The sequence below is a fragment of the Streptomyces sp. JJ66 genome (genome assembly GCF_019303495.1).
Taxonomy (GTDB): Bacteria; Actinomycetota; Actinomycetes; order Streptomycetales; family Streptomycetaceae; genus Streptomyces.
Genome location: NZ_JAEVFI010000002.1, coordinates 89,649 through 204,991, shown reverse-complemented (window position 1 = coordinate 204,991; position 115,343 = coordinate 89,649). Strand labels below are relative to the sequence as shown.

102 protein-coding genes, 4 tRNA genes and 1 riboswitch (2 of these 107 cut by a window edge) are annotated in these 115,343 nt (G+C 72.8%); of the genes, 67 read left to right on the top strand and 39 right to left on the bottom strand.

Annotation, left to right across the window (positions count from 1 at the left end):
* On the top strand, positions 1–53 hold the final stretch of the coding sequence (gene obgE, locus JJV70_RS02935) for a GTPase ObgE (RefSeq protein ID WP_219046017.1). 1,390 nt of this gene lie to the left of the window's left edge; the window shows 53 of its 1,443 coding nt (coding positions 1,391–1,443); its start codon lies off the left edge, out of view; its stop codon occupies positions 51–53.
* 129 nt (positions 54–182) lie between these two features.
* On the opposite strand, the gene JJV70_RS02930 is transcribed toward obgE, so the two are convergent.
* On the bottom strand, positions 183–2,306 hold the full coding sequence (locus JJV70_RS02930; protein ID WP_374227236.1) for a hypothetical protein: 2,124 nt from the start codon (positions 2,304–2,306) through the stop codon (positions 183–185).
* 427 nt (positions 2,307–2,733) lie between these two features.
* Here JJV70_RS02930 and proB point away from each other — a divergent pair, with 427 nt between their 5' ends.
* From proB to JJV70_RS02905, 5 genes are all read left to right on the top strand, one after another.
* Positions 2,734–3,861: a glutamate 5-kinase gene (gene proB / locus JJV70_RS02925; protein ID WP_219046013.1), complete on the top strand. Its 1,128-nt coding sequence runs from the start codon at positions 2,734–2,736 to the stop codon at positions 3,859–3,861.
* Positions 3,862–4,133: 272 nt separating this feature from the next.
* Positions 4,134–4,529, top strand: coding sequence for a hypothetical protein (locus tag JJV70_RS02920; RefSeq protein ID WP_308294664.1), 396 nt, complete (start codon positions 4,134–4,136; stop codon positions 4,527–4,529).
* A 180-nt stretch (positions 4,530–4,709) separates the two neighbouring features.
* Positions 4,710–6,023, top strand: coding sequence for a glutamate-5-semialdehyde dehydrogenase (locus JJV70_RS02915; RefSeq protein ID WP_219046009.1), 1,314 nt, complete (start codon positions 4,710–4,712; stop codon positions 6,021–6,023).
* A gap of 109 nt (positions 6,024–6,132) precedes the next feature.
* On the top strand, positions 6,133–6,831 hold the full coding sequence (locus JJV70_RS02910) for a hypothetical protein (protein WP_219046007.1): 699 nt from the start codon (positions 6,133–6,135) through the stop codon (positions 6,829–6,831).
* A 74-nt stretch (positions 6,832–6,905) separates the two neighbouring features.
* Complete coding sequence (locus JJV70_RS02905; RefSeq protein WP_219046005.1) at positions 6,906–8,042, top strand: hypothetical protein; 1,137 nt, start codon at positions 6,906–6,908, stop codon at positions 8,040–8,042.
* Positions 8,043–8,126: 84 nt separating this feature from the next.
* On the opposite strand, the gene JJV70_RS02900 is transcribed toward JJV70_RS02905, so the two are convergent.
* Positions 8,127–9,200: a M48 family metallopeptidase gene (locus tag JJV70_RS02900; RefSeq protein ID WP_219046003.1), complete on the bottom strand. Its 1,074-nt coding sequence runs from the start codon at positions 9,198–9,200 to the stop codon at positions 8,127–8,129.
* A gap of 166 nt (positions 9,201–9,366) precedes the next feature.
* Here JJV70_RS02900 and JJV70_RS02895 point away from each other — a divergent pair, with 166 nt between their 5' ends.
* From JJV70_RS02895 to JJV70_RS02820, 16 genes are all read left to right on the top strand, one after another.
* Positions 9,367–9,534, top strand: coding sequence for a hypothetical protein (locus JJV70_RS02895; protein ID WP_219046196.1), 168 nt, complete (start codon positions 9,367–9,369; stop codon positions 9,532–9,534).
* A gap of 38 nt (positions 9,535–9,572) precedes the next feature.
* A complete protein-coding gene (nadD, locus tag JJV70_RS02890; RefSeq protein WP_219046001.1) occupies positions 9,573–10,202 on the top strand; it encodes a nicotinate-nucleotide adenylyltransferase in 630 nt (209 codons plus the stop codon).
* A 13-nt stretch (positions 10,203–10,215) separates the two neighbouring features.
* On the top strand, positions 10,216–12,084 hold the full coding sequence (locus tag JJV70_RS02885) for a LytR C-terminal domain-containing protein (RefSeq protein WP_219045999.1): 1,869 nt from the start codon (positions 10,216–10,218) through the stop codon (positions 12,082–12,084).
* A 90-nt stretch (positions 12,085–12,174) separates the two neighbouring features.
* A complete protein-coding gene (rsfS, locus tag JJV70_RS02880; RefSeq protein WP_219045997.1) occupies positions 12,175–12,621 on the top strand; it encodes a ribosome silencing factor in 447 nt (148 codons plus the stop codon).
* Positions 12,621–13,256, top strand: coding sequence for a histidine phosphatase family protein (locus JJV70_RS02875; protein ID WP_219045995.1), 636 nt, complete (start codon positions 12,621–12,623; stop codon positions 13,254–13,256). Before rsfS ends, JJV70_RS02875 begins: the two co-directional genes overlap by 1 nt.
* A 133-nt stretch (positions 13,257–13,389) precedes the next feature.
* Positions 13,390–13,462, top strand: a tRNA-Ala gene (locus JJV70_RS02870).
* Between the two features lie 267 nt (positions 13,463–13,729).
* A complete protein-coding gene (locus JJV70_RS02865; RefSeq protein ID WP_219045994.1) occupies positions 13,730–13,963 on the top strand; it encodes a hypothetical protein in 234 nt (77 codons plus the stop codon).
* Positions 13,964–14,151: 188 nt separating this feature from the next.
* Positions 14,152–14,224 (top strand) — tRNA-Ala (locus JJV70_RS02860).
* Positions 14,225–14,477: 253 nt separating this feature from the next.
* Positions 14,478–17,351 (top strand): leucine--tRNA ligase, encoded by a 2,874-nt coding sequence (gene leuS / locus JJV70_RS02855; protein WP_219045992.1) that lies wholly within the window; start codon positions 14,478–14,480, stop codon positions 17,349–17,351.
* A 147-nt stretch (positions 17,352–17,498) separates the two neighbouring features.
* The gene (locus tag JJV70_RS02850; protein ID WP_219045990.1) at positions 17,499–18,167 is read left to right on the top strand and encodes a hypothetical protein; all 669 of its coding nucleotides are present in this window, start codon (positions 17,499–17,501) and stop codon (positions 18,165–18,167) included.
* A 204-nt stretch (positions 18,168–18,371) separates the two neighbouring features.
* Positions 18,372–19,217 (top strand): DegV family protein, encoded by an 846-nt coding sequence (locus JJV70_RS02845; RefSeq protein WP_219045987.1) that lies wholly within the window; start codon positions 18,372–18,374, stop codon positions 19,215–19,217.
* Between the two features lie 183 nt (positions 19,218–19,400).
* Complete coding sequence (locus JJV70_RS22415) at positions 19,401–20,792, top strand: ComEA family DNA-binding protein (RefSeq protein WP_306823389.1); 1,392 nt, start codon at positions 19,401–19,403, stop codon at positions 20,790–20,792.
* On the top strand, positions 20,789–23,326 hold the full coding sequence (locus tag JJV70_RS02835; protein ID WP_219045985.1) for a ComEC/Rec2 family competence protein: 2,538 nt from the start codon (positions 20,789–20,791) through the stop codon (positions 23,324–23,326). Before JJV70_RS22415 ends, JJV70_RS02835 begins: the two co-directional genes overlap by 4 nt.
* Before the next feature lie 55 nt (positions 23,327–23,381).
* Complete coding sequence (gene holA, locus JJV70_RS02830) at positions 23,382–24,374, top strand: DNA polymerase III subunit delta (RefSeq protein ID WP_308294650.1); 993 nt, start codon at positions 23,382–23,384, stop codon at positions 24,372–24,374.
* A 60-nt stretch (positions 24,375–24,434) separates the two neighbouring features.
* Entirely contained in the window at positions 24,435–24,680 is a 246-nt protein-coding gene (locus JJV70_RS02825) for a hypothetical protein (protein ID WP_219045983.1), read from the top strand.
* Positions 24,681–24,763: 83 nt separating this feature from the next.
* Positions 24,764–25,228, top strand: a complete 465-nt coding sequence (locus JJV70_RS02820; protein WP_219045981.1) for a pyridoxamine 5'-phosphate oxidase — start codon at positions 24,764–24,766, stop codon at positions 25,226–25,228.
* A gap of 119 nt (positions 25,229–25,347) precedes the next feature.
* On the opposite strand, the gene JJV70_RS02815 is transcribed toward JJV70_RS02820, so the two are convergent.
* Positions 25,348–27,240: a long-chain fatty acid--CoA ligase gene (locus JJV70_RS02815; protein WP_219045980.1), complete on the bottom strand. Its 1,893-nt coding sequence runs from the start codon at positions 27,238–27,240 to the stop codon at positions 25,348–25,350.
* Between the two features lie 170 nt (positions 27,241–27,410).
* On the bottom strand, positions 27,411–29,273 hold the full coding sequence (lepA, locus tag JJV70_RS02810; RefSeq protein WP_219045978.1) for a translation elongation factor 4: 1,863 nt from the start codon (positions 29,271–29,273) through the stop codon (positions 27,411–27,413).
* Positions 29,274–29,501: 228 nt separating this feature from the next.
* Here lepA and rpsT point away from each other — a divergent pair, with 228 nt between their 5' ends.
* Positions 29,502–29,768 carry a 30S ribosomal protein S20 gene (gene rpsT / locus JJV70_RS02805; RefSeq protein ID WP_219045977.1) on the top strand — a complete coding sequence of 89 codons (267 nt, stop codon included), beginning with the start codon at positions 29,502–29,504 and terminating at the stop codon, positions 29,766–29,768.
* A gap of 242 nt (positions 29,769–30,010) precedes the next feature.
* On the opposite strand, the gene hemW is transcribed toward rpsT, so the two are convergent.
* The 3 genes from hemW to JJV70_RS02790 all read right to left on the bottom strand — a co-directional run bounded on the left by hemW (position 30,011) and on the right by JJV70_RS02790 (position 33,130).
* Complete coding sequence (gene hemW, locus JJV70_RS02800) at positions 30,011–31,243, bottom strand: radical SAM family heme chaperone HemW (RefSeq protein ID WP_219045976.1); 1,233 nt, start codon at positions 31,241–31,243, stop codon at positions 30,011–30,013.
* A 115-nt stretch (positions 31,244–31,358) separates the two neighbouring features.
* Entirely contained in the window at positions 31,359–32,198 is an 840-nt protein-coding gene (locus tag JJV70_RS02795; RefSeq protein ID WP_219045974.1) for a DUF3097 domain-containing protein, read from the bottom strand.
* A 221-nt stretch (positions 32,199–32,419) separates the two neighbouring features.
* Entirely contained in the window at positions 32,420–33,130 is a 711-nt protein-coding gene (locus JJV70_RS02790; RefSeq protein ID WP_219045972.1) for an MBL fold metallo-hydrolase, read from the bottom strand.
* 178 nt (positions 33,131–33,308) lie between these two features.
* Here JJV70_RS02790 and hrcA point away from each other — a divergent pair, with 178 nt between their 5' ends.
* The 8 genes from hrcA to JJV70_RS02750 all read left to right on the top strand — a co-directional run bounded on the left by hrcA (position 33,309) and on the right by JJV70_RS02750 (position 39,198).
* On the top strand, positions 33,309–34,328 hold the full coding sequence (gene hrcA, locus JJV70_RS02785) for a heat-inducible transcriptional repressor HrcA (RefSeq protein ID WP_219045970.1): 1,020 nt from the start codon (positions 33,309–33,311) through the stop codon (positions 34,326–34,328).
* Positions 34,329–35,453 (top strand): molecular chaperone DnaJ, encoded by a 1,125-nt coding sequence (gene dnaJ / locus JJV70_RS02780; RefSeq protein WP_219045968.1) that lies wholly within the window; start codon positions 34,329–34,331, stop codon positions 35,451–35,453. It begins immediately after the preceding gene.
* Between the two features lie 16 nt (positions 35,454–35,469).
* Positions 35,470–36,582, top strand: coding sequence for a nitronate monooxygenase (locus tag JJV70_RS02775; RefSeq protein ID WP_308294649.1), 1,113 nt, complete (start codon positions 35,470–35,472; stop codon positions 36,580–36,582).
* Entirely contained in the window at positions 36,579–37,316 is a 738-nt protein-coding gene (locus JJV70_RS02770) for a 16S rRNA (uracil(1498)-N(3))-methyltransferase (RefSeq protein ID WP_219045966.1), read from the top strand. The genes JJV70_RS02775 and JJV70_RS02770 overlap by 4 nt, the downstream gene beginning before the upstream one ends.
* A gap of 30 nt (positions 37,317–37,346) precedes the next feature.
* Entirely contained in the window at positions 37,347–37,700 is a 354-nt protein-coding gene (locus JJV70_RS02765) for an HIT domain-containing protein (RefSeq protein WP_219045964.1), read from the top strand.
* A 10-nt stretch (positions 37,701–37,710) separates the two neighbouring features.
* Positions 37,711–38,616 (top strand): ribonuclease Z, encoded by a 906-nt coding sequence (locus JJV70_RS02760; protein ID WP_219045962.1) that lies wholly within the window; start codon positions 37,711–37,713, stop codon positions 38,614–38,616.
* A gap of 79 nt (positions 38,617–38,695) precedes the next feature.
* Positions 38,696–38,956: a type II toxin-antitoxin system Phd/YefM family antitoxin gene (locus JJV70_RS02755; protein WP_219045960.1), complete on the top strand. Its 261-nt coding sequence runs from the start codon at positions 38,696–38,698 to the stop codon at positions 38,954–38,956.
* Positions 38,953–39,198 carry a type II toxin-antitoxin system RelE/ParE family toxin gene (locus JJV70_RS02750; protein WP_219045958.1) on the top strand — a complete coding sequence of 82 codons (246 nt, stop codon included), beginning with the start codon at positions 38,953–38,955 and terminating at the stop codon, positions 39,196–39,198. The genes JJV70_RS02755 and JJV70_RS02750 overlap by 4 nt, the downstream gene beginning before the upstream one ends.
* 159 nt (positions 39,199–39,357) lie before the next feature.
* Here JJV70_RS02750 and JJV70_RS02745 read toward each other — a convergent pair whose 3' ends face one another.
* Entirely contained in the window at positions 39,358–40,656 is a 1,299-nt protein-coding gene (locus tag JJV70_RS02745) for a 6-phospho-beta-glucosidase (RefSeq protein WP_219045956.1), read from the bottom strand.
* Between the two features lie 47 nt (positions 40,657–40,703).
* Here JJV70_RS02745 and JJV70_RS02740 point away from each other — a divergent pair, with 47 nt between their 5' ends.
* Positions 40,704–41,774 (top strand): carbohydrate kinase family protein, encoded by a 1,071-nt coding sequence (locus JJV70_RS02740; protein WP_219045954.1) that lies wholly within the window; start codon positions 40,704–40,706, stop codon positions 41,772–41,774.
* A gap of 68 nt (positions 41,775–41,842) precedes the next feature.
* Here JJV70_RS02740 and JJV70_RS22405 read toward each other — a convergent pair whose 3' ends face one another.
* Positions 41,843–41,968: a hypothetical protein gene (locus JJV70_RS22405; protein ID WP_257573223.1), complete on the bottom strand. Its 126-nt coding sequence runs from the start codon at positions 41,966–41,968 to the stop codon at positions 41,843–41,845.
* A 153-nt stretch (positions 41,969–42,121) separates the two neighbouring features.
* On the opposite strand from JJV70_RS22405, the gene JJV70_RS02735 reads away from it, so the two are divergent.
* The 6 genes from JJV70_RS02735 to era all read left to right on the top strand — a co-directional run bounded on the left by JJV70_RS02735 (position 42,122) and on the right by era (position 48,089).
* Positions 42,122–43,285: a methyltransferase domain-containing protein gene (locus JJV70_RS02735; protein WP_219045953.1), complete on the top strand. Its 1,164-nt coding sequence runs from the start codon at positions 42,122–42,124 to the stop codon at positions 43,283–43,285.
* 152 nt (positions 43,286–43,437) lie between these two features.
* Entirely contained in the window at positions 43,438–44,559 is a 1,122-nt protein-coding gene (locus JJV70_RS02730; RefSeq protein ID WP_219045951.1) for a PhoH family protein, read from the top strand.
* 86 nt (positions 44,560–44,645) lie between these two features.
* On the top strand, positions 44,646–45,143 hold the full coding sequence (gene ybeY, locus JJV70_RS02725) for an rRNA maturation RNase YbeY (RefSeq protein WP_219045949.1): 498 nt from the start codon (positions 44,646–44,648) through the stop codon (positions 45,141–45,143).
* 20 nt (positions 45,144–45,163) lie between these two features.
* Positions 45,164–46,483 (top strand): hemolysin family protein, encoded by a 1,320-nt coding sequence (locus JJV70_RS02720; RefSeq protein ID WP_219045947.1) that lies wholly within the window; start codon positions 45,164–45,166, stop codon positions 46,481–46,483.
* An 89-nt stretch (positions 46,484–46,572) separates the two neighbouring features.
* Complete coding sequence (locus JJV70_RS02715; RefSeq protein WP_219045945.1) at positions 46,573–46,923, top strand: cytidine deaminase; 351 nt, start codon at positions 46,573–46,575, stop codon at positions 46,921–46,923.
* A gap of 224 nt (positions 46,924–47,147) precedes the next feature.
* Positions 47,148–48,089, top strand: a complete 942-nt coding sequence (gene era, locus JJV70_RS02710; protein WP_219045943.1) for a GTPase Era — start codon at positions 47,148–47,150, stop codon at positions 48,087–48,089.
* Between the two features lie 52 nt (positions 48,090–48,141).
* On the opposite strand, the gene JJV70_RS02705 is transcribed toward era, so the two are convergent.
* Positions 48,142–48,798 carry a TerB family tellurite resistance protein gene (locus JJV70_RS02705; RefSeq protein ID WP_219045941.1) on the bottom strand — a complete coding sequence of 219 codons (657 nt, stop codon included), beginning with the start codon at positions 48,796–48,798 and terminating at the stop codon, positions 48,142–48,144.
* 206 nt (positions 48,799–49,004) lie between these two features.
* On the bottom strand, positions 49,005–50,774 hold the full coding sequence (gene leuA / locus JJV70_RS02700; protein ID WP_219045939.1) for a 2-isopropylmalate synthase: 1,770 nt from the start codon (positions 50,772–50,774) through the stop codon (positions 49,005–49,007).
* Between the two features lie 236 nt (positions 50,775–51,010).
* Between leuA and JJV70_RS02695 the strand changes: the two genes are divergently transcribed.
* From JJV70_RS02695 to JJV70_RS02650, 10 genes are all read left to right on the top strand, one after another.
* A complete protein-coding gene (locus JJV70_RS02695; protein WP_219045937.1) occupies positions 51,011–51,265 on the top strand; it encodes a protealysin inhibitor emfourin in 255 nt (84 codons plus the stop codon).
* A gap of 233 nt (positions 51,266–51,498) precedes the next feature.
* Entirely contained in the window at positions 51,499–52,143 is a 645-nt protein-coding gene (locus JJV70_RS02690; RefSeq protein WP_219045936.1) for an HAD family hydrolase, read from the top strand.
* A 589-nt stretch (positions 52,144–52,732) separates the two neighbouring features.
* Positions 52,733–53,701: a helix-turn-helix domain-containing protein gene (locus JJV70_RS02685; protein WP_219045934.1), complete on the top strand. Its 969-nt coding sequence runs from the start codon at positions 52,733–52,735 to the stop codon at positions 53,699–53,701.
* A gap of 209 nt (positions 53,702–53,910) precedes the next feature.
* Positions 53,911–54,093 (top strand): FxLD family lanthipeptide, encoded by a 183-nt coding sequence (locus JJV70_RS02680; protein WP_219045933.1) that lies wholly within the window; start codon positions 53,911–53,913, stop codon positions 54,091–54,093.
* 78 nt (positions 54,094–54,171) lie between these two features.
* Entirely contained in the window at positions 54,172–56,211 is a 2,040-nt protein-coding gene (locus tag JJV70_RS02675; protein WP_257573222.1) for a lantibiotic dehydratase family protein, read from the top strand.
* A gap of 504 nt (positions 56,212–56,715) precedes the next feature.
* Positions 56,716–57,279, top strand: a complete 564-nt coding sequence (locus tag JJV70_RS22400) for a lanthionine synthetase LanC family protein (protein ID WP_308294648.1) — start codon at positions 56,716–56,718, stop codon at positions 57,277–57,279.
* Positions 57,280–57,311: 32 nt separating this feature from the next.
* Complete coding sequence (gene fxlM / locus JJV70_RS02665) at positions 57,312–59,366, top strand: methyltransferase, FxLD system (protein WP_219045931.1); 2,055 nt, start codon at positions 57,312–57,314, stop codon at positions 59,364–59,366.
* A 4-nt stretch (positions 59,367–59,370) separates the two neighbouring features.
* Complete coding sequence (locus tag JJV70_RS02660) at positions 59,371–60,489, top strand: hypothetical protein (protein WP_219045929.1); 1,119 nt, start codon at positions 59,371–59,373, stop codon at positions 60,487–60,489.
* Positions 60,490–60,657: 168 nt separating this feature from the next.
* On the top strand, positions 60,658–61,407 hold the full coding sequence (gene recO / locus JJV70_RS02655; protein WP_219045927.1) for a DNA repair protein RecO: 750 nt from the start codon (positions 60,658–60,660) through the stop codon (positions 61,405–61,407).
* A 47-nt stretch (positions 61,408–61,454) separates the two neighbouring features.
* Positions 61,455–62,279 carry an isoprenyl transferase gene (locus JJV70_RS02650; RefSeq protein ID WP_219045925.1) on the top strand — a complete coding sequence of 275 codons (825 nt, stop codon included), beginning with the start codon at positions 61,455–61,457 and terminating at the stop codon, positions 62,277–62,279.
* Positions 62,280–62,358: 79 nt separating this feature from the next.
* On the opposite strand, the gene JJV70_RS02645 is transcribed toward JJV70_RS02650, so the two are convergent.
* The gene (locus JJV70_RS02645; protein WP_219045923.1) at positions 62,359–63,741 is read right to left on the bottom strand and encodes a glycine--tRNA ligase; all 1,383 of its coding nucleotides are present in this window, start codon (positions 63,739–63,741) and stop codon (positions 62,359–62,361) included.
* 166 nt (positions 63,742–63,907) lie between these two features.
* On the opposite strand from JJV70_RS02645, the gene JJV70_RS02640 reads away from it, so the two are divergent.
* The 5 genes from JJV70_RS02640 to dusB all read left to right on the top strand — a co-directional run bounded on the left by JJV70_RS02640 (position 63,908) and on the right by dusB (position 68,605).
* Positions 63,908–65,110, top strand: coding sequence for a metal ABC transporter substrate-binding protein (locus JJV70_RS02640; protein WP_219045921.1), 1,203 nt, complete (start codon positions 63,908–63,910; stop codon positions 65,108–65,110).
* A gap of 35 nt (positions 65,111–65,145) precedes the next feature.
* Entirely contained in the window at positions 65,146–65,934 is a 789-nt protein-coding gene (locus tag JJV70_RS02635; protein ID WP_308294647.1) for a metal ABC transporter ATP-binding protein, read from the top strand.
* The gene (locus JJV70_RS02630; protein WP_219045918.1) at positions 65,931–66,809 is read left to right on the top strand and encodes a metal ABC transporter permease; all 879 of its coding nucleotides are present in this window, start codon (positions 65,931–65,933) and stop codon (positions 66,807–66,809) included. Before JJV70_RS02635 ends, JJV70_RS02630 begins: the two co-directional genes overlap by 4 nt.
* Positions 66,810–66,913: 104 nt before the next feature.
* The gene (locus JJV70_RS02625; RefSeq protein WP_219045917.1) at positions 66,914–67,387 is read left to right on the top strand and encodes a Fur family transcriptional regulator; all 474 of its coding nucleotides are present in this window, start codon (positions 66,914–66,916) and stop codon (positions 67,385–67,387) included.
* 81 nt (positions 67,388–67,468) lie between these two features.
* Entirely contained in the window at positions 67,469–68,605 is a 1,137-nt protein-coding gene (gene dusB, locus JJV70_RS02620) for a tRNA dihydrouridine synthase DusB (RefSeq protein ID WP_219045916.1), read from the top strand.
* On the opposite strand, the gene JJV70_RS02615 is transcribed toward dusB, so the two are convergent.
* A complete protein-coding gene (locus tag JJV70_RS02615; RefSeq protein ID WP_374227232.1) occupies positions 68,551–70,131 on the bottom strand; it encodes a hypothetical protein in 1,581 nt (526 codons plus the stop codon). The two genes, dusB and JJV70_RS02615, sit on opposite strands and share 55 nt — an antisense overlap.
* 653 nt (positions 70,132–70,784) lie before the next feature.
* On the opposite strand from JJV70_RS02615, the gene ppdK reads away from it, so the two are divergent.
* Positions 70,785–73,532, top strand: coding sequence for a pyruvate, phosphate dikinase (gene ppdK, locus JJV70_RS02610; protein WP_219045915.1), 2,748 nt, complete (start codon positions 70,785–70,787; stop codon positions 73,530–73,532).
* 139 nt (positions 73,533–73,671) lie between these two features.
* Here the strand turns inward: ppdK and JJV70_RS02605 are convergent, their stop codons facing one another.
* The 5 genes from JJV70_RS02605 to JJV70_RS02585 all read right to left on the bottom strand — a co-directional run bounded on the left by JJV70_RS02605 (position 73,672) and on the right by JJV70_RS02585 (position 81,366).
* Positions 73,672–74,829: an alkaline phosphatase PhoX gene (locus JJV70_RS02605; RefSeq protein ID WP_219045914.1), complete on the bottom strand. Its 1,158-nt coding sequence runs from the start codon at positions 74,827–74,829 to the stop codon at positions 73,672–73,674.
* A gap of 176 nt (positions 74,830–75,005) precedes the next feature.
* Complete coding sequence (locus JJV70_RS02600) at positions 75,006–76,367, bottom strand: transglycosylase family protein (protein WP_219045913.1); 1,362 nt, start codon at positions 76,365–76,367, stop codon at positions 75,006–75,008.
* A 2-nt stretch (positions 76,368–76,369) separates the two neighbouring features.
* A riboswitch (cyclic di-AMP (ydaO/yuaA leader) is annotated at positions 76,370–76,548 on the bottom strand.
* A 491-nt stretch (positions 76,549–77,039) separates the two neighbouring features.
* Positions 77,040–77,465 (bottom strand): nitrite reductase small subunit NirD, encoded by a 426-nt coding sequence (nirD, locus tag JJV70_RS02595; protein WP_219045911.1) that lies wholly within the window; start codon positions 77,463–77,465, stop codon positions 77,040–77,042.
* Complete coding sequence (gene nirB / locus JJV70_RS02590; protein ID WP_219046170.1) at positions 77,462–80,026, bottom strand: nitrite reductase large subunit NirB; 2,565 nt, start codon at positions 80,024–80,026, stop codon at positions 77,462–77,464. Before nirB ends, nirD begins: the two co-directional genes overlap by 4 nt.
* 59 nt (positions 80,027–80,085) lie before the next feature.
* On the bottom strand, positions 80,086–81,366 hold the full coding sequence (locus tag JJV70_RS02585) for an NAD(P)/FAD-dependent oxidoreductase (RefSeq protein ID WP_219045909.1): 1,281 nt from the start codon (positions 81,364–81,366) through the stop codon (positions 80,086–80,088).
* A 207-nt stretch (positions 81,367–81,573) separates the two neighbouring features.
* Between JJV70_RS02585 and JJV70_RS02580 the strand changes: the two genes are divergently transcribed.
* Positions 81,574–82,275, top strand: a complete 702-nt coding sequence (locus JJV70_RS02580) for a helix-turn-helix transcriptional regulator (protein ID WP_219045907.1) — start codon at positions 81,574–81,576, stop codon at positions 82,273–82,275.
* On the opposite strand, the gene JJV70_RS02575 is transcribed toward JJV70_RS02580, so the two are convergent.
* Entirely contained in the window at positions 82,247–82,660 is a 414-nt protein-coding gene (locus JJV70_RS02575; RefSeq protein ID WP_219045905.1) for a VOC family protein, read from the bottom strand. The two genes, JJV70_RS02580 and JJV70_RS02575, sit on opposite strands and share 29 nt — an antisense overlap.
* Before the next feature lie 339 nt (positions 82,661–82,999).
* Here JJV70_RS02575 and JJV70_RS02570 point away from each other — a divergent pair, with 339 nt between their 5' ends.
* From JJV70_RS02570 to JJV70_RS02550, 5 genes are all read left to right on the top strand, one after another.
* Positions 83,000–85,306, top strand: a complete 2,307-nt coding sequence (locus tag JJV70_RS02570; RefSeq protein WP_219045903.1) for a SpoIIE family protein phosphatase — start codon at positions 83,000–83,002, stop codon at positions 85,304–85,306.
* 41 nt (positions 85,307–85,347) lie between these two features.
* Entirely contained in the window at positions 85,348–85,671 is a 324-nt protein-coding gene (gene cutA / locus JJV70_RS02565) for a divalent-cation tolerance protein CutA (RefSeq protein ID WP_219045901.1), read from the top strand.
* The gene (locus tag JJV70_RS02560) at positions 85,668–86,102 is read left to right on the top strand and encodes a gamma-glutamylcyclotransferase family protein (RefSeq protein WP_219045899.1); all 435 of its coding nucleotides are present in this window, start codon (positions 85,668–85,670) and stop codon (positions 86,100–86,102) included. The genes cutA and JJV70_RS02560 overlap by 4 nt, the downstream gene beginning before the upstream one ends.
* A gap of 248 nt (positions 86,103–86,350) precedes the next feature.
* Entirely contained in the window at positions 86,351–86,794 is a 444-nt protein-coding gene (locus JJV70_RS02555; protein ID WP_219045897.1) for a VOC family protein, read from the top strand.
* Entirely contained in the window at positions 86,791–87,012 is a 222-nt protein-coding gene (locus tag JJV70_RS02550; RefSeq protein ID WP_257573220.1) for a hypothetical protein, read from the top strand. Before JJV70_RS02555 ends, JJV70_RS02550 begins: the two co-directional genes overlap by 4 nt.
* A 236-nt stretch (positions 87,013–87,248) precedes the next feature.
* On the opposite strand, the gene JJV70_RS02545 is transcribed toward JJV70_RS02550, so the two are convergent.
* Complete coding sequence (locus tag JJV70_RS02545) at positions 87,249–89,405, bottom strand: molybdopterin oxidoreductase family protein (protein ID WP_257573263.1); 2,157 nt, start codon at positions 89,403–89,405, stop codon at positions 87,249–87,251.
* A gap of 304 nt (positions 89,406–89,709) precedes the next feature.
* Here JJV70_RS02545 and JJV70_RS02540 point away from each other — a divergent pair, with 304 nt between their 5' ends.
* From JJV70_RS02540 to JJV70_RS02530, 3 genes are all read left to right on the top strand, one after another.
* Positions 89,710–90,660, top strand: coding sequence for a sirohydrochlorin chelatase (locus tag JJV70_RS02540; protein ID WP_219045893.1), 951 nt, complete (start codon positions 89,710–89,712; stop codon positions 90,658–90,660).
* 319 nt (positions 90,661–90,979) lie between these two features.
* Positions 90,980–92,272 (top strand): deoxyguanosinetriphosphate triphosphohydrolase, encoded by a 1,293-nt coding sequence (locus JJV70_RS02535; protein ID WP_219045891.1) that lies wholly within the window; start codon positions 90,980–90,982, stop codon positions 92,270–92,272.
* 209 nt (positions 92,273–92,481) lie between these two features.
* On the top strand, positions 92,482–93,741 hold the full coding sequence (locus tag JJV70_RS02530) for an FAD-dependent oxidoreductase (protein ID WP_219045889.1): 1,260 nt from the start codon (positions 92,482–92,484) through the stop codon (positions 93,739–93,741).
* Positions 93,742–93,824: 83 nt separating this feature from the next.
* Here JJV70_RS02530 and JJV70_RS02525 read toward each other — a convergent pair whose 3' ends face one another.
* Positions 93,825–94,124, bottom strand: coding sequence for a YtxH domain-containing protein (locus JJV70_RS02525; protein ID WP_219045887.1), 300 nt, complete (start codon positions 94,122–94,124; stop codon positions 93,825–93,827).
* Positions 94,125–94,280: 156 nt separating this feature from the next.
* On the opposite strand from JJV70_RS02525, the gene JJV70_RS02520 reads away from it, so the two are divergent.
* Both JJV70_RS02520 and JJV70_RS02515 read left to right on the top strand, forming a co-directional pair.
* Positions 94,281–94,353: transfer RNA gene (locus tag JJV70_RS02520), tRNA-Asn, on the top strand.
* Between the two features lie 178 nt (positions 94,354–94,531).
* Positions 94,532–94,605 (top strand) — tRNA-Ile (locus JJV70_RS02515).
* A 516-nt stretch (positions 94,606–95,121) separates the two neighbouring features.
* Here JJV70_RS02515 and JJV70_RS02510 read toward each other — a convergent pair.
* From JJV70_RS02510 to JJV70_RS02430, 17 genes are all read right to left on the bottom strand, one after another.
* Positions 95,122–95,364, bottom strand: coding sequence for a hypothetical protein (locus tag JJV70_RS02510; protein ID WP_219045885.1), 243 nt, complete (start codon positions 95,362–95,364; stop codon positions 95,122–95,124).
* A 27-nt stretch (positions 95,365–95,391) separates the two neighbouring features.
* Positions 95,392–95,886, bottom strand: a complete 495-nt coding sequence (locus JJV70_RS02505; protein ID WP_219045882.1) for a hypothetical protein — start codon at positions 95,884–95,886, stop codon at positions 95,392–95,394.
* Positions 95,887–96,476: 590 nt separating this feature from the next.
* Positions 96,477–97,307, bottom strand: coding sequence for a helix-turn-helix transcriptional regulator (locus tag JJV70_RS02500; protein ID WP_219045881.1), 831 nt, complete (start codon positions 97,305–97,307; stop codon positions 96,477–96,479).
* 10 nt (positions 97,308–97,317) lie between these two features.
* A complete protein-coding gene (locus JJV70_RS02495) occupies positions 97,318–98,052 on the bottom strand; it encodes a DUF6879 family protein (RefSeq protein ID WP_219045879.1) in 735 nt (244 codons plus the stop codon).
* 513 nt (positions 98,053–98,565) lie between these two features.
* Positions 98,566–99,750: a protein-L-isoaspartate O-methyltransferase gene (locus tag JJV70_RS02490; protein ID WP_219045877.1), complete on the bottom strand. Its 1,185-nt coding sequence runs from the start codon at positions 99,748–99,750 to the stop codon at positions 98,566–98,568.
* Between the two features lie 93 nt (positions 99,751–99,843).
* On the bottom strand, positions 99,844–100,200 hold the full coding sequence (locus JJV70_RS02485) for a hypothetical protein (RefSeq protein ID WP_219045875.1): 357 nt from the start codon (positions 100,198–100,200) through the stop codon (positions 99,844–99,846).
* Positions 100,201–100,985: 785 nt separating this feature from the next.
* Positions 100,986–101,177 carry a hypothetical protein gene (locus tag JJV70_RS02480; RefSeq protein ID WP_219045873.1) on the bottom strand — a complete coding sequence of 64 codons (192 nt, stop codon included), beginning with the start codon at positions 101,175–101,177 and terminating at the stop codon, positions 100,986–100,988.
* The gene (locus JJV70_RS02475) at positions 101,174–101,584 is read right to left on the bottom strand and encodes a hypothetical protein (protein WP_219045871.1); all 411 of its coding nucleotides are present in this window, start codon (positions 101,582–101,584) and stop codon (positions 101,174–101,176) included. The genes JJV70_RS02480 and JJV70_RS02475 overlap by 4 nt, the downstream gene beginning before the upstream one ends.
* 7 nt (positions 101,585–101,591) lie before the next feature.
* A complete protein-coding gene (locus JJV70_RS02470) occupies positions 101,592–102,008 on the bottom strand; it encodes a hypothetical protein (RefSeq protein ID WP_219045869.1) in 417 nt (138 codons plus the stop codon).
* Between the two features lie 202 nt (positions 102,009–102,210).
* Complete coding sequence (locus JJV70_RS02465) at positions 102,211–103,458, bottom strand: helix-turn-helix domain-containing protein (protein ID WP_219045867.1); 1,248 nt, start codon at positions 103,456–103,458, stop codon at positions 102,211–102,213.
* A gap of 359 nt (positions 103,459–103,817) precedes the next feature.
* Positions 103,818–104,264, bottom strand: coding sequence for a PIN domain-containing protein (locus tag JJV70_RS02460; RefSeq protein WP_219045866.1), 447 nt, complete (start codon positions 104,262–104,264; stop codon positions 103,818–103,820).
* A complete protein-coding gene (locus tag JJV70_RS02455) occupies positions 104,261–104,503 on the bottom strand; it encodes a type II toxin-antitoxin system Phd/YefM family antitoxin (protein WP_219045865.1) in 243 nt (80 codons plus the stop codon). The genes JJV70_RS02460 and JJV70_RS02455 overlap by 4 nt, the downstream gene beginning before the upstream one ends.
* A 201-nt stretch (positions 104,504–104,704) precedes the next feature.
* Positions 104,705–105,289, bottom strand: coding sequence for a TerD family protein (locus JJV70_RS02450; RefSeq protein ID WP_219045864.1), 585 nt, complete (start codon positions 105,287–105,289; stop codon positions 104,705–104,707).
* Positions 105,290–105,385: 96 nt separating this feature from the next.
* Positions 105,386–106,012: a class F sortase gene (locus JJV70_RS02445; protein ID WP_219045863.1), complete on the bottom strand. Its 627-nt coding sequence runs from the start codon at positions 106,010–106,012 to the stop codon at positions 105,386–105,388.
* Between the two features lie 14 nt (positions 106,013–106,026).
* Positions 106,027–106,797 carry a hypothetical protein gene (locus JJV70_RS02440; protein WP_219045862.1) on the bottom strand — a complete coding sequence of 257 codons (771 nt, stop codon included), beginning with the start codon at positions 106,795–106,797 and terminating at the stop codon, positions 106,027–106,029.
* Between the two features lie 632 nt (positions 106,798–107,429).
* Complete coding sequence (locus tag JJV70_RS02435) at positions 107,430–109,304, bottom strand: SpoIIE family protein phosphatase (protein ID WP_219045861.1); 1,875 nt, start codon at positions 109,302–109,304, stop codon at positions 107,430–107,432.
* Positions 109,305–109,401: 97 nt separating this feature from the next.
* A complete protein-coding gene (locus JJV70_RS02430) occupies positions 109,402–111,825 on the bottom strand; it encodes a SpoIIE family protein phosphatase (RefSeq protein ID WP_219045859.1) in 2,424 nt (807 codons plus the stop codon).
* A gap of 143 nt (positions 111,826–111,968) precedes the next feature.
* Here JJV70_RS02430 and JJV70_RS02425 point away from each other — a divergent pair, with 143 nt between their 5' ends.
* Positions 111,969–112,778 carry an SAM-dependent methyltransferase gene (locus JJV70_RS02425; protein WP_219045858.1) on the top strand — a complete coding sequence of 270 codons (810 nt, stop codon included), beginning with the start codon at positions 111,969–111,971 and terminating at the stop codon, positions 112,776–112,778.
* A 77-nt stretch (positions 112,779–112,855) separates the two neighbouring features.
* On the top strand, positions 112,856–114,310 hold the full coding sequence (locus tag JJV70_RS02420) for an FGGY family carbohydrate kinase (RefSeq protein ID WP_219045856.1): 1,455 nt from the start codon (positions 112,856–112,858) through the stop codon (positions 114,308–114,310).
* Positions 114,311–114,418: 108 nt separating this feature from the next.
* Here the strand turns inward: JJV70_RS02420 and JJV70_RS02415 are convergent, their stop codons facing one another.
* Positions 114,419–115,343: the 3' portion of an RNA polymerase sigma factor gene (locus tag JJV70_RS02415; protein WP_219046169.1), read on the bottom strand. The gene runs 212 nt beyond the window's last position; 925 of the gene's 1,137 nt are visible here — the last part of the coding sequence; its start codon lies beyond the right edge, outside the window; the stop codon is at positions 114,419–114,421.

The following is a 115,343-nucleotide window of genomic DNA, read 5'->3' as shown; positions in this document are numbered from 1 at the left end:
CCGAGCGCGACGAGGCCCACCAGGAGTACGAGGACTTCGACCCGTTCAGCTGACGGGCCGGGTTGACGTAACGGGACAGTGGCCGCCCCCCAGCGGGGAGCGGCCGCTGTCCTTATGCGCCGCAGCCAGCGGACGGAGCGCACGACCGGCGCGGAGCACGTGGACCCTAGGTCGTCAGCGGCCTAGGCCGTCAGCGAGTCCTCGGGCTCTTCCGCGTCACCCGGGGCGGCGTCACCCAGCCGTGCGCGCGTCGTCTCTTTCAGCTCCTCCTCCTGTTCCGCGCGGCCCGGCTGCCCGGCGGCCGAACGGGCCATCCGGGCGCGACGGGCGTCCGCGCGGGCGCACAGGGCCTGCACGGCGGAGTTGAAGCGGACCAGTGAGGGCGGTTCCGCCGGGCCCAGCAGTTGCGTCTTCAGCGCGGCCCGGGCCCCGGCCAGCGGGTCGAGCTCCGGGTCGCGGACGGCGGCCAGCGGCTCCGGAAGCCCGGCCGCGTCGGGCGTCAGCACGGTGGCCGCGCGCACCGTCGGGAACGCGGCCCGGTAGTGCGCCTCGTCCAGCCCGCTGGTGTTGACCACCGCGTAGGGCTTCTCGCTGCTGAGGTAGTCCGAGACGACGCTGGAGACGTCGCTGATCAGCAGGTCCGCCTGGTTGAAGCAGGAGAAGATGCCCGGCCGTGGCCCGACCACGACCTGGTGCTCCCACGGGGGCAGCGACGCCCAGAAGGCCGCCTCCCACGCCTCCTGCGCGGCCGCCACGGCCTCGGCCCGCCCCGCCTGGGGCCGGGACTGCACCAGCATGCGCTCGGTGTCGTCCGCACTGGCGCGGAACGCGACGGCGGCCAGCCGGTCCAGCTCCGTGGTGCGCCGCGCCAGCTCGGCGCAGGCCCTTGCCCCGGGATCGGCGCGGCCTGGCTCGGCGGCCCGGGCGGCGTTGGCCTCGGCGATCAGCGCGCGGATGCGCTGGTCGGCCTGTCCGGCCCGCGGGTCCACGGAGCCGGTCATCGGGTGCGGCTTGTACAGCAGCCGCACGCCCGGGTCGGCGAGCAGAGCGCGGACCAGGTTCTCCCCGGCCAGCATGATCGAGGTGTTGCCCGGGTCGTCCGTCCAGCCTTCCCAGGTGGGGGCGTACAGCACGGTCGTCCACGGGCCGGTGGGCGGACCCGAGGCGGGCTGCACCGGGGCGAGCTGTGGCCGTCCGACCTCCACCACGTCGCGGTCGTCCACACCGATGTCCGCCAGCTGGTAGCGCTCGCGGGCGGCCGGACCGGCCACCCACACCTCGTCGTACGCCTTGGCGTAGGGGTTGCAGCTGGAGAGCTTGTCGCTCTCGCCGTGGTTGACGAACGTGTGCTTGATCGTCGGGATGCGCAGCACTTGCGAGGTCTTACCCGAGTTCGCCGGGTGGATCATCACCTTCAGCGACGAGTGCTCCAGCGTCATCAGGTGCGCGACCTTCGGGATGCACACAATCGGCACGTCGGTGGCCTCGATCTTCTGCACCATGAACCGCTCGCGCAGCACGATCAGCGGCCTGCCGTCCAGCGCGGCCAGCGTCGACAGCCACATGTTGGCCTGGTAGGCGGAGCTGGCGCCGCCGGAGAAGTACAGGGCGTGCGTGGGCTGGTACTGCTTCAGCCACTGCTCCAGCCACTCCAGCACGGCCTCCTCGCCCGGCGCCCGCCTGCCGCGCAGCAGCCAGGTGGCGGCCCACACGGTACCGCCGAGGAACAGCGCCAGCGAGGTGCCGACGCCCACCAGCCCCCACACCGCCTGCTCCGTGTTCGCGGACAGCAGCAGACCGGTCGTGGCCGGGACCATGAACACCAGCAGCCGGCGGCCCGGCTGGCGGGCCAGAATGCGCGGCGGAGCGGGACTGAGGTGCAGCGCGGACACGTCCACGTTGCGGGTGAGCACGGGCAGCGCCCGGTTGCGGCGGATCAGCAGGGCCACGGCCTGGCAGGCGAAGTGCGCCCCGTACGCGCACACCAGCCCCGTCACCAGCGGCCACTCACCTGTCGGGTTGAACCCGGGCAGGCGCACCAGGCCGAGCAGCAGGATCATGTCGCGCATGAGCTGCCGCGTCGAGGCGTCAAAGCGCACCCGGACCAGCAGCGCCAGCAGGTGTGGGTAGCGGTGGTGCAGGAGCAGGTCGAGAGCGAGCCCGGCGGCCGAGGCGGCGATGAACAGCGGCACGTTGGGCAACAGCGCCCCGGTGAGCTGGGCGGCCAGCAGCGCCAGCAGGCCGAGCAGCGCGGCGAGCTGTCCCTTGCGTTGAATGAGAAGTCCGGCGAACGACACGGGTGGCATTCTCTCGTGGAGTGGGAGCGGGGGCGGACGCGGCAGCGCCGTCGAGGAACGGTGGCGTGTGCCTGACCGTATGTCGGTCGAACACGCCCCGACCATTCCGCTCCCAAACCCTACGTGCCCCTCACTCCTGGGCGTCACCCACCCGCCCCGGCCGTCGTGACGGGGACCGGCACGCGGTGGCGGCAGTGCCGCTCGCCCGTGCCCGCGCGCCCCAGGGGGAAGATCCGAGACTGGGGCGGGAGGCGCGGGGGCGTGCCACCCCATGCGGGACAGGGCCGGCCCCGCCTAACCGTGGCCCGGTGCGGCGGCGGGGCGGAGGCCCTGGTGTGTGTCCGGGGCATGGACCGGCGCGCGGAGGGTGCGGCGGCTGGCGTAGATTGCGGGCGTAGGCGCACGAACGCACGATGACACCGCAAGGGGGGCACAGGTGGCAGGCGCAGGCGAGGGCATCCGCCGCGATGTCGAGCACGCACGGCGCATCGTGGTCAAGGTCGGCTCGTCCTCCCTCACCACCGCCGTCGGCGGCCTGGACGCCGACCGCGTGGACGCCCTGGTGGACGTGCTCGCCAAGCACGGCGACAAGGAGATCGTGCTCGTCTCCTCCGGTGCGATCGCGGCGGGCCTGGCCCCGCTGGGCCTGCCCACCCGTCCGCGCGACCTCGCGCGCCAGCAGGCCGCCGCCAGTGTCGGTCAGGGCCTGCTCGTGGCGCGCTACACCGCCTCCTTCGCCCGCTACGGCCGCCGCGTCGGCCAGGTGCTGCTGACCTCCGACGACACCAGCAGGCGCGGCCACTACCGCAACGCCTACCGGACGCTGGAACAGCTGCTGGCCATGGGCGCGGTGCCGGTCGTCAACGAGAACGACACCATCGCCACCGACGAGATCCGCTTCGGCGACAACGACCGGCTCGCCGCTCTCGTCGCCCACCTGGTCCGCGCCGACCTGCTGGTTCTGCTCTCCGACGTCGATGGCCTCTACGACGGCGACCCGAGCCTGCCCGGCAGCACCCGCCTCGACGAAGTGCACGGCCCCGCTGACCTGGCCGAGGTGTCGCTGGGCAGCGTGGGCTCGTCTGGCGTCGGCACCGGCGGCATGGTGACGAAGGTTGACGCGGCCCGGATCGCCGCGGGCGCGGGCATCCCGGTGGTGCTGACCTCGGCCAGCCGGGCCGCCGACGCGCTGGCCGGACGCGTCACCGGCACCTTCTTCCACCGCACCGGCCGCCGCTCGGCCGACCGCCTGCTGTGGCTGGCGCACGCTTCCAGTCCGCAGGGCGCCCTCGTGCTGGACGCGGGTGCGGTCGAGGCCGTCGTGGAGCGCCGCACCTCGCTGCTGCCGGCGGGCGTGCAGCGCGTGGAGGGCGACTTCTCCGCAGGCGACCCCGTGGAGCTGCGGGACGCGCACGGCAACGCCGTGGCGCGCGGCCTCGTCAACTTCGACGCCAAGGAGATCCCGCAGCTGCTGGGCCGTTCGACGCGGGAGCTGGCCCGCGCGCTCGGCCCGGCGTACGAGCGCGAGATCATCCACCGCGACGACCTGGTACTGCTGCGCTGAGCCGCCGTGTGCGACCGGAGCGTGCGCATCGCTCGCACACGGCGTAAGCATGAGACCGCAGGCGTCAGCCTTTCCCGGGACAGGTTCGCCAAAACCCCCACGCGGGTGGCGCCGGACTGGTCAACTGTGGTGCGGCGGAACGCATCGCCGGGCGTCCGCCGCGTCCGTGACGCTGGCAGCGCAGAACACCAGGAGCGCAGAAGGAGGCCGCCGTGAGACGACTGGTGAGCGTCGGCGAGGGCACTTCCGAGCGGGGCTCCGGGCAGCACGTGGTGCCGCCGACGGTCCCGCAGCAGGGGACGGACGCCCGCACCGCGCGCGGCGAGGCGAACCGCCTGTGGCACGTGACCCTCAGCGTCTCCGGGGCCCAGGCGCCGCTGGGTGAGGTACGGCGCGCTCTGGAGCAGCTCGCGCACGACCACCCCTTCCTGCTGACCAGCCGCTACGCCAACGACCACGCCGAGATCCGGTACTGGGAGGAGGCGCGTGACCTGCGTGACGCGGCCGCCCTGGCGCTGCGGCTGTGGGGCGAGCACCGGGCCAGCGCGCAGCTGCCGCCGTGGGAGATCGTCGGGCTTGAGGTGATCGACCGGGTCACGTACCAGCAGCGCGTGGCCGAGGGGTTCGGCCCGCCCCCGGCCGCGCCGGTCGGCGTGCACCCGTTCTGACCCGCCGCCCGTCCGAACCCGCCGCCCGCACCCCGCTCCGTCCCGAACCCGCCGCCCGTGCGCCCCGCTCCGCCGCCCGCTCCGAGCCGCCACACCTCCCGCCGGCCCCGGCCGTGACCGGCGTCTCGCTGCGTGGACGAGGCCGTGGGACCGGCCCGTCGCCTGGCTTACGCTGGCCGCATGAGCAGCGCTGTCACGCCTTCCCCGACGCCCGCCGACTCAGCCGCCGCGAACGCCCCGGCCGAGTCCTCCGCCGTGCGCGAGACCGCACGCAGGGCCCGGGAGGCCGCCGCCCACCTCGCCCCACTGCCGCGCACCGCACGCGACGCGGCGCTGCTCGCGATCGCCGACGCCCTGGTGGCCCGCACCGACGAGATCACCGCCGCGAACGCCGAGGACGTGGCCCGGGCCCGGGAGGCCGGTACCGCCGAGGCCATCATCGACCGGCTCACCCTGACTCCCGAGCGGATCACCGCCATCGCCGCCGACGTGCGCGACGTGGTGGCTCTGCCCGACCCGGTCGGCGAGGTGCTGCGCGGCTCGACGCTGCCGAACGGCCTGGAGCTGCGGCAGGTCCGCGTGCCGCTCGGCGTCGTCGGCATCATCTATGAGGCCCGCCCGAACGTCACCGTGGACGCTGCGGCGCTGTGCCTGAAGTCGGGCAACGCGGTGCTGCTGCGCGGCTCGTCCTCCGCCTACTCTTCCAACACCGCGCTTGTCGCCGTGCTGCGCGACGCGGTCGCGGGCGTGGGGCTGCCCGCCGACGCGGTGCAGCTGGTGCCGGGCCTGAGCCGGGACAGCGTCACCGAGCTGATGACCGCCCGTGGCCTGGTGGACGTGCTGATCCCGCGCGGCGGCGCCGCACTGATCAAGACCGTCGTCGAGGGTTCGACGGTGCCGGTGATCGAGACCGGCACCGGCAACTGCCACGTCTACGTGGACGAGCACGCGGACGTGGACATGGCCGTGGACATCCTGGTCAACGCCAAGGCCCAGCGCCCCAGCGTCTGCAACGCGGCCGAGACGGTCCTCGTGCACGCGGGCCTCGCCGAGGTCTTCCTGCCGCGCGCGCTGAAGGCGCTGGCCGACGCCGGTGTCACGGTGCACGGTGACGCGGCCTGGCAGCGGGCGGACGACAGCGTCGTGGCCGCCACCGAGGAGGACTGGGAGAGCGAGTACCTCTCCTACGACATCGCCGCCGCCGTCGTGCCGGACCTGGACGCCGCCGTCGCCCACATCCGCCGCTACAGCTCCGGGCACACCGAGGCCATCGTCACCCGCGACACCACGGCGGCCCGCCGCTTCGTGTCCCGGGTGGACTCCACCGCCGTGATGGTCAACGCCTCCACCCGGTTCACCGACGGCAGCCAGTTCGGCTTCGGCGCCGAGATCGGCATCTCGACGCAGAAGCTGCACGCCCGCGGCCCGATGGGGCTGCCCGAGCTGACGTCCACCAAGTACGTCGTCACCGGCGACGGCCACGTGCGTACCTGACGCCCGGCGCCCACCGGCCGCGTAACACCCCGCGCACGGGCCGCCGGGGCGGGGAGGCAATTCGCCGCTTCCTCTGCCCCGGCGGGCCGATGCGGTCTACCCTGGTGCCGTGCCGGACGAGGCGAAGGGCCTGCCGTCCCCCGACGGCGACGAGCCCGACCACCGTGACGACCACGGGGGAGCGGACGACGCGTTCGCCTCCGTGGTGCTCGACGAGGCGTTCGTACGGGCGGCCGCCGTCCACGAGCCCAGCGCCGCCGAGCGGACCCGCGCCGCCACCCAGGCCCGCGCGGAGGCCGAAGCCGCGGCCACCCGGGAGGATGCCTACAACCGGCCAGGCGGCGAGGGCTTCGACGACGGCTTCGAGGACGAGCCCGCCCCCTACGGCGGCCGCCCCGGCGAGTACGGACCGTTCCCCGGCGCCTACGACCGGTACGACCCCTACGGCGCCCCCGGCGCCCCCGGCGGCTATGAGGGCTACGGCGGTTACGACAGCTACCACGGCGACGACGGCCTGGACGCCGAGGAGGCGCACCACGGCCGTGCCGCCTACGCGGAATGGGCCCGCAGCCGTCCCGCCCGGCACCGCGCTCCCGTGCGCTGGCAGCGTCCGGTGGCCTGGGTGCTGGCGATCGTGATGGGGATCGGCGTCATCGCGATGGCCTTCGCCGCCGTCTACCGGGGCGTGTCCGGCCAGCGCGAGGCGCCCCGGCAGCCCCCGGCCACCACCGAGCCGGCCGACACCCTGGGCGGGCCCCCGCCGGAGCTGCCCGCCGCCCTGCCGCACCCCCTGTCCGCAGTGCCCTGAGCCGTCCCACACCTGGCGCGAACCCGCCCCCGCCCGGGCGTTTGCGGGGCCGTGCCGCGGCCTACCCTGTCTGTATGGCCGGGCGTGCGAATCCTCCCGAGGGCATGCCGCCGGGAGGGAGTGACGACGAGTTCCGTTCGACGGTGTTCGACGAGTCCTTCATCCGCCGGGCGCGCCTTCAGGAGTGCTCCGCGCAGGAGCGCCTGGCCGACCACGAGCACCCGGTGCGCCCGCTGCCGCCGCTGGGGCGGGTCACCGGCTCCACCGCCAAACAGGTCATGGTCCTGCTGGGGCTGGTGATCCTGGCCTTCGGCACCGCGATGTACATGGGCCTCACCGGCCCCTCCCAGGAGCAGACGGCGACCGAGCCCCGGCCGCTGCGGGCCACCATCGTCCCGCTCGTGCCGCGCGAGACCGTACCGGGCGGCCCCGCCGAGGAGCTGTTCTCGGCCAGCCAGGCCGCCGGGTTCGGCATCGGCGCGGACGGGGTGGAGCTGCCCGCCGACGTCACGGGCACCCGCGACTTCTCCGACCACCAGATACGGGCAGCGCTGACGCTGGGCAAGAAGTACGTGGTTGAGTCCTCCCTGGACTCCGGGGTGCTGACCGGCGGCGCCACCGAACCCGTACGCGATCTGCTGGTGTCCGATCAGCGCGGCCGCTTCGACCGCAGCATGCGGGCCGCGGCCGCTCCCGGCCCGCCGCCACCGGACGCCTCCGGGCAGGGCGAGGGGCTTCGGGCGCCACCCGCCACGGCCTGGCTGGTGCGGCTGGACACCGAGCACGTCGCCCTCGCCGATCCCGGCGTGCGGGTCAGCGGCACCCTGACCGTCACCCAGCAGGACCGCGACCTGCTGGAGGTCACCGCCGACCACGTGTTCGTCTACGCCGTGGGTCCGGCTGAGCGGGCCGCCGGGAACGACCAGGGCAGCGGGGAGGACGCCGCGCTGTTCACCGTCCGCCGTCAGGTGCGCCTCCAGATCGAGCGCGAGGACCTGCCCCGGCAGCGGCTGAGTGTCGAGCACGTGGTCATGCAGGCCGGTCCGCTGCCCTGCTCGGCGGTCTCGGCCGACGAGCTGCGGCCGATACTGGCCGGGCAGAGCGTCGGCCAGGACGAGGTGACGGGCATCGACCCGTACGCCGACCGCCCCAACGGCACCCCGGTGTGCGGCACCCTCGCGGGCGCCGCCCAGCCCTCCGGGATCGGCTGACGCACGCCCGGGCCTCACGTCAGCCACGCGGAAAGGCGGTGACCCGCGCCGGGTCACCGCCTGTGGGGTGCGGGTGCCGCGTGCCTACCGCTCCTCGCGCGGCGGCTCCCCGCCGCCGTTCGCCCGGCGTCCCCCGGTGGCGAAGTCGCGCAGCTTGCCGCCGAGATCTCCGGCGCCGCCCGCCAGGTCGCGCATCAGACCCACCAGCGGGTCCTTGCTCGTCCGGGCCGACTCGCGGTAGTGGTCGGCCGACTCGCGGAAGGAGCCGGAGACCGAGGTGTCCCCGTCCTCGTTCCGGCGCGGGTAGTGGCCGTCCATCAGCCGCTGGTAGTCGCGGCTTTCGGCCCACTTCTTCAGCTCCGCCGCCCGCACGGTGGTGAACGGGTGACTGCGCGGCAGCACGTTGAGGATCTTCAGCACCGAGTCGCGCAGGTCGCCGCCCGCCTCGTACTCCTCGGCCTGGGCGAGGAACGCGTCCACGTTCATCTCGTGCAGGTGGTTGCCGCCCGCGATCTTCATCAGCCCGCGCATCGACGCCGCCAAGTCCTGCCCGACGAGCAGCCCCGCGCGGTCCGCGGACAGCTCCGACTTGCGGAACCACTCGCGCAGCGCCGTCACCAGCGCCATGATCGCCACGTTGCCCAGCGGAATCCAGGCGACCTTCACCGCGAGACTGGTCAGGAACAGCAGGATCGTGCGGTAGACGGCGTGCCCGGAGAGCGCGTGCCCGACCTCATGGCCGATGACAGCACGCATCTCCTCCTCGTCCAGCAGTTCCACCAGGCCCGTGGACACCACGATGATCGGCTCGTCCAGGCCGATGCACATGGCGTTCGGCTGCGGGTTCTGCGTGACGTACATCGGCGGGACCTTCTCCAGGTCCAGGATGTAGCAGGCGTCGCGCAGCATGACATTGAGGTGCGCGAACTGCTGGTCGCTCACCCGCACCGAGTCCGACAGGAACAGCAGGCGCAGGCTGCGCTCGGGCAGCAGGCCGCTGAGGGTCTTGAAGACGGTGTCGAAGCCGGTCAGCTTGCGCAGGGCGACCAGCGCGGACCGGTCGGCCGGGTGCTCGTAGGCCCGGGAGGAGATCCCGGGGAAGCGCCGCCGGTTGCGGCCCGGCAGGCGTTCGTCGGTCGTGGGATTGCTGTCACTCATTCGGCCCCCTAAGAAGCGGGTCTGCTGTGGCCCGTCCCCTCACAGGCCCTGCCCGGCCAGCCGCACGGCTGGTCCGCCCAGCCTACGGGGTGGGTGCGCCCGTCGCGAGAAACCCGTCCGCTTACCATGTGCTCAGCCTCCAGCGACGATCACACGACAAGGTCCCATGACGATGACTCTCCCCAGCTCCGCCGACGCCCTCGCCCTCCTGGCCCAGACCGGTGAGCACGGCGGCCAGCACGCCAGCCTCAACCCGTACCTGATCGGCGGCATCGGACTGGGCATGCTGCTGTTGCTGCTGTGGGTGACCACCCGCTTCAACCGGGACCGCTGAGCCGTCTCCGACGCGCGGGACGGCGTTAGGGTCAGCGCATGGCAGAGCACATAGTGCCCCGGACCGGCAAGCGGCGGCTCGGCGTGATGGGCGGGACGTTCGACCCGATCCACCACGGCCACCTGGTCGCCGCCAGCGAGGTCGCGGCCCGGTACGCCCTCGACGAGGTCGTCTTCGTGCCCACCGGGCAGCCGTGGCAGAAGACCCACCAGGTCGTCTCACCCGCCGAGGACCGCTACCTGATGACGGTCATCGCCACCGCGTCCAACCCCCAGTTCTCGGTCAGCCGCCTGGACATCGACCGGCCCGGGCGGACGTACACGATCGACACCCTGCGGGACCTGCGCGCCCTGCACCCGGACGACGACCTGTTCTTCATCACCGGCGCCGACGCGCTCGCGCAGATCCTCACCTGGCGCAACGCCGGTGAGCTGTTCTCGCTCGCCCACTTCATCGGCGTCACCCGCCCCGGTCACCACCTCGCCGACCCCGGTCTGCCGGACGGCGGCGTCTCCCTCGTCGAGATCCCCGCGCTGGCCATCTCCTCGACGGACTGCCGGGCGAGAGTGGCGCAGGGCGACCCGGTCTGGTATCTCGTCCCGGACGGCGTCGTGCGCTACATCACCAAGCGCGGGCTGTACCGGGAGCCGTCGGTACCGAACAGCTGAAGGGGCGGCAGTCTTGAGCGACCGACACGACCCGTACGGTCAGGGGCACTTCGCCGGGTACGACGAGTACGGCCGCCCGGTCTACCACGACCCGTACGCCCCGCAGGACCCCTACGCCCCCCAGGAGCCCGCGCCGCTGTCCTACGGTGACCCCGGCTACGAGGCCCAGCCCGGCCCCGGGTACGACGCCACCGGACCCTACGGCCAGGACGCGTACGGGCAACAGCCTTCCAGCTACGCCTCGTACACCGGCCAGCAGCCCACCGGGCAGTCCGGCGAGACGGCGTGGCTGCCCCAGCAGCCGCATCCACCGGCGTCGGAGTACGACGCCTACGACCCCTACGGTGGCTACCAGCCGCCCTACGCCGACCCCCAGCCCGCCGCGCCCGAGCAGCCCTACGCCCAGCCGTATGAGCAGCCGTACACCCACCCGTACGACACGCCCGCCCCGTACGACACGCCCGCCCCGTACGACACGCCCGCCCCGGGCGAGGCGGGCACCCCGCACGAGCCAGGCCCCGGGGACGGGTCAGCCCCGGCGGGCGAGACGGGCACCGCGCCTGAGTCAGGCACCCCGCACGAGCCCAGCCGCGCGGACGAGGCGGGCGCACCGGGCCCGGGCGACGTGCCGGAGTACCGGACCGAGCAGTTCGCCTTCATCGAGGAGGACAACGACGAGTCCGAAGACGTCATCGACTGGCTGAAGTTCAGCGAGAGCCGCACCGAGCGGCGCGAGGAGGCCAAGCGGCGCGGCCGCCACCGCACCATCGCGCTCGTCGTGGCCGCCGTGCTGCTGCTCGGCGGCGGCACCGGCTTGCTGTGGGCCACCGGCAACCTGCCCGGCGTCGGCGAGGGCGACGCCGAGACCGCCGCCGCGCCCGCCGAGGAGCGCAACGTGGTCGTGGTCCACCTGCGCGACACCGACACCGAGGAGATCTCCACCGCGCTGTTGGTCGGCAACGACACCGCCGGGCGCGGCACCGCCGTGCTGCTGCCGAACGCGCTCGCGCTGACCTCGGACGACGGCACGACGACCACCCTCGGCGAGTCCTTCGACGGCCAGGGCGTCGGCGCTACCCGGGACGCGCTCGGTAACCTGTTCGGCACCGGCATCGAGGGTTCCTGGCGCCTGGACACGCCCTACCTGAAGAACCTCGTGGAGGCCGTCGGCGGCATCACGCTAGACGCCGACACCACCGTGCCCGGGGCCGAGAAGGGCGACCCGGCGCTGGTGAACGAGGGGAAGGGCCGCGAGCTGAACGGCGTCGCCGCCGTCGCCTACGCCACCCACCGGGCCGAGGACGAGCCGCAGACCAGCCAACTGTCCCGGTTCGGCCAGGTGCTGGACGCCGTGCTGCGCGAGCTGTCCACCGACCCGGACGCGGCCACGGCCACCGTCGCGTCGCTGCTCCAGGTGCTGGACCCGTCGCTGTCCGAGGCCCAGCTCGGCGCCGTCCTCGCCGAGCTGGCCGGTTACGCGGACCAGGGCAAGCTCGACACCCGCGTGCTGCCGGTCGAGGACAACGGCACGCTGAGCGATGAGACGGCTCGCGGCATGGTCCGGGAGGTGCTGGGCGGCACCGTGCGCAACTCCGACCCGGGCGCGGCCGTCCGCGTCAGCGTGCGCAACGCCACCGGTGAGGCGGCGAGCGCCCAGAGCGCCCAGGTCACCCTCGTCAATGGCGGCTACACCGTCGTCCCGGCCCGCGAGGCCGAGAAGACGGCGTCCACCAGCGTCGTCACCTACGCCGACGAGGCCGACGCCGCGAAGGCCGAGGGGGTGGCCCTGACGCTCGGGCTGCCCGCCAAGGCGGTGGAACAGGGGCAGGGCGCGGCCAACGCGGATGTCACGGTCGTCCTGGGCACGGACTACGGCGGCTGAGCCTGGCGGCGTCGGCGCGGGGGCACGGAGTGGGTCGTGAGACCCTTGACAGGTCATGTGTCCGTGTCCACCGACCGAAAGCCAGCGCCTGTGACCGCCACCGACCGCTCCCTTGAGCTGATCAACGCCGCCGCCCAGGCAGCCGCCGACAAGCTCGCGCACGATGTCGTCGCCTACGACGTCAGCGATGTGCTCTCCATCACCGACGCCTTCCTGCTCGCCTCGGCGCCCAACGACCGACAGGTCAAGTCGATCGTGGACGGGATCGAGGAGAAGCTGCTCAAGGAGCTGAAGGCCAAGCCCGTCCGCCGGGAGGGCGAGCGCGACGGGCGCTGGGTGCTGCTCGACTACGTTGACATCGTCGTGCACGTCCAGCACGAGGAGGAGCGTGTCTTCTATGCCCTGGAGCGGCTGTGGAAGGACTGCCCCGAGCTGGAGCTGCCCGAGGACGCGCGGGCCACCCGGACGAAGGACGGCGGCCAGGACGCCGATCAGGACGGTGACCAGCAGGCCGCAGACGCGGAGGAGCGCCCCTGATGCGCGGCCGCAAGATCGTCCTGTGGCGGCACGGGCAGACGTCGTGGAACCTGGAGCGCCGCTTCCAGGGCTCCACGGACATCCCGCTGACGACGGAGGGCCTGAGCCAGGCCCGGCGCGCCGCGCGCCTGCTGGCCGCGCTGGGGCCCGACGCGATCCTCTCCTCCGACCTCAGCCGGGCCCGCGCCACCGCCGCCGAGCTGGCCGCGCTGACCGGTCTGGACGTCCACCACGACGAGAACCTGCGGGAGACGTACGCGGGGAAGTGGCAGGGGCTCACGCACGAGGAGATCGTGGGGCGCTACGGCGAGCAGTACGCCGCGTGGAAGCGCGGCGAGCCGGTGCGGCGCGGTGGCGGTGAGCTGGAGACGGAGGTCGCCGACCGGGCGGCGCCGATCGTTGAGCGCGGCGCCGACAAGCTGCCCGACGGCGGCACGCTGGTCGTCGTCAGCCACGGCGGCACCATCCGCACCACCATCGGACGGCTGATCGGTCTGCCCCCGGACGCGTGGGAGGCGCTGGGCGGCCTGTCGAACTGCTCGTGGTCCGTGCTGGGGGAGAGCCTGCGCGGCTGGCGGCTGCTGGAGCACAACGCGGGCAGCCTGCCCGAGCCCGTCCTCGGCGACGACGACTGACGCGGCCCGGGCCGACGGCCGCGCGCCCGGCACTCCGGGGTGACCAGCCTGGGCGGATTTCACGTTCGGGCAGGTCACCAGGTACAGTTCTTCTCGTTCACGGCGCGGCCGATGGTCGGAAAGCCGGGAGCATGGGGCTATAGCTCAGTTGGTAGAGCGCTTGCATGGCATGCAAGAGGTCAGGAGTTCGATTCTCCTTAGCTCCACGGGTATGAGGGCGATCTTGTTTCGCGGTGACGCGGGCGGGGTCGCCCTCGTCGTGTACCGCCGCCCGGTGCTCTGCTGTACGCGGCTGTAACGTGGCAGAATCGTCAGCGCAGCAGGGGGAACAGCCCGAAAGGGGAGGGACGCCGCGGTGCCCAGGCGCATCCACCGCTCACGCGAGGGCCAGCTCGCTCCGACGCCGACGGCCACCCCGAGCGTGCCTACACCGGGCCGGGCCGGGGCCATAGCCGAGACGGGTGGGGCCTGACATGGGCGCGCACAGCAGAAAGTGCGACTGGTGCGCGAGTGGCACGCCCATCGTCCGCGACATGGAGCCGCTGAACGCCCGCTACCAGTACTGGTGTGTGGAGTGCGCGCGGGCGCTGATCATAGTCGGCGACCCGATCGAGACGTACCGCGAGCTGGAGGGCGAACCCATCTACGGCCGCCTGCTGGAGGAGCACTGCACGCTCAAGCGCTTCTACTCGTTCGTGACCGTCTGACCTTCTGGCCGGCTGACCTTCTGACCTTCTGACCTTCTGGCCTTCTGGCCGGCTGACCGTCTGTCCGTCCGAGCAGCCGGGGTCGAGTCGCTGAGCGGCCGAGGCCGGAACGGATTTGGCAACCGGCGCGCGGAGCCGTGTAGAGTGGGCGACGCCGCCGCGGGGAAAACCCGCGGAGGACCAAACCCGGGGCTATAGCTCAGTTGGTAGAGCGCTTGCATGGCATGCAAGAGGTCAGGAGTTCAATTCTCCTTAGCTCCACACCCTAAGGGCGACGCGAGCCGCGTCGCCCTTATCTCTTTCGCCCCGCTCTTTTCGCCCGCCCCTCTCGCGAAACCCGGCGGAGAGCCATGCGGCGGTTGCGCTACCCTGACCCCATGCGTGCCGTACGCCTTCTGCTTGGCCGGCCGCGCTGATTCAGCCCCCGCAAGGGCCGAACCGCGCGGCCACCCCCTCCTGAGCGAGGGGATTTTTCATTTCGCAGGCAGAGACGAGACGATGGAGCCCACAGGACATGAGCCAGACCACCCCGACCGCCCACGAGAGCGCGGCCCCGCATCGCTACACCGCGGCCCTGGCCGCCGATATCGAGGCGCGCTGGCAGGACTTCTGGGAGCAGCACGGCACGTACCAGGCTCCCAACCCCACCGGTGACCTGGCCGGTGACCCGGAGCTGGTGGCCCGCCCCCCGCAGTTCATCATGGACATGTTCCCCTACCCGTCCGGTGCGGGCCTGCACGTCGGTCACCCGCTGGGGTACATCGCCACCGACGTCTTCGCCCGCTTCCAGCGGATGACCGGGCACAACGTCCTGCACACCCTGGGCTTCGACGCCTTCGGCCTGCCCGCCGAGCAGTACGCCGTCCAGACCGGCACGCACCCGCGGACGTCCACCGAGGCCAACATGGCCAACATGAAGGCCCAGCTGCGCCGCCTGGGCCTGGGCCACGACCAGCGCCGCTCGTTCGCGACGATCGACCCGGACTACTACCAGTGGACGCAGTGGATCTTCCTGCAGATCTTCCACTCCTGGTACGACGAGGAAGCCCAGCGGGCCCGGCCCATCGACGACCTGGTCAAGCAGTTCGCCAGTGGTGAGCGCCCCACGCCCGAGGGTCGCGCCCCCTGGGCCGAACTGGACGCCGCCGAGCGCGCCGACCTGCTGGGCGAGTACCGCCTGGCCTACGCCTCCGACGCGCCCGTCAACTGGTGCCCGGGCCTGGGCACGGTGCTGGCCAACGAGGAAGTCACCGCCGACGGCCGCTCCGAGCGCGGCAACTTCCCCGTGTTCAAGGCGAACCTGCGCCAGTGGAACATGCGCATCACCGCCTACGCCCAGCGCCTGATCGACGACCTGGACGGGCTGGACTGGCCCGAGGCCATCAAGCTCCAGCAGCGCAACTGGATCGGCCGCAGCGAAGGCGCCCGGGTGGACTTCCCGGCCGGGGACCCGGGCGAGAAGATCACCGTGTTCACCACCCGCCAGGACACCCTGTTCGGGGCCACCTACATGGTGCTGGCACCCGAACACCCGCTGGTCCCCAATCTGGTGCCCACCGCCTGGCCCGAGGGAACGCACCCGGTGTGGACCGGCGGCCACGCCACGCCCGCCGAGGCCGTGGCCGCCTACCGCGCGCAGGCCGCGTCGAAGTCGGACGTCGAGCGGCAGGCCGAAGCCAAGGACAAGACCGGTGTGTTCACCGGCGCCTACGCCACCAACCCGGCCAGCGGCGAGCGGGTACCCGTCTTCATCGCCGACTACGTGCTGATGGGCTACGGCACCGGCGCCATCATGGCCGTCCCCGCCCACGACAGCCGCGACTTCGCCTTCGCGCGTGCCTTCGAGCTGCCGATCCGCTGCGTCGTCCAGCCCACGGACGGGCGCGGCACGGACACCAGCACCTGGACGGAGCCCTTCAGCTCCTACGAGGCCAGGCTGGTCAACTCCACCGGGCAGGGCGTGACGCTGGACGGGCTGGACGTCACCGAGGCCAAGACGCGGATCACCGAGTGGCTGGCCGCGCGCGGCATCGGCGAGGGCACCGTCAACTACCGGCTGCGCGACTGGCTGTTCAGCCGCCAGCGCTACTGGGGTGAGCCGTTCCCGATCGTCTACGACGAGGACGGCATCGCGCACGCCCTGCCGGAGTCGATGCTGCCGCTGGAGCTGCCGGAGGTCGAGGACTACAGCCCGCGCACCTTCGACCCAAACGACGCCGACACCTCGCCGGAGACGCCGCTGTCCCGCAACGAGGAGTGGGTCAACGTCACCCTGGATCTGGGGGACGGACCCAAGCGGTACCGGCGCGAGACCAACACCATGCCCAACTGGGCCGGTTCGTGCTGGTACGAGTTCCGCTACCTGGACCCGCACAACGACCGCCGCCTGGTGGACCCACAGATCGAGCGCTACTGGATGGGCCCGCGCGAGGGCGCCCCACACGGCGGCGTGGACCTGTACGTCGGCGGCGCCGAGCACGCGGTGCTGCACCTGCTGTACGCGCGCTTCTGGTCGAAGGTGCTGTACGACCTGGGCCACGTCTCGTCGGCCGAGCCGTTCCACAAGCTGTTCAACCAGGGCATGATCCAGGCCCACGTCTACCGCGACGAGCGCGGCTTCCCGGTGCCCGCCACCGAGGTCGAGGAGCGCGACGGCGGCTACTTCCACGCGGGCCAGCCCGTCAGCCGCGAGCTGGGCAAGATGGGCAAGTCGCTGAAGAACGCCGTCACCCCGGACGAGATTTGCGCCGAGTACGGCGCCGACACGCTGCGGCTGTACGAGATGGCCATGGGCCCGCTGGACGTCTCCCGCCCCTGGGACACCCGGGCCGTCGTCGGCCAGTACCGGCTGCTGCAGCGGCTGTGGCGCAACGTGGTGGACGAGGCGAGCGGCGAGGTCATCGTCGTCAACGAGGAGGCGGACGAGGGCACCCTGCGCGCCCTGCACAAGGCCATCGACGGCGTCACCCAGGACATGGCGAACCTGCGCTTCAACACCGCCATCGCCAAGATCACCGAGCTGAACAACCACGTCACCAAGGTGCGCCGGGTGCCGCGGAGCGTCGCCGAGCAACTGGTGCTGCTGATCGCCCCGCTGGCCCCGCACATCGCCGAGGAGCTGTGGCGCCGACTGGGCCACGAGGACACCGTGGTGCACCACGCGTTCCCCGTCGCCGACCCCGCGTACGTGGTGGACGAGACGGTGACGTGCGTGGTGCAGGTCAAGGGCAAGGTGAAGGCCCGGCTGGAGGTCGCGCCCACGGTGCCGGAGAGCGAGCTGGAGGCGCTGGCGCTGGCTGACCCGGCCGTCACCGCCGCGCTGGGCGGTGCGGACGTGCGCAAGGTGATCGTCCGCGCCCCGAAGCTGGTCAACATCGTCCCGGCGTAACCGGGCGCGGCCCGGCGGCGCCCCCTACGGGGCGGGCTGCGGGGGCGGTCGGGGTCCGGCGCGCCCCCGCACCCTCCCGCAGCCCGTACGCTGGAAGGAGCGGGTCGGCAGGCGACAGTTCGGCAGGCGACGGACGGAGGCGTTCCCATGGAGTTCGCGGCGGCGCTGGGGGTGCTGTTCCTCCTGCTCTTCGTGACGCTCGGCGTGATCGCGACGATCAAGGCCGTCCGGGCCGTGGGACGCGGCATGGAACGCGCGAGCACCGAGGTCCGCCGCACCATCGACACCACCGCCCTGCGCGCCCGCTCCGCCCAGTTCGGCCCCGTGGGTGAACTGGCCCGCACCCGGCTGGAGCTGCGGAACTCCGTGGACAGCACCCGCCGCGAGCTGGCCGCCGCCCGCGACGGGGACGACGCGCTCACCGAGGCCCTCGGCCTGCTCGACCGCCTGCACGAGCACGCCCGCGTACTCGACCGCGAGATGGGCGCGCTGATGGACCGTGAACCGGACCGCGCCCGCATCGCCGTCCGCCTGCCCGAGCTGCGGGAGCGCGCCGCCGGGATCCGCCAGTCCGCCGACTCGCTGCGCTTCGCCGCGCAGGACCGCGCCCGCCGCCACCACGCCGACGAACTGGACGGCCTGCGCGAGCAGATCGCGATCGAGTCCGGGGCACTGCGCCACTGGGACCCGCCGCAGGACGCGCCCCCGCCCCAGCAGTCCGCGCCGCCCCAGGACCCGCACCCCGGCTTTGGGGGTCCGGGCCGGGTGGAGCGGCCGCACTTGCGCAAGGACACCCCGCCGCGCAACGCGATCTGACCTCCCGCGCGCTGTGCCCGCCGTGTCCGCGCGCTGGAGCCTGCGCCTTTGGGCGGCGCGTCTGGGCGGTGAGTCTGGGGCGGTGAGTCTGCGCCTCCGCGCGTCGTTCCGCCGCGCCCGTGCCCTCCTGCGGCCGCGTCCCGCGTGCGTGCCGCGTGACGTGCGCCTTCGGCCGGGTGAGGCGGACCCAGTAGTCTCCGGGCCATGGCACGACACGTCGCGATCATCACCGACTCCACGGCGTACCTCCCGCCGGAGGCGCTGCGTCGGCACCGCATCACCTCGGTGCCGCTGACGGTCGTGGTCGATGGCGCGCCGCTGGAGGAGGGCACGGAGATCTCCGCCCGCGCGCTGACCGAGGCGCTGCGCAAGCACCGGCCGGTGACCACCTCCCGCCCCAGCCCGCAGACCTTCGCCACCGCTTACCGCGAGGCCGTGGCGAAGGGGGCGGACGCCATCGTCTCGCTGCACCTGTCCGCCGAGTTCTCCGGCACCTACGATGCCGCCCTGCTGGCCGCCGCCGAGGCGCCGGTACCGGTGCGGGTCGTGGACTCCGCGATGGTCGGCATGGCGCTCGGTTTCTGCGCGCTGGCCGCGGCCGCCGCGGTGGAGGCGGGCAGCTCACTGGACGACGCGGTGGCGGCGGCGGGCAAGCGGGCCGAGGGGACCTCGGCGTTCTTCTACGTGGACACGCTGGACTACCTGCGCCGGGGCGGCCGGATCGGCGCGGCTCAGGCACTGCTGGGCTCGGCGCTCGCCGTGAAGCCGCTGCTGGAGCTGGCGGACGGGCGGATCGGGCCGCTGGAGAAGGTGCGCACCGCTGGCCGGGCCATCGCCCGGCTGGAAGAGCTGGCGGTGACGCGGGCGGGCAGCGCTCCGGTGGACGTCGCCGTGCACCACCTCGCCGCCCCCGAGCGCGCCGAACAGCTTGCTGAGAGGCTGCGGGAGCGGCTGCCGGGCCTGGGTGAGCTGCACGTCAGCGAGGTGGGCGCGGTCATCGGCGCGCACACCGGGCCGGGGCTGCTGGCCACGGTGGTCAGCGCGCGCTGAGGCAGGGTGCGGCGAGGCAAGGCGCGGCGGGGAGGCGGGGCGCGGCAAGGCAGGGGCGGGAGCAGGGTGCGGCGAGGCCGTCATTTCCCCGTATGAGTGACGGAGTTATCCACAACTGGCGGGTTGTCCACCGGAATCAACGGGTTTTCCCGAGCCGCCGCGAAGGTCCCTACCGTCTGGCGCATGACTCCTCGTACCCGCACCGAGACGACCGGCCCCGGACGCCGTACCGGCGCGGCCCGCCCCCGTACCCGCCGTGGGGCCGCCCGCTCCGCGGCCTCCCGCGCTCGCGCCGCCGCCCTGCTCGCCGACCGGCCGCCCGTCACCCAGCCAGGACAACTGACCCTGCCCTGGCCCGAACCGCCGGGCCTACCCGAGCCCCTCGGCCGGTCCGGCCTACCTGGCCCGTCCGAGCCCTCCGGCCTGCCCGCACCACTTGATTCGCCCAAGTCACCTGGCCTGTCCGCGCCACCTGGCCTGTCCGCGCCACCTGGCCTGTCCGGGCCACCTGGGCTGTCCGGGCCACCTGGCTCGCCCGAGTCAGACGGCCCGCCCGTGGCCTCCGGCCTGCCCGAGCAACGTGACTCGCCCAGCCCACCCGTCCTCTGCGGGCCAGCCGGTTTGCCCGAGTCCACCGCTGATGCGGTCCCGTTGGCGCGGGAGGCGGCGATCGCCGCAGCCCGCGCGGCCGTGCGCCGCAGCCGTGCCGCGCGGCGTCAGCCGAAGGAACCGCAGGCACAGGCCCGCCGCCCAGCCCCGGGGGCGGGCGCGCCGGGCGGCACCAGTGGGCCCGCCTCCGCCCGGGCCACCGGCACGCCGTTACCCGCTGCCGCACCGCAGCCGCCCGGGGCACCGCCAGCCGAGCACGGGCCGAAGCGGCTCGGGTGGCGGGAGCGGGGCCGCCTGTGGGTGCAGACCCGATGCGCCGTGGAGCCCAGAAGCCTGGCGGCACTGCTCGGCCTGCTCCTTGTGGCCGCCGGCTTCGCCGCCTACGAGGTGTGGGACGGGCAACCCGAACCCGTGGCCGCGCCCTCAGCGGTTGCCGCCCGGCAGACGACGACGGCCGCGCCGCCCGTGCCGGAGCAGCGCGGGTCCCCGGAACCGCGTGCGAGCCATGTGCTGGTGGACGTCGCCGGGAAGGTACGAGAGCCGGGTGTGCACCGGCTCGCGGCCGGGTCCCGGGTGGCCGACGCGCTCAAGGCCGCCGGAGGCGTCGAGCCGGGCACCGACACCGTCGCGCTGAACCGTGCCCGCGTGCTGGCGGATGGTGAACATCTCCTTGTGGGCGTCACTCCACCACCCGGGGCTCCCGCCCCTGGCCCTGGCCCTGGCCCTGGCCCTGGCCCTGGGGCCGGAGTGTCAGGTGGCGGCAGGGCGGGGGCTGGGCGGGTGAGCCTGAACAGTGCGACGGTCGAGCAGCTGGAGACCCTTCCCGGGATCGGCCCCGTGCTGGCCCAGGCGATCGTCGAGCACCGCACCGAGCAGGGCGGCTTCCGCTCCGTGGACCAGCTTCGCGACGTGCGGGGGATCGGCGACAGCCGGTTCGCCGACCTGGAACCCCGTGTCACGCCATGAGGGGCCACCCCGCGCCGGACCAGGCGCACGCGGGCGAGGCCACGGCCGGTGCCGCTTCGGAGCCGGTGCGTGTCCGGGCCCCGGTGCACGCGGCGTCCGGGCATCGCCTCGGGTCCGCCCACCCACGCCAGGACGGTCCGCCGGACCTGCGGCTGGTGCCGCCTGCTGCGGCGGCCTGGGCGGCGGCGGCGCTGGCGTTGGGCGCGCCGTCGTCCGCGGCCCTTTCCGGGGTGGTGGTCTGCTGCCTGGCCGCCCTGCTCGTGGGAGCCTTCGCGGTGCGCGCCCGCCCTGGGCCGGCCCGGCGTGGGGTGCTCGTCGCGGTCGCGCTGAGCCTGCTGTGTGCGGCGTCCGGTGGCGCGGTCGCGTCGCTGCACACCCTCGCCGTGGGGGCCGGGCCGCTGGCGGAGGCCGCTGACCGGTACGGGCACGTCACCGTTGAGGTCACCCTCACCGCTGATCCGATCCTGGCCCGGCCCCGCCCCGACGGCGGTCCGCGTCCGGTGGTGCTGCGCGCCGACGCCACCCGGGTCACCGGCTCCGACGGGCGGGTCACGGCCGTGGACAACCCGGTGATGGTCGTCATCGCCGCTGATGAGCCGCGCCGGTGGCTGGCCTTGCTGCCCTCCGCCCGGCTGCGGCTGTCCGCTCGCGCCGCACCGCCACGGCCGGGCCAGGGCGGCACGCTCACCGCCGTGCTGCGTCCGGCCGGGGACGCGCCGCCACAGGTGATCGACGGGCCGAACGCCGTGCACCGGTGGGCCGGGGCGGTGCGGGCGGACCTTCGGGCGGCGACGGACGGGCTGCACCCTGACGCCCGTGCCCTGCTGCCCGCGCTGATCATCGGTGACGGCTCCCGCATCCCGGCCGGGCTGGAGCGGGCGGTGGAGGCCGCCGACATGACGCACATGATCGTCGTCAGCGGCAGCCAGCTCGCGGTCGTGCTGGCCGTGCTCATCGGCGCGCCTGGCCGCGCCGGGCACGCCGAACGCGGTGGTCTCGCCGGGCGGCTGGGACTGCCGCTGCGTGTCACCGCCGTGCTCGGCAGCGGGCTGATCCTCGCCTTCGTCACCGTGTGCCGACCCGGGCCGAGCGTGCTGCGGGCGGCGGTCTGCGGCGCCCTCACGCTGCTGGCCATCGCCACCGGACGGCGCCGCTCGCTGCTGCCCGCGCTGGCCGCCGCCGTGCTGCTGCTCGTGCTGCACGACCCGGAACTGGCGCGCTCCTTCGGGTTCCTGCTGTCGGTCCTGGCCACGGGGTCGCTGCTGACCATCGCGCCGCCCTGGAGCCGTGCCCTGCGTCAGCGCGGGGTGCCGGGCCGGGTGGCGGAGGCGCTGGCCGTCGCGGCGGCCACCCAGGTGGTGTGCGCACCCGTGGTGGCGGTGTTCGCGGCGCGGGTCAGCCTGGTCGGCATCCCGTGCAACCTGGCGGCCGAGCTGGCGCTCGCGCCGGTGACGGTACTGGGCTGGGCCGCACTGGCGGTGACACCGGCGGCGATACCGGTGGCCGAGGCCCTGCTGTGGCTGGCCAGCTGGCCAGCCCGCTGGATCGCACTGGTCGCCCGTACCGGTGCGGCGCTGCCCGGGGCCGAGCTGGGCTGGCCGGACGGGTGGTCCGGTGCCGCGCTGCTGGCCGTGGCGACGTCGGCCGTGCTGGCGCTCGTACGGCAGGCGCTGGCCCGGCCGTGGCTGGCGGCCGCCGGTGCCCTGCTCCTGCTCCTCGCGCTGCTGCGTCCGGCGCCCCTCACCCGGGTGCTCACCGGCTGGCCGCCGCCCAACTGGCGGCTGGCTGTCTGCGACGTGGGCCAGGGTGACGGTCTGGTGCTCGCAGCAGACCCGGGTACGGCGGTCGTCGTGGACACCGGCCCGGACCCGGCGCTGATGGACGCCTGTTTGCGCCGCCTGGGTATCGACCGGGTCGCGCTCGTCCTGCTCACCCACCACCACGCCGACCACGTGCGTGGGCTGCCCGGTGTGCTGCGGGGCCGGGCCGTGGGCGCGGTGCAGGTCACCACCGGCTCCGACGACAGCGGGCAGGCAGCCTTCGTCCGCCGCGTCACCGCGCGGGCGGGCGTGCCGCTGCTGGCCGCACACCCGGGGGAGCGGCGTGCCCTCGGCCCTGCGGGGGGCCGCCAGGTGAGCTGGGAGGTGCTGTGGCCGCCGGTCGGGGCGCCCGGCCTGGGCACCAACGACGCCAGCGTCACGCTGCTGCTGCGCACCGGCGGGCTGACGGTATTCCTTCCCGGCGATCTGGAACCAGCCGCCCAGCGCCGCCTGCTGGCCCGGCACCCGGCGCTGCCACAGGTGGACGTCCTCAAGGTCGCGCACCACGGCTCCGCCCACCAGCACCCGCCGCTGCTGGACCGGCTGAGTCCGCGCGTCGCCCTCATCAGCTGCGGGGAGGGGAACGACTACGGCCACCCCGCCCCGTCCACGCTGGCCGCGCTGCGGGCCGGGGGCGCCCGGGTCTTCCGCACCGACACCCACGGCGCCCTCGCCGTTGACGCCGCCGGTGCCGTGACGGCGTCCGGCTCGTGAGCGCCGGGCGCGGGCACCGGGTCCGGTGTCAGCCCGGCGTGGGATGCTGGGCGGCGTGCCACCGAAAGCGAAGAAGTCCGCAGCGCAGGACCCGCTGGCGCCGTGCAGCCTGCTGGTCGGACAGGAGGAGCTGCTGGTTGACCGGGCCGTCCGCGAGGTGACCGACGCCGCCCGGGCGGCCGACCCGGACACCGACGTGCGCGATCTCCTCCCCGCCCAGCTCCAGCCCGGCACCCTCGCGGAGCTGACCAGCCCCTCGCTCTTCGCCGAGCGCAAGGTGGTCGTCGTCCGGCAGGCGCAGGACCTGTCGGCGGACACGGTCAAGGACGTCAAGTCCTACCTCGCCGCACCGGCCGAAGAGATCATCCTGGTGCTGGCACACGCTGGCGGCGCCAAGGGCAAGGGCCTGCTCGACGCGGCGCGCAAGCTCGGCGCCCGCGAGGTGGCCTGCGCCAAGCTGACCAAGCCCGCTGACCGGCTGGCGTTCGTCCGTGCCGAGTTCCGCGCGCACGGCCGGTCGGCGACGCCCGAAGCCAGCCAGGCGCTCGTGGACGCCATCGGAAGCGACCTGCGCGAGCTGGCCTCCGCCTGCGCCCAGCTCACCGCCGACGTGGACGGCACGATCGACGAGGCCGTGGTGGGCCGCTATTACACCGGCCGCGCGGAGGCGTCCAGCTTCACCGTGGCTGACCGGGCAGTGGAAGGGCGGGCCGCGGAGGCGCTGGAGACGCTGCGCTGGGCGCTGGCCACGGGCGTCGCCCCGGTGCTCGTCACCAGCGCGCTCGCTCAGGGCGTTCGCGCGATCGGCAAGCTCGCCTCCGCCCCGGGCGGCATGCGTCCCGCGGACCTGGCCCGGGAACTGGGCATGCCGCCGTGGAAGGTGGACCGCGTGCGCCAGCAGCTGCGCGGCTGGAGCCCGGACGGTGTGGCCGCGGCCCTGCGCGCGGTCGCCGAGGCGGACGCCGCCGTCAAGGGCGCCGCCTACGATCCGGGCTACGCGCTGGAAAAGGCAGTGGTGACGATCGCCCGCGCCGCCCGCTCGCGGTAGGCGCGGCTCCGGCCGGGGCCGCGCCCACGCCCACCCCGGCCCACCGGGCACAATGGCCCCGTGAACGACGGACACCACGTGCTGGTGCTGCCCGACCGGGACAGCGCCGAGGAACTGGCCGAGGAACTAACCGACCGCCTCGCCCTGCCCCGCGAACCCCAGGTGGTCCGCGACGCCCTCGCTGGTGAGGACGACGCCGAAGACGCCCAGTGGCTCGTCGTCGTGGAGGACCCGGACGCCCGCTACGACCCCACCCGCCTCGACGCCCTCGCCACCGCCCGCGACGGCTGGCTCGAACGCGACTGACCCCGAAACCGCACCCGCCTCAGCCCCCGGGCCTACGTCCCGCGCCCGATGTCCCGTGCGGGAGCGGTGGTTAGCCTCCGGGCATGGCGATCACACCCCCACCGGTACGCGGTCAGGAGCAGCGCAAGCGGGACGTGCTGGAGCGGCTGGAGCACGACATCGATCTGTGGGTGGCCACCGCGTCGGCGGACGGCGTGCCCTGCATGGTCCCGCTCTCGTTCGCCTACGTCGGCGGCGCCCTGCTGCTGTGCACCCGGCGCACCAATCCCACGGCGCTCAACTTGCTGCACGGAGACGGCCTGGTCACGCTGGGCCTCGGGCACACGCGCGACGTCGTCCTGATCGAGGCGGTGGCGGAAGCCGTCGAGAGCGGCGACCTGGGGGATGAGGAGGGCGCGGCGTTCGCGGCGCGCACCGGCGGCTGGGACCCGCGCGGGGAAGAGCGCTGGCTGTTCTTCCGCTGCCGCCCGCGCACGGTGCGCGCCTGGCGCGAGGAGAACGAGCTGAAGGGGCGGCTGCTGATGCGGGACGGCGCCTGGCTGGTGTGAGGCCCGGCTGCGAGTCACCGGCCGCAGCACACCCGAGAGCCCGGAAACATCGGTTCCGGGCTCTCGGGGGCAACCGGAGACGCGGGCCGGGCGGCCCCGCCTCCGCCCGCGTCAGGCGGTCACTGTTCGCGCGTGCCCGCGTACATCTCCTCCAGCAGGTGGCCGAACTCCCGCTCCACCACCGGGCGCTTGAGCTTCAGGCTCGGGGTCAGCTCGCCGTGCTCGATGTCCAGGTCGCGCGGCAGGATGCGGAACTGCTTGATCGTCTGCCAGCGCTGCAGCCCGGCGTTGAGCTTCTCGACGTAGCCGCCGATCAGCTCCCGCACCTCGGGGGAGGTGACGACGTCGGCGTAGCTCTTGCCGCCGAGCCCGTGGTCACCCGCCCAGCCCATGATCGCGGCCTCGTCGAGTGCGATGAGCGCGGTGCAGTAGTTGCGGTCCGCGCCGTGCACCAGGATGGAGGAGACATACGGGCAGACGGCCTTGAACCGGCCCTCGACCTCCGCCGGGGCGACGTACTTGCCGCCGGAGGTCTTGAACATGTCCTTCTTGCGGTCGGTGATACGCAGGTAGCCGTCGTCGGACAGTTCGCCGATGTCGCCGGTGTGGAACCAGCCGTCCGATTCCAGGACCTCGGCCGTCTTCTCCGGCAGCCCGTGGTAGCCCTGCATGATGCCCGGGCCGCGCAGCAGGATCTCGCCGTCCTCGGCGATGCGCACCTCGCAGCCGGGCAGCGGCTTGCCGACGGTGCCGGTGCGGTAGCCCTCGCCGGGGTTGCAGAAGCTGGCGGCGCTGGACTCGGTGAGCCCGTAGCCCTCCAGGATGTGAATGCCGGCGCCGGAGAAGAAGTAGCCGATGTCGGGGGCGAGCGCGGCGGAACCGGAGACGCAGGCCCGCAGCCGCCCGCCGAACGCCTCGCGCAGCTTGCTGTAGACGAGTTTGTCGGCGACGGCGTGCTTGAGCTTCAGGCCCGTCGGTGCGGACGCGGTGCCGGTGCGCCGGTAGTTGTCCTGGGTCACCCGGCCGTACTCGCGGGCGACCTCGGAGGCCCACTGGAAGATCTTGTACTTGGCGCCGCCGCCCGCCCGGGCCTTGGCCGCGACACCGTTGTAGACCTTCTCGAAGATGCGCGGCACGGCGGCCATGTAGGTCGGCTGCACCACCGGCAGGTTCTCGATGATCTTGTCCACGCGTCCGTCAACGGCGGTGACGTGGCCTACCTCGATCTGTCCGGCGGTGAGCACCTTGCCGAAGACGTGCGCCAGCGGCAGCCACAAGTACTGCACGTCTTCCTTCTCCACCAGGCCCTGCTCGGCGATCGACTTGGCCATGTACGACCAGTTGTCGTGCGCCAGCCGCACGCCCTTGGGCTTGCCGGTGGTGCCGGAGGTGTAGATGAGAGTGGCGAGCTGGTCGGGACGCAGCGCGGCCACGCGCTCCTTGACCGCCTCGGGATGCTGCTCCAGGTACGCCTTGCCGCGCTGGATCAGCTCGTCCAGCGTCAGCACCCAGCCCTGCGGGTCGGAGGCGTCGGTGAGCGTTTCGCCCGCCGGGTCGATGACGATCACGTGCCTCAGCTCCGGCAGCTCCGCCCGGCACTCGCGCGCCTTGGCCAGCTGGGTGGCGTCCTCGGCGATCAGGACGCGGCTGTCGGAGTCGGCGAGGATGTACGCCGTCTCCTCCACGTTGGTGCTCGGGTACACCGTGGTGGTGGCGGCACCCGCGCACAGGATGCCCAGGTCGCACAGAATCCAGTCAACCCGGGTGTTGGACGCGATGGCCACCCGCTGCTCGGCCTCCACCCCCAGGTCCAGCAACCCGGCCGCGATGGCGAAGACCCGCTCGGCGGCCTGGGCCCAGGAGTAGGAGCGCCACTCTTCGGGCCCGGTTCCCGCAGCCGAGGGGACGGGGTAGCGGTAGGCTTCACCGTCCGGGGTTGATTCGATGCGCTCCAGGAAGAGCGTCGCCACGGAGGGCGGCCGGTTCTCGATCTGGGACTGCGTGTCGCTCACGACTTCCTCCGTGGCCCGCGTGTTGCTGTGGGGTGACTCACGAGTAACTCAAGCGCGCTCAGACTAAAGGCCCCAGCTCCAGTATGTAAGGGGCCGCGACGCTGGCAACGTTTTCGTTACCCCGGGCCGGGGCCAGGCCCCACCCCGGCCACATCACCGCGCGGCGCGGGCTACTTCTTCGGGGCCGGTTCGTCGCTGGAGAGGGCGGCGATGAACGCCTCCTGCGGCACCTCCACGCGGCCGACCACCTTCATCCGCTTCTTGCCCTCCTTCTGCTTCTCCAGCAGCTTGCGTTTGCGGGAGATGTCGCCGCCGTAGCACTTGGCCAGCACGTCCTTGCGGATGGCGCGCACCGTCTCGCGGGCGATGACGCGTGAGCCCACGGCGGCCTGGATCGGCACCTCGAACTGCTGCCGTGGGATCAGCTCGCGCAGCTTCCCGGCCATGCGGACGCCGTACGCGTACGCCTTCTCCTTGTGCACGATGGCCGAGAACGCGTCCACCTTGTCGCCGTGCAGCAGGATGTCCACCTTCACCAGGTCCGCGCTCTGCTCGCCGGTGGGCTCGTAGTCCAGGGAGGCGTAGCCGCGCGTCTTGGACTTCAGCGCGTCGAAGAAGTCGAAGACGATCTCGGCGAGCGGGAGGGTGTAGCGCAGCTCGACGCGGTCCTCGGACAGGTAGTCCATGCCCAGCAGGTTGCCGCGTCGGCTCTGGCACAGCTCCATGATCGCGCCGATGAACTCGCTCGGCGCCAGCAGCGTCGCCCGCACCACCGGCTCGTGCACCTCGGCGATCTTGCCGGTGGGGAACTCGCTCGGGTTGGTGACGGTGTGCTCGGTGGCGTCCTCCATCACCACGCGGTACACCACGTTCGGCGCGGTGGCGATCAGGGCGAGCCCGAACTCGCGCTCCAGCCGCTCGCGGATCACCTCCAGGTGCAGCAGGCCCAGGAAGCCGACGCGGAAGCCGAAGCCGAGCGCGGCCGAGGTCTCCGGCTCGTAGACGAGCGCGGCGTCGTTGAGCTGAAGCTTGTCCAGCGCGTCGCGCAGCTCCGGGTAGTCCGAACCGTCCAGCGGGTACAGGCCGGAGAACACCATGGGCTTGGGGTCCTTGTAGCCCGGCAGCGGTTCGGTGGCGCCCTTGTGCAGCTGGGTGATCGTGTCACCCACCTTGGACTGGCGCACGTCCTTCACGCCGGTGATGAGGTAGCCGACCTCGCCCACGCCCAGGCCGTCGGCGGCTGTCATCTCCGGGGAGTTCGTGCCGATCTCCAGCAGCTCGTGCTGGGCGTTGGTGGACATCATGCGGATGCGCTCACGCCTGCCCAGTTCGCCGTCCACGACCTTCACGTAGGTGACGACGCCCCGGTAGGCGTCGTACACCGAGTCGAAGATCATCGCGCGGGCCGGGGCGTCCGCGTTTCCGACCGGGGCCGGGACCAGGCGCACCACCTCGTCCAGCAGCTCCGTCACGCCCTCGCCGGTCTTCGCCGACACCCGCAGCACGTCGCCCGGGTCGCAGCCGATCAGGTGCGCCAGCTCGGCGGCGAACTTGTCCGGCTGTGCTGCCGGCAGGTCGATCTTGTTGAGCACCGGGATGATCGTGAGGTCGTGCTCCATCGCCAAGTAGAGGTTGGCGAGCGTCTGCGCCTCGATGCCCTGGGCGGCGTCCACCAGCAGGACGCAGCCCTCGCAGGCCGCCAGCGAGCGGGAGACCTCGTAGGTGAAGTCCACGTGGCCGGGGGTGTCGATCATGTTCAGGATGTGCGCGCTGCCCGCGTCGTCCCCCGTGGAGGGCGACCAGGGCATGCGCACCGCCTGCGACTTGATCGTGATGCCGCGCTCGCGCTCGATGTCCATGCGGTCGAGGTACTGCGCACGCATCTGGCGCGCATCGACGATGCCGGTGAGCTGGAGCATCCGGTCGGCGAGCGTGGACTTGCCGTGGTCGATGTGCGCGATGATGCAGAAGTTGCGGATCAGCGCCGGGGCGGTGCGGCGCGGCTCGGGCACGTTCGAGGGGGTGGCGGGCACGCGGGGTCCTGTCAGAATGTGGCTGCGGAACGGTACGTCCACCCCATCGTCCCATGTCCGGCGGCCCGGGGAGGGATTAGGGCGGCCACCGCCCCGGCTGCTAAGGTGGGCGACTGTGCCTCGTGCCGTCGCGTACCCGCTGGACAGCCCCGGCTGAGCAGTGGCCGGCGCCGGTAAGACGGGCGGGTGCACGCACCATCATCTGTCGAAACCCGAGAAGGCTCCTTCGTGGCGAACATCAAGTCGCAGATCAAGCGGATCAAGACCAACGAGAAGTCCCGCCAGCGCAACAAGGCGGTCAAGTCCGAGCTGAAGACCGCCGTGCGCCGCGTGCGCGAGGCCGTCGCCGCCGGTGAGGCCGGCAAGGCCGCCGAGGCTGTCGCCGCCGCCAACCGCAAGCTGGACAAGGCCGTCAGCAAGGGCGTGCTGCACAAGAACAACGCCGCCAACAAGAAGTCGGCGCTGTCCCAGCAGGTCTCCGCACTGCAGAAGTGACCCCCCGGGGCGTGTGCCCCACCCCGTGGTGACCCGGTGCCGGAACCGCGCGGCTGCCCTCTCACCAGCCGCCCCGCCACCGCGCGTCCCACGGAAACCTCTCAAGCGCCGCACGCGGCCTGCGTTCGCCACGCGGGTGCGGCGCGACACCGCACGACACGGTGCAGGCCCCGCGGCCCCTTTCCCAGGGGCGCGGGGCTTCGCCGTACCCGGGCGGCCTGTGGCGGGACGCGTGGGCGGGCTCAGTCCACCAGGTCCCGGACGACGGCGTCGGCCAGCAGACGCCCGCGCAGGGTCAGCGCGGCCCGCCCGGTCGCATACGCCTCCGGGCGCAGCAGCCCGTCCGCGACCGCACGCCGGGCCGCTGCCGCGCCCACCGGCGTCAGCAGGTCCAGCGGCACCCCGTCCACCAGGCGCAGCTCCAACAGAACGCGCTCGACGCGGCGGTCCTCGGCGGCCAGCAGCTCGCGGCCCGCACCGGGGGAGCGGCCCTCGGCGAGCGCCTGCGCGTAGGCGCCGGGGTGCTTGACGTTCCACCACCGCACCCCGCCGACGTGGCTGTGCGCGCCCGGGCCCGCGCCCCACCAGTCGGCGCCGGTCCAGTACAGCTCGTTGTGGCGGCACCGCCCGGCGCGGGTGCGCGACCAGTTCGACACCTCGTACCAGGCGAATCCGGCGCCACCCAGCCGCTCCTCGGCGATCAGGTAGCGGTCGGCCAGCGCGTCGTCGTCCGGCATCGGCAGCTCGCCGCGCCGCACCCGCCGCGCGAGCTGCGTGCCGTCCTCCACGATCAGCGCGTACGCCGAGACGTGGTCCGGCTCCGCGCCGAGCGCCGCGTCCAGGGTCGCCGCCCAGTCCTCGTCGCTCTCCCCCGGCGTGCCGTAGATCAGGTCCAGGTTGACGTGCGCGAACCCGGCCGCGCGGGCGTCGGCCACGCACTGCTCCGGGCGGCCCGGGGTGTGCGTGCGGTCCAGCACGCGCAGCACGTGCGGGCGGGCGCTTTGCATGCCGAAGGAGACGCGGGTGAAACCGGCCGCGCGCAGTTCGGCGAGGTACGCCGGGTCCACGGACTCCGGATTGGCCTCCGTGGTGATCTCCGCGTCCGGGGCCAGCCCGAACTCCGTGCGCACCGCGTCCAGCATGCGGCCCAGGTCGGCCGCTGGCAGCAGGGTGGGCGTGCCGCCGCCGACGAACACCGTGCTGACCGCACGCGGGTCCTCGCCCAGCGCCTTGCGGGCGAGCCGGACCTCGTCGGCGAGGGTGGCCGCGTAGTTCTCCCGCGACGCCAGCACGCCGCCGGAGCCGCGCAGCTCGCTCGCGGTGTAGGTGTTGAAGTCGCAGTAGCCGCAGCGGGTGGCGCAGTAGGGCACGTGCAGGTAGAAGCCAAGTGGCCGGGCGGCGCTCCCGGCCAGCGCGGACGCGGGCAGTGCGCCGTCAGCGGGCACGGGCTCGCCGTCGGGGGGTGCGGAGGGCATGCGTCCATTGTCCGTGATCGGCGTGCTCCGGTTGACGCGCTACCGGCTGGGGCCGAAGTCCCCCTCGCCCCGAAGTCCCCCTCCCCCGTGGCGCCCCGCACCCCCGGGGGCCGCCTCACCCGGTGGGGCCGCCGACGGTGACGTGGTCGATCAGCTGCTCCACCGGCCCCAGCAGCTGCGGCTCCAGGTCGCGGTAGGTACGCACGTGGCCGAGTATGTGCCGCCAGGCCGCGCCGGTGTTCTCCGGCCAGCCCAGCGCGCGGCATACGCCGGTCTTCCAGTCCTGGCCGCGCGGCACGTCCGGCCAGCGTTCGATGCCGACGGACGCGGGTTTGACCGCCGCCCACACGTCGATGAACGGATGGCCGACGACGAGCACGTTCGCGTCCGTCACCGCCTGTGCGATGCGCCACTCCTTCGAGCCGGGGACCAGGTGGTCCACGAGCACGCCGAGGCGGGCGTCGGGCGTCGGACCGAAGCGCTCCACGACCGTGGGCAGGTCGTCCACCCCGGCCAGGTACTCCACCACGACGCCCTCGATGCGCAGGTCGTCGCCCCACACGCGTTCCACCAGCTCCGCGTCGTGGCGGCCCTCGACGTAGATCCGGCCCGCCCGGGCGACGCGTGCCGGGGCGCCCGGCACGGCGATCGACCCGGAGGCGGTGCGCCGCGCTGGCCGCCCGGCCTGGGGCCGGCGGGGGCGGACGAGGGTGACGGGCACGCCGTCGAGGAGGAACGCGCGCGGTTCGATCGGGAAGACGCGGTGCTTGCCGAAGCGGTCCTCCAGGGTGACGGTGAGGCCCTGCGCGGTCTTCTCGGTGCGGATCACGGCACCGCAGAACCCGGTGGCCGCGTGCTCCACGACCAGCTCGGGTTCGGCTTCCACCTCCTGGGCGGGGGTGTGCCGCTTCCAGGGGGCGGTGAAGTCGACGTTGTCGTAACGGCCGTTGCGCATGCGGTGCATTGTGCCCGCTGTGCGTTTCCCCACCCCGCCCCTCCCCGAAACCGTGCGCTCCCGCCCGTTTCCCGGCACCCGCGTGCGGCCCCACCGCCCTCGGGCGTACCGGGCGCGGCCTGCGGTCCGCAGGCCGCGCCCGCCGGGTTCCGCTACCCACCGCCGGGGGATGAGCGGGGCCGCACCCGGGGAGCGGGCAACGCCGCACCGGGTGGGGCCGGTTACGGCGGTGTGCCGAAGCGGTGAGCCAGGGCCGCGCGCTGGGTGTGGACGAAGGTGGCGTCCACCACCGCGCCGTGGCCGGGGACGTAGCGCGCGCTGTCGCCGCCGAGTGCGAGCAGCCGGTCCAGGGCGGCGGGCCACGCGGCGGGGTGGGCGTCCCGCCCGGCCTGGGGCTCGCCCGACTCCTCCACCAGGTCGCCGCAGAAGACGATCTCCGGCGAACCCGGTACCAGTACCGCGAGGTCGTGCCCGGTGTGGCCGGGGCCGACGTTGGCGAGCATGACGCGCCGGTCGCCGCCGAGGGAGAGCGTCAGCTCGCCGGATACCTCGTGGTGCGGTGCCACCAGCACGTCGGCGGCGGTGGCGGCCTCCGTGGGGGAGACGCCGTGCTGGACGGCGTCGGCGCGCAGCGTGTCGGCGAGTGCGGGCAGCAGCCGGGCGGTGCCGACGGCGCCGTAGACCTCGACCCCGGCGAAGGCGGCCGTGCCCAGTACGTGGTCGAAGTGGGGGTGGGTCAACGCGACCCACCGCACCGGCAGCCCGAACAGCGCGCGCAGCTGCTGCCGGATCTCCGCGCCGCAGCGCAGCGTCGCCCCGGTGTCGATGACCAGGACACCGTCGGGGCCGCACACGGCGCCCACCGTCTCGTCCCAGCCGGGCAGGCGGCGCCGGACGACGCCCTCGGCCAGTTCCTCCCACCGCGCGGTCATACCGCGACGCTAGCGCCCCGGGCGGCCGCGCGCCCAGCGCACGGTACGGTCGCATCCGGCCGTGCTTGCCCGGGTGGCGGGAACCGGCCGTACACTGGCCCGGAACCCTGGCACTCGCCCGCGCAGAGTGCCAGGACGCCGAAAGCGAGACGGCCCAGCCGGACGGGAGGTGCGCACCATGCTGAGCGAACGCCGGCTCCAGGTGCTGCGCGCGATCGTCCAGGACTACGTGGGCACCGAGGAGCCCGTGGGCTCCAAGGCGCTGACCGAGCGGCACAACCTGAACGTGTCACCGGCCACGGTCCGCAACGACATGGCGGCGCTGGAGGACGAGGGATTCATCCAGCAGCCGCACACCAGTGCGGGCCGTATCCCCACGGACAAGGGCTACCGCCTGTTCGTGGACCGGCTGGCGGGCGTGAAGCCGATGTCGGTGCCCGAGCGCCGCGCGGTGCAGCACTTCCTGGACGGCGCGGTGGACCTGGACGACGTCGTGGGCCGCACCGTGCGGCTGCTGGCGCAGCTGACACGGCAGGTCGCGGTGGTGCAGTACCCCTCGCTGACGCGCTCGACCGTGCGGCACGTGGAACTGCTGGCGCTGGCCCCGGCCCGCGTCATGCTGGTGCTGATCACCGACACCGGCCGGGTCGAGCAGCGCATGGTGGACTGCCCGGGTCCGGTCACCGAGCATGCGGTGGCCGATCTGCGGGCGCGGCTGAACAGCCGTGTCGCCGGGCAGCGCTTCACCGCCGTCCCGCATCTGGTGCAGGACCTCGCGGAGTCCTTCGACGCCGAGGACCGCGCGCCGGTCCAGGCGGTCGTCGCCACGCTGCTGGAAACGCTGGTCGAGGAGACCGAGGAGCGTCTGGTCGTCGGCGGCACGGCCAACCTGACCCGGTTCGGGCACGACTTCCCGCTGACGATCCGGCCGGTGCTGGAAGCGCTGGAGGAGCAGGTCGTGCTGCTGAAACTCCTCGGCGAGGCGACCACCGACCGGGACGTCACCGTGCGCATCGGGCACGAGAACGCGTACGAGGGCCTCAATTCCACGTCCATCGTCTCGGTCGGTTACGGTTCCGGCGACCAGGCGGTCGCCAAGCTCGGCGTGGTCGGACCGACCCGCATGGACTACCCCGGAACGATGGGAGCGGTACGCGCAGTGGCACGTTACGTCGGACAGTTTCTCGCGGAGTCGTAAGTGGCGACGGACTACTACGCGGTCCTGGGCGTGCAGCGCGACGCTTCGCAGGACGAGATCAAGAAGGCCTTCCGCCGGCTGGCGCGCGAGCTGCACCCGGATGTGAACCCCGATCCGAAGACGCAGGAGCGCTTCAAGGAGATCAACACCGCCTACGAGGTCCTGTCGGACCCGCAGAAGAAGCAGATGTACGACCTGGGCGGGGACCCGGCCGGCGGAGCCGGCGGGTTCGGCGCCGGGGGCGGCTTCGGCAACTTCTCCGACATCATGGACGCGTTCTTCGGCACCGCAGGCCAGCGCGGCCCGCGCTCGCGCACCCGGCGCGGCCAGGACGCGCTGATCCGGCTGGAGATCAGCCTGGAGGAGGCCGCGTTCGGCACCACCAAGGAGATCCAGGTGGACACCGCGACGGTGTGCGCCACGTGCAGCGGCGAGGGGGCCGCCCCCGGCACCTCGGCGCAGACCTGCGACATGTGCCGGGGCCGTGGCGAGGTCTCGCAGGTGACGCGTTCCTTCCTCGGCCAGGTCATGACCTCGCGGCCGTGCCCGCAGTGCCAGGGCTTCGGCACCGTCGTGCCCTCCCCGTGCGCGGAGTGCGCGGGCGACGGCCGGGTGCGCTCGCGGCGCGGCCTGACGGTGAAGATCCCCGCCGGTGTGGACAACGGCACCCGCATCCAGCTGGCCGGGGAGGGCGAGGTCGGCCCGGGCGGCGGCCCGGCCGGTGACCTGTACGTGGAGATCCGCGAGAAACAGCACCCGGTCTTCCAGCGCCGTGGCGACGACCTGCACTGCACCGTCACCATCCCGATGACGGCGGCGGCCCTGGGCACCAAGTGCCCGCTGGAGACGCTGGACGGCGTGGAGGACGTGGACATCCGCCCCGGCACCCAGTCCGGGCAGTCCATCCCGCTGCACGGACGCGGTGTCACCCACCTGCGCGGCAACGGACGCGGCGACCTCATCGTGCACGTCGAGGTGACGACGCCCGCGAAGCTGGAGCCCGAGCAGGAGGAGCTGCTGCGCAAACTGGCCAAGCTGCGCGGTGAGGAACGCCCCCTGGGCCAGTTCCAGCCGGGCCAGCAGGGCCTGTTCTCCCGCCTGAAGGACGCCTGGAGCGGCCGGTGAGGCTGGTGACGGGCCGGTGACCGCGCCCGCGCCCCCGCCACTGGCCGCCCTGTGCGAGCACCCCGTCGTGCAGGCGCCGATGGCGGGCGGCGGCGGGGGTCCGGCGCTGGCGGCGGCCGTCAGCGAGGCCGGGGGCCTGGGTTTTCTCGCCGCCGGGTACAAGACGCCGGAGGCCGTGTACGCCGAGATCCGCGAGCTGCGGCGGCGCACGAGGCGGCCCTTCGGCGTCAACCTGTTCCTGCCGCAGCCGTCCCAGGGGCCGGGCAAGGACGCCACGGCGGCGGTGGCGGTCTACCGCGAGCAGCTCGCGGGCGAGGCCGCCTGGTACGAGACCGGGCTGGGGGAGCCGGACCAGGGCACCGACGACGGCTACGAGGGCAAGCTCGCCGTCCTGTCCGACAACCCGGTGCCGGTGGTCAGCTTCACCTTCGGCACTCCCGCGCCGCGCGTGCTGGAGCGTTTCGCCCGCGCGGGCACCCTCACCGTCGTCACGGTCACCTCGCTCGCCGAGGCCCACGCCGCGTACCAGGCCGGGGCCGGGGCGCTGTGTGTGCAGGGCGTGGAGGCGGGCGGCCACCTGGGCACCCATGACGACGACCGCCGCGCCGACGCCGCCGGCGCCGGGTACGGCCTGCTGCCGCTGCTGGCCCGGGTCACCGAGGCGCTGCCGCTACCGGTGATCGCCGCGGGCGGTCTGATGCGCGGCGGGCAGATCGCCGCCGTCCTGGCCGCCGGGGCGAGTGCCGCGCAGCTGGGCACCGCGTTCCTCGCCTGCCCCGAGTCCGGCGCGCATCCGCTGCACAAGCGGGCCCTGACCGACCCCCTCTTCGGCCGCACCGAACTGACCCGCGCTTTCACCGGCCGCCCCGCCCGCGCCCTGGTCAACCGTTTCGTGCGCGACCACGGCCGGTTCGCCCCGGCCGCCTATCCGCACGTCCACCACCTCACCGCGCCGCTGCGCAAGGCGGCGGCCGCCGCCGGGGACGCGCAGGGCATGGCACTGTGGGCCGGGCAGGGCCACCGGCTCGCCCGGGAGCTGCCCGCCGCCGAGCTGGTGGCCGTGCTGGCGGCCGAACTCGACGCGGCCCGGGGCGTCCGCCCGCACCACGGTGAAGGGAACCCGCGATGACCGCACCCGTCTTCGTTGTCGCCCCCGGACAGCTGGCCGTCGGCCCGGTGCTGCTGGACGGCCCGGAGGGTCGGCACGCGGTGTCCGTGCGGCGCCTGCGCGCGGGCGAGGAAGTCGTGCTCACCGACGGCGCCGGGTCGGGCGGCCACGGCGTGGTGACCTCCGCGACCGGCAAGGACCGCCTGGAGGTGGACGTCCGCGAGCTGCGCACCGAACCGGAGCCGCACCCCGCGCTGACCGTCGTGCAGGCGCTGCCCAAGGGCGACCGGGGTGAGCTGGCGGTGGAGACGATGACCGAGACCGGCGTGGACGTCATCGTGCCGTGGGCGGCGTCCCGCTGCATCACCCAGTGGAAGGGCGAGCGCGGCGCGAAGTCGCTGGCCAAGTGGCGGGCGACGGCCCGTGAGGCGGGCAAGCAGGCACGCCGTCTGCGCTTCCCGGAGGTCACCGAGCCCGTCACCACCCGGCAGCTGGCCGAGCGCCTGGCCGCCGCCCGGTTCGCGGGTGTGCTGCACGAGGCGGGCGCCGAGCCGCTGGCCCGCGCCGCCCTGCCCGGGGACGGCCCCATCGTGCTCGTCGTCGGCCCCGAGGGCGGAGTGAGCCCCGAGGAGCTGGCCGCGTTCGCCGACGCGGGGGCGCGCCCCTACCGGCTGGGTCCCAGCGTGCTGCGCACCTCCACCGCCGGGACGGCCGCCGCCGCGCTGCTGCTGGGCCGCACCGGGCGGTGGGGCTGAGCGTTCAGCCGTGGGCGGTAGCATCCGCCCATGGCTGGAGAACCGCAGGCCGACTGCCTGTTCTGCAAGATCGTCGCGGGTGATGTTCCGGCGACGGTGGTGCGCCAGACGGAGACGACCGTCGCGTTCCGGGACATCAACCCCCAGGCGCCCACGCACGTCCTGGTGATCCCCAAGGCGCACTACCCGGACGCCGCCACCCTCGCCGCCGCCGCGCCGCAGCTGGCCGCGGACGTGCTGAAGGAAGCGGGCGAGGTCGCGGCCGCGGAAGGCGCCGAGGCGTACCGGCTGGTGTTCAACACCGGCACCGCCGCCGGGCAGACGGTCTTCCACGCCCACGCGCACGTGCTGGCGGGACGCGGCCTGCAGTGGCCGCCCGGCTGAGCCGCCGCCCGTGTCGCAACGCGAACTGGTCGTCCTCGGCACGGCCAGCCAGGTCCCGACCCGGCACCGCAACCACAACGGCTACGTGCTGCTGTGGGACGGCGAGGGGCTGCTGTTCGACCCCGGCGAGGGCACGCAGCGCCAGATGCTGCGCGCCGGGGTGGCGGCGCACGACCTGAACCGGCTGTGCGTCACCCACTTCCACGGCGACCACTCGCTCGGGCTCGCGGGCGTCATCCAGCGCGTCAACCTCGACGCCGTGCCCCATCCGGTGACCGCCCACTACCCGGCGTCCGGGCAGCGCTTCTTCGACCGCCTGCGGTACGCGACCGCCTACCGCGAGACGGTGAGTCTGCGCGCGGAGCCGGTCGCCGCCGACGGTGTGCTGGCGGCGACACCCGCGTACACGCTCAGCGCGCGGCGGCTCTCCCACCCGGTGGAGTCCTTCGGCTACCGGCTCACCGAACCTGACGGGCGCCGCATGCTGCCGCGCGAGCTGGCGGCGGCGGGCATCACCGGACCCGACGTCGGCCTGCTTCAGCGTGCCGGTGAACTGCGCGGCGTGCGACTGGCCGACGTCAGCGAGCCGCGTCCCGGGCAGCGGTTCGCGTTCGTCATGGACACCCGGCTGTGCGACGCGGCGTGGGCGCTGGCCGAGGGCTGTGACCTGCTGGTCATCGAGTCCACGTTCACCGACGAGGACGCCGCGCTCGCGCGCGATCACGGCCATCTGACCGCAGGTCAGGCCGGGCGTATCGCCGCCGAGTCGGGCGTGCGTCACCTGGTGCTCACCCACTTCTCGCAGCGCTACCCCCACGCCGAGGTCTTCGCCGACCAGGCGCGCGCGGCGGGCTTCACCGGCACCCTGACCGTCGCCCGCGACCTCCTGCGCGTCCCCGTCCCCCGCCGCCGCTAACACCGGCTCCGCCGGTTCGTCCAGGCATCCAGGCGGTGCAAGCATGGTGCACAAGTGCACACTTCTGTATCCTGGTGCCATGACGGAGACGACTTACTCCATCGTCGAGGCGCGGGCCCGGCTCGGTGCCATCGCCCGCGAAGTCAGTGCTACCCGTGAACCGGTGGGTATCACCGACCACGGTCACACCATCGCGATACTGGTCAGCCCGGCGGACGCCCTCGACCTGGCCGAAATGCGGGCACTCAACGCCTACCGTGAGCGCCAGGCCCGGGGGGAGGCCGCTGGCGTGCCGCAGGACGAGGCCCTCCGCCAGGTCTTCGGAGAGGGAGCCGAGTGAGCTACCAGGTCATCTGGGAGCCCGAAGCCCTCGCCCAAGCGGAGTACTACGCCAAGGACGACGCGGCAGGCGTGCGGCAGGTGTTCACCGCTGTGGACCGCCTGGCCGAGAACCCGCGCCCGGAAGGCGCGTTCGGCAGCGCTGAGGTGCTGCGTCTCCACATCGGCAGATACCGGGTGCTGTACGAGATCGGTGAGCACCAGGTACGGGTCAACGTCATTCACCTGGGCCGCATCCCCTGATCCGGCATGCGGCCACGAGGGTCCGGCCTCGGAGCGTGGCCACCGCGCCCGGCTGACGGCGTGTGGGTGCCGTCGCCTCCCGCGGACGGCCGCGACGGTGGCGGAGCACCACGGCGGGGGCGCGCCGCAGGGTGACGCGCCGCAGGGGCTGCCGGGGTGTCAGGGGAACGGCACTCGGGCCAGCAGGCGGGTGGCGACGGTGGGGGAGTCCACCAGGGGGTGCAGGGCCAGGGCGCGCAGGGCGGCGCGGCGGGAGCCGGTGGCCGTCGCTTCGAGTACCGCCTGCTCGGCCGCCTTCACCTGGAGCACCAGCCCCAGTTCGGCGGGGCCCAGCGGAGCGGCGGGCAGGGGGCGGGCGCCGGAGCCGTCCACCGTGCACACGGTCTCGATCACCGCGTCTGGCGGCAGCGCGGCCAGCGTGCCGCCGCCGGGGACGTTGAGGATCAGCCGGGTCGGCCGGTCGGCGGCGAGCGCGCGCAGCAGGGCGAGTGCCACCCGGTCGTAGCCGCCGCCGTCCAGGTCGCAGGCGTCGCGCTCCCAGCCACCGGACGCGGCGCGCGCGTCAGCGAGGTAGGTCTCCTCGCGTTCCCGGCGCGCTGCCTCCCACCGCGCGGGCGCCGCCGCCGGGTCCCGCGCCGCCCGCGCGAAGAACGCGTCCTGCTGCCGGGCCAGGAACTCCCCCCGGGTCTCGGCCGCCGCCCGCGCCGCCGCCAGTGTCTCCCGGCGGAAGTAGTAGTAGTGCAGGTACTCGTTCGGCAGCGCGCCCAGCGTGGCCAGCCACTCGGCGCCGAACAGGCGGCCCTCCTCGAAGGAGTGCAGCGCCCGGGGATCGGCGAGCAGGCCCGGCAGCAGGTCACGGCCGTCCAGGGTGAGCGAGCGCAGCCAGCCCAGGTGGTTCAGGCCCAGGTAGTCGGGGGTGACGGCGTCGGGGTCGGCCCCGGCGGCCCGCGCCGCGCGGCGCACCAGACCCACCGGCGAGTCGCAGATGCCGATGACCCGCTCCCCGAGCACGTCGGCCATCGCCTCGGTGACCATCCCGGCCGGGTTGGTGAAGTTGATGACCCACGCCCGGGGGGCGACGGCGCGCACCCGCGCGGCGATCTGGCGCGCCACCGGTACCGTCCGCAGCCCGTACAGCAGGCCGCCCGCGCCGACCGTCTCCTGGCCGAGCACGCCTTCGGCCAGCGCGGTGCGCTCGTCACGGACCCGTCCGGCCGTGCCGCCGACCCGGATCGCACAGAACACGAAGTCGGCGCCGGCCAGCGCGTCGTCGAGCCCGTCCGCCACCCGGACCGGCGGGCCGCCCCCGATGCTGGCGAGCACCGCCCGCACGGCCCGCAGCCGCTGGGGGTCGGTGTCGTGCAGGGTGACCTCGCTGACCCCGGCGGAGTCCCGCGCCAGCGCCGCGTACACCAGCGGCACCCGGAACCCGCCGCCGCCCAGAACGCACAGTCGCATGGTGTGACGGTAACCCCCCGGGGCCGCCCGTCCGGCACACTGGCGGCATGCTGGACCCACTCGCCGACGTCAGGTCGCCGCAGGACCCGGCCTGCGACGTGTACCTCACCGGGACCGTGTTCCTCGACGTCATCTTCACCGGCCTGGACTCCGCCCCGGTGCGCGGCACCGAGTCCTGGGCGCGCGGTATGGGCTCCAGCCCCGGCGGCGTCGCCAACATGGCCACCGCGCTGGCCCGGCTGGGGTTGCGTACGTCGCTGTCCGCGGCCTTCGGCGACGACGTCTACGGCACGTTCTGCTGGGAGGAGCTGAGCCAGGGCGAGGGCGTGGACCTGTCGCTCTCCCGCACGGTGCCGGGCTGGCACTCGCCGGTCACCGTCTCGATGGCCTACGAGGGCGAGCGGACGATGGTCTCGCACGGCCACCAGGCCCCGCCTCCGGCCGCCGCGCTGTCCGCCACACCGCCGCCCGCGCGGGCGGCCGTCGCCTCGCTGACGCCCGGGGCGCCGCAGGAGTGGGTGGCGCGGGCCGCGCGCGGCGGCAGCCTGGTCTTCGCCGACGTCGGCTGGGACGAGACCGGGCGCTGGGACCTGGCCACGCTGCCGGACCTGCGGCACTGCGAGGCGTTCCTGCCCAACGCCGAGGAGGCCATGCGCTACACCGGCACCGCCTGCCCGCGCGCGGCGGCCCGGGCGCTGGCCGAGCACGTGCCGCTCGCGGTCGTCACGCTGGGCGCGGAGGGCGCCTGCGCCGCCGACGGGCGCACCGGGGAGACGGCCGAGGTGCCCGGCGTGCCGGTGGAGGTGCTGGACCCGACGGGCGCCGGGGACGTGTTCGTCGCCGGGTTCGTGATGGCCTCGCTCGCCCGGTGGCCGCTCGCGCGGCGGCTGGCGTTCGCCGGGCTCGCGGCGTCGCTGTCGGTGCAGCATTTCGGCGGCTCGCTGTCGGCGCCGGGGTGGCCGGAGATCGCGGCGTGGTGCCACCGGGTGCACAGCTGCCCGGCGCTGGACCCGGCCGTGGGGTGCCGCTACGCCTTCCTGCGCGCCCTGCTGGCCGACCGCGAACGCCCCCTGCCCCTGCGCCGCGCCGTGCCGACGATCGGCTTCCCGCGCCCCTGACCGGCACTCGGGACGCCGCCGGCGCACGCGGCAGTGGGGACGCCCGTCGCACAGTGCGCCGGGGGGCGTCACTCCGCCAGCGCCGCCGCCTGGGTGCGCGGCCCGTCGAGCGCCAGCCGCGGCAGCGGGTGCCCCTGGCTGCCCCGGCGGACGGCGGTGAAAGCTCCCCGCAGTCGCTGTGCGTAAGAGGGCATCGCTATGGGTAGGTCCCCGGAGCCAGTCACCGGACAGGGAGGTCTCGCGGATGGGCAAGCACGGCGACGGCAAGGGCGGGGAAGAGGGCGACAAGCGGCAGCCGCCCCGGGAGTCGGATGGCCAGTGGCCGCCCCCGAAGAAGAAGTGAACCCGTGAGCGACCCGGAACGCCTGGTGGAGATGCTCACAAACCTGGGCGCTCTCACCCCTCAGTGGCGGGACGCCGTCGCCACGGTGGACCGGGCGCGGTTCGTGCCCGCCGTCTACCGTCACGGTGACCGCGTGCTACGCCGCACGGAGCAACCGCGGGCGTGGGCGCGCTACGTCTACGGCGATCTGCCGCTGGTCACCCAGGTCGATGACGGCAGCGGGGAGGGCGGCCTGGGGACGCCGACGTCCTCCACGTCGATGCCCTCCCTGATGCTGGAGATGCTGGCCCTGCTCGACGTCGCCGAGGGACACCGGGTGGCGGAGATCGGTACCGGCACCGGCTACCACGCGGCCTGGCTCGCGCACCGGCTCGGCGACGCTCAGGTCGTCACCATCGAGACCGATCCCGCCGTGGCGGAGCAGGCCCGGGCGAACCTCGCCGCCTGCGGCTACCGCCCGACGGTGGTGTGCGGTGACGGGCTCGCCGGTATCCCCGGACACGGCCCGTTCGACCGCCTGGTGTGTACCTGCACGGTGCGGGAGGTGCCGTACGCGTGGATTGAGCAGACGCCCCGGGGCCGCATCGTCACCCCGTGGGGTAACGGCTTCTTCTCCGGCTCCTTCGCCGTCCTCAGCGTCACCGAGGGCGTCGCGCAGGGACGGTTCGCGGGCCGTCCGGCGTTCATGTGGGCGCGGCAGCAGCGCCCGGTGCGCGGCTTCCTGCGTGAGCACACGCACGCTCCCCCCGCCGCCGAGGGCAGCACCCGCGTCCATCCCGAGCGGCTGTACGGGGAGCTGGACCAGCGCTTCGCCGTCTCCGTGCAGCTCGCCGGCATCTGGCCCCTCCTGGTCGAAGCCGACGACGGCAGCCAGGAATCCACCCTGTGGCTCCTGACGGACGACCGGGCGTCGTGGGCTTCGGTGGACTACCTGCCCGGCCACCAGGAGTTTCCCGTGCAGCAGGGCGGGCCGCGGCGGGTGTGGGACGAGGTGGAAGCCGCGCATGAGCGCTGGCTCGGCGCGGGTGCGCCCCCGCGCGATCGTTTCGGTCTCACCCGCGACCGCGCGGGACAGCGGGTGTGGCTGGACCAGCCGGAGCACGTGTTCGCCGAGACGACCGCGTGGCCCTTTCCGGCGGCAGAGGGAGCGACGCGGGCCTCGGCGTGACACCGGGGAGCGCGCCGGCGCGGGCCGCACGGCAGGCGGTGGCCAAGGCCGTCCGGCGAAAACTCCCGCGAGCAGGACAGGGGGCGGGCGTACCCTTGGGTATCCGAGGACTCCGCGCATGAGAGGGATGAGCAAGGCCCCACGGCCAGCCCATGACACAGACACCCACTTCCCCGGCACAGGCCCGCTTCGCCGTACCCGCCAAGCACCCGATGGTGACCGTGCTCGGCTCCGGCGACCGCCTCCTCCGCGTGATCGAGGACGCTTTCCCGGCCATGGACATCCACGTTCGCGGCAACGAGATCAGCGCCACCGGTGACGCGGCGGAGGTGGCGCTCGTGCAGCGGCTGTTCGACGAGATGATGCTCGTCCTGCGCACCGGCCAGCCGATGACCGAGGACGCCGTGGAGCGTTCCATCGCGATGCTCCGCAGCCAGGACGACGGCACCGGCGAGCAGGGCGAGACCCCCGCCCAGGTGCTGACGCAGAACATCCTCTCCAACCGCGGCCGCACGATCCGCCCCAAGACGCTGAACCAGAAGCGCTACGTGGACGCCATAGACGAGCACACGGTCGTCTTCGGCATCGGCCCCGCCGGTACCGGCAAGACGTACCTGGCGATGGCCAAGGCGGTGCAGGCGCTGCAGTCCAAGCAGGTCAACCGGATCATCCTCACCCGTCCGGCGGTCGAGGCCGGGGAGCGGCTCGGCTTCCTGCCGGGCACGCTGTACGAGAAGATCGACCCGTACCTGCGCCCGCTTTACGACGCGCTGCACGACATGCTCGACCCCGACTCCATCCCGCGCCTGATGGCCGCCGGGACGATCGAGGTCGCCCCGCTGGCCTACATGCGCGGCCGGACGCTGAACGACGCCTTCATCATTCTCGACGAGGCCCAGAACACCAACCCCGAGCAGATGAAGATGTTCCTCACCCGGCTCGGCTTCGACTCCAAGGTCGTCATCACCGGCGACGTGACGCAGGTGGACCTCCCCGGCGGCACCAAGTCCGGGCTGCGCCAGGTGCAGGAGATCCTCGACGGCGTCGAGGACGTCCACTTCACCCGGCTGACCAGCACGGACGTCGTACGGCACAAGCTCGTCGGCCGCATCGTCGATGCCTACGACCGCTACGACAACCGGGACGGCGACCACACCGAGGGCCGCCCGGCCCGCCCCGGTAACCGTCCTGGCCGCCCTGGAGTCCCCTCCGGCCGCTCCGGCCACAGCCCGGGTGAGCGCGCCGCCGGTCGCGACGGCGGCACCGGCCGGTGACCGGCGCGCGGGCGGCGCGCCCCGGCGGCGCCCGGTAGGCTGCGTCCGCCCCGCCCGGTCCCGAGGAAAGAGCAGCCAGACCGCACATGTCCATCGACGTCAACAACGAATCCGGGCGGGAGGTCGAGGAGCAGGCGATCCTCGACATCGCCCGCTACGCCCTGACCCGCATGCGCATCCACCCGCTGTCCGAGCTGTCGGTCATCATCGTGGACACCGAGGCCATGGAGCAGCTGCACACACAGTGGATGGACCTGCCGGGGCCCACGGACGTGATGTCCTTCCCGATGGACGAGCTGCGCCCGCCGGGCAAGGACGACGACGAGCCCCCGCAGGGTCTGCTCGGCGACATCGTGCTGTGCCCCGAGGTCGCCGCCCGCCAGGCCGAGCAGGCCCCCACCGGGCACACCATGGACGAGGAGCTCCAGCTCCTGACCGTGCACGGGGTGCTCCACCTGCTCGGCTACGACCACGAGGAGCCCGGCGAGCGCGCCGAGATGTTCGGCCTCCAGCAGGCCATCGTGGACGGCTGGCGGGACGAGCACGGCCTCACCGGCCCCTCCCCGGCCCCCACCGTCACCTGACCCGCACGACCCCACCCACCATGACAACGCTCATCGCCTTCGCGGTCGCCCTCATCGTGCTGGCCTGGCTGGCCGCCTGCGCCGAGGCCGGCCTGGCCCGCACCACCAGCTTCCGCGCCGAGCAGGCCGTGCGCAGCGGCCGGCGCGGCAGCGCCAAGCTCGCCGCCGTCGCCGCCGAGCCGGTGCGCTACCTCAACCTCGCGATGCTGCTGCGCGTCGCCAGCGAGATGGCCGCCGGGGTCCTCGTCACCTACGTGTGCGTGCGTTCCTTCGACCAGACCTGGCAGGCGATCACCGTCGCGATCGCCGTGATGGTGCTGGTCTCCTACGTCGCCGTCGGCGTCTCACCGCGCACCATCGGCATCCAGCACCCGCTGAACACCGCCACGGCCGCCGCGTACGTGCTGCTGCCGCTGGCCCGGGTGCTCGGGCCGCTGCCGCAGCTGCTCATCCTGCTGGGCAACGCGCTCACCCCGGGCAAAGGCTTCCGGCGCGGCCCGTTCGCCTCGGAGGCCGAGCTGCGGGCCATGGTGGACCTCGCGGAGTCCGAGTCGCTGATCGAGGACGAGGAGCGCCGCATGGTGCACTCCGTCTTCCAGCTCGGCGACACCCTTGTGCGCGAGGTCATGGTGCCGCGCACCGACCTGGTGACCATCGAACGCTTCAAGACGATCCACCAGGCCCTCACCCTGGCCCTGCGCTCCGGGTTCTCCCGCATCCCGGTCATTGGCGAGAACGAGGACGACGTCGTCGGCATCGTCTACCTCAAGGACCTGGCGCGGAAGGTGCACATCAGCCGCGAGGCCGAGTCGGAGCTGGTAGCCACCACCATGCGCCCGGCCGCCTTCGTGCCGGACACCAAGAACGCGGGTGATCTGCTGCGCGAGATGCAGGTCCAGCGCAACCACGTCGCCGTCGTCATCGACGAGTACGGCTCCACGGCCGGGATCGTCACCATCGAGGACATCCTGGAGGAGATCGTCGGCGAGATCACCGACGAGTACGACCGCGAGCTGCCGCCGGTGGAGGAGCTGGGGGAGGGCCGCTACCGCGTCACCGCCCGCCTGAGCCTCGATGACCTCGGCGAGCTGTACGGGCTGGCCGACTACGACGACGAGGACGTGGAGACCGTCGGCGGCCTGCTCGCCAAGCTGCTCGGCCGGGTGCCGATCGCCGGTGCCCGCGCGGTCGCCGACCTGTCCGGGGACCCGGCCGACCCGACGCTCGCGGGCCTGCGCCTGACCGCCGAGTCCACGGCGGGCCGCCGCAACCGCATCGACCGCGTCCTGGTCGAACGGGTCTCCGCACCCCGCGACGCCGAGCCCGCCGACGGCGCGTAACCCGCCCACCGCACCCCGCCCGCCCGCCGGTGCCCGCGCGGTCCTTCCCGGGCGCCGCACGGCAGTCGCGCCTGCGTATGCTCACGGGCATGACTGAAGCCCACGCCATCGACCCCGAGGACCGCAAGATCATCGTGCTCGCGCGCAGCGCGCGGGCCCGCAACGGCGTGGCAGAGGGTGCCGCCGTCCGCGACGAGACGGGCCGCACCTACGTCGCCGCCACCGTCGGCCTGCCCTCGCTGGAGCTGTCCGCCCTGCGCACCGCCGTCGCGATGGCCGTGGCCTCCGGCGCGACCTCGCTGGAAGCGGGCGCGGTCGTCACCGAGGCCGAGGCACTGGCGGACGCCGACCTCGCGGCCGTCGCCGACCTGGGCGGCACCACGCCCGTCCTCCTCGCCGGACCCGACGGCACCGTGCGCACCACCCTCACCGCGGGCTGACGGCGCACGGCCCGGGACCGAGCGGCAGCCGGAGCCCAGGCGCGCCCGGCGCCGTGGAGCTGCCAGGGCCGCCGGACCGCCGGGACCGGCGGACTGCCGGGACCGCCGCCCGCGACGGACCGCCGGGACCGGCGGGGCCAGAGCCGACGGACTGCCGTCCCCGACGGGCGGTCGGGACCGCCGGACCGCCGGGGCGTTCGGGAGCGCGCGGGCGATCAGGGAGAATGGGGCGCATGAGCGACCCTTCTCCCACGCCGCACCGGGCTGGCTTCGCCTGCTTCGTCGGCCGCCCGAACGCCGGAAAGTCCACCCTGACCAACGCACTCGTGGGCACGAAGGTCGCGATCACCTCGAACCGGCCGCAGACCACCCGGCACACCGTGCGCGGCATCGTGCACCGGCCCGAGGCGCAGCTCGTGCTCGTGGACACCCCGGGCCTGCACAAGCCGCGCACGCTGCTGGGGGAGCGGCTCAACGACGTGGTGCGCACCACCTGGGCCGAGGTGGACGTCATCGGCTTCTGCCTCCCCGCCGACCAGAAGACCGGCCCCGGCGACCGCTTCATCGCCGGGGAGCTGGCGCAGCTGAAGCGCACGCCGAAGGTCGCCGTCGTCACCAAGACCGATCTGGTGGACTCCAAGGCGCTCGCCGAGCAGCTGCTCGCCGTGGACCGGATGGGCCGGGAGCTGGGCTTTGAGTGGGCGGAGATCGTGCCCGTCTCCGCCAAGGACGGCACCCAGGTGTCACTCCTGGCGGACCTGCTGGTGCCGATGCTGCCGCAGAGCCCCCCGCTCTACCCCGGCGGTGACCTCACCGACGAGCCGGAACAGGTGATGGTCGCCGAGCTGATCCGCGAGGCCGCGCTGGAGGGCGTGCGGGACGAACTGCCGCACTCCATCGCCGTCGTGGTGGAGGAGATGCTGCCGCGCGAGGGCCGCCCGGCCGACCGGCCACTGCTGGACGTGCACGCCAACGTCTACATCGAACGGCCGAGCCAGAAGGGCATCGTGATCGGCCCCGGCGGCAAGCGGCTGAAGGAGGTCGGCACCCGCTCCCGCCAGCACATCGAGGCCCTGCTGGGCACGCCCGTCTTCCTCGACCTGCACGTGAAGGTCGCCAAGGACTGGCAGCGCGACCCCAAGCAGCTTCGCCGCCTGGGCTTTTGACCCCCGGCCCGTGCTCTCCGGGCGTGCTGGTGGGTTTCGGCCCCGGCCCGCGTCAGCGGCGTTCGGGGGCTGCCGCGAGGAGGGCGTCGATCTCCCCGGCGGACAGTTCCAGCGCGCTCCCCAGCGAGGCCAGCACCGCGCGTTCGGCCGGGAGGTACGGGCCGTCGGCGAGCGCGACGCGGGCGCCCCGCACCAGCAGGCTCGCCCGCCCCGGCGCGGCCAGGTGCGGCACCAGCGGCCCGAGTGCGGCGTGCAGCGCGATCTCCACGCCGACGCGGGCCTCCTCGGCGTCGGCCCCGTAGCCCCGCAGCGCCGCGCAGGCCGACAGCAGCTCCTCCTCGGTGCACTCGGGGTACCCGGCCGCGTGCACCGTCTCCACCGCCGCGCGGACCGCCGCCGGATGCTCCGTCCCGCCCAGCGCCAGCACCGCCAGCGCCACCGCCCGTACGCCGTCGCCCAGCAGCGCGGCCAGCCGGGTGCTCGTCGGGTGCTCCAGCGCTTGCGGACTGACGTGGGTAGCGCAGGTGGCACAGGCCAGCACCGGGGTCGTCACCCCGCCGCGCACCAGCGGCACGCCCAGTAGCTCCAGCCGCCGACGCCCGGTGCGGCGCTCGTAGTTGCGGTCACCGCCGCACCGGGGGCAGAAGAACGAGCCGTCGGCCACCGCCGTCCAGGCGACGCGGACGCCCGTGCGGAGGCCCGCGCGCATCCGGCTCGCCCTGCGTGTCGCGCGCGCTCCGCCCACACCGCACCTCCATGGCTCCGGCGCCTTGCCGCTGCCGTGGGACGTGATGTTAACCACACACTCCCCTCCGCGTCACCCTCCGTACCGGACAAAACGCGGGCCCCTGGCCGGAAGGTGTCCCTCCGGCCAGGGGCCCGCGCGGCGCTATCCGTCCGGTAACGCCAACTCCATTACCGCGTGGCGCGGTTGACGGCGGAGACCACGGCCTTGATCGAAGCGCGCGTGGTGTTGGCGTCGATGCCCACGCCCCACAGCACCTTGCCGTCGATCGCGCACTCGATGTACGACGCGGCCTGTGCGCTCGCCCCCTCGCTCAGGGTGTGCTCCACGTAGTCCAGGAGCCGCACGTCGATGCCGTGGTGAGCCAGCGCGTCGAAGAACGCCGAGATCGGGCCGTTGCCGTGGCCCTTCAGCACCGTGGCCACACCGTCCACGACGGCCTCCACGGTCAGCGCGTCGTGCCCGTCGGTCGTTGACTCGCTCTGCGCGCTGCGCAGCGCGATGCGGCCCCAGGCGCGCTCGGGCGTGGGCAGGTACTCGTCGCGGAAGATCTCCCAGATCTGCGCCGGAGTGATCTCGCCGCCCTCGGCGTCCGTCTTCTCCTGGATGATCCGGGAGAACTCGATCTGCATCCGGCGCGGCAGGTCCAGGTTGTGGTCGTTCTTCAGGACGTAGGCGACGCCGCCCTTGCCGGACTGGGAGTTGACGCGGATGACCGCCTCGTAGGAGCGGCCCACGTCCTTGGGGTCGATCGGCAGGTACGGCACCTCCCAGACCACCTCGTCCACGGTTTTCCCGGCCGCCGCGGCCGACGCCTCCAGGGCGTCGAAGCCCTTCTTGATGGCGTCCTGGTGCGAGCCGGAGAACGCCGTGTAGACCAGGTCACCGGCGTACGGGTGGCGCGGGTGTACCTCCATCTGGGTGCAGTACTCCACCGTGCGGCGGATCTCGTCGATCTGGCCGAAGTCGATCTGCGGGTCCACGCCCTGGGAGAACAGGTTCATGCCCAGCGTCACCAGGTCCACGTTGCCGGTGCGCTCGCCCTGGCCGAACAGGCAGCCCTCGACGCGGTCGGCCCCGGCCATCACCGCCAGCTCGGCCGCCGCCACGGCCGTGCCCCGGTCGTTGTGCGGGTGCGCGGACAGGCAGACGAACGCGCGGCGCGACAGGTTGCGCGACATCCACTCGAAGCGGTCCGCGTGCGTGGACGGGGTCGAGCGCTCCACGGTGGCGGGCAGGTTCAGGATGATCTCGCGGCCCTCCTCGGGCTGCCAGACGTCCATCACCGACTCGCAGACCTCCAGCGCGAAGTCCAGCTCGGTGTCGGTGAAGATCTCGGGGCTGTACTGGTAGCCGAAGGTGGTCCGCGCGTCCAGCAGCTTGTCGGCGTACTCCATCACCCGCCGCGTGCCGTCCACCGCGATCTGCCGCACCTGCTCGCGGGTGCCCCGGAACACCACGCGGCGGAAGGCGGGCGCCGTCGCGTTGTACAGGTGCACCGTCGCGCGCGGTGCGCCGACCAGCGACTCCACCGTCCGCTCGATCAACTCCTCCCGCGCCTGCGTCAGCACCGAGATCGTCACGTCGTCGGGGATCGCGCCCTCTTCGATGATCGAGCGCACGAAGTCGAAGTCGGTCTGCCCGGAGGAGGGGAAGCCGACCTCGATCTCCTTGTAGCCCATGCCCACCAGCAGGTCGAACATCTCGCGCTTGCGGGCGGGCGACATCGGGTCGATCAGCGCCTGGTTGCCGTCCCGCAGGTCGGTGGACAGCCAGCGCGGCGCCTTGGTGATCCGGGCATTCGGCCAGGTGCGGTCGGGGATGTCCACCGACTCGTAGGGGCCGTACTTGTGGATCGGCATCCCCGAGGGCCGCTGCGCCACGGACGCCGCCGTGACGGGCGTGGCACGGCCTACCGGCTGTGAAGAGGAAATCGTCATGACGTGTGGGCTCCGATCGCCAAGAGGGCTTCGCAGGCCGACGGTGGCAGCACCGAACTCCGCGGGGAGGGGGTCGGCCTCGACTACAGGCCCTCGCCGCGGCAGCTAAGGAGAAGCAGCCCAAAACGCATGATGACCGCACCCTAACCGAGCGTCCGCCCTCTCGCTGCCCCTGTTTCAGTATGCGAGACCTGCCGCGCGGGCGCTGAACGTGACGGCTCGACTACCGTGGGGATATGCACATCACCGTCATCCGCACCGGCGGTCAGGGCGGGCAGCCCCGCCGCGCCGCGCTCGACACGACCGACACCGAACTCACCGAGCTGGCCCGCACGGCGCTGGCCGAGGGCCACGAGACGCCGCCGGTGGGCGGCCCGGAGGGCTTCTCCTACGAGATCATCGCCGACGACACCACGACCTACTGCGCCGACCCCCGCCTCACGCCCGCCCAATCAGCCCTGATCACCCGCGTACTCCACGCGGCGGAGTAGCCCCCGGCCCCTCCGACAGCCCCGGCCGGGACCTCCGCCTTCCCGGCCCGGGCAGCTCCGTGGCGCGGTGCCCCGGCCGCCGGGCTCTGAGTACGCGGCGACTCGCGGCCTCAGGTGCCCGCCCTGCACTGGGGATGGCCGCTCCAAGCCTCCGGGAGCGGGGCAACCTCTGCGGCCACGGTCAGGGTGGGACGTGCTACCCGCGACGCGGGTGTCGTAGATAGGGTCCCGTCATGATCCGCGCCATAGCATTGGACATCGGAGAGACGCTGACGCACGACACCCGCTACTGGGCGTCGTGGGCGGACTGGCTCGGCATCGACCGGCACACCCTCTCCGCGTTGGTCGGGGCAGTCGTGGCCCAGGGGCGGGACAACGCGGAAGCCGTACGCCTCCTGAAGCCCGGCGTGGACCTGGAGGCCGAGTACGCGGCGCGGGAGGCTGCCGGGCTGGGTGAGCGGCTGGAGGAGTCCGATCTCTACGACGATGTCCGCCCGGCCCTCACCGCGCTGCGAGAGGCCGGAGTGCGGGTGGTCGCGGCCGGGAACCAGACGCGCGTTGCCGGGAGGGAGCTTCGAGGGCTAAAGCTGCCGGTGGACGCCGTGGCCACGTCGGGGGAGTGGGGTGTGGCCAAGCCGAGCGCGGAGTTCTTCCTGCGCGTCGTTGACCTTGCGGACGTCTCCGACCCCGGGCAGGTCCTCTATGTGGGTGACCACCCTCCCAGGGACGTCTTCCCGGCCCGCGAGGCCGGACTGATGACGGCGCATCTTCGACGCGGCCCGTACGGGCACCTATGGGCCGACGACCCCAGGGTCCGCGAAGCCTCGGATTACCGAATCGATTCTCTGCACGACCTCGCCGCGATCGTGCGCGGGTAAGCGAACTGCCTCATCAGCAGTGGGGCACTTCACCCAACCGCGCCCTCAGAGCGTATCGGACTGGGTACTGTCTGGGGTGGTCGCCCCGAACTGGAGCCAGCATGCCCGAGAGCCTGTCAAACAGGGAGCTGGGCAAACGAGTTGTTTACTTCCGGTGATCGCACGCATGACTCAGCGGCAGCTCGCTGACATGGCTGGCATTCACGTCGGCCCCCTGCGGAAGATCGAACGCGGCGCACATGGCACAACGCTCCGATCCTGGATGCCCTCGCGGATGCGCTCGCCAGTGACCCGACAAAGCTCCACCAGGACCGGGCCGCACCGAGCAGTGGGTGCACGCTGCGATGCCGCAGCTGTCCACGACCCTGTCCACCTACGACCTTCCCGAGGACGGGCCGGTGCGCCCACTGGCCGAGCTGCGCGCTGCGGCCCGGCTGCCGCCGCGCACCGTCCATAGGGCCTGGCTGGCGACCAGGTTCCCGGGAAGAGGGTGTGGTAGAACCCCGACCCGCGCCCTATGGGATGCATCACAGTCGGGGCGCAGATCGGAGTTACCGTTTCTGAGGTCGAGGTCAGAACGGAGTTGGTTATGCCGTATCCGTCATCAGGCTTGGGAGACAACCTGCGGGCACATCGTCGCGTCGCGGGGCTCAGCCAGGAAGAGCTGGCGAACGATGCCGGTCTTTCCGTATCGGTGGTCAGAAAGGTCGAGCAGGGCGGCCAGGCGAGGGTGGAGACCCTGCACTGCCTTGCCCGTGCCCTGAACATCCCTACGTCAGCGCTGTTCGCAGCGGATTCTCCGGAACCGGTCATCGGTGATGAGGCGAACCGGCAGATGCTCATGACGCTCAGGAAAGCGCTCATGCCACCGGTTGGGATCAGGCAAACGCTGACAGACCCAGGTGGGGCGGAACCGCTCGCGAAGCTGTGGCGGCAGGTCGGCGAGGGGCATACGCTCCACTTCGCCGACCGGTACGACTCCGTGGCCAGAACGCTGCCGGGCCTGCTCCGCGCGACTGAGGCCGCAGTGGCCTCCGCAGAGGACGACACCGACCGGCAGGAGGCAATGCGCGTCCGCTCCCACGCCCTGCTGTTCGCCGGAAAGCACCTGACGCATGTGCGGCAGTACGACATGGCCTATCACGCTCTGTCTGAGGGCATCCGGCTCGCGCGGGAGGTGAATGACACAGCGTGGGCCGCCACGGGGGTGAGTGGAATGTGCTGGCTGCTGCTGCGTCAGGACCGGTTCGACGAGTCCGAGAGGCTGGCAGCCGTGACGGCCGACCAGATGGAGCCGCGTATGTCCTCCGCGACGGTCAGTGAGCTAGCCGCATGGGGTGAGCTGTCCTTGTGGATCGCCTCGGCGGCGGTGCGCAACAACCGGCCGGATGAGGCGGCCGAGGCTCGGCGGATGGCCGCGACGGCGGCGAGCGCCCTAGGCCAGGAACACACGGATTTCCGGCAGCACTGGAGCACGTTCGGTCCCGTCACCGCCGAGTTGAAGGCCGTAGAGGACTTGGGGCTAGCCGGAGACTGGCACGGGGTCCTGCGCCTGTGAGTCGTGCATGCGGCGCCTAAAGCACTGCTCCGCGACAACAACAGCCGTGGCCAGACCACGGCCCGATGAGCTCCCGCCCCGGCACCTGCCGATAGCGCGACTGCCGGTGCGGGACCGCCCACTTGCGGGCGATCGTTTGGCAACACACCGTAAGAGGTCAACAACCCCTGTAAGAGTGGCAGTTGGCCACACATGTAGGAGGTACGCAGATGAGCGAGTCCACAGCGGTGGCCACCGCGACGGCCCCCGTCCCCAGCGTCGAAGCGCAGCCGGACCCCTTCGGCCTTGACATCACCTTCATCGAGGGCACACCGGCGACCGAAACGGTCCTGATGTGCAGCACCGGTGACACCTGCGGCAGCTCCTGCCCGAGCGCTTGCGTCACCTCGTAAGCCGAGGCAGCTCGGCAGCGCGGTCCGGACGGCAGCCTGTCCGGACCGCGCCTCCCGCCCACCGAGAACGGAGTGGTGATGACACGCGCACGACACCGCCTGTACCAAGGCACCGGGCAAGGCATGCTGCGCGCGGCAGCGCACCTTACCGAGCCGGTCATGGCGCCCTGGCCTGGGCGCTCGGCCTCGCTAGACGAGTGGCGTTCGTGGCTGGGCACCGTGTGGGCCGATGAGAACTTCCAGCAGGCGGTGTCCTCCGCCAGCCCGGACCTGGCCCACCAGGTGCAGGCGATCCTCGACGGCTGTGCCCCGAAGCTGCGCCGAGTCCGCCGGGCGGCACTGGCTACGGCCCGGTACGCGATCCGGTATACGCGCCGGTCCACCCCCTACGGCCTGTTCGCTGGCGTCGCACTGGTCGAGTTCGGGGACACGGCGAGTGTCCGCTTCGGCGACCGGCACCAGGCGGTCACCCGCCCCGACCCGGTGGAGCTTGACGAGGCGATCAGTGCTTGGGAAGCAGATGGCACGCGGATGGCCGACGCTGGTGTCTGTGTCCATCCGCTTGCCCGGCAGCGTGACGGACGAGTCCGTGTGCCGTCGGAGGGCGACGCTGAGTTCCGCCTCGCGCTGAGCAGCCCCGCGCTCAGGTTCGTGTTGGACGCGGCACGAACCCCCGTCCGCTACTCCCTCCTGGTGGACAAGCTCGCTGCTGAATTCCCCGACACCTCCGGCCAAGCCCGCAGGCAGCTCCTCGCCGAGTTGCTGAGGGTGCGGCTGCTGTGGTCGTCGCTGCGTGCCCCGGCCACCGTCGTTGACCCGGCCCAAGTCCTCCCGCCAGTGCTGCGTGCGCAGGTGCGTGACCGTGCGACGGCCGCTGATCTGCGGCTTGACGCGGAGGTGCGGTTGCCGCAGGAGGTCCTGACCGAGGCGGAGACGGCCGCGACGGTGCTGGCCCGGCTCGCCACGCACCCCAACGGCACCCCGCCCTGGCGCCGCTGGGCTGAGCAGTTCACCGACCGGTACGGCGAGAACACCGCAGTTCCCGTGGAGGTGGCGACCGACCCCTGCCAGGGCATCGGTTTCCCCGACGGCTTCGTGAAGGCGGCCGAGCCGCCCCGCCCTATGTCCCACCGTGACCGGCTGTTGCTGGAACTGGCCGGCACGGCGGCCGTCGAAGGCGCTCGCTCGGTGCCCCTGACCGGCGCGATGATCGAGGAGTTGGAGGCGGCGGGTGAGAAGCCCCGGCTCACCGCGCCACACATCGAACTGGCCGCCCACATCCACGCCGCCTCGTCCGAGGCACTGCAACGAGGGAACTTCCGCCTGCGGGTGGTCACCGTCTCCCGGTCGGCCGGTTCAATGACGGGGCGGTTTTGGCACCTGTTCCCCGAGACCGGCACGACGTACACGGACCTGCCCACGATCGAGCCCGGCGCCGAGCTGGCCCAGCTCTCCTTCCACGCCGGACGCGTCCCGGCAGACCTGCTTACCCGCGCCCCGCACGTGCTGCCCCGTATCGTCAGCGTCGGTGAGTTCCGCCGCCCTGGCGACGGGGTGCTGTTCCCTTCCGACCTGGCTGTCAGCGTCCGTGACGGCCGCCCCCGCCTGGTGGAGATCGCTACCGGCACCTGCCTGGAGCTCTTGGCGCCGACCGCGATCAACTTCCTGTGGAACAACTACACGCCCCCGATGGCCCGGTTCCTCGGCGAGATCAGTCGGGCCCTCGCACCGCAGGTCACCTGGTTCGACTGGGGCGTGGCCTGGACCCTGCCCTTCACCCCGGCCCTCACCTACCGGCGAACCATCCTCACCGTCGCTCGGTGGAAGGTGCGCGCCCGGGAACTGCCCGGCCGGACCGCGACCGCGAAGGAGTGGGCCGAGCAACTCCACGCTTGGCAAAGCCGGTTCACCGTGCCCAACCGCGTGCTGCTGGCCGAAGACGACCAACAGCTTCCTCTCGACCTGAGCCAGGACATGCACCTCGATCTGTTGCGCGCCCACCTGGACGCCAGCCCCATCGGCGTCGCCACTCTGCAAGAGGCGCCGCCGCCGGACGCCGACAAGTGGATCAACGGCCGGGCGCACAGCCTCGTCCTTCCCCTGGCGGTCCGCACGTGACGGCCGCGAGGTTCCCGCCCCGCACGCAGGACCTCTCCGAGGGGCCTTTGGGGCTCGCCCTGCTGGACATTGAGCGAGGCGACATGGCTGCCGCGCGCCATCACCTCGCGCAGGGTGTCGCCCACGGGGTGAGTGCGGGTGGCAACGCGAGCCTGTTCCACGGGGCCCCTGCCCTGGAGTTCGTGCTGACCCGTGCCGGACACGCCGGTTCCGACGTCCACGAGGCTGTCAACCGAGTGGTGGACGCACGCCTGGCCGCAGCGCGGCGGCGGCAGACCTCGGGGACCCTGCCGGACCTCGCGGAATGGGACCACATTCGTGGCCTGACAGGACTGGGAGCGCTGCTCCTGAGTCGTACGACACCCTCGTCGCGGCTGACCAGCGTGCTGAACTACCTCGTGGCTCTCTCGTGGCCGGTCTGCTTCGGAGGAGAAAAACTCCCGGGGTGGTGGTCCCCTGTCGGCCTGGCGGTGAGGAGCGGGCCGGGGGCACGGCAACAATGGTGTGGCGCACGGCATCGCCGGGCCCCTGACGGTGCTCTCCCTCGCAGCCAGGCAGGGCCACTTCGTCCCGGGCCAGCACGAGGCAATTGAGGTCTTCGCCCGCTGGCTGGACCGGTATGGCGGCCACTACTGGACCACCCGCGCCCACCTTGACGCAGCCGAGCCGCCTGAGCCGGGGCCTGCCCGCCCGTCCTGGTGCTACGGCCTACCCGGCATGGCCCGCGCCCAACAGCTTGCCGCGCTCGCCTTGGGCGATCCGGCCCGGCGCCAGGCAGCGGAAGACGCCCTCGTACAGACGCTCACCGAGCCCGCCCAGCTCGCCCGGATCACCGACGCCACGCTGTGCCACGGCTGGGCCGGCCTGCTGACCGTCGCCCGCGCCATCGCCGCTGACAGCCCGACCCCTGAGCGCTTCCTACCGGTCATCAGCGATCTGCTCCGGCGTCTGGCTACCGACCTGAACCGGCTGTCCAAACCCGGCTTCATGGAGGGCCGCAGCGGCGCGCAGCTCGCTCTCGACGGCACGAACGCCACGCACTGGACCACCGTGCTGCTGATCACCTGATCCCGCCCCGCTGACGAGGAGCGCCCACACGTATGACCTTCGACGACGACGAAAACCTACCGATCGCCCACGACACGACCTGGTGGCACGCCAGCGTGGCCTTCCCGGGCGGCACCGTGACCCCCGAGGCCGCCCACGCTCTGTCGGCCGCACTGCACGAGACGCGATTCCACTTCTTGCGCAAGGACGCGGGGCTGCGCCTGCGCACCGAACGTCCCTCCGTTGCCCTGCTGGACCGCCTCGCTGCCGAGCGGTACATCACCGGGTGGGTCGGCGGCGTCTACGAGCCGGAGGCCGAGGCTTTCGGCGGCACCGAGGGCATGGACGTGGCCCATGACGTGTTCTGCGCCGACAGCCGCAGCGCCCTGCCCGAGACCGGCAGCACCGGAAACCGCGAGCGCTGCGTCATGCTGCTGTCCGTGCTGAACCGCGCCGCCGGGCTGGACCCCTTCGAGGTGGGGGACGTCTGGTCCCAGTTCGCCGCCCTGCGCCCCTCCGTCACCGCGCCAGCCGTGCCCGCACTCGACCGTTCCGTGGCCGCCATGCGGCGTCTGATGAACGCCGACGCCGCCCGCCGCCCGGACGCGGAGGCGGGCTGGGCCGACCGCGTCGCCGCCTTCGCGGATGCCGGTCGGCGTCTACGCCGACTCGCCACCGATGGACAACTGATACGTGGCTTGCGCGCCGTCCTCGCCCATCACGCGATCTTCGCCTTCAACCGTGCCGGGGTGCCTGTCACTGAGCAGGCCGCCACCGCGTGGCTGGGCCGCCAAGTCGCCTTCTCCACAACAGCTGACACGCCCGTCTCTACCCGCCGGTCCACCCCGCCGGACCCTGACCTCCCTCGAATGGAGACCACCGTGACGCCCGTCACCGATCCCGCTGAACCGCGCGAAGCCCTGGCGGACCGCCTTGTCGAAAGCGGCCACCTGCGCACCTCCGTCATCATCGGCGCGTTCCGTGCCACCGACCGCCACACCTTCCTCCCCTCCGTAGACCGGGAAGTGGCGTATAAGGAGGAAGCTGTGCCCATCAAGCACGACGAGCACGGCGAGATGATCTCCTGCATCTCCGCACCGTCCATCGTCGCCACCCAGCTCGAACAGCTCGACGTCCAGCCTGGCCACCAGGTCCTGGAGGCGGGCGCCGCCACCGGCTACAACGCGAACCTGCTGGGCAAACTCGTCGGCCCCACCGGGCAGGTGTGGACCCTGGACGTCGATCAAGACCTCATCGACGGTGCGAACAAGAACCTCGCCCGGGCCGGGGCCACCAACGTCACCGCTGTACTGGCCGACGGAGCCGCCGGTCTCCCCGAGCACGCGCCCTATGACCGCATCCAGTTCACCGTGGGCGCGGGCGACGTCCCGGCCAAGCTCCTCGACCAGTTGGCCCCGAACGGACGTCTCGTCCTGCCCATGCGCATCCGCGGCAGCATCAGCCGCAGCTTCGCCTTCGAGCGCGACGGCGACACCTGGAAGACCGTTTCCTGCGAGATGTGCACCTTCATCCCCCTGCGCAAGGGCGTCTGCGACGACGTCTGCACCCTCGTGCCCATGGAAGGCGAGGGCAACGTCCGCCTGGAGACCTTCAGTGAGCAGGACGTGGACCGCGACGCGCTCCGCACGGCCCTGGACACGCCCCAGGCCAAGATCTTCACCGGTGTCAAGCTCCGCCAGGGCGCCCCGTTCGAGTGGATGTACCTGTACCTGGCCTGCGCGCTGCCCAACGGCCTGTCCCGCCTGCCCGGTTCCCGCCCCGGCTTCACCCCGCACTTCGGCTGGGGCTCCATGGCCGCCCTGGAGGGCGGCTCCCTGGCGTACCTGACGATCCGGGAAGGCGAGGACGAGGCTGGCCGCTTCTGGGAGGTCGGTGTCATCGGGCACGGCCCCGGCGGCGCCGACCTCGCCGACCGGTTCGTCACCGAGATCCGCACCTGGGACGAGGGCTGGGGAAATGCCGCGCCCGAACCGGGCTTCCGCATGGCAGTCGGCGACGCCCGTGACCAGTTGACGGCCGCCGACCCGCGCTTCGTCATCGACAAGCCCTACAGCCGTCTCATCGTTGACTGGCCACGCAAGGGCTGACCCGGTGATTCCCGCGATAGCCAGCCGCATCCCCCTGGTCAAGCGCTCCAAGGCACCCGCGCTCCCGCTGGACGAGCGCATTACCCACCTCACCGGGCTGACCGTCGCGCCCGCAGGCGCGGGACACCGTGACCTGGTGGCCCGCGCCTGCGGAGTCCTCAACTACGGCGCGCTGATCGTCTCCGACGTCGGGATGCCCGGCCTGGCCGCCGAGCTGTGCTGGAGACAGCACCGGGTCTTCGCCGACGCCAGGCACCTGCCGGGAGACGTCGCCGTCATGTCACTGATGCCCTTGATCAACATCTCTCGGCTGCTGATCAGGAACGGCGACGGCCACACCGCCTACGATGTCCTCACCCGCCTCTACCGCGCTGCCCAGCAACGCGCCACCACCGTGATCGACGGCAACACCATCGACCTCTCGGCCCTGATCCGTACGGAGGCAGACCACCGCAGGATCTGCCAGGAGCTGTGGGTGACTCTGCTCGTGGACGGCGCGCGCGCTCTGGCACGCATCGGCCGCTGGACCGAGGCCGCCGACGCCATGACCGCACACCGTGGCATCGGCAACCGTCTCCTCGACGGTCGCCAAATCATGATCATGTCCTTGCTGGAACGCGGTCTCGACCAGCAGGCGCGCGACGCGATCGACTCCGCCGTTCCCACGGAACCGTGGGAGAACGCCATCGCCGCGCTCCTGCGCATCTGCTGCCGCTCCGAAGGAGCCCCGGCGCCGGAGCTGGACCGCGCCGTGCAGGAAGCGCTGACGCTGCTCACGCCGCCTGAATCCTCGACAGCGGCCTTTCAGACCCGAGTGGGACTTGCCGCGCTCGATCTGACGTGTGGCCAGGCCGACGCCTGCCTGGCGTCTCTCTGCGATGCCCTCGCCGATGCAGCCAGGCTCGACGCCTATGCGGCCCGCGAAGTCCTCGCTCACCACACAGCGCGGTCACACCTGACCAGTGAACAGCGGCAGAGACTTCGAGCCGCCGTTACCGCGTCAGGGCTCGGTGTGGGTGGCCTGCCGCAAGCGCACATGCAGGTCGTTTCCGAGGGCGTGGACAAGGCCGAGGTTGCGCTCCGTGAGCTTCTGGAGCCCCCTCTCGCGGACGGCCTGGGCTGAGACGGAAGGGAGACGCGACAGTGCGGACCGGGCCTGCTGACCGCACGCCGTCACGGTGGGGCAGCGAAGGGCCGGGGTGTCCCCGCCCCGGATGCGGGCACCCCACCCCACCCCGGCCGGGGGCAGGGGCGGGAGGGGAGGTGTCGGCGGTGCGGGACAATGGGCCGCATGAGCCTGTTCCGCGACGACGGCATCGTGCTGCGCACCCAGAAGCTGGGCGAAGCGGACCGCATCATCACCGTGCTCACCCGGGGCCATGGTCGCGTCCGCGCCGTCGCCCGGGGTGTGCGTCGCACGAAGTCGAAGTTCGGCGCCCGGCTGGAGCCGTTCAGCCATGTGGACGTGCAGTTCTTCGCCCGGGGCAGCGACCTGGTGGGCCGGGGCCTGCCGCTGTGCACGCAGACGGAGACCATCGCCCCCTACGGCCGCGGCATCGTCACCGACTACGCCCGTTACACCGCGGGCACAGCGATGCTGGAGACCGCCGAGCGGTTCACCGACCACGAGGGCGAGCCCAACGTCCAGCAGTACCTGCTGCTGGTCGGCGCGCTGCGCACGCTGGCCGCCGACGCGCACGCCCCGGGGCTCGTGCTGGACGCCTACCTCCTGCGGTCGCTCGCCGTCGGCGGCTACGCGCCCAGTTTCGACGCCTGCGCCCAGTGCGGCATGCCAGGCCCCAACCGGTTCTTCTCCGTGGCCGGAGGCGGCTGCGTCTGCCCGGACTGCCGCCGCCCCGGCAGTGTCGTGCCCTCGCCGGAGGCGCTGCGCCTGCTGGCCGCGCTGCTGACCGGTGACTGGCCCGCCGCCGACGCCGCCGAGCCCCGCCACGTCCGCGAGGGCAGCGGGCTGGTGTCGGCGTACCTGCACTGGCACCTGGAGCGCGGGCTGCGTTCCCTGCGGTACGTCGAAAAAGGCTGAGCGGATACCCTCGGGCCTGTTCCTGGCGACCTCATCTGGAGTTGAACATGCTGTCCCGGCAGCCCCACGCTTCCCGCGGCTACGCCGCACCCGCACCGCACCCCTCCGGGGCCCGCCCGCCGCAGCTCCCCGCCGAACTGGTGCCGAACCACGTGGCCATCGTGATGGACGGCAACGGCCGCTGGGCCAAGGAGCGCGGGCTGCCGCGCACCGAGGGGCACCGCATGGGTGAGGGCGTCGTGCTGGACGTGCTGCGCGGCTGCCTGGAGATCGGCATCCCGAACCTCTCCCTCTACGCCTTCTCGACGGAGAACTGGAAGCGCTCGCCCGAGGAGGTGCGCTTCCTGATGAACTTCAACCGGGATGTCATCCGGCGGCGCCGCGACGAGATGGACGCCATGGGCATCCGCATCCGCTGGGTGGGGCGCATGCCGAAGCTGTGGAAGTCGGTCGTCCAGGAGTTGCAGACCGCGCAGGAGCAGACGAAGCGCAACACGGCGATGACGCTGTACTTCTGCGTCAACTACGGGGGCCGCGCCGAGATCGCCGACGCCGCGCAGGCCATCGCCCGCGACGTGGCCGCCGGGCGGCTCGACCCGGGCAAGGTGAATGAGAAGACGTTCGCCAAGTACCTCTACTACCGCGACATGCCGGACGTCGATATGTTCGTGCGGCCCTCCGGCGAGCAGCGCACGTCCAACTACCTCATCTGGCAGAGCGCCTACGCCGAGATGGTCTTCCAGGACGTGCTGTGGCCCGACTTCGACCGGCGCGACCTGTGGCGCGCGTGCCTGGAGTACGCCAAGCGCGACCGCCGCTTCGGCGGCGCGATCCCGAACGAGCTCTCGGCGCAGGCGCCACCGCAGCGGTAAACGCGAGCGAGCCGTGGTGCCCGCCCCCACGGGGGCAGGTACCACGGCTCGCTGGTGTCGGTGCGGCGTCCCGCAGGGGTCAGCAGCCGATGAGGCGGGAGGCGAGGTAGGACTCGACCTGGTCGAGGGAGACACGCTCCTGCTTCATGGTGTCGCGCTCGCGGACGGTGACCGCGTTGTCATCGAGCGTGTCGAAGTCAACCGTGACGCAGAACGGGGTGCCGATCTCGTCCTGGCGGCGGTAGCGGCGGCCGATGGCGCCCGCGTCGTCGAACTCGATGTTCCAGTGGCCGCGCAGCGTCTGGGCCAGGCCCCGGGCCTTGGGGGACAGCTGCTCGTTGCGGGAGAGCGGCAGGACGGCGACCTTGACCGGTGCCAGGCGCGGGTCAAGCCGCATCACGGTGCGCTTTTCCATCTTGCCCTTGGCGTTGGGCGCCTCGTCCTCGACGTAGGCGTCCAGCATGAAGGCCAGCATCGTGCGGCCCACACCGGCGGCGGGCTCGATGACGTACGGCGTCCAGCGCTCTCCGGCCTCCTGGTCGAAGTAGGCCAGGTCCTGGCCGGACGCCTTGGAGTGCGCGCCCAGGTCGAAGTCGGTGCGGTTGGCCACGCCCTCCAGCTCGCCCCACTCCGAGCCGCCGAAGCTGAACCGGTACTCGATGTCAGCGGTGCGCTTGGAGTAGTGGGACAGCTTCTCGGCCGGGTGCTCGTACCAGCGCATGTTGGCCTCGGACAGGCCCAGCTCCCGGTACCAGTTCCAGCGCTGCTCCATCCAGTACTCGTGCCACTGCTCGTCCTCGCCCGGCTTGACGAAGAACTCCATCTCCATCTGCTCGAACTCGCGGGTGCGGAAGATGAAGTTGCCCGGCGTGATCTCGTTGCGGAAGGACTTGCCCATCTGCGCGATGCCGAACGGCGGCTTCTTGCGCGAGGTCTGCTGGACCTGGCTGAAATTGGTGAAGATGCCCTGCGCCGTCTCCGGACGCAGGTAGGCGACCGAGCCGGAGTCCTGGGTGGGGCCCAGGTGGGTGGAGAGCAGGCCGGAGAACTGCTTGGGCTCGGTGAACGTGCCCTTGTTGCCGCAGTGGGGGCAGTTGAGGTCGGCCAGGCCGCCCTCGGGCAGGCGGCCGTGCTTGGCCTCGTACGCCTCCTCCAGGTGGTCGGCGCGGAAGCGCTTGTGGCAGGAGGTGCACTCGGTCAGGGGGTCGGTGAAGGTGGCGACGTGACCGGACGCCTGCCACACCTCGGACGCCAGGATCACCGAGGAGTCGATGCCGACGACGTCCTCCCGGGAGGTGACCATCGTGCGCCACCACTGGCGCTTGATGTTCTCCTTCAGCTCGACGCCCAGCGGACCGTAGTCCCAGGCGGCCCGCTGACCGCCGTAGATCTCGCTGCACGGGTAGACGAAGCCACGGCGCTTGCTGAGGCTGACGATGGTGTCGATCTTGTCGGCGGCCACGGTGCTCTCTTCGTTACGAAACGACGACGGAATACCTCAGATTACCGGCGTGGGCATGCCCCGGATCAAATCGGTGTGCGGGGCTGCCCCGTGCGGCCACGCGGGGCCGGAGCGCACCTGCGTTCGAATTTGACAACGGTTTCCATTATTGCTGAAAATGAGTGTCATGAACGCTCGTCGCCGCCCTCTCATAGCGGGCCCCGCACTCGCCGGGGCCTCCGTGCTGTCCCTGCTCACCCTGTCCGCCTGTGGGAGCGGGAGCGCGGGGACCACGGAGGACGGCAAGCTGTCCGTCCTCGCCTCCTTCTACCCCATGGAGTTCCTGGCCGAGCGGGTCGGCGGTGAGCACGTCTCGGTGACGACGCTGACCCAGCCCGGCGTCGATCCGCACGACCTGGAACTCACCCCCCGGCAGACCGCCGAGCTGACCGAGGCCGGTGCCGTGCTCTACCTCAAGGGTATGCAGCCCGCGGTGGACGACGCGATCAAGCAGTCCGGGGCCGAGCACGTCGTGGAGGCCAGTGCGCTGGCGGAGGCTGCAGCCGGTGGCGGTGCCGAGCCGCAGGGCGGCCGGACCGACCACGGCCCGGACGAGGAGAACCACGGCGACGCGGGCCACGACGACCACGGGCACGGCGAGCACGGCCATGGCGAGGAGCACGGCGACCACGGCCACGGCGAGGAGCACGGCGACCACGGCCACGGCGAGGAGCACGGCGAGCACGGCCACGGCGAGGAGCACGGCGAAGGTGAGCCCACCGGGGACGAGCCCGCCAGTGACGAGCCCACCGAGGAGGACGCGCACGAGGGCCACGACCACGAGCATGACCACGACCACGACCACGGCGGCAAGGACCCGCACATCTGGCTCGACCCCGTGCAGTACGCTGCCGTCGCCGAGGGTGTCGGCGAGGCGCTGGCCAAGGCCGACCCCGACCACGCCGCCGACTACCGCAAGAACGCCGACGAGCTGTCCGCCGAGCTGGAGCAGCTCGACACCGAGTTCGAGCAGGGCCTGAGCAACACCGCGACGGACACCTTCATCACCACTCACGCTGCCTTCGGCCACCTCGCCGCCCGCTACGGCCTGCACCAGGAGCCCATCACCGGGCTGAGCCCGGAGACCGAGCCGAGTGGCGCGCGGCTGAAGGAGCTGCACACCATCGCCGAGGAGGACAACGTCTCCACGGTGTTCTTCGAGACGATCGCCAGCGACCGCACCGCCAAGGCCCTGGCCGCCGACCTGAACCTGGACACCGACGTCCTCGACCCGCTGGAAGGCATCACCGACGCCTCCCGTGGCGACGACTACTTCGCGGTCATGCGCGCGAACCTGGAAGCACTGCAAAAGGCGCTCGGCGCCAAGTGAGCGCCCCGGCCGGGGCGGTGGAGGAGGGCCTGCCCGTGAAGGCATCCGTGACGGAACCCGCGACCGATCCCGTCATAGCCCTGCGCGGCGTGCACGCGGCGCTCGGGGCGCGGCCCGTGCTGCGCGGCATCGACCTCACCGTAGGACGCGGCGAGGTCGTGGCCCTGCTGGGTGCGAACGGCTCCGGCAAGTCCACCGCCGTCCGCGCCGCCATCGGCCAGGTGCCGCTGACCGGCGGTGAGCTGGAGGTGTTCGGCACGCCGCTGCGCCGCTTCAGGGCCTGGCACCGCCTGGGCTACGTCCCGCAGCGTTCGACCGCCGCCGCCGGGGTCCCGGCGACCGTCCGCGAGGTGGTCTCCTCCGGACGGCTCGCCCGCCGCCGCCTGCGCCCGCTGGGCCGCGCGGACCGGGACGCCGTCACCCGCGCCGTGGACCTCGTCGGCCTGGGCGACCGGGCCCGGGACTCCGTCAGCGCGCTCTCCGGCGGCCAGCACCAGCGGGTGCTCATCGCCCGCGCGCTCGCCGCCGAACCCGAGCTGCTGATCATGGACGAGCCGCTGGCCGGGGTGGACCTGGCCAGCCAGCGGGTGCTGGCCACCGCGCTGCGGGCGCAGGTGTCCGAGGGCACCTCGGTGCTCCTGGTGCTGCACGAGCTGGGGCCGCTGGCGCCGCTGATCGACCGCAGCGTCGTCCTGCGCGACGGCCGGGTGGAGCGCGTTGAGCACCCCGAGCAGCTGCACGATCTGGCCTGCCACCCGCACGACAGCGCCGTCCCCGCCGAGGCCCCCGTGGCCCCCCGCATCGGAACAGGGCTTCCGTCATGATCGAGATCCTCGACTACGCCTTCATGCAGCGCGCCCTGCTGGCCGCGCTGCTGGTGGGCATCGCCGCGCCCGCCGTCGGCATCTACCTCGTGCAGCGGCACCAGGCGATCATGGGCGACGGGATCGGGCACATCGCGCTCACCGGCGTGGCACTGGGCTTCCTGCTCAGCACGAACGCGGTGTGGACGGCGGTGCTGGTCGCCGCGGCCGGCGCCGTCGCGATCGAGCTGGTGCGCTGGTACGGCAAGGCGCGCGGTGACATCGCGCTGGCCATGCTGTTCTACGGCGGCATGGCGGGCGGCGTCATGATCATTAATTTGGCGCCGGGCGGCTCCACCGGCGATCTGCTCACCGCTATGTTCGGCTCCATCACGACCGTCTCGCCCGAGGACGTCACCGCCATCGTCGTGCTGTCCTGTGCGGTGCTGGCGATCTGCCTCGGGCTGCGGCGGCAGCTGTTCGCCGTCTGCCAGGACGAGGAGTTCGCCCGCGTCACCGGGCTGCCGGTGAAGCTGCTGAACCTGCTGCTGGCCGTCACCGCGGCCGTCACCGTCACCGTGGCGATGCGGGTGGTGGGGCTGCTGCTGGTCAGCGCGCTGATGGTGATCCCGGTGGCGGCGGCGCAGCAGGTGACGCGCGGCTTCGCGGTGACGCTCGGGCTGTCCGTCGTGCTCGGCGTCCTGGTCGCGCTGTCCGGCACCGCCGTCTCCTTCTACGTGGACGTGCCGCCCGGGGCGACGATCGTGCTGCTGGCCATCGCCGCGTTCGCCGTGCTGGCCGCGCTCACCCCGGCCGTCGCACGCAGACGCGCCCGGCTGGCCGCCCGGAGCGAGCCGTCCGGCATGCTGGAAGGGGAGCCGGTACGCGGTGGGTAGGCGGCGATAGCCGGTGCGCCCGGACGCGTCTGCCACACCTGGCACAATTGGGCGCGACCGAGGCGAGCCCAATCACCCGTACGGGTTTGGTAAGGAGGCTAACGGTGGCGACCGCAGGTCCCCCAGTCCGCGGCCGTTCGACGCGGCAGCGCGCCGCGGTGTCGGCGGCACTGAGCGAGGTCGATGAGTTCCGCAGCGCGCAGGAGCTGCACGACATGCTCAAGCACCGGGGTGACTCGGTGGGGCTGACGACCGTCTACCGCACCCTCCAGTCACTCGCCGACGCTGGCGAGGTGGACGTCCTGCGCACCGACGAGGGCGAGGCCGTCTACCGCCGGTGCAGCACCGACGACCACCACCACCACCTGGTCTGCCGCTCCTGCGGCAAGGCCGTCGAGGTGGAGGGCCCGGCCGTGGAGAAGTGGGCCGACGCCATCGCCGCCGAGCACGGCTTCCGGGACGTGGCCCACACCGTGGAGATCTTCGGCACCTGCGGCGAGTGCGCGGCGGTGCGAGCCGCGAAGGCGCAGGACCAGGAGGCCGCCAGGGTGGGCAGCACCGCCAGGGGCCGGAAGTAACCGCAAGCGTCCATTGGCCTCACCAGCAGCACAGCGACGACAGGCACCACAGGCAACAGGAAGAGCCGGAGCGAAGGCACCGTGGCACGGCAGCTCAGGATCGGACCGCACGACGTCACACCCCCGGTGGTGCTGGCGCCGATGGCCGGGATCACCAACGCCCCCTTCCGCACCCTGTGCCGGGACTTCTCCGGCGGCAAGGGCCTGTTCGTCAGCGAGATGATCACCACGCGGGCCCTGGTCGAGCGCAACGAGAAGACCATGCGGCTCATCCGCTTCGACGCCGGTGAACGCCCGCGGTCCATCCAGCTGTACGGGGTGGACCCGGTCACCGTCGGCAAGGCCGCGCGCATGATCGCCGACGAGGACCTGGCCGACCACATCGACCTCAACTTCGGCTGCCCGGTGCCCAAGGTCACCCGCAAGGGCGGCGGCTCGGCGCTGCCCTACAAGCGCAACCTGCTGCGCGAGATCCTGCGCGAGGCGGTCACCGGCGCGGGCGGCCTGCCGGTGACGATGAAGACCCGCAAGGGCATCGACGACGACCACCTCACCTACCTCGACGCGGGCCGCATCGCCGCCGAGGAAGGCGTCAGCGCGATCGCCCTGCACGGCCGCACCGCCGCCCAGCACTACTCCGGCACCGCCGACTGGTCGGCCATCGCCCGCCTGCGCGAGGCGGTGCCCGCCGAGATCCCGGTGCTCGGCAACGGCGACATCTGGTGTGCCCAGGACGCGGTCCGCATGATGCGCGAGACCGGCTGCGACGGGGTCGTCGTGGGCCGGGGCTGCCTGGGCCGCCCGTGGCTGTTCGGCGACCTGGTGGCGCTCTTCGAGGGCCGCGAGGACGAGGTGGCCCGGCCCACCCTGCGCGAGGTCGCCGACGTCATGGTGCGGCACGCGCGGCTGCTGGGGGAGTGGCTGGGCGACGAGGCGCGCGGCGTCATCGACTTCCGCAAGCACATCGCCTGGTACACCAAGGGCTTCTCCGTCGGCTCCCAGGCGCGTAGCCGACTGGCCGTCGCCGCTTCCCTCACCGAACTGCGGGAACTGCTGGACGGGCTGGAGCTGGACCAGCCCTGGCCCGCCGGAGCCGAGGGCCCGCGCGGCCGCACCCACGGGCGCAACCGCGTGGTGCTGCCCGACGGCTGGCTGGACGACCCCTACGCCTGTACGACGGTCACCGCCGACGCCGAACTGGACACCTCCGGCGGCTGATTCGCCAGCAGGTCCAGGGTGAGCGCGGCCGTCCAGCCGAACGCGCGGGCGCCGCGCCCGGCACCGGTCAGCGGATCGACGTACTCGGCGAACCCGGTGGCGTCCGCCGCGTGGAGTATCGCCTCCCGCAGCGCGTTGGCCCGCTCGGTGTGGCCGTAGCGGCGCAGGCCGGACTCCAGCAGCCAGTTGACGTTGAACCAGGCCGGGCCGCGCCAGTAGCGGCGGCGGTCGAAGGCCCGGCCGCGCAGGTCGTAGCTCGGGACGAGTCCGGGCGCGGTGTCCGCGTCCGCATCGTGGGCCGTGTCGCCCGCGTCGCCCACCGTGCCCGCGTCACCCGCGTCCGCCGCCGTGCCCGTGGCGTGCACGGGCTGGGCATCCCGGGCGGGCCGTGGGGTGAAGTGCGGGCCCTGAAGCGTGCGCACCAGTGCCTCTACCACCGGCTCCGGCAGGTCCGGCAGGGCCAGCGGCAGCAGCCCGGCGGCGCTGCGCTCGTCGATGAGGGTGCCGTCGATCAGGTCGCGGCAGCGGAACTGCCCGGCCTGCGGGTCCCACAGGCGGCGCTCCATGGCCTGGGTCAGCTCCCGGGCGCGGCGGCGGTGCGGCTGAGGGTCGGCGCCCAGCTCCTGCGCGATCTCGGCAAGGGCGTGCTCGGAGGCCGTCAGCAGCGCGTTGAAGCCCGGGTCCTCCACGGCGAAGGCGAACACCGCGCGCGTGTCGTCGTACCCGGCGTCGCGGTACGCGGCGGCCAGCCGCACGTAGCGGCCGTAGTCCAGGTCGGTGGGGCGGTCGGTGGCGGCGCCGTGGTCCAGGTCGGCGCGGCGGAAGGTGTCCGGTGCGGCCGGGGCGACGCGGGCCAGCGGCGCGTCCCAGCACGGGCTGTTGTCCATGCCCGGCTCCCACGGGTGCACCACGGCCGCCAGCCCGTGGCCGCCCAGGTCGCGGCATGCGGCCAGGTAGCGGTGCCAGGCGGCCAGTCGCGGGTAGAGCCGCAGCAGGAAGCCGCGTTCCCGGGAGGTGCGGGGGTGCGCTTGGTGCACCAGCCAGGCGGCCAGTGCGTGCGCGGGCGGCTGCACGATGCCGGACGTGTGCCGGTCCGCGGGGGAGCCCGCCCCCTTGCCCGCCGACGCGGAGCGCCAGAAGTCCGGGCTCGGGAAGTACGCGTGGCGCGGGACGGCCGGGTTGAAGACGATGTGCGGTACGCGGCCGTCCTCCCACTGGGCGGCCAGCAGGGTCTCCAACTCCTGCTGTGCCCGCAGCGGCTCGTGGTGCCGCAGTCCGATCGCGATGAACGCCGAGTCCCAGCTCCACTGGTGCGGGTACAGGCTGTGCGCCGGCACCGTCGCGCCGCCCGTCCAGTTGCACGCCAGCATATGGGCGGCCCGGTGGGCGAGCGCGGCGGCGTGGCCCGGGGCGGTGCGGGCGCCGGGGGCGGTCCGGGTGCTGCCGCCCTGGTGCGGGATGGTCGGCAGCAGGGCGGTGGGTGCGGTGGGCGGAGTGGGGGCTGTGGTCTCGGTCACGCGGTCCACGGAGGGGCTCCGGGGTCGGAGGGTCCCGGTGGTGGCGGAACAGGCGCAGGCGGCTTAGGCCCCCTGCACGCGTCGGTGTCATCGCCGGGTGAACTTCTGTTGAACACGCAAAAGTATCGGTGCCGGGTTCCGCCCGAAACATCAGCTACATCACATTCGGGCAGATCGCTGATGTGATGCGCATCACAAGGAGTTCCCCCGGTGACCCTGCCTGTTAACCGGATTCAGCTCGGCTGGCGGCGGGAGGTGAACGCCCGATCGCCGGAAGGCGGTGGGGTCCGGATCGTGGGACACGGACCGGAGGGGCGCGTGATCCTCGCCACGAGTGATGAGAGGCGCGCTCAGATGAGCGCTCGACTGTTGTGTACGGGACTCCAATGAGTGGCACTCAGTGCCAGGTGATTCCACGAACGCCCCGACGCTCACTCTCACTCAGTGTCATGAAGGCGCGCATGATTCGCTGCGGTGCGTCATCATGTGTTCAAGCCTCGAAAGTGCCACACGTGATCACTTGGCTGAACCTTTGCTTTCGATCCGCTGGCGGATGGGTGGTTGAACCCGCCTGACGTGCGACTACCCGTGCTGATCAGCCTTGGAACTGGGTACGCTCCCCGCCGTCAGGGCAGGCAGGCGTACACGAGGAGTCGAGTCCCGTGCCGGAAAACACAGAACCCCACGTAACCGCGAGCGACACCAAGTTCGTGTACGCCTTCACCGAGGGCAACAAGGAGCTGAAGGACCTCCTCGGCGGCAAGGGCGCCAACCTCGCCGAGATGACCAACCTCGGTCTCCCGGTGCCACCCGGCTTCACCATCACCACCGAAGCGTGCTGCCGCTACCTGGAGACGGGCACCGAGCCCGGCGCGCTGCGCGACGAGGTGAGCGAGCACCTCGCCGCGCTGGAACAGCAGATGGGCAAGCAGCTCGGGCAGGCCGACGACCCGCTGCTGGTGTCGGTGCGCTCCGGGGCCAAGTTCTCCATGCCGGGCATGATGGACACCGTGCTCAACATCGGCCTGTCCGACACCTCCGTCAGCGGACTCGCCGCGCAGGCCGGGGACGAGCGGTTCGCCTGGGACTCCTACCGCCGGCTGATCCAGATGTTCGGCAAGACCGTGCTCGGCGTGGACGGCGAGCACTTCGAGGAGGCCATCGAGGACGCCAAGCGGGCCAAGGGCGCGGCCACCGACATCGAGCTGGACGCCGGCGACATGCGCGCCCTGGTGGACACCTTCAAGGGCATCGTCCGCCGCGACACCGGCCGCGACTTCCCGCAGGACCCGCGCGAGCAGATGGACCTCGCCATCCGCGCGGTCTTCGACTCCTGGAACACCGACCGCGCCAAGCTCTACCGCCGCCAGGAGCGCATCCCGCACGACCTGGGCACGGCCGTCAACGTCTGCTCCATGGTCTTCGGCAACCTCGGCCCCGACTCCGGCACCGGCGTCGCCTTCACCCGCGACCCGGCCAGCGGCCAGCAGGGCGTCTACGGCGACTACCTGCAAAACGCGCAGGGCGAGGACGTCGTCGCCGGTATCCGCAACACCGTCCCGCTCGCCGAGCTGGAGCAGCTGGACCAGAAGTCCTACGCCGAACTCATGCAGATCATGGAGACGCTGGAGCTCCACTACAAGGATCTGTGCGACATCGAGTTCACCATCGAGCGCGGCAAGCTGTGGATGCTCCAGACCCGCGTGGGCAAGCGCACCGCCGCCGCCGCGTTCCGCATCGCCACGCAGCTGGTCGATCAGGGGCTCATCGACGAGGCCGAGGCGCTGCAGCGCGTCAACGGCGCCCAGCTCGCCCAGCTGATGTTCCCCCGCTTCGACCTCACCGCGCAGGCCGACCAGCTCGGGCGCGGCATCGCCGCCTCGCCGGGCGCGGCCGTCGGCAAGGCGGTCTTCGACTCCTACACCGCGATCAAGTGGTCCCGCTCGGGCGAGAAGGTCATCCTCATCCGCCGCGAGACCAACCCCGACGACCTGGACGGCATGATCGCCGCCGAGGGCATCCTCACCTCGCGCGGCGGCAAGACCTCGCACGCCGCCGTCGTGGCCCGGGGCATGGGCAAGACGTGCGTGTGCGGCGCGGAGGACCTGGAAGTGGACACCAAGCGCCGCCAGCTGACCGCCCCGGCCCCGGACGGCAAGGGCACCGTCGTGATCGACGAGGGCGACGTGGTGTCCATCGACGGCTCCACCGGCAAGGTCTACCGGGGTGAGGTGCCCGTGGTGCCCTCGCCCGTCGTGGAGTACTTCGAGGGCCGCATGCACGCCGGGGCGGACGACGCCGACGAGCTGGTGCAGGCCGTGCACCGCGTCATGGCCTACGCCGACCGCGTGCGCCGCCTGCGGGTGCGCGCCAACGCCGACAACGCCGAGGACGCCGCCCGGGCCCGCCGGTTCGGCGCGCAGGGCATCGGCCTGTGCCGCACCGAGCACATGTTCCTCGGTGAGCGCCGCGAACTGGTCGAGCGGCTGATCCTCGCCGACGCCGACACCGAGCGGGACCAGGCACTGGCCGCCCTGCTGCCGCTGCAAAAGGGCGACTTCAAGGAACTGTTCGAGGCGATGGACGGCCTGCCCGTCACCGTCCGGCTGCTCGACCCGCCGCTCCACGAGTTCCTGCCCGACATCACCGAGCTGTCGGTGCGCGTCGCGCTCGCGGAGTCCCGCAAGGACGCCAACGAGAACGACCTGCGCCTGCTCCAGGCCGTCCACCGGCTGCACGAGCAGAACCCGATGCTCGGTCTGCGCGGCGTGCGCCTGGGCCTGGTCATCCCCGGCCTGTTCACCATGCAGGTGCGGGCCATCGCGGAAGCCGCCGCCGAGCGCAAGGCCGCCAAGGGCGACCCGCGTGCGGAGATCATGATCCCGCTGGTGGGCACGGTGCAGGAGCTGGAGATCGTCCGCGACGAGGCCGAGCGCGTCATCACGGAGATCGAGCGTGAGCACGGCGTGGAGCTGAAGCTGACCCTGGGCACGATGATCGAGCTGCCACGCGCCGCGCTGACCGCCCATCAGATCGCCGAGTCCGCCGACTTCTTCTCCTTCGGCACCAACGACCTCACCCAGACGGTGTGGGGCTTCAGCCGGGACGACGTGGAAGCCAGCTTCTTCACCGCGTACCTGGAGAAAGGCATCTTCGGCGTCTCCCCGTTCGAGACGATCGACAAGGACGGCGTGGGCAAGCTCGTGGCGGACGCGGCGGCGGCCGGCCGGGCCACCCGGCCCGACCTCAAGCTCGGCGTGTGCGGCGAGCACGGCGGCGACCCGGAGTCCGTGCACTTCTTCCACGAGGTGGGCCTCGACTACGTGTCCTGCTCGCCGTTCCGCATCCCGGTCGCGCGGCTGGAGGCCGGGCGGGCGGCGGCGCAGAGCGCGGGCAGCGACAGCCGCTGACGCTGCCCGTCAAGCCGGCGCCGGGTTCTCGCCCGGCGTTCTGGGGGCCGGGCGGCGCCGCGCGGTGACCCTCGTCCACGCTGACGGTCCTGGCCGGGCGGTGTGGCACCTGTGCGGAGGTGCCACACCGCCCTTGGGGTCAGGCACGGAACGGGCCGGTCACCTCGTAGGTGATGCCGCCGGAGGAGCGGCCGGTAGTGCCGCGCTGGCTGGAGAAGTACAGGCGGGTGCCGTCGGGGGAGAAGGCGGGGCCGCAGATCTCCGAGCCGGACTGGTGCTCGACGCGGAGGAAGGGCGCCACGATGTCGTCGGGTGTCACCAGACAGATCTCCATGTTGCCGCCGTCCTCGGCGATGAACAGGTCCCCGCTGGAGGCGCCGGTGACGTTGTCGAGGCCGGTCAGCGGGGGGCTGCCGCTGACCAGGGAGTCGTCGTAGGCCAGTTCGTAGGTGCCGCTGGCGAGGTTCAGCCGCCACAGGCGGCCGTCGCCCTTAGTGGTGAACCACACCGTGCCGTCGGCGTAGTGGCAGCCCTCGCCGCCGTTGAAGTGCTTGGCGCCGGAGACCTGGCGGCGGGTGGCCCGGCTACCGCCGCTGGGGTCGGGCACGTCCGCCCAGCTGAACGAACCGGAGGTGGCGGAACCGGCCACCAGAACCTGCAGGCGCCCGGAGGACAGGTCGCCCCAGGTGTCGGGCACGAACCGGTACAGACAGCCGTCGCTGACGTCCTCGGTGAGGTAGATGACCTCGCGCTGCGGGTCGGCCGCCGCCGCCTCGTGCTTGAAGCGGCCCATCGCGGCGCGGCGCACGGCGCTGTTCACACCGTAGGGGTCGGTCTCGTAGACGTAGCCGCGGTCCACTTCCTCGCACGACAGCCAGGTGCGCCACGGAGTCGCGCCACCCGCGCAGTTCTGCCGCGTGCCGGACAGGATGCGGTAGGCGCCGGTGACGGAGCCGTAGGAGTTGAAGCGCACGGCGCTCGCGCCGCCGCCGGGGTTGACCTCGGAGTTGGAGACGTAGATCCAGCCGCTGCCCGAGGGGAAGCAGGCGCCGCCGTCCGGAGCGGGGTGCCAGCGGTAGGACGTGCCCGCCACCCGCTGTCCGGAGCGGGCGATGACGCGGCTGCTGAAGCCGGCGGGCAGCCGGATGCCGTTCGCGTCGGCGGAAAGCGGGGAGCCGTACGGGCTCGGGCCTGGCTGGGCCGGGGCGGCGTAGGCGGCACCCCGCATCAGGGTGAAGCCGAAGGCGGCGGCCGAACCGCTCACCACGGTGCCGCGCAGGAAGGAGCGACGTTCCACGGGTACCTCACTCGCGATCGTCCCAGCCCCGGCACCGGGCGGTGACGGGGTCTCGCGCGGCGGAGACTAACGACGCCGGGTGACGCCCCCGGCACGGGCGCGCCAACGGCGAGAACCGGCCGTGCCAACGAACGTCGTCGGCACGGCCGGTCCCGTGGTGGTGCGGTTCAGCGTTCTCAGATGCTGACGCCCTTGGCGCGCAGGTAAGCCAGCGGGTCGATGTCCGAGCCGTAGCCAGCACCGGTGCGGATCTCGAAGTGCAGGTGCGGGCCCGTGCTGTTGCCGGTGGAGCCGACGAGGCCGATCTGCGTACCGCCGCTCACGGACTGGCCCGCGGAGACGGAGATCGAGGAGAGGTGGGCGTACTGGCTGTAGCGGCCGTCGGTGTGCTTGATGACCACCTGGTTGCCGTACGAGCCGCCCCAGCCCGCGGAGACGACGGTGCCAGCGCCCACGGACCGCACCGTGGTGCCCGTGGCCGCGGCGAAGTCCACACCGGTGTGGTAGCCGCTGGACCACGAGGACCCGGTGGCGCGGTAGGCGGTGCTGGTGGACGCCTCGACCGGGCGGACCCAGCCGGTGGCGGCGGGCGCCTGCTGGGCGGGCTCCGCGCTCTTCGGCTTCGGCGTGTTGGCCTCCTTGGCCGGGGCGGGCTCGGCCTTCTTCTCGGCCTTAGGCTCCGGCTTCGGCTCCGCCTTCTTCTCAGCGGGCTTCTGGGCGGGCTTCTCGGCGGGCTGGTCCGCCTTCGGCTCCGGCTTCGGCGCGGCCTTGGACTGGTCGGCCTTCGGCTGCCCGGCGGCCTGCTGAGCGTCCAGGCTCAGGCGCTGGCCGGGGAAGATGAGGTCCGGGTCGGCGCCCACGACATCACGGTTGGCCTCGTAGACGGCCTTCCAGCCGCCGTCGATGTGCTTGACCGTGGCGATGCCGTAGAGGGTGTCACCGCTGACGACGGTGTACTTCTCGCCGGTGGCCTTCTCGGCCTTCGGCTCCGCCTTGGGCGCGGCCTTCTTCTCAGCCTTCTCGGCCTTCTTGCTCGGCTCGGCCTTCGGCTCCGGCTTGTCCCCGGCCTTCGCCGCCTGGGGCTCGGCCTTCTTCTCGGCCTTCTCAGCCTTCTCGGCGGACTTCTCCGCCGAGCCGTTGACGTCGAGCTGCGGGGCGGGGCCGCCCTGCGTCAGACCGGCGCGGGGGCCGCACACCGGCCAGGCGCCCGGGCCCTGCATCTCCAGCAGGCGCTCGGCGGTGGCTATCTGCTGGTCCTTGGTGGCCAGGTCGGCACGCGGGGCGTACTGGGTGCCGCCGGCGGCCTCCCAGGAGGACTGCTGGAACTGGAGTCCGCCGTAGAAGCCGTTGCCGGTGTTGATGGACCAGTTGCCGGTGCTCTCGCACGCGGCGACCTTGTCCCACACGGAGACATCGGCGGCGTTGGCGGTGGCCGCGGCGAGCGGAGCGGCGACGCCGCCGACGGCGGCGACGATCGACACGCGGGCGACCTGACGGGTGATGAGCTGGCGCGGACGGCGGTGGCGACCACGAGACATAGGTGTGTCCTCTCCTACGCCTGCGAGGTGAGCTGTCGGATTCGGGCCGGAGTAGCCCGGCCACGTTCCGGCGCGCCGCGCGCGCCGGAGCATGGCTTCACCCCTAGCCGTACCGGTACGGATACACGGCACGGCACTTACCTGGTTCCCCCGCTCCTGCCGCGATCGACTTCGGGTCTCTTCCCCCGGCCGGGCGGCAGGATTCGGCGTCCCGGTGGTGGGGCCACCGCATCCGATGCGATGGCGGAGGAACCGTAGACACATGCGTTTGCACGAAACAAGGAGCGGGAAGGCGCGACGGGCTACACCCGGTCTGCCACACCCGCTTTCGGCCACGGTGCGCGGTGAAGCCGATTCCGTGCGTAAGGAAATGGATCTAGGGGTTTGTCCGAAAACCCGTGGTTGAGCAGGGAAATTGGCACCGGGGTGACGAAAAGGGCGTGCGGTGCAATTGCACGGGGCTGGAGCGGCTGTGAGTCCAGTCACGAGGGTGTCATCTGAGGGAAATTCAGGCGCGTATTGGGTACCTGTGTTGAGATTAGGGCATCATGTCCGTTTCGCACCTTGCGCGGGATTGAGTGCGATGTGTGCCCTCTTTGCCCTCCCCGAAACCGGTGCTGGCGGCTCGGCGGTCCCGGTCCGCGCCCCAGCTCCGGGGAGGACGAGGAGGGGCTACCCCACGCGGACCGCGTACGCCCGCACCGTCACCGCGTCGTCGTCCAGACAGCGTCCGCTCGCCAGGTCGAAGCGCTGCTTTAGCAAAGGCGAGGCGACGAAGGGGCGGCCCTGGGCGGAGCCCAGCAGGCCACGGGAGAGGACGTACGCGCCCGTGAACGGGTCGCGGTTGGCGATGGCGTGCGCCCCGCCCGTGCGGTCGAGGAACACCGCGATCTGCGTGCCGTCGGGCAGCAGTGCGGCCACCCCCCGGCCCGGGAGAAGATCGCCCACCTCGCACACCGTCGTCCATCCGGTGTCCGTCTCCACCTGGACCCGGGCGGACGGCGGCAGGCCCGGCGCCGCCAGCGCCGTATCCGTCGTCGCCGCCGTCGTATCCGTTGCCGCCGCCGCTGTCGTATCCGTCGTTGTCGCCGTCGTCATCGGCTCTGGGCTCCTTCGAGAGTACGGACGGGCAGGTCGGGACCGGCCAGGATCGCCAGGTCGGGCTTGGTCTGGTCGCGCTCGGGAACGAACCGCACCGAGGGGTCGGGAGCGTCCGGAGCGTTGACGAAGGAGACGAAGCGCCGCAGCCGCTCCGGGTCGTTCAGCGTCTCGGCCCACTCGTCGCGGTACCCGGCGACGTGCTCGGCCATCATGGCCTCCAGCTCGTCACAGATGCCCAGCGAGTCGTGCACGACGACGTCGCGGACGTGGTCGAGGCCGCCCTCGATGCGCTCCAGCCACACCGAGGTGCGCTCCAGCCGGTCGGCGGTACGGATGTAGAACATCAGGAACCGGTCGATGAGCCGCACCAGCCCGGCGTCGGAGAGGTCCTGCGCGAGCAGGTCGGCGTGGCGCGGGGTGGCACCGCCGTTGCCGCCGACGTACAGGTTCCAGCCGCTGGCGGTGGCGATGACGCCGAAGTCCTTGCTCTGGGCCTCGGCGCACTCGCGCTGGCAGCCGGAGACGGCCGACTTCAGCTTGTGCGGCGCGCGCAGGCCCCGGTAGCGCAGCTCCAGGTCGATGGCCATGCGCACCGAGTCCTGCACGCCGTAGCGGCACCAGGTCTGCCCGACGCAGGACTTCACCGTGCGCAGCGCCTTGCCGTAGGCGTGGCCGGACTCGAAACCGGCGTCCACCAGGCGGGCCCAGATCATCGGCAGCTGATCGACGCGGGCGCCGAACAGGTCGATGCGCTGACCACCGGTGATCTTGGTGTAGAGCCCGAACTCCTTGGCCACCTCGCCGATGACGATGAGCTTGTCCGGAGTGATCTCCCCGCCGGGGACGCGCGGGACGACGGAGTACGAGCCGTTCTTCTGCAGGTTGGCGAGGAAGTGGTCGTTGGTGTCCTGCAACGCGGCCTGCTCGCCGTCCAGCACGTAGCCGCTGGCGCCGATGGTCGGGGCCAGGGAGGCGATGAGGGAACCGACCGTCGGACGGCACACCTCGCAGCCCTCGCCGCCGCGGGCCGCCTCGCGCCCGTGCCCGTCCAGCAGCTCCCGGAACGAGGTGAGGCGCAGCGCGCGCACGATCTCGTACAGCTCCTGCCGGGTCTGCCCGAAGCAGCCGCACAGGCCCGGGTCCACCTCGACGCCCTGCGCCGCCAGCTCGTCGTTCACCAGCTGGCCCAGCACCTTGACGCAACTGCCGCACCCGGTACCCGCCTTGGTGCACTTCTTCACCTCGGGCACGGTGGTGCACTGGTGCTCGGTGACGGCGCCGCGAATGGCGCCCTTGGTCACGTTGTGGCAGGAGCAGACGACGGCGTCGTCCGGCAGCGCGGACGGGCCGAGCTGGGCCGGTGCCCCGGCGCCGGCGGGCAGCACCAGCGACTCGGGCGAGGCGGGCGGCACCGTGCCGGTCAGCGGCCGCAGCAGCCCGTACGCTTCCGCGTCACCGACGAGGACGCCGCCGAGCAGCGTGCCGTCCTTCGCGACGACCAGCTTCTTGTACACCCCGGCCCGCGAGTCGGAGTACACCACGTCCAGGCAGCCTTCGGCGGTGCCGTGCGCGTCGCCGAAGGAGGCGACGTCCACGCCGAGCAGCTTGAGCTTGGTGGAGGTGTCGGCGCCGGTGAATCCGTCGCCGTCGAAGACGCCCTCCTCGATCGCGATGACCTCGGCGGCGGTCGCGGCCATCTCGTAGCCGGGCGCCACCAGCCCGTACACCATGCCGTCCACGGCCTTGGCGCACTCACCGATGGCGAAGACGGCCGGGTCGCTGGTGCGGCAGTGCGCGTCCACGACGACGCCGCCGCGCTCGCCGACGTCCAGACCGCAGTCGCGGGCGAGCTGGTCGCGGGGGCGCACCCCGGCGGAGAAGATCACCAGATCGGTGTCGATGACGGAACCGTCGGAGAGCACCATGCCGGTGACCGCGCCGTCCGGCCCGGCGGTGATCTCCTGGCCGCCGACGCCGGTGTGCACGGTCAGGCCCATGTCCTCGATCTTGCGGCGCAGCGCCGCGCCCCCGCCCGCGTCCACCTGGAGCGCCATGAGCCGGTCGTTGAACTCCACGATGTGCGCGTCCACGCCCAGGCCCCTGAGCGCCCCGGCGGCCTCCAGCCCGAGCAGCCCGCCGCCGACGACGACGCCGGAGGTGGCACCCTTGGCGTACTCCTCGATGGCCAGCAGGTCCTCGATGGTGCGGTAGACGAAGCAACCCCGGCTGTCCTTGCCCGGCACCGGCGGCACGAACGGGTAGGAGCCGGTGGCCAGCACGAGCGTGTCGTAGGGGAAGCTCTGGCCGGAGCGGGCGGTGACCGTGCGGGCGGCACGGTCCACCGAGACGGCCGGGTCGCCGACGTACAGCTCCACGCCGTGGGCGGCGAGGAACGCCTCGTCGGTCACCGACAGCTCCTCGGGCGTGGTGCCGGAGAAATAGGAGGTGAGCTGCACCCGGTCGTAGGCCGGACGCGGCTCCTCGCACAGGACGACGACCCGGGCGCGGGCGGTCACGCCCCGGTCGGCCAGGGCCTCCAGGAAGCGCTGCCCGACCATGCCGTGGCCGATCAGGACAATCGTGGGCTTGGGGGGAGCCTGAGACGGTTGCAGCACGGTCAGATGCCTCCATCGTTCGTGAGCAGGTGGAGCAGCGGGGTCTGGGGGAGCGGCTCGTCCCCCTCCCAGGTGCGGGCGAGCGCGCCAACGGCGTCGAGGTCGCCCAGGAGAATGCCGCCGACCAGCCGGTCGCCCCGGACGACGACCTTGCGGTACGCGCCACGGGTGGCGTCGGTCAGGTGCACGACGTCGTCGTCGGGCAGCGGCACGGTCTCGCCGAAAGCGGCCAGGTCCAGCGGGCCGGGGCCGCGCAGGGTGAGCCGGGTCAGCGAGCGGGTGCCGGGGTAGCACGGTGTGGGATGCGTGCCCCCGGCGAGCAGGACGCGGGCGAGTGCGTCGGCCTGCTCCTGCGCGGCCCCGGCCAGGCCGTAGACGGTGCCCCGGTGCTCGGCGCAGTCGCCGATGGCGTACACGCGCGGATCATCAGTGCGCAGTTGGTCATCGACGACGATGCCGTGCCGTACCGTCAGCCCGGACGCCGCCGCCAGCCCGGTGCGCGGACGCACCCCGCAGGCGAGCACCACCACGTCGGCGTCCAGCGCGTAGCCGTCAGCCAGCGTCACCGCGCGCACCGCGCGGCGTCCGCCGGTATCCCGTGCGGTGGTCAGGGCGCGCACCCGGCACTCGGTGTGCACTTCCACGCCGAGCGCGCTCAGGTGCTCGCGCAGCAGCCCCGAGGCCGCCGGGTCGAGCTGGCGCTCCATCAGGTGCTCGCCCTGGTGGGCCAGCACCGGCGCCGCGCCGCGAGCGGCCAGCGCGCGGGCCGCCGACACGCCCAGCAGGCCGCCGCCGATCACCACCGCCCGCGTGCCTGGCCCGGCGGCCGAGGCGAGCGCGGCGCAGTCGTCCAGCGTGCGGAAGGGATGCACGCCCTCGGGTAGTCCGGCGTCGCCGTGGCCGTCGTCGAACAGGCCGCGCAGGGGCGGCAGTACCGGGTTCGAGCCGGTGGCGAGCACCAGCGCGTCGTAGCCGAGGACCGTGCCGTCATCGCACTGCACGCGGCGCTCGGCACGGTCCACGCGGACGGCACGGACACCGCTCAGGCGGCGCACCCCGTCGGCCGGCTGCGGCAGCGCGATCACCTCGGGCGGGTACTGCCCGGCCAGCACCTCGGCGAGCAGCACCCGGTTGTAGGCCGGGAGCCGCTCCTCGCCGACGACGGTGACGGCGGGCGCCCCCGCACCCGGGCCGCCGGTGCGCCCGGGCGCGGCCAGCTGCTGCACGAGCCGGGCTCCGGCCATGCCCCCACCGATCACCACCACACGCTGCTGCGAAGTCATGCCCCTGAGCGTGCGGGGGCGCTGTTACCCGGTGGGTTCCCTCCTGTTTCCCCCGGGCAACGCTGATCTCAGCCGGGCTCCGGCGCCGCTGTGAGCCGCACCGGCAACGGCATCGCGACGGGCGGCATCGCGACGGGCGGCACGGGTCGGAGGTTCACCGGAACGGGGCAGCCCGTCAGTGTCCGGGGCGGCCTCTACGCTGGACGCGTGGAGCCCGGCGACTACACGCAGCGGCCGTCCGCACTGGGCGGCGGCACCGTGGTGTGGGCGCGGGCGGCGGCGGACCAACCCGGGAGCGCGCTGGTGCTGCCGGACGGCTGCATGGACCTCATCTGGCACGACGGCCTCCTCCTCGTCGCCGGACCCGACTCCCGCGCCCAGGCCGGAGCCGAGCGGCCCGGCGACAGGTGGACGGGCCTGCGGTTCGCCCCCGGCACCGGGCCCGCCGTGCTCGGCGTCCCGGCGCATGAGCTGCGCGACCAGCGCGTGCCGCTGGACGCGCTGTGGCCCGGGGCGCGGGTGCGGCGGCTGACCGAGTACGTCGCCGGGGCCGCCGACCGGGGTGCGGCACTGGAAGCGGTGGCAGCGAGCGTGGGCGCCGTACCGGACCCGCTGGCGCGGGCGGTCGCCGCCGCCCTGGACGCCGGGCGAACCGTCGCCGACGTGGCCCGGGCCGCCCACCTCAGCCCCCGCCAGCTGCACCGGCGTTCCCTGGACGCCTTCGGCTACGGCCCCAAGACCCTCGCCCGCGTGCTGCGCCTCCAGCGGGCGCTCGCCTCGGCATACGCGGGCCGGGCGCTCGCCGACGTCGCCGTCCACGCCGGATACGCCGACCAGGCGCACCTCTCGCGCGAGGTGCGCGCCCTGGCCGGCGTCCCGCTCACGCGCCTGCCGCGTCCGACGGGCTGAGCGGGGCGAACAGGTCCACGTGGGTGCCGTCCGGATCGGCGACGACGGCGTACCGCTGACCCCAGAACGCGTCCCACGGTTCCTTCTTCCCGGGGTATCCGGCCCCGGTCAGCTCCGCGTACACCCGGTCCACGTCCGCCGGGTCGTCGCAGCGGAACGCCAGCGTCATCCGCCCCTCGCCCTCCGGCATCTCCCACCCGGGGTACATCGACCGGATCACCTCCACGGTGTCCCAGGCCAGCCGCATCCCGCCGGGACCGGTGGCCTCGACGTGCGGCGCGGAGTCCGCCCCGGCGGGAAGGTCCAGGCCGAGCCTGCGGTAGAAGGCGAGCGTGGCGGCCATGTCGGCCGTCACCATGCCGATGAGATCGAATCGAGCAACCATGCCCGCACGCTATGACCGCCGCCCCGGCCGGGTCTTGAACGAATCGGACGCGTTTCCCGGCGGACCGCGTCACGTCTGCGCTCGCGTGCGGCCTGTGTCCGCACCCCGGCCGCGCGGCGGCAGTCCGCTGGCGTCCGCGCCCGGCTCCGCGCCGCCCGCGAGCCCCAGGTGCCGCGCGCCACACCGGTCCGACGCGACCGGCGTCCCCGCAGCGGTGTGGGTCCGCCGGGGACGAGCACCCACCACCGCGCGCGCCCCCACGTTCGGCCTTCCCGCCGCCCCGCGGCTTGCACCGGGCCGCGCGGCGGCGGAGGCTTGATGCGGGCAGGGTGATGCGCAGTGAGTGGTGCAGGGGAGACGCGGAGCAGCGACTTCGGCGGTCCGCTGGCCCTGACGCGGGCGGCGACGGCGGTGCTGGACGGCCACGGAACCGTGCTGGGCTGGAGCCCGGCGGCCCAGAAGCTGCTCGGCCACACCCCCGCCGACCTGCTCGGCTCCCCAGCCGCCCGGCTGCTCGCCGACACCGGTCAGCTGCCGCCCCCGGAGCCCGGCGGCGGCACCCACGGCCGCACCCTCGGCGTCCGGCACCGGGACGGACACGTCGTCCAGGCGGCGGTGACGCACTGGCCGCTGCCGACGGAAGCCGGGCGGGAGCCGTCCAGCGTGCTGCTGCTGGCCCGCGCGGACGAGATGCGCGAGTGGGAGACGCGGCAGGCGGTACTCCAGGCCCTGCTCACCCAGTCCCCGATCGGCCTGACGATCTACGACACCGCCCCGCGCGTGGTGTGGACGAACGACACCTGCTCGCGCGAGATGGTCGGCCCGCCCGAGCTCTACGCCGGACGCTACCCCGACGAACTGGTGCCCGGCGGCGAGGTCATCTCCCCGGAGCACTCCGCCGACCTGCGCGGTCTGGTCCGGCGGGTGCTCGACTCCGGCGAGCCCGTCATCGACCTCCACTACCGCGGCCGCCCGCCCGAGGACCCCACGCACGACCGCATCTGGTCGTATTCCTACTACCGGCTGCTGGACGCCCGTGGGCTGCCGATCGGGGTGTGCGAGGAGTCCTTCGACATCACCGAGCGCTACCGCGCCGAACAGCGGCTCCACCTGCTGGTGAAGGCAGGCGAGCACATCGGCACCACGCTCGACCCGTACCGCACCGCGGCGGAGCTGGCCGACGTCGCCGTCCCGAAGCTGGCCGACTTCCTCGCCGTCGATCTGCTCGCCGAGGTGCTGGAAGGGCGCGAACCCCTGCGCGCGCCGACCCGCGACGCCGCGCTGGCCCGCGTGGCGTCCCGGGGCGCCGCTCCCCCCGGCGCCGTCGCCTCCGGCCCCGACGCCGCCTCCGAACGCACGCTGATCCTCCCGCTGCGCACCCGCGACCTGACGCTCGGCCTGGTCACCTTCGCCCGCGCCGCCAGCGGCGACGCGTTCAGCCGCGCGGACATCGTGCTCGCCGACGAGCTGACCCGCCGCACCGCGGTCTGCCTCGACAACGCCCGCCGCTACGCGGGGGAGCACCGCGCCGCGCTCACCCTCCAGCGTGAGCTACTGCCCGGGCGGCTGCCGCCCCGGTCAGCGGTGGAGAGCGCGCACCGCTATCTGCCCGCCGACAGCCGGGTCGGCGTCGGCGGCGACTGGTTCGACGTCATCCCGCTCTCCGGCGCCCGCGTCGGCCTGGTCGTCGGTGACGTCGTCGGACACGGGCTGCGGGCCGCGGCCACCATGGGGCGGCTGCGCACGACGGTACGCGCGCTCGCCCAGCTCGACCTCGCGCCCGAGGAACTGCTGACCCAGCTGGACGACCTGGTGGCCCAGTCCGTGGACGAGCGGGCCGCCGAGGGCGACGCGTCGCTGGCGATGGCCGAAACCCCCGGGGGCACCTGCCTGTACGGCGTGTACGACCCGGTCACCCGCACCTGCGTCCTGGCCCGCGCCGGGCACCTGCACCCCGTCGTCGTCGCACCGGACGGCACCGCCGACATCCCCGACCTGCCCTCCGGGCCACCGCTGGGCACCGGCGGCGTGCCGTTCGAGAGCGCGCACCTCACCCTGGCCGAGGGCAGCCTGCTGGCGCTGTTCACCGACGGCCTGGTCGAGGCCCGCGACCTGGACGTCGAGGAGGGCCTGCGGCGGCTCACCGACGCGCTCACCCACCCCGCCGAGCCCCTGGAAGACCTCTGCGACACGATCCTCACCACGCTGCCCTCGCGCGCGGGCGCCGACGACGCCGCGCTGCTCCTCGTCCGCACCCGTGGGCTGGACCCGGACGACGTGGCCAGCTGGGAACTGCCCACCGACCCCGCCGCCGTCCCCGCCCTGCGCCACCGGGTGCGCGAACAGCTGCACACCTGGGGCCTGGAGGCCCACGCCTTCACCACCGAACTGGTCGCCAGCGAACTGCTGGCCAACGCCCTGCGCCACGCCAGCGGCCCCGTCCACCTGCGTCTCATCCGCGACCGCACGCTGATCTGCGAGGTCTCCGACACCAGCCACACCTCACCGCACGTACGGCACGCCGCCAGCGACGACGAGGGCGGCCGGGGCCTGTTCCTGGTCTCCCAGACCACCCAGCGCTGGGGCACCCGCTACACCCCCAGCGGCAAGGTCATCTGGGCCGAACAACCCCTGCCCGGACCCTGACCCCGCCACCGCGCCCGCCGTCCGCTCGCTACCGTGGCGGTATGAGCCAGCTGCTGACCGTCCTCACCACCACCGACAGCGCCGAGGCCGCCCGCGCCCTGGCCGCCGGAGCAGTGGAACGGCGGGTGGCGGCCTGCGCGCAGATCGCCGGGCCGGTCACCTCCGTCTACCGCTGGGAAGGCCGGGTACACGACGACCCCGAGTGGCAGGTGCTGTTCAAGACCACCAGCGCCCGCTACCCGGCCCTGGAGACCTACCTGCGCGAAGCGCACAGCTACGACGTGCCCGAGATCATCGCCACGCCCGTCACCGAGGCGAGCGCGGACTACGCGCGCTGGGTGGCCGGGGAGACGACGGCCCCGTGAGCGCCGGGCACCCCGGTGCGCCACGGCTGCCGTTCTTCGTCTACGGCACGCTGCGCCCCGGCGAGCACCACTACGCGTGGACGCTCGCCGGGCGCACCGTCAGCGAACTGCCCGCGCGTGTACGGGGCCTGACGCTGTACGAGGGCCCGGGGTACCCGTACGCCGTCGAGGGCACCGGCGAGGTCACCGGCGCACTGGTCGAGCCTGACCCGGCCGCGTACGCCGACGTGCTGCGCGTGCTGGACAAGCTGGAGGACTACACCCCCGGCGGCACCGGCAACCTCTACGAGCGCGGGGCCGCCACCGCCCACCTCGCCGACGGCACCGAGCGCACCGCGTGGCTCTACACCGCCGCCCCGCCACTGGCCGCACACCTGCGCACCCACGGCACCGTCATCCCCGGCGGCGACTGGCTGCACCGGCCGGTGTGACCCGGTGCGCTTGCCCCGGGTGTCACCACCGCTGCCGGGCGAGCCGCCGCCGCACGCTGAGCACCCGCTTCGTCGCTTCGCCGGGCCGGGACCGGCGTCCGCGCGGGGGCTGCCGTGCCGCGCCCTCCGGGGCGCCCTGCCGCCGCGCCGCTGCCACCGCCCGGTCCGCAGCGCTACGACTCCCGCCGGACCCAACCTCCGCCTCGCGCCCGTGGCGCAGACGTACCGGGGCGGCGGAGGATGGCCGCATGACCCACGCCTGGCCGCCCCACCTGCCCGTCGGCGCCGTGCGCTTCGCCCGGCCCACCGCCGACCTCGACGCCGCGCTCGCCTTCTACCGCGACGACCTCGGGCTCCCCGTGCTCGCCTCCTGGCGCGACCACGACGGTTACGACGGCGCCGTTCTCGGGCTGCCCGGCGCCCCGGTGCACCTCGAACTCCTCCAGCACAGAGCCCCGGAGAGCGTCCCCCGGCCGCACCCGGAGAACCAGCTCGCGCTCTACCTCCCCGGCCCGCAGGCCGTGGCGTCGGCCACCGCGCACCTCACCGCCCGTGGCCACCAGCCGGTACGCGCCACCAACCCGTACTGGCCCGCCCACGGCGCCGTCCTCTTCGCCGACCCCGACGGCTGGCACGTCGTCCTCGCCCCCTGGGTCTTCGGCACCGACCCAGTCCCGGCGATATCCGCATGAGGCCCGCCGCGCTTCTCTTCGACGTCGATGGCGTCCTGTTGGACTCCGCCGCCGCGCACCGGCGCGTGTGGGACGCGTGGGCGCTCTCGCACGGGCTGGAGCCCGACGTGGTGTGGCCGCTCACCTTCGGCCGCCGGCCCGAGGACACCGTGCTGGACGCCGCCCCGCACCTGGACCCGGTCACCGAACACCTTGGCCTGGGCGTCGCATCCCGGTGACCCGAAGGAACCCACCGCGCACGCGCCCTCCACCACTGCGGTGAAGCCGCCACGTGGGGCCGACGGCGTGGCCGGAACGGCTGGGAGCACGTGGGCGTCCGGCGCGTCACCTGCCGAGCGTGCCCCGCTCCTCGGAGGTGCACGTCGCCGATGGCCGCGAACCCGGCCGCCAAGCGGCGTAGCACGGTCGGGTGGTACCGGGCAGCGCGCTGCCGACGCGGTCGGTGCGCCAGGTGTCAGCCACGGAACCGCTTCTCGCGCACCGTGCGGGTCCGGTCGATGACGTCGTGGACGTCGTCCACCGTGACGCTGCCCCGGGCGGCGATCCGGCGTGCTTCCGCGTTGGCTTCCGCTGTGGTGAGCAGCCGCTCCACCCGGACCGCGCACACCTTGAACTCCGGCATGCGTGACGTCGGGTCCAGCGCCGGGTTGGTCAGGGTGTTGGCGCGGCCTTCGCCCGGCCAGTGGAAGGGCATGAACACCGTGTCGGGGCGGATGGCGGTGCTGACGCGGGCCGGGGCGACGGCGCGGCCACGGCGCGAGGTGACGGCCACCGGGTCGCCGTCGGCGATGCCGTGCCGCTCGGCCAGCTGGGGGTGGAGCTGCACGAACGGTTCGGGCGCGGCGGAGTTGAGCTGGGCGACGCGCCGGGTCTGCGCACCGGACTGGTACTGCGCGAGTACCCGCCCGGTCGTCAGCAGCACCGGGTAGTCGGCGTCCGGCTCCTCCGCCGCGGGCCGGTGCGTGACGGGGGCGAAGCGGGCCCGGCCGTCGGGGGTGGCGAAGCGGTCGAGGAACAGGCGCGGCGTGCCGGGGTGGGCCGGGTCGTCGGCGGACGTCTCCGGGCACGGCCAGAAGACGCCGTCTTCCTCGGCGATGCGCCGGTAGGTGATGCCCGAGTAGTCGGCCTTGCCGCCAGCCGAGGCGCGGCGCAGCTCGTCGAAGACCTCCTCGGCGTCGGCCGGGAAACCCTTCTCCCAGCCCAGCCGCGCCGCGAGCGTGCTGAGCACCCACAGGTCCGAGCGCACGCCGGGCGGCGGGTCCACGGCCTTGCGGCGCAGCAGCACGCGGCCTTCGACGCTGGTGAGCGTGCCGGTCTCCTCGGCCCACTGCGTCACCGGCAGTACGACGTCGGCCAGGGCGGCCGTCTCGGAGAGGACGACGTCGCACACCGCGAGGAAGTCCAGCGCGCGCAGCCGCTGTTCGACGTGCGCGGCGCGCGGCGCGGAGACGACGGGGTTGGAACCGAGCACCAGCAGCGAGCGGATGTCACCGCCGAGTGCGTCCAGCAGTTCGTAGGCGCTGCGGCCGGGGCCCGGCAGGCTGTCGGGGTCCACGCCCCACACCCCGGCGACGTGGGCCCGGGCCGAAGGGTCGGTGAGCATGCGGTACCCGGGGAGCTGGTCGGCCTTCTGCCCGTGTTCGCGCCCGCCCTGCCCGTTGCCCTGCCCGGTGAGGCAGCCGTAACCGGAGTGCGGGCGGCCCGCTCGGCCGGTGGCCAGCGTGAGGTTGATCCACGCGCCCACGGTGTCGGTGCCCTTGGCCTGCTGCTCGGGGCCGCGCGCGGTGAGCACCATCGCGGAGTCCGCGTCGCAGAAGTGCGCGACCGCCGCCCGCAGTTGCGGCACCGGGACGCCGGTGACGCGCTCCACCAGCTCCGGCCAGTGCGCCATGGCCGCCGACCGTGCCTCGGCCCACCCGGTGGTGCGCGCGGCGACGTACTCCTCGTCCACCCGCCCCTCGGCGACGATCAGGTGCAGCAGCCCCAGCGCCAGCGCCAGGTCCGTGCCCGGACGCGGGGCGAGGTGCAGGTCGGCCTGCTCGGCGGTGCGGGTGCGGCGCGGATCGACGACGATCAGCTTCCCGCCGTTCTTCTTCAGCCGCGAGAAGAACCGCAGCGCGGGGGGCATCGTCTCGGCCGGGTTCGCGCCGACGAGGATGACGCAGCCGGAGCGTTCGATATCGGCCAGCGGGAACGGTAGCCCCCGGTCCAGCCCGAACGCCCGGTTCCCGGCGGCGGCGGCCGAGGACATGCAAAAGCGCCCGTTGTAGTCGATCTGCGAGGTGCCCAGCACCAGCCGCGCGAACTTGCCCAGCAGGTATGCCTTCTCGTTGGTGAGACCACCGCCGCCGAAGACGCCGGCCGCGTCCGCGCCGTGCGCCGCGCGTATGCGGGTCAGCTCGCCGCTGACCCGCTCCAGCGCCTCGTCCCAGCTCGCGGGCTCCAGCGGCCCGGCCGGGGAGCGGCGCACCAGCGGTTCGGTGAGCCGGGCGCCGGGGGCCAGCAGCGCGGGCGCGGTGCGGCCCTTCCCGCACAGCGCACCCCGGTTGACGGGGAACGCGACCCGCTCGACCACCTCCACCCGCCCCCCGGCGCCCGGCCGCAGCCCCATGCCGCACTGGAGCGAGCAGTACGGACAGTGCGTGTCCACGGCGTCCTCGGTGCTCGCGGCGTCCGGGGTGTCGGCGGGGTCGGCGGTGGGGCCGTCGGCGGCCTCGACAGCCGACGGCACGGCGGGTGCGGGCGTCGCGTTCATGGCGGACATTGTGCGGCACGCGTGTTACCCGACTGCTCCCGTCGCGTTACGTGGCCGGTAACCGACGCTCCGCGCCGCGCCGCGCGGGCCGTGAGGCGCGTGCCATCGCCCGTGACGGCGCCGAAACGCCCCGGCAACGCCCAGCTCGCACACTGGAGACATGACGGCCCACCCCACCACCCCGCACGTCCCCCGGCGGCTCCGCGCCCCGGGCCGCCCGCAGGCGCCGACGCTGGTGGCCGTCGCCCACGGCTCCCGCGACCCCCGCGCGCTCACCACCGTCCGGGCCCTGCTGGACGCCGTACGGGAGCTGCGCCCCGGGCTGCGCGTCGAGCTGGGGCACATCGAGCTGAACGAGCCGCTGCTGCCCGCCACGCTCGCCGCGCACCCGCCCGGTGCGGCGGTGCTGGTACCGCTGCTGTTCGGCCGTGGCTACCACGTCCACCACGACCTGCCGGAAGCCGCCCGGGCGGCCCGCCACCTGCGCCTCCTCCAGGCCGCGCCGCTGGGCCCGCACCCCCTGCTGGCCGAGGCCCTGCACGCCCGATTGGCTGAAAGCCGCCTGTGCCCGTCCGGTGAGCGGACACCACGGGAGCGTGGTCCCGCCGTACGCCCGGGGCACGCCGTTGACGCGCGGACGCCGGAGCCTCCCGCGCCGGGGGAGGTGCCGTGGGAGCACCCCGCGTCCGACGTGCCGCCCTGGACGCCGCCCCCGCCCGGCCCGCCCCCGCCCGGCCTGCCCGCGCCCGACGCCGTCGTCCTGGCCGCCGCCGGGTCCCGCGACCCCCGCTCGGCCACCGACGCCGAGGGCACCGCCCACCTGCTCTCCCAGCGGCTCGGCGGCACCCCGGTGGTGCCCGCCTACGCCAGCGCCGCCGCGCCCACGGTGCCCGACGCCGTGGCCGCACTCCGCGCCGCCGGACACCGCCGCATCGTGCTCGCCTCCTACTTCACCGCCCCGGGCTTCTTCGCCACCCGCTGCGCCCGGGACGCCGGACCCGACGTGCCCGCCGCCGCCCCCCTCGGCCCCCACCCCGCCCTGGCCCGCCTGGTCCTCCACCGCTACGACGAGGCCCTGGCCCACGCGGTCCCCGCCCACAGCGCGGCGTAACACCGCAGCCCGAGGCGAGACCCCGTGCGGCGGGGGTGGTCTCGCACGGTGGGAAAGGCCGTGCGGTGGGAAAGGCCCGTGCGGCGGGCAAGCCCCACGCGGTGAAGGAGCCCCGCACGGTGCGGACGCCGAGAACCCGCCGGGACGCCGGAGCCGGCCGGAGACGCCCACTGACGCAGCCGGTTCGGCGGGTGAGGGCGTGACCGCAGGCGATGCCGCCCGGCGGCGGGGCGCCGAAGGAGCGGGGGCCGCGCCCACCCGGTTCCGGAAGGGAAGGGGGCGGGGGCATACGTACCGCGCGGCCGGTTACCGTCAGGGTATGCACGGCACGCCGCCCCCCTACGACCCCGCCGACGCCGAGCGCTGGGAGCCCGAGCCCGACAAGCGGCCCGGCCGGACCGCGTTCCAGCGCGACCGGGCCCGCGTGCTGCACTCCGCCGCGCTGCGGCGCCTGGCGGGCAAGACCCAGGTGGTCACCCCGGGGTCCAGCCCGCACGCCTGGGACGCCACGCCCCGCACGCGCCTCACCCACTCCCTGGAGTGCGCGCAGGTCGGACGCGAGCTGGGGGCCGCCCTGGGCTGCGACCCGGATCTGACCGAGGTCGCCTGCCTCGCCCACGATCTCGGCCACCCGCCCTTCGGCCACAACGGCGAGCAGATCCTCGCCGAGATCGCCGAGCCGTGCGGCGGTTTCGAGGGGAACGCGCAGTCGCTGCGGCTGCTGGCCCGGCTGGAGCCGAAACGTTTCACCGCCGACGGTCGTCCCGTCGGCCTGAACCTGACCCGGGCCGCCCTGGACGCCGCCACCAAGTACCCGTGGCCGCAGGGCGCGCACCCCACCGCCCCCAACTCGCCCAAGTTTGGCGTCTACGCCGACGACGCGCCCGTCTTCGCCTGGTACCGCTCCGGCGCGCCGGCGGGCCGCCAGTGCTTCGAAGCACAGGTCATGGACTGGTCCGACGACGTCGCCTACTCCGTGCACGACGTCGAGGACGGCCTGCACGCTGGCCACCTCGATCCGAACGTGCTGTACGCCGACCCCGAACGCGGCGAGGTCTTCGCCGTCGCCCGCGAGCGCTACGCCCCGCCCGGCACCGAGGACGCCGAACTGGCCGAGGCGCTGGACCGGCTGCTGGACCAGGAGTGGTGGCCGCACGGTTACGACGGCACCGCCACCGCGCAGGCCCGGCTGAAGGACGCCACCAGTCAGCTCATCGGACGTTTCTGCCTCGCCGCCGAGCACGCCACCCGCACCGCTTACGGCCCGGGGCCGCTCACCCGGTACGCCGCCGACCTCGTCGTCCCGCGCGCCGCCCGGCTGGAGTGCGCCGTGCTCAAGGCCGTCGCCGACCGCTACGTCATGCAGCACCCCGACCAGGCGCGGCTGCGGGCCGAGCAGCGCGTCATCCTCGCGGAACTGGCCGAGGCGCTGATCCTGCGCGCACCCGACGGTCTTGACCCGCAGTTCCGCGCCCTGTACGCGCAGGCGCGGGACGACGCGGGCCGGGTCCGCGTCGTCGTCGATCAGATCGCCTGCCTCACCGACCTCTCTGCCCGCTCGCTGCACGCCCGTCTCACCCGCACCGCACCCCTGCCACAGCCCACACCCTGACCCGGGGACCGCCCGCACGACGCCCGCACGACGCCCGAGGCGGGCACCCGGCCCCGCGCCGGACACGCCCACCCGGGCGCGGGTCACCCCGGCACCCACCCGCAGGTCCGCACAATGTGCGTGCGCCCTTCCCATGATCGCGGTGATGCGGGACGCTCCCAGGTGAACCTTCCGGGGGGCGACCGGAACGGCAGCGAGGAGGCACCCACGTGGTCAACGCACACAAGACGTTCGTCATCATCGGCGGCGGTCTGGCCGGAGCGAAGGCCGCCGAAACCCTGCGGTCCGAGGGCTTCACCGGACGCGTGATACTGATCGGCGACGAACGCGACCACCCCTACGAGCGTCCCCCGCTCTCCAAGGCATACCTGGCCGGAACCGAGGACAGGGCGAAGGTCTTCGTCCACGACGCCGCCTGGTACGCGCGCGCCGAGATCGAACTGCACCTGGGCCAGCCCGCCGTCCTCATCGACCGCGACACCCGCTCCGTCCGGCTGGGTGACGGCACCGTGCTCCGCTACGACGCGCTGCTGCTGGCCACCGGCGCCGAACCGCGCCGCCTGGACATCCCCGGCACCGACCTCGCCGGCGTCCACCACCTGCGCCGTCTCGCCCACGCCGACCAGCTGCGCGGCATGCTCAGCCGCCTCGGCCGGGAGAACGGCCACCTGGTGATCGCCGGAGCGGGCTGGATCGGGCTGGAGGTGGCCGCCGCCGCCCGCGCCTACGGCACCGAGGTCACCGTCATCGAGCGCGACCCGACCCCCCTGCACCGCGTGCTCGGCCCCGAGCTGGGCACCCTCTTCGCCGACCTGCACCGCGAGCACGGCGTCCGCCTCGCCTTCGGCGCGGGGCTGACCGAGATCGTCGGAGCCGACGGCCAGGTGCTGGCCGTGCGCACCGACGACGGTGAGGAGTACCCGGCGCACGGCGTGCTCGCCGCCATCGGCGCCGCCCCGCGCACCGCGCTGGCCGAGAGCGCGGGCCTGGAACTGGACCCCGGAACCGGCGGCATCGCCGTTGACGCCGCCCTGCGCACCAGCGACCCCGCGATCTACGCCGCCGGGGACGCCGCGTCCGCCTGGCACCCGCTGCTGGGCACCCGGGTACGCGTCGAACACTGGGCGAACGCCCTGCACAGCGGCCCCGCCGCCGCCCGCGCCATGCTGGGCCAGGACATCGCCTACGACCGCGTGCCCTACTTCTTCTCCGACCAGTACGACGTCGGCCTGGAGTACAGCGGCTGGGCGCCCCCGGGCACGTACGATCAGGTGGTCTGCCGTGGCGACATCGGCAAGCGTGAGTTCATCGCCTTCTGGCTGCGGGACCACCGCGTGCTGGCCGGGCTCAACGTCAACATCTGGGACGTCGCCGGGCCCATCCAGGAGCTGATCCGCTCCGGCCGCCCGGTCAACGCTCACCGCCTCGCCGACCCCACGACGGACCTCACCACCCTCGCGCGGCCCTGACGCCGCAGCCCTGGCCCGGGCGCGGCGGGTGCGGGACGGACAGCACTCTGCGTCCGCCCCGCACCCGCCGAAGCCAACCGGCCTCAGGTGTTGGAGGTGCCCCAGTCGTCCTCGGGGCGCGTGCCACGCCCGGACATCGAGCGCATCTTCTCCGTCACGGTGGGCGGCAGGCGGTCTCCCACCCGGTCCGCGACCGCGCCACACGCCTTGCCCGCCGCGTCCCGGCCGCTGACCGCGGCGGCCTCCACGGTGTTGCGAACGGCCGGGTTCTCCGCGAACCGCTGCGCCTTCTTGCGCAGCTGCTCGTACCGCTCCCGCCCGGCCCTCGCACCGGCCACGTAGCCAACCGCGACCCCGGTGAGGAACGTCAATCGGTACCGCATGCTCGACAACCCTTCCGTCTGCTTCCAACGTCCACTGTTCAGGGTGCCCAGATCCAGCGCGGTTACCGATTTCAAACCACGCCCCGGCATGCGCTAATGTATTGCCCGCAGCGAGGGAACGCCCCCGGAACACCGGCGGCAGCCCCCGCAGGGCAGTCCCCTGTAGCTCAATTGGCAGAGCAGCCGGCTGTTAACCGGCAGGTTACTGGTTCGAGTCCAGTCGGGGGAGCACACCACATGAAGGACCCCGCCAGGGGTCCTTTTTCGTGCGCTTCCCCGGATCGGGAACCGCCCGGGGGTGATCGATGTCTCAGCCACCGAAGGCAGCGGCCTCATCCAGGCGGGAGATCGTATAACGGGCTATGCTGCGGCAGACGGCGCGCAGCGACGTGCACGACGCGCCGAACGGGGCGGTAGCTCAGCCGGTTAGAGCAGCGGACTCATAATCCGTCGGCCGTGGGTTCGAGTCCCACCCGCCCCACTCAAGCTCCCCACCCGGCAGCCCCTGCCCTGGGTAACGAGCCCAGGGAAACGAGGCAACGGGTCCCGCACCACCCGTTCGAAGCTCGCCCCCTTCGCCACCCCCGGCGAACCCAACCGAACGAAAAAGACCACCCCACCCGCTAAACTCCCAGCTCAACAAGCGCCGCCCCCGCACACGCGGGGATGGTCCGTCTTCCCGGCTGTGGCGCTGATGGTCGCGACCGTCGCCCCCGCACACGCGGGGATGGTCCGTCCCCCAGGCCGTCCGGCCGCCTTGTCGCCCTCGCACCCGCAGGGATGGTCCACCGTGGGCTGCCGCGAGCGCGGCCCTGGCGGCCTCGCCCCCGCACCCGCGGGGATGGTCGGAGCAGGAGTGAAAGGACAATGAGGGCCAGTCGAGTGCTTTGGTGATCGTTTGCTGGTCCGCTGCTGACCTGAGAGCCTGCCGAGCATGGAATGCCGAAAGTCCGGCCCCGCAGGGAACCGAGCTTTCGGCGCTCTGTCAGAGAGTTGGCTACTCCTTGGGCGGGACCACGAAGCCCCGCGTGGGGCCGGACGGCGGCGGGTCGTCTTCCGGGAGGCGGCCCGCCACAGCCGCCAGTGCGGCGGCAGTCATGTCCGTGCGCGCGTGGGGGTCGGCCGTGTCGTAGACCCGCCACTCGCCGGTGGCGTTGTCCGGGTCGATCGGCGCGACCACGCCCTGGATGCCAAGCTTACGTAGCAGGGCCTCCACGCGCCGGGCCTCGTCCGGTCCCATCGGTTTCCCCTTTCGGCCGAGATGAGTTTAGCTGTCGTTGCCGCTCGACCCGCCGGAGCAGTGGGAGGCGCAGCTGCCTGGTCGGATCGGCCCGCAGCCGCCTGGTTTCGGGAGATGCTGGCAGTTCGCTGCCACAGGGATGAGCGCCTTCGTCGGCGCTGCCCACAGCTCGTGGTCGATGCTGTAGCCGGCCTCCTCCATGAGCGCCGTGGTGCGTGTGAGGGCGTTCTTGTCGTATTTGGTGATCTCCGGTCGCTCGGGGTAGTGGTGCACGAACCTGCCCAGTTGTGCGCACAGGTTCGTGTACAGGGCGGTGTGGAGGATGAGGGCGTGCCAACCCTCATCTACCACCCGGGAGGGCGTGATGGCCACGGTGGGGTACCGCGCGGCCGTGGCGACGAAGCGAACAGCCTCGCCGACGATGCGGCGTGCGAGCAGCTCCTCCATGCCATCGTTGTTGTCGAGCACAGTGGCGACAACGTCGGCGAACTGGTCGTTGGTCAGTAAAGTTCGGGTGTCCATTGTTCTCTCTTTGGGTTCCGTGGGCGGTGTGCCTCGCTGCCGCGACCCGCACTCTCCAGGTCCGGTCGTAGTGGCGAGGCGCCCGTGCGGCACCGGTGTGCCCGTCGTGCGGCACGGGGGTCGGGGAGAGGTAACGTCGCCGAGGTTCGGTGTAGGCATGGGCCAGGTGTGGCGGGTCCAACCGAAGCCCGATCCGGACTCGATGAGCGTTACGGGGCGCACGTTGAGCCAGAGCTAGCCGCAGTCGGGGCAGCGGTCGGGGTACGGGTTCACTGTGAGCCTTCCTCGCCGGGGCGGATGCACGAGGGGCACGCGAACTGGCACTCCTGGGGGTATGCCTCGTCGACAACGGAGCCGACGGGCTGGCCGTCCTGGGTGAGTTCGGCACAGCGGCAGCAACGCCGGAGTGCGCGAGCGGGCGGGTATGTGGAACAAGGCTCAGTCTTGGGTGCCTCAGCAGATGAGGGGGTGGGCACGAGACCTCCCGGTGTTCGTGATGGCGTGTGCACCGAACGTAGGGAGTGGAGGGAATCAGCGCAGGGCTGATTCCCGAATATTCGTCTTCCGCGTGCCGTGATGCGGCGACGTGCTCACTTCAGCCGCCCGCGAGCGCGTGCGATCAGCCGGTGGGCAGCAGCCCCGTAGACTGCGGCGTCCTCCAACCCCCGCCACACACGCAGATAGAGCGCTACCGAGTCCACGTCGTCCAGCCACGACTCGGCATGCCACTCCTCCACGATCACCAACCGCTCGTCGTACAGCCAGAAGCCGCCTGCGGGCGGGAGCTTGAGGACCGTGCCGAAGGGGATGAGACCCAGCTTTACGGTGTCCAGGCCCAGCACGCCCGCGAGCCGGTCGAGTTGCCCGGCGAGCACGTTAAGAGGACAGACGGCCGAATACAGTACGGCCTCCCACATCAGAACGTGGAAGGCCCGGTCGCCGCTGTACAGCATGCTTTGTCGCTGCGCCCGAGCGCGTACCGCCTCATCTATGTCGCGCGGCGATCTGTGCAGGTTGGCGTAGCTACCGAACACTGCCCGCGCGTACTCGGGCGTCTGCAGCATCCCCACCACCATGGCGGACTGCCAGGCGCGGAAGTTTTTGGACCGCTCGTACTCCACGGTCAGCGCATCCTGCACTGGGCGGTGACCAGCGGCGAGCTGACGCCGCCAGGACCGCGAGCGCGACTCCAAGGTCTTCCGGCGGGCCTCAAGCTCCTCCGCTGCCGCCGGGTGGCCGGTAGCCTTCGCCCACGCTGCGAGGTCGCTCGCTGTAGCCGTTTGCCGCCCGGTTTCCAGCTTCGAGACCTTCGACTGCTGCCAGCCTAAGCGATCGGCGAGTTCACGCCCGGTGAGCCCGGCACGCAGTTCCCGGAGCCGTGCGCCAAGTGCCACTCGTGCCTGCTGGAAGTCGGTGCTCACATCGGTGGCGCTACCGCTGCGCCCGGTTGGAGGAGGCAGCGTAGTGCCAGGCGGCCTCACGAAACTGGCAGTACCGCAGTACGTCGACCGGGTCGGTGATGAGCTCCACGCCGGTGATCTCGTCGTCGCCGTCGAAGTGGAGGAGGGCCACGACGCGCGAGTCGATGAGCCAGAAGTCCTCTTCAGGCAACCGCAGTTTCTGCGCGGTCGCGCGAGACAAGGTGCGGATAGTCTCGCCTACGGCCTCGTTGCGGCGCGCGTTGTCCAGCAGGTAGCGCTGGCCCTCAGTCAATGGGTCATCTTGCACGCGCACCCGTTCCACGCGCACACCGCGGGCAGCTTGCTCCCGGCGGGAGAGGCACCAGGCGTCCTCTAGGTCCCAGTTCACGGTGCCGGTGCGCTGGAACTCGGCCCAGGTGTCGGTCTCCTCGTCGCTGGCGTACCTGCGGCGCGTCTCCAGACGCCATGCGGAATGCTCCAAGGTGCCTAGCATTCTGCTGAGCTCAGGGAAGCTGATCATCTGGGGAACGTGCTCTGCGGTCTTTGGGCCAAAGGTGGCCAGAAGGGCGCGGGGCACGGTGACGGCAGCTTCGTGGTCTTTGAGGCCGCGCAGCTGTGCGAACTCCCCTGGGTCCGTGACGGCGTCGCCTTGTACGAGATACGTGTCGGTACCGTCGATCTGGTAGAGGGTGGGGCAGCCGTCGTTGCCAGAATTCGTCCCTACGATCCGAACGCGTCGCGTCATCAGCCATGCTCCTGTGTCGTCGCCAACAGTACGCACGTTAGCGCTGCTTGCCGGACGAGGGGAGTGGGCGATGAACAGGGGCGCCATCAGAAAGAGGCAGGGCAGACGGTGAGCTTCCCCAGCCGAGTGCCCGGCAGCGAACTGCTCTCCTCCACCCGGTCGGCGACACGACGAGCCCCCCGGCTTGCAGCGGTGAGACTGAGAGCGGGGGAGTCGCTATCCGAGAGGGCTACGGCTCGGGTGCTGCACAGGGAGTTCGGCGGACGGTGATCAGGGGGTGAGTCGGCTTTCTGGCCCGCCACCAAGGTGCCCGCAGCTGATATCCCTCGCCCACACACCCGGGGGGACCATCGTTCGTCACCGAGCTTCGCTCCTTTCCTGCAGGGTGATCAAGCCGAGATGGCCTATGAGCCGGGGCTCTTTCTGCTGGTGGGCGGGCCGGTGAGGGCCGTCGCGACTGGCGGGTGCCACGTGTTCGGTGCTGGCTGCTCGCCTCGCTGTTCGTGCGCGACGTCAGGGCGTGGGGGTGGGTAGCGTCCAGCTGGGGCCGAGGGGGCTGTGTAGCCATACTCGTTGACGGTCGGGGGTGATGGAGATGCCGATGGGGTGGGGGCCGGGCTGGCCGTGGTGGCGCCAGGTGGCCCATACGGTTTCCAGTTCGTCCCACAGCTGGCGTGGGCCGCCCCAGGTGACGTACCCGGTGTCGGGTTCACCGGGCGCCGGGGTGCGTGCCCACGAGCCGTCGGGGTGCTGGAGCTGGACGTGGGCGCCACCGTTGGCATCCCGGTGCTGCACCAGTGCCACGTCGGTCAGGGCGAATCCGGCGAGCAGTCGGAACGTGTCGCGGTGCAGCAGGTCTGCCGCTGTGAGGGGGCTCTCCCTTATCCCCTCCGTGGGCGGCAGGTAGGGTGCCTTCGGCCGGACGTCGTACCCCGTGGCGTTCGAGCGGGCGGGCAGTAAGGCTCCTGGCCCGGGCAGGAATCCGCCGGAGGCGGTGCCGTTCCCGGTGTGGGTCAGGCGGCAGATGCCGCTGCCCAGGCTGTTGCCGAGCCCGGTCAGGATCACCGCCTTCGGGTGAGTCTGCCGGAGCCAGGCGGCCGGGATGGTGGTTACCGAGCACCAGGAGATGAGCCGTTCGAAGCCGCCGCCGTCACCGTCCGGCCAGCCCTTTCGGCCGTCTCCGGTGGCCAGCTGGGGCCGGTAACCGCACGCTGCGAGGTGCCGTGTGGCGGAGACGGCGCGGGCGGGATTGATGTCCATGGAGCAGACGCGGCCGTCACCGAGGCGGTGGCACAGCAGCGCCGTGGGGTAGCCGGTGCCGGTGCCGATCTCCAGAATCCGGTGCCCGTCGCTGAGGTAGGACTCCTCCAGCATGCGTGCGGACACGCTCGGCATGGTGGAGGTGCACGTCGGCTCGCCGCTGAGCGGGTCGGTCTCCACCACTAGGGCGCGGTCGGAGTAGACGTTCGCCAGCCACGTCGGCCGGTGCGTTTCCGCGTCGAAGGGCTCCCAGGAGGGCACGTCGAACCGGCCGGTGCACCGGGTCAGGTAGGCGGGGACGAAGTGCTGCCGGGGCACCGCCTTGACGGCGGCGATCCAGGCTGGCATCTGGACGTGGCGGCCCTGGATGAGATGGGTCGCGAGGCGGTACACGCCAGCCCGGTCCTGGGCCTGCGGGGGATGAAGGGGTGATGACACGTCGGGCTCCTTGCCGTAAGGCGGACCCGCGAGGTGTGCGGGCCGCCCGGCTCCGCAGCGGGGAGCGGCGGCCCAGGGGACGTGTCTGAACCGTCAGTCTTCGATGCGGAAGCTTTTGAGGTGGTCAGCGGCGGCGGCCAGGAACGCGTCACGGGCGTCGCGGAAGGCGGCCCAGTCGGGGTGGTGGCCGCCGCCGGAATGCAGGGTGCGCAGGACCTCGTTCAGGGTCCGGGCCTGTTTGACGGGTCCGGTGTCCTCTCCTTCGACGGCGAGGACGTTGAACGCCGCGCGGGTCGCCGCGTACGCCTGGTCCACGGCCGCGACGGCTTCGGTGTCGTTCGCGAACCGGCCGTCGATGCGGTGGTGGGCGACGCCGCATTCGGCCTCAGCGGCGCTGAGGTATGCGGCGTAGGCGTCCCGGCGAGCGAGGTAGAGGGCGATCTCGTGCATGGGTTCTCCGTTGGGGCGGCGGTGCTGGTGCCGTCACGCTACCGACTGCCCGCCCCGAGCAGGACCCTGCTCTACGAACCCGCCCCCTTCCGGGTCAGCAGTCCGTGCGTGCGACCGCCGGGTTGTAGTAGCGCACCGTGCGGTTCGTGATGCCGGGGCGGACCTCGTTCTCACTGGCGCTGCCGGTAGGACCGCAGGCGGCGTCGGGCGCGCAAGCCTGTTGTGGGGCGCACGTGGGGACGAGCCCGCGTAGCAGTGGCGGCAGCTGAGGTTGCAGAAGCCGGTGATCTCCAGCCAGGCGAACGTCGGTCGGCTCGGAAGTGCTCGCATGAGGCGCCCTCCCTTTCTCTGTGGGTCTGAATTGGTCATTCGTGAGGACGGTTGGCGAGTCTGTCCCTGCGGTCGCCATGGGGTGGGTGCGGGAGAGACCAGACGCCGCGCTGTGGGCACGAGTAGGCACAGGTTCGGCGTCGGCCCGAGGACGGCCCGGTGGTGCCGGTCCCTCGTCTTGACCCGCCCCGGCGGTACGTCCGTCACTCCGGGACGGCCGGGGCGGGAGTCTTCCGTTGTGGGTTACCCGCTTTAGGTCGGTGGCGTCCGCGGGGGCTCGGCGTGGCCGTGTTGGTCGCGGGCTGTCGGCGTGCGCCATGCGGGTTTGGTGCTCCACGACGGCTCGGGCCGTGAGCGGTGCGGATTGCTCGTGCCAGGCCATGGGGGACTCCGAGACACACCACGGAAGGCTCGGGGAGGGGCACCAGCGTCAGCAACAGTGGTGGTGCTGGCGCTTACTGGTTCTCGCGCCAGCTCTGGAAGCGCGCCAGGGTGGTCAGGTCGTCGTCCGGGTACGGCGGGGTGTGGGGCAGGCACTGGCGGCAGATGTAGAGGGTGTGGCCCGGCCCGGTCGCGGCGTGCACGCGTCCGGCCACGACGGTGTCGTCCGTCAGCAGGCCGCACTCCGTGCAGGTCATGGCATTCACGGCCGCCTCCCTGGATCGGTTGCGGGCTGTGCCGTGGTGAGCGCGTGGCTCAGGGCTTGGTGCAGGGCGGTCGGTTCGGTGAGGTAGTGGTCGCGGGCAAAGGGACGCATCCAGAAGTTCCCCGGCGGGGTGACCCGGTGCGGGGCGGGCACCACCAGGCAGGAACGCGCGCTCAGCACGCGCACGGTGGGCAGCGTCCAGGCGTCGGCGGCGTGCACCGGCACCAGCCAGTACACCAGCGCCCCGTAGCCGTCGCAGATGACGGAGCCGCACTGCTGCTCGTCCAGTTCGGGCAGCGCGAGGGCGGCGATGTCGGCGGTGGCGCGCACCGCGTCCCAGTGCACTCCGGCGTCCATCGCCAGCTGCTCGGTGGGCGGCGGCTGGAAGGGCGGGATCAGGGTCAGCACCGCCGCGTCACCGCCCGGTTTCCGCAGGGGGCGCGAGGACCTGTCCGGCCCGCGTTGACACGGCGAGGAACGCGCCGTGTGCGCGCAGCCAGGTGTCGATCTGTCGCCGTTCGGTGTCGGTGTAGCCGCACATGGACCGCACCGGGGTCACGATGCCCGAAGCCTCGCGCCGCTCGATCATCTGCACGACCCGGGTCCACTGCTCGCGTAGCTCCACCGGGGTGGCGTGCGGGCTGTGGTCCAGCAGCACGGCTGCCGGTGTCCAGTCGCGGGCCTGGGCGTACCGGTGCAGGCCCCGCACGGTCGTCTCCGCGTCGTGGCTGGGTGGGACGCAGGCGTACAGGACCACGTGCACGGGTGGCAACCCGGCCGCCGCGTCGGCGATCTGCCTCCGGCGGGCGGCGTCTTCGCGTGTTCTCTTCATGCGAGTAACGATCTCGCTACTTGCTGTGCAGGTACAGAAAGGGGATGGACGACTACTGAAAGTCATGCTGTTTGAAGTCGTCCGACCCGTACCACTCGTCCCGCCGTCTAGTCAGCAAGTGAGCCTGCTCATGCGAGTTCTGCTGCTGCGTCAGCTTGCACTCGTCCGGGACGTGCGAGGCCCCAGTCGGCTCACGGGCGAGTCAACGGCTTGTCTTGTGGGTCGGCGGTGCCAGGGTGCCCATTCCGGCAATTGGCGGCATGTCGATCATGGCCATGACCCGACGTAGCCTCGCCGTGGAGGCCCGTCCGACTTTCTGTGCGATCACGCCCGGTAGTGCCTGGTGGCGGCTCCACTCCGGTGCGGCGAGCATCGTCCGCTCCAGGGTCTCCAGGCTGGCGTCCCACATGCGGGCGTCGGCTTGGGCCATGGCGATGTCCAGCCGGTACCGGTTGCGGGCCGAATCTGCGAGCGCGCCAAGCTGCGTGTCCTCCAGGTCTTTGGCGAGTGCCAACGCCTTGCCCGCGCTTTGCATCGTGGCGTTCACCCCTACCGCCTGCGTGGTCGCGGTCACCGGTCCGAAACGGGCGCCGTGGAAGTTGTGCTCGCTGCCCAGGCGTGCGCCCACGGCATGCAGCGTGGACAGGAAGTCGCGCGCCCGGTCCTCCACCTCCAGACGCGCGGCCGTCACCGCGCAGTGCGTGACGAGGTTGCCGTAAACGGTCAGCTGCTCCGCGCTGTGGTCGGAGTAGCTAGGCTCCACGCTGGCCGCCGCCCGCTCCGAGAGGGCGAGGGATTCCGCCAACCGCCCGTCGCGCATGTACACCCAGGCGAGCGCCGAGTCCACGCGAGCGGCACGCAGCGAGTCGCCGCCGCGCAGTGCGGCCGCGCGGGCGTAGCCCCCGGCGGCGTAGGCCAAGTCGCGCGAGTTGAGCAGATTCGCCGCGCACGCCGCGATCTGATACGCGTCAGACAGCAGCTTGAGCGCGTGCAACTCGTCCTCGCCATCGGCCTGCTGGGCTGTGACCGACGCCTCCGAGAGTAGCGGTACGAGGATCGCGCCCAGCTCCACATACTGGCCGGACCAGTACAGGTCCCAAGCGCGTTCGGTGGCGGCGGCCAGTTGCGGGAGCGGCACCGGTTCCGTGTGCTCGGGATGGAACCCCAGCGCGGCGTCGTGCACCGCACCCGATACCGCCCGCAGCGCGGCACGGATGTTCTGGTCCATCGCCCGGCGCGGAGCCTGCTGGCCCAGAATCACGGAGGTGTCTACGGACAAGGCCGCCGCGATCTTCATCAGGGTTGGCAGGGTCAACTTCTTGTCTTGCTCAGCCTTCTGGATGGTGACGACGGATAGCCCCGTCATCTCGGCCAGCGAGGCTTGCGTCGTCGATTTCCCCCGCAGCATCTTGATGCGCTCACCGGTGCTGTATTCAGCCCACTGCGCCATACTGGCCTCCAGTTTTGTGGTGACACTCAGGACGTTACCCCTGACGCCGAGTTGGGGAACAGCGAGCGGCCTCCCGAATGGTCGTGGGGCCGCTTGCTGGGTACCCGGTACGTCGGTGCGGGCGCGCCCCGCGCCTGTGCTTGCTGCCAGGCTGTGCTCGGCGTGGTGTGGGCCGCCCGGGTGGCGGGCGTGCCGGTGGACGGGGTGTGGCCCGAGGACGCCTCCCGAACGGGGTGACGCGACGCCGCCCGCGCTGAGCACGGGTGCGCGGCACCCGGCCGGAAACGCGCGGGAGAGGCACCGCCCGGGCGGAGGCGAGCGGGTTCCGCCCACGGGTGCCGTGCCCGGTTCGAGCGCAGCTACAGGTCGTCCGGCAGGAGCCGGAACGCGGCATGGCCGGTCAGTGGACGCAACGTCCGGAAGTGCCGGTCGCTGGTGAACAAAGCATCGGTGCGGTACGCGGCAGCCAGGGCGACGTTCATCGCATCCGCCAATCCCACACCCTTACCGCCGTCGGCGTCCGCGTACCCTTCAGCCACCGCGATGGCGGTGCTCAGATACGGGCTGACCGCAGGCACCTCGAATCGGCGTGTCGCGACGTTGCGTTCGACAAACCGGGCAGCAGCCAGAGCCTTGCGGGCACCTGCCCGTGCTGTGATGAGGTAGTCCAGTTCGGTCAGGACCATCGGAGACACGACGAGGTGACTAACCGAAGCGAGCGCCTTCTTGTGCTCGGCGTGTCCCGCCAGGTTCGGGTCGAGCAGGCGGTACAGGGCATTGGTGCCCGCGACGGCGACCAGGTTCACGAGCCCATTCCCCTGAGCGTTTCCTGAATATCGTCATCGGTGAGGTCGGGCAGGCCAAGCTCGGGTAGATCTATGTCTCCCATCGGGTCGGTCGGGTAGGGAGGGACGTCGTCACCGGTCACGGGCACGAGCCGGGCGACGGGGGTGCCGTTCTTGGTAACGGTGACGGTCTCCCCGCGCGCTGCGATGGCAAGGATCTGCGAGGACTTCTGGTTGAACTCGCGGGCCGTGGTCTCCATGTAGTACAGGTTACTACAAGCGGCGTTCCTCAGGCTGGTTCCGGGCATGGTGCCTCCTGGCCACGGCTTGGGCCACGCCCCCCACACGCGAGGACCGTCGGCCCTGTCCGGCTTGCCCCGCACGCCACGCACTGGCTGCTCGCCCGGGGTGAGCCAGCAGGCGTGCGGGGCGCGGCGCCTCTGGGAGGGGGCAGTGGCGGTTTACTTGCTGACGGCGAAGCGCATCAGGGAGTGTTCGTCGCCCTGCTTGATCTTGCCGGTCTCGTTGATGACCTGGAGTTTCCAGCCCGCGCCCTCGCGGATCGCCTTGGCCACGGCGCAGCCGTTGTCGGTGGTGAGCAGGCTGGGCCAGATGTCGGCGACCTGCTGCGTGCTGCCGCCCGTCGCGTCGTAAACCTTGAAGCTGATGTTGCGCGCGTTCTTGAAGGCGCTTTGCTTCTTGAACGCGGCGGCGACGAACACGATGGCGGTGATGTTCGGCGGGACGCGGCCGAACTCGACGGTCACCGTCTCGTCGTCGCCGTCTCCGTGGCCGGTCTGGTTGTCCCCGCTGTGCACGAGTGAGCCGTTGCCGAGCGGGTCGAGGGAGTCCAGTCCGGCCAGGCGTACCGGGTCCGCGCCCTGCATGGCGACGGCGATGAGGTCGAGGTCCGTGCCGACCTTGCGGCGCAGCTTGCCGACCAGGCCCCCGCTTCCTCCGGCCGTGGCGTCCCAGGAGACGCCGATGGACATGTGGGTGACGCCGGTCAGGTCCGCCGGGCCGTCTTCCTTCGTGAGAGTGATCACGCCTGTTCCCTTTCGTACGCGCGGGGCTGCGGTACGGCAAGTGTGCCTGACCCCGGGCGGGTTCGGGCCACCAGGTGGCAGCGGGGCGCGGGCCGGTCAGGGCACCGGGCTGGCGGTGAGCACCAGGTTGGCGCGGTAGGCGCGGCGGCTGGGGTCCCAGTCGGCACAGGTGATGAGGGTGAGGCGGGGTGCGGTGGTGGGGGCGTAGACGGTGGCGGGAACGGCGTTCTTGGGGTGAACGCCCGTCTGCGTCACGGCGTAGGCGGCGGGTTGACCGTCGTGGCGGTCGATGACGATCCGGTCACCGGGGCGCAGGGCGCCCAGGCCGTAGAACGCGGCGGGGCCGGTGGCGGAGTCGAGGTGGCCGACGAGGAGGACGTTGCCGCTCTCGCCCGGGGTGGGGGAGTGGGTGAACCAGCCGGCGTGGGCGGGGTCGCGGGGGAGGGCGATGGAGTCGTCCGCGTCCAGGCCGACGGGCTCGACCGGGGTGCTCAGGCCGAGTGCGGGGACCCGGATGCGCGAGGGTTCCGAGCGTGGCAGGGGACGCCAGTGTGGGCCGGGGGGCGATGGCGCGGCGGCCGGGGCGGGCGTGGTGGGCGCGGGGGGCGGGGGTGGCTGGGGAGTGGGGAGTCCGAGGGCGATGAGGACGCTGCCGGCGGCGGCGCAGGCGGTGGCCGCCGCGGTGAAGGCACCGCGGCGGCCACCGAGCCGTGGGCTGGGCACGACTGGCTTTTCCGTCAGGCGGAGCGGCGGCGGCGCAGGTAGAGCGCGCCGGCGGCGGCTGCCAGGAGCCCCACCCCGGCGGTGGTCGCCACGGTGCCCATGGCGTCCGCGTCCTGGCTGCCGCCCAGGCCGCCCTTGACCGGGCCCTTGGCGGACATCATCAGCGGTCCGCACAGCGCCGGGTTGGTGGCCTCGGCGGGCAGGCTCTTGTCGAGGTCGGAGGGGCCGAGAACGTCGTCGTACTTGCCGTTGCCGTTGACGTCGATGCCGTGCACGACGACGACGGCGGTGCCTTCGCGCAGGCTCTTGGCAGCGGCGTCGCTGACCTTGATCGTGCGGTGGTAGTCAATCGTGGAGCCGACGGGGAAGCGGTCGATGGCCAGCCCCGAGTCGGGGCTGGTGTCGCCGGTGGTCGTCAGCGAGGTGCCGATCGGGCCGTAGAAGGGGGCGCCGTCGGTGGTGAAGATGGACTTGCGGCCGTTCACCGTGCGGGCGGCCGAGGCGGGCGGGCACTGGCCCTTGGCGGCGATGTGGAAGTGCTGGGCGTGCGGGGCCTCGCGGAGGAGACCGTTCGCCTTGACCTTGACGGTGGCGTGGTTGCCCTTGAGGGTGACCATGGCGGTGCCCGAGCCCTTGACCTTGCTGAACGGGACCGGCTTGAGGTGGGCCTGGAGGTGCACCGAATCGCCCTTGGGCATGCCGCCGGCGACGGCCGTGGGGGCGAGGGCGAGCGTGGGTGCGAGGACAGCTGCGCTGGCCAGGGCTACGGCGGTAGTGCGGTTCATGGGTCTCTTTCTGCTGGTGAGGGTGGCGAGGCCCTGCGGGGTGCGGCCACGTCCGGTGGACCGGGGGCCGTCACGCGGCGAACACGCGCCGATGCGTTCCGTTTCAGCCTCGGGTGGTTGCCGGGCCGGTGCCACTTGGCTCGCGGCTCCGGCGCGCGTCGCGTCGCGGCCCGGTCCGGTGAGAACCCGCACAAGTGCGCTGTGGTGCACGGCCGTTGGGATTGGCGCGGGGTCGCGCGCGGCGGTGGGGATGGCGGCCGACCGATCGGGTGAGGGCGGGCTTCAGGGGAGGCCAGCGGGGTGCGGGTCAGGGGTTGACCCGGGGGTGAAACGGGAGGAATCTGGACGTATACCAGGTAGTCGGAGAGCCGCACCGCTGACGGAGACGTTCGTCGGCAGGAGACTTTTAGCGGGCCCTGGCTAGGCCCTCGGCGATCCGTGGGCACCGGAACCCCGGCGACGACCGGGGTGGAGGGTGCCACATCGGATCACCGGGGACCGTCGTGTGTCCGGGGCCCGCGCGGTGCGTCGGCGGACGGTCCCTACCCCGTGATCGGTCCCTACCCCGTGATCGGTCCCTACCCCGTGATCGGTCCCTACCCCGAGAACGGTCCCTACCCCGTGATCGGTCCCTACTCCGTGAGGGGTGGGGGCGTCGGATCGGTGCCGTCCGGGGGGAGGGCGCCGTCTGGGATGTCCTGTTCGGCCCAGACGATCTTCCCCGTGGGCGTCCGGCACGAACCCCAGCGCCGGCACAGCAGGTTGACCAGCTGGAGCCCGCGTCCGCCCTCGTCACTGAGCGAGACGTGCTGAATCTGCGGCAGGTCCGGGCCGGTGTCGGAGACCTCCACCACCAGGCGGTGGTGCCGCAGCATGCGCAGGGTGCCGGGTCCGCCGCCGTAGCGCAGGGCGTTGCCGACGAGTTCGCTGACGACGAGTTCGGTGGTGTCCGCCAGTTCCTCCAGCCGCCAGCGCGCGAGCTGTTCGCGTACCGTGCGGCGGGCGAGCGAGGCGGCCGAACCGTCCCCGGGCAGCGCCCACCGCTCCAGCAGGGCGCCGCCGCTTCCGGGGTGGGCGGCGGAGACGATGGCCACGGCCTCGTCGAAGCGCTGCCCGCCCGCCGAGGCGGCCTCCACCAGGGTTTCCGCGCGCAGCCCGGTGCCGCTCAGCCGGGCGGCGGCCGTGCGGAGCCGGGCAAGCGCGGTGTCCACGTCGTCGGCGCGGTTCTTCACCAGTCCGTCGGTGTAGAGGACCAGCCGGTCGCCCTCGGCGGCCTTGACCTCCACCGCGTCGTACGGGATGACGCCTGAGCCCAGCGGCGCGCCCACCGGCAGCTCCACGTACCGGGCTTGCCCCCCGGCGTCCACGACCAGCGGCGGCGGATGCCCGGCGGCGGCCACGGTGTAGCTGCCGTGCAGCGGATCGTGCACGGCGACCAGGCAGGTGGCGACCTGGTCCTCCTCCAGGTCACGGGCGGCCAGGTCCATCCGGGCCAGGACGCGTTCGGGGGCGATGTCGAGGTTCATCAGGGTGCGCGCCACCGCCCGCAGGCGGCCCATCGTCGCGGCGGCGGCCAGCCCGTGACTCATCACGTCACCCACCACCAGCGCCGTGCGCCCGCCGGGCAGGCCGACGACGTCGAACCAGTCGCCGCCGACGCCGCTCGGGTCGGCGGCCGGGGCGTAGCAGGTGTTGACCGAAAGCCCCGGCGTCGGCGGCGTACCGCGCGGCAGCAAGCTGCGCTGCAACGAGACGACGGCCTGCCGCTCGCGCCCGTACAGCCGCGCGTTGTCCACGTAGACGGCGGCCTTGGAGGCCAGTTCCACCGCGAGCGCCACGTCGGTGCGGGAGAAGCCCGGCCGCCCGGCGACGCGGATGAAGTCGGCCATGCCCAGCAGCACGCCGCGCGCGATCAGCGGCACCGCCAGGTAGGTGTGCACCCCGGCCCGGCGCATCGCGAGGGCCGCGTTGCGGGTCGGCGCGATGCGCGCGTAATCGTGCGGGCGGATGCGGCTGACCAGCACCGGGACGCGGTCGGTCAGGCAGCGGGCGGGGATGCTCGCCGCGCGGCGGAAGGAGAGGTCGCCGACCGGGTCCGGCTCCAGGTTCAGCCCCGGCATCTCCGAGACCGCGATCGCCCGGGTGACCGGCAGCTCGTCCTCGCGCCAGCACGGGGCGTCCTCGCCGCGCAGGATGCAGTCCAGCACATCGACGGCCGCGCCGTCGGCGAGATCGGGGACGCAGAAGTCGGCGAGCTCCTGTGAGGTGCGCTCCAGGTCCAGGGTGGTGCCGATGCGGGTGCTGGCCTCGTTCAGCCAGGTCAGCCGGGAGCGGTGGGCGAGCACGTGGTGCAGCGCCTCCCGCGTGCGGCGCACGGCGGCCGTCGCTCGCGTCGGGCTGGCGAGGAAGCGGTGCCGCCCCGCCTGCCTCCGCTCGATGACCACCGCGTCACCTCCTGGGCCGTCGCACCGGCCGGATCGCGTTCCGTGGTTCTCCGGTGGACACATTCTGCCCCGCCGCGCCCCGAACGTCGCGTGGGCGGACGCCACTGATCCGCGTCCGGTCCACGCCCCCGCCGCCGGGTGCCGCACGGCGGCGCGCCGCTCAGCCGGTGACCCGCAGGAGCAGCAGCGCGACATCGTCATGATGCGGACGGGCGATCGCCGGGGCGATGAGGCGGTCCGCCAGCGCGTCCAGCGCCAGCTGACGGTGTTCGGCCAGTCGCCCGGCCAGCGCGGTGACGCCCTCGGTGTAGCTGGCGCCGCGCCGCTCCACCAGTCCGTCGGTGTACAGGAGGAGGACGCAGCCGGGGGCCAGCTCGGCTTCCGTGGTGGGGTAGGCGTCGTCCGGGAAGCAGCCCAGCGGCATGCCGCCAGGCACCTCCAGCTCGCGGGCGCGCCCGTCCGGGGCCAGCAGGATGGGGTACGGGTGGCCCGCGCGCGCGACCCGCAGGCGGCGGCGCCGGGCGTCCACCTCGGCGATGCAGCAGGTGGCGAACAGGTCCGTCTCCAGGTCGCACAGCATGGTGTTGCCCCAGGTCATCAGCTCCGACAGGCCGTACTGCGCGGTGGCCCGGGTGCGCATCGCGGTGCGCAGCTGCCCCATCACGGCGGCGGCGCGGGCGCTGTGCCCCTGGACGTCGCCGATCAGCAGCGCCGTCCGGTGCTCCGGCAGGGGCAGGACGTCGTACCAGTCGCCGCCCACCTCCAGCCCCGCCGAGCCTGGGCGGTACCGCACCGCCAGCTCCACGCCCGGCGAGCGCGGCACGTGCCGGGGCAGCATGAGGTGCTGCAGCTCGGTCAGGTACTGGCGGTGCGCGTCGTGCAGCCGGGCGCGGGCCAGCGCCTGGCCCAGGATGCCGCTGGCGGCGGTCAGCACCGTGCGGTCGTCCGCCGAGAACCGGCGCGGCGCGGAGTAGGTGAGGGCGCACGCTCCCATCAGCCCGTGGGCTGACGCCAGCGGCAGGATCGCCCACGCCTGCCCGCCCGGCAGCGGGGCCAGCCGCGGGTCGGTGATCCGGGCGCGGCGCTCGGCCGGTGACGCGAACAGCATCGGCTGTCCCGCGTCCAGCTCCGCCAGCTCCGGGTGGCGGTGCGCGGCGTCGGCCACGCGGCGCAGGTAGCGCGTCCCCTCGGCGTCGAAGCCGCGGGCCGCCGCGAGCCGGTAGCGGCCCTGCTCGTCGCGCAGGAAGAGCGCCATGGTGGAGCCGCCGAGCGCGGGCAGCGCCGCGTTCTCCACGGCGGTGAGCACGTCGTGCGTGGTCAGCGCGACGGCCAGCTCGCGGGTGAGGGCGAGCACGAAGTCCTTGCGCGCCTCGCGGGCCGACTCCCGCTCGTGCTCCTGGGTGCGGTCCTGGGCGACGCCGATCATGCCCTGTGGCTCGCCGCCCCGGTCGAAGACGATCCTGCTCTCCGCGTCGAGCCAGCGGACCGTGCCGTCCGGGCGCACGGCGCGGAATGTGACGCGGTACTTCCCGGTGCGGTAGCTCTCGGCCACCGCCTCGTCCACCAGCGGCCGGTCGTCGGGGTGGAGGGCGGCGAAGAACGTCTCGATGCGGCCGTCGAAGGTGTCCGGGTCGATGCCGAACAGGCCGCACAGCCGCTCGTCCCACACCAGCCGGCCGGTGGTGAAGTCCCAGTCGAACGTGCCGATGCCCGCGTTGGACATGGCCAGCTCCAGCATCGCCGCGCGGCCCCGGCCCGCCGCGATCGCCCCGGGCGGCGGCTCACCGGCGGCCGGGGCGCCGTCGCCGCCGCTCAGCAGGCGTTCCCAGCGGTGCGCGAACGCCGTGCCCAGGGCGTGCAGATGGTGCTCGGTGGCGGCGTCCAGCGAGGCTCCGGACGGCACCCGCAGGCTGAGCACGCCCAGGCAGACGCCGTCCAGCAGCAGCGGCACCGAGGCGTACGCGTCGGACGCGTTGAGCGGGACCGTGCCGTACCGCGCCGGGTCCACGCTCGCGCGCGGGAAGTCGGAGGCCGTCGAGTACACCGTGCGGCGTTCGCGCACGGCCCGGGCGGCGGGCAGCCAGGACTCGGCGGGCAGCGCGCGGTACGGCTCCAGCAGCGGCTCGGGAAACCCGGTGAAGGCGACGAGCTGGAGGGTGCCGTCGCTGGTCAGCCGGTGCACGGCGCCCGCTCCGGGGAGGTCGCCCGGGGCACAGGCGGACACGGCCGCGGACAACATGCCCTGCACGTCGTCGCACCGCAGCAGCGCGACGAGGTGGTCGGCGAACGTCGTGCCCATTGCAGCCATGGTCCGCCACGGGGTGGGGTTGCGCGACGGGAGCGATCCCCGGCAGGACGGGAAGCGATCCAGGCAGGACGGGAGCGATCCCGGCAGGACGGGAGCGATCCCCGGCAGGGGGCTGGCCAGGGGCGGGTCAGGGGTGCCCGGCACCGGGTGGAAGGACAGGCGGGTGAGCAGCTCCGCGCGGTGGAGGCCGGCGACGGCGGCCACCAGGTCGGGGTGGGGCGGCAGCGGCGCCGCCCGCCGGTCGTGCTCATCCGGGGCCGTCAGGCGCGGGAACACCGCCGGGGAGCCGCCCCCAGGCGGCCACGATGACGCACCTCACGCGGGCGGACGGTACGTTGGCCCCACCAGCACCCGTGTGACGTGCACGACAGCCACACCAGCCACACGCACACCAGCCACACCAGCCCAAAGGAGGCCCAGTGAGCGGCGACCGCATACCCGGCGGGGGCGAGCCCGTGATCGACAGCAGCGTGCCGCACTCGGCGCGCATCTGGAACTACTGGCTGGGCGGCAAGGACAACTACGAGGTGGACCGGATCGCGGGCGACCAGTTCCGCGAGGCGTTCCCCGCCATCGCCGCCAACGCGCGCGCCTTCCGCGCCTTCCTGTCCCGCGCGATCCGGTACCTGGTCGCCGAGGCCGGAGTGCGCCAGTTCCTGGACATCGGCACCGGGCTGCCCACCGTGGACAACACCCACGAGATCGCCCAGCGCGTCGCGCCCGCCTCGCGCATCGTCTACGTGGACAACGACCCCCTCGTCCTGACCCACGCCCGCGCCCTGCTCACCTCGACGCCCGAGGGAGCCACCGCCTACCTCGACGCCGACCTCCACGACCCCGGCGCGATCCTGAAGCAGGCCCGTCAGACGCTGGACTTCGGCCAGCCGATCGCGCTCATCCTCAGCGGCATCCTGGGGCACGTCATGGACACCGGGGAGGCGCGCGGCATCGTGCGCGAGCTGGTGTCCGCGCTGCCCTCCGGCAGCTACCTGCTGATTTGCGACGGCACCGACACCGACGAGACGCTCAAGCAGGCGCAGGCCCAGCACAACGAGGGCGGCGCCGTGCAATACCAGCTGCGCAGCCCGGCCGAACTGGCTGAGTTCTTCACCGGGCTGGAGCTGGTGGAGCCCGGCCTCGTCTCCTGCCCGCTGTGGCGGCCGGACGCCACCGAGATCGGCGAAGCGGTCCCCGTGGACTCCTACGGGGCAGTCGCCCGCAAGCCCTGACCCGGACCCGGGGGAGTCGGCACCGATGGCATGCCCGCCCGGGGGAGCCCGGGTGGGCATGCGGCATCATCGGGGCCATGGGGATAGCCGCCGGTCTGGACAGTTCGTCCGAGTACACCCGCATCGTCGTCTGCGACACCGACACCGGTGCCGTCCTGCGGCAGGGGTACGCCCCGCATCCCGGCCCGGCTCCCGAGGGCGGGGGGCGGCGCACGGAGATCGACCCGCAGGCGTGGCTCCTCTCGCTCGGGGAGGCGGCCGGGGGCGGCCTGCTGGAGGGCGTGCAGGCCATCGGCGTCTCCGCGCAGCAGCAGGGCATGGTCGCGCTGGACGCGGCCGGGAACGCCGTGCGCCCCGCCCTGATCGGCAACGACCTGCGCGCCCAGACAGCGGCGGCCGACCTGGTGGACGGGTTCGGCGGACGGGCGGCGTGGGCGCAGGCGGTCGGTCTGGTGCCGCAGTCCGGGGAGCCGGTGGCCAAGCTGCGCTGGCTCGCCCGTAACGAGCCGGACGCCGCCGCCCGCACCGCCGCCGTCCTCCAGCCGCACGACTGGCTGACCTGGCAGCTGCTGGGCCGCCCCACCCGCCGTACCACCGACCGGGGGGACGCCTCGGGCACCGGCTACTGGTCGGCGGCCACCGGCGCCTGGCGTCCCGACCTCGCCGAACTGGCCCTGGGACACCAGGTGGTGCTGCCCGAGGTGGTGGGACCGGCCGACGCCGCCGGGCAGACGCCGGAGGGCCTGCTGATCTCCTCCGGCACCGGCGAGACCATGGCCGCCGCCTTCGGGCTGGGCCTGGGCCTGGGCGACGCCGTGGTCTCGCTCGGCGCCTCCGGTTCCGTCTTCGCCGTCCACCACGAGGCGCTGGCCGACCCGAGCGGCACCATCACCTCCTACGCCGACGCCACCGGGCTGCACCTGCCCGTCGTCCGCACCTCCAACGCCGTGCGGGTGCTGCGCGGCACCGCCGAGCTGCTGAGCTGCGACCTCGACGGGCTCTCCGAGCTGGCGCTGAAGTCCACCCCGGGCGCCTACGGGATGGTGCTGCTGCCGTACCTGGAAGGCGAGCGCACCCCCGAACTCCCGCACACCGCGGGCACGCTGGCCGGGCTGCGGCGCGACTCCATGAAGCCCGAACACCTGGCGCGGGCCGCCTTCGAGGGCATGCTGTGCGGGCTCGCCGACGCGCTCGACGTGCTCCGGCGCCGCGAGGTGCGGGTGAACCGGGTGTTCCTGCTGGGCCAGGCGGCCGAACTGCCCGCGGTGCGGCGGCTGGCGCCGGAGCTGTTCGGCGCGCAGGTCCTCGTCCCCGAACCGGCCGACTACACCACGCTCGGCGCCGCCCGGCAGGCCGCCTGGGCGCTCGGCGTCGCGCAGGGCCACACCTCACCCGCGACGCCGCCGCAGTGGCCCGCGCCCGTCGCCACGCTGTGCGAGCCGGACGACGAGGGGCTGGCCGTCGGCGGCGCGGTGCGGCTCCAGTACGCGGCGGTGCGCGACGAGACGCACCCGGGCGCGTTCCCGGCGTGAGCCGCCGCCGGGTTCCCGGTGCGGGGAGCGGCTGCCTTCCCGGTGCGGGGCGCGGCCGCGTCACCGGGGTGTGCCGAGCGGCCGCGTCCCCGGGGTGCGCCGCGCGGTTCAGTCCAGGTAGCCGCGCAACTGTTCCGCGTACGCGTGGCCGCGCAGCTTGCTCAGCGTCTTGGACTCGATCTGCCGGATGCGCTCGCGGGTGACGCCGAAGACGCGGCCGATCTCCTCCAGCGTGCGTGGGCGCCCGTCCGCCAGCCCGTAGCGCAGCTGCACCACCTCGCGCTCCCGCTCGCCGAGCGTGGACAGCACCGCGTCCAGATGCTGGCGCAGCAGCAGGAACGCCGCCGACTCCACCGGGGAGGGCGCGTCGCCGTCCTCGATGAGGTCCCCGAGGTGGACGTCGTCCTCCTCGCCCACCGGGGCGTGCAGCGAGACCGGCTCCTGGGCCAGCCGCAGCACCTCGTTGACCCGCTCCGCGCTGAGGCCCAGCACGGCGGCGACCTCCCGTGCCGTCGGCTCGTACCCGCGCTCCTGGAGGATGCGACGCTGCGCCCGCACCACCCGGTTGATCAGCTCCACGACGTGCACCGGCACGCGGATCGTGCGCGCCTGGTCCGCGAGCGCCCGGGACATCGCCTGGCGAATCCACCAGGTGGCGTAGGTGGAGAACTTGAACCCGCGCGCGTAGTCGAACTTCTCCACCGCGCGGATCAGCCCGAGGTTGCCCTCCTGCACCAGGTCCAGCATGGTCAGCCCGCGGCCGATGTACCGCTTCGCGACGGACACCACCAGGCGCAGATTCGCCTCGATCAGCCGCCGCTTGGCCAGCCGCCCCTGGACGACGAGGCGGTCCAGGTCCAGGGCGAGTCCGGTCTCCAGCGGCCCGCCAAAGGACAGCTTCGCCTCAGCGAACAACCCGGCCTCCACCCGCCGCGCCAGCTCCACCTCCTCGGCGGCCGTCAGCAGCGGGATACGGCCGATCTCGCGCAGGTACTGGCGGAACAGGTCGGCGGACGGGCCGGTGCCGGACGCC

Coding starts and splice junctions, on each gene's coding strand:
- JJV70_RS02930 (WP_374227236.1), bottom strand. CDS start 2,306: ATGCCACCCGTGTCGTTCGCCGGACTTCTCATTCAACGCAAGGGACAG.
- JJV70_RS02915 (WP_219046009.1), top strand. CDS start 4,710: ATGAGCAGCGCTGTCACGCCTTCCCCGACGCCCGCCGACTCAGCCGCC.
- JJV70_RS02905 (WP_219046005.1), top strand. CDS start 6,906: ATGGCCGGGCGTGCGAATCCTCCCGAGGGCATGCCGCCGGGAGGGAGT.
- JJV70_RS02900 (WP_219046003.1), bottom strand. CDS start 9,200: ATGAGTGACAGCAATCCCACGACCGACGAACGCCTGCCGGGCCGCAAC.
- JJV70_RS02895 (WP_219046196.1), top strand. CDS start 9,367: ATGACGATGACTCTCCCCAGCTCCGCCGACGCCCTCGCCCTCCTGGCC.
- nadD (WP_219046001.1), top strand. CDS start 9,573: ATGGCAGAGCACATAGTGCCCCGGACCGGCAAGCGGCGGCTCGGCGTG.
- JJV70_RS02875 (WP_219045995.1), top strand. CDS start 12,621: ATGCGCGGCCGCAAGATCGTCCTGTGGCGGCACGGGCAGACGTCGTGG.
- JJV70_RS02865 (WP_219045994.1), top strand. CDS start 13,730: ATGGGCGCGCACAGCAGAAAGTGCGACTGGTGCGCGAGTGGCACGCCC.
- leuS (WP_219045992.1), top strand. CDS start 14,478: ATGAGCCAGACCACCCCGACCGCCCACGAGAGCGCGGCCCCGCATCGC.
- JJV70_RS02850 (WP_219045990.1), top strand. CDS start 17,499: ATGGAGTTCGCGGCGGCGCTGGGGGTGCTGTTCCTCCTGCTCTTCGTG.
- JJV70_RS02845 (WP_219045987.1), top strand. CDS start 18,372: ATGGCACGACACGTCGCGATCATCACCGACTCCACGGCGTACCTCCCG.
- JJV70_RS22415 (WP_306823389.1), top strand. CDS start 19,401: ATGACTCCTCGTACCCGCACCGAGACGACCGGCCCCGGACGCCGTACC.
- JJV70_RS02835 (WP_219045985.1), top strand. CDS start 20,789: ATGAGGGGCCACCCCGCGCCGGACCAGGCGCACGCGGGCGAGGCCACG.
- JJV70_RS02820 (WP_219045981.1), top strand. CDS start 24,764: ATGGCGATCACACCCCCACCGGTACGCGGTCAGGAGCAGCGCAAGCGG.
- hemW (WP_219045976.1), bottom strand. CDS start 31,243: ATGCCCTCCGCACCCCCCGACGGCGAGCCCGTGCCCGCTGACGGCGCA.
- JJV70_RS02795 (WP_219045974.1), bottom strand. CDS start 32,198: ATGCGCAACGGCCGTTACGACAACGTCGACTTCACCGCCCCCTGGAAG.
- JJV70_RS02790 (WP_219045972.1), bottom strand. CDS start 33,130: ATGACCGCGCGGTGGGAGGAACTGGCCGAGGGCGTCGTCCGGCGCCGC.
- hrcA (WP_219045970.1), top strand. CDS start 33,309: ATGCTGAGCGAACGCCGGCTCCAGGTGCTGCGCGCGATCGTCCAGGAC.
- JJV70_RS02770 (WP_219045966.1), top strand. CDS start 36,579: ATGACCGCACCCGTCTTCGTTGTCGCCCCCGGACAGCTGGCCGTCGGC.
- JJV70_RS02765 (WP_219045964.1), top strand. CDS start 37,347: ATGGCTGGAGAACCGCAGGCCGACTGCCTGTTCTGCAAGATCGTCGCG.
- JJV70_RS02755 (WP_219045960.1), top strand. CDS start 38,696: ATGACGGAGACGACTTACTCCATCGTCGAGGCGCGGGCCCGGCTCGGT.
- JJV70_RS02745 (WP_219045956.1), bottom strand. CDS start 40,656: ATGCGACTGTGCGTTCTGGGCGGCGGCGGGTTCCGGGTGCCGCTGGTG.
- JJV70_RS02740 (WP_219045954.1), top strand. CDS start 40,704: ATGCTGGACCCACTCGCCGACGTCAGGTCGCCGCAGGACCCGGCCTGC.
- JJV70_RS22405 (WP_257573223.1), bottom strand. CDS start 41,968: ATGCCCTCTTACGCACAGCGACTGCGGGGAGCTTTCACCGCCGTCCGC.
- JJV70_RS02730 (WP_219045951.1), top strand. CDS start 43,438: ATGACACAGACACCCACTTCCCCGGCACAGGCCCGCTTCGCCGTACCC.
- ybeY (WP_219045949.1), top strand. CDS start 44,646: ATGTCCATCGACGTCAACAACGAATCCGGGCGGGAGGTCGAGGAGCAG.
- JJV70_RS02720 (WP_219045947.1), top strand. CDS start 45,164: ATGACAACGCTCATCGCCTTCGCGGTCGCCCTCATCGTGCTGGCCTGG.
- JJV70_RS02715 (WP_219045945.1), top strand. CDS start 46,573: ATGACTGAAGCCCACGCCATCGACCCCGAGGACCGCAAGATCATCGTG.
- era (WP_219045943.1), top strand. CDS start 47,148: ATGGGGCGCATGAGCGACCCTTCTCCCACGCCGCACCGGGCTGGCTTC.
- JJV70_RS02705 (WP_219045941.1), bottom strand. CDS start 48,798: ATGCGCGCGGGCCTCCGCACGGGCGTCCGCGTCGCCTGGACGGCGGTG.
- leuA (WP_219045939.1), bottom strand. CDS start 50,774: ATGACGATTTCCTCTTCACAGCCGGTAGGCCGTGCCACGCCCGTCACG.
- JJV70_RS02695 (WP_219045937.1), top strand. CDS start 51,011: ATGCACATCACCGTCATCCGCACCGGCGGTCAGGGCGGGCAGCCCCGC.
- JJV70_RS02690 (WP_219045936.1), top strand. CDS start 51,499: ATGATCCGCGCCATAGCATTGGACATCGGAGAGACGCTGACGCACGAC.
- JJV70_RS02685 (WP_219045934.1), top strand. CDS start 52,733: ATGCCGTATCCGTCATCAGGCTTGGGAGACAACCTGCGGGCACATCGT.
- JJV70_RS02680 (WP_219045933.1), top strand. CDS start 53,911: ATGAGCGAGTCCACAGCGGTGGCCACCGCGACGGCCCCCGTCCCCAGC.
- JJV70_RS02675 (WP_257573222.1), top strand. CDS start 54,172: ATGACACGCGCACGACACCGCCTGTACCAAGGCACCGGGCAAGGCATG.
- fxlM (WP_219045931.1), top strand. CDS start 57,312: ATGACCTTCGACGACGACGAAAACCTACCGATCGCCCACGACACGACC.
- recO (WP_219045927.1), top strand. CDS start 60,658: ATGAGCCTGTTCCGCGACGACGGCATCGTGCTGCGCACCCAGAAGCTG.
- JJV70_RS02650 (WP_219045925.1), top strand. CDS start 61,455: ATGCTGTCCCGGCAGCCCCACGCTTCCCGCGGCTACGCCGCACCCGCA.
- JJV70_RS02640 (WP_219045921.1), top strand. CDS start 63,908: ATGAACGCTCGTCGCCGCCCTCTCATAGCGGGCCCCGCACTCGCCGGG.
- JJV70_RS02630 (WP_219045918.1), top strand. CDS start 65,931: ATGATCGAGATCCTCGACTACGCCTTCATGCAGCGCGCCCTGCTGGCC.
- JJV70_RS02600 (WP_219045913.1), bottom strand. CDS start 76,367: ATGTCTCGTGGTCGCCACCGCCGTCCGCGCCAGCTCATCACCCGTCAG.
- nirD (WP_219045911.1), bottom strand. CDS start 77,465: ATGACGACGGCGACAACGACGGATACGACAGCGGCGGCGGCAACGGAT.
- nirB (WP_219046170.1), bottom strand. CDS start 80,026: ATGGTCGGGCAGCGCTTCCTGGAGGCCCTGGCCGACCGGGGCGTGACC.
- JJV70_RS02585 (WP_219045909.1), bottom strand. CDS start 81,366: ATGACTTCGCAGCAGCGTGTGGTGGTGATCGGTGGGGGCATGGCCGGA.
- JJV70_RS02575 (WP_219045905.1), bottom strand. CDS start 82,660: ATGGTTGCTCGATTCGATCTCATCGGCATGGTGACGGCCGACATGGCC.
- cutA (WP_219045901.1), top strand. CDS start 85,348: ATGAGCCAGCTGCTGACCGTCCTCACCACCACCGACAGCGCCGAGGCC.
- JJV70_RS02555 (WP_219045897.1), top strand. CDS start 86,351: ATGACCCACGCCTGGCCGCCCCACCTGCCCGTCGGCGCCGTGCGCTTC.
- JJV70_RS02550 (WP_257573220.1), top strand. CDS start 86,791: ATGAGGCCCGCCGCGCTTCTCTTCGACGTCGATGGCGTCCTGTTGGAC.
- JJV70_RS02545 (WP_257573263.1), bottom strand. CDS start 89,405: ATGGGGCTGCGGCCGGGCGCCGGGGGGCGGGTGGAGGTGGTCGAGCGG.
- JJV70_RS02540 (WP_219045893.1), top strand. CDS start 89,710: ATGACGGCCCACCCCACCACCCCGCACGTCCCCCGGCGGCTCCGCGCC.
- JJV70_RS02535 (WP_219045891.1), top strand. CDS start 90,980: ATGCACGGCACGCCGCCCCCCTACGACCCCGCCGACGCCGAGCGCTGG.
- JJV70_RS02525 (WP_219045887.1), bottom strand. CDS start 94,124: ATGCGGTACCGATTGACGTTCCTCACCGGGGTCGCGGTTGGCTACGTG.
- JJV70_RS02510 (WP_219045885.1), bottom strand. CDS start 95,364: ATGGGACCGGACGAGGCCCGGCGCGTGGAGGCCCTGCTACGTAAGCTT.
- JJV70_RS02505 (WP_219045882.1), bottom strand. CDS start 95,886: ATGGACACCCGAACTTTACTGACCAACGACCAGTTCGCCGACGTTGTC.
- JJV70_RS02495 (WP_219045879.1), bottom strand. CDS start 98,052: ATGACGCGACGCGTTCGGATCGTAGGGACGAATTCTGGCAACGACGGC.
- JJV70_RS02485 (WP_219045875.1), bottom strand. CDS start 100,200: ATGCACGAGATCGCCCTCTACCTCGCTCGCCGGGACGCCTACGCCGCA.
- JJV70_RS02470 (WP_219045869.1), bottom strand. CDS start 102,008: ATGAAGAGAACACGCGAAGACGCCGCCCGCCGGAGGCAGATCGCCGAC.
- JJV70_RS02465 (WP_219045867.1), bottom strand. CDS start 103,458: ATGGCGCAGTGGGCTGAATACAGCACCGGTGAGCGCATCAAGATGCTG.
- JJV70_RS02455 (WP_219045865.1), bottom strand. CDS start 104,503: ATGGAGACCACGGCCCGCGAGTTCAACCAGAAGTCCTCGCAGATCCTT.
- JJV70_RS02440 (WP_219045862.1), bottom strand. CDS start 106,797: ATGAACCGCACTACCGCCGTAGCCCTGGCCAGCGCAGCTGTCCTCGCA.
- JJV70_RS02435 (WP_219045861.1), bottom strand. CDS start 109,304: ATGTGTCCACCGGAGAACCACGGAACGCGATCCGGCCGGTGCGACGGC.
- JJV70_RS02420 (WP_219045856.1), top strand. CDS start 112,856: ATGGGGATAGCCGCCGGTCTGGACAGTTCGTCCGAGTACACCCGCATC.